Here is a 111793-nt window from a genome sequence, read left to right as displayed (position 1 = left end):
TCGCGGTTCGATATGTTCCAGGCGACCATGAACCAACTGAAGAACGATCCAGACTATGCACCGGGCCCAAATGTGATCTCGGGCTGGGACCATACTGGTGGGGGATGTTTGAACAACAATCCGACCCTGTCGACCAATACTATTCCAATGCCGCCGGATGATTGCTTTGACCCGGTGAGTGGTCTTTGCAATGGCAGCCGTTTTGGCGATGGCAACTGGACGTCAGGGCAAGCAGCTTACAACCTTATGAATTATGGCGTTGGACCGGACGGTACGCTGACACCGCATGCGCAGGGTGCACCGACAGGAAACACCCGGTATCAGGTATATCTGGACGAGGTCAGCCGGGCCGGGTCAGGCGATATCGTCACCGGACGGGACGAGACCGGCCGCGCCCAATGTTCAAGCCAGCCCAGCACCGACCCCGACCGCCGGACATTTATCGCCGCAGCGATTGACTGCACCGCGAACCCGGTTTCCGGGCGGGCCACCGATGTGCCGGTGAAGGAGTTCGTAAAAGTCTTTCTGTTTCAGCCGCTTGAAGAATCCACAGGCTCGGATTTCGACATCTTCGTCGAGGTGGTCAAACAGGTTGGCGGCGGAGTTGGCGGCAGTGCCGTTGATGGCATTTTCCGCGATGTTGTGAGGCTGTACCGATGAAGCCGCTGGGTCGCTTCCTCTCACGCTTTCGGCGCTGCGAGTCTGGCGCGCCGATGGTCGAGTTCGCCATGGTTCTGCCGGTTATCTTGCTGTTCTTTGTTGTGATCATCGAGGGCAGCCGGATCACCTGGATACATCAGGCGACATCTGCCGGCGTAAGGGATGCGTCGCGCATGATCGCTCGCATCGCACCGCTGGATCTATGCAGCGCGGGAGGCGTCGCAAGCTATGATGCAATGGCCACAGATATTGTCGCCAACCGACTGGGCGGTGGGGCGCATTTGCCGGTCGGAACAACGCTGGTGGATGTAACCCCGACCTGCATCTCGCGGTCTGGCAGCTATCGTATTGACCCGACCTCAGTGGTCGAAGTGACCGCGAAAATCCAGATTGATTTTATCCTGGGCAATGTTCTGGGCCTGTTCGGCGGGGCTGTTAGCACGCTTGACACGGTGATTTCGGATCAGAGCCGGGTGTTCGGCGTATGACCCGGGTGTCGCATATCCTGCGGACCTTCCGGCGTCAGGAGCGTGGCGCCGCCCTGGTCGAATTGGGGATGGTCATTCCACTGTTCCTGTTGCTGATGTTCGGCATTGTGGATTATGGCCGGTTGTTCTGGTCGACAACCATGGCGCAGAAGGCGATGCAAAAAGCATCCAGGCTGGCAACTCTTGGGCCTCCGCTTTGCGGTGCGTTGCCGACCGAGCACACGCTGGCAAGCGGCGCTCCTACAAGTACGAAATTTGGGGTGCTCTGCCGCAGTGGCAATGTCTGTGCCGTGCCTGCCCTGCCTGCGCCCTGCCCTTTGAATACCGCGACGGATTACGGCGCACGTGTCTGGAATGATATCCGCATGTTGCTGCCACCGGGAACGACTGCCGCCAACGTACAGATCGGATATTCGCATGACGCGCGCCTTGGATTTTTAGGGGGGCCATATACGCCGGTCGTTACCGCCGAACTTGTTAACGTAGACTTTAACTTCATGATGCCAATCGCCGGTCTGGCCGCTCTTGCGTCGAACGGCACAACACCTGCGTCAAATACCCCCAACAGTATTTCTCTTCCCGCGATGAGCACATCGGTTCCCGCCGAAGATCTGGCGGCCGGGGCGAGTGAGTAAGGAGAAACATAATGAGTGCCAAGCAGATTTCAGTATTGTTGATTTCACCGGACGAGCAGATTTACTCGGCCATAGAAGGCTCGTTACGGGGGCAGGCGAACTGCCGGTTCACCGGTCGTCAGGACACCGTTGCGGGGGTAAACGGCTCTGCGATCTCGCTGACTGCAGAGCATGATGTTGTTCTGTTCGATGTGGATGAGAATTCCGGGGACCTACTGCAAACCGCACGGAAAATCTGTGATGCCCGTATGCCAAATGCGATCATCATTGCGTTGGCCCACGAGGATCTGCCCTTGGAAAAGGCGCGCCAGTTGAAAAAGCTTGGTGTCGACGACGTTCTTCCGAGAAAGTGGATCGACGAGGAAATTGTGCCGCAGGTGGACGCAATCCGGGCCCGCCGTCAAGCGCAGTTGCCGGCCGTGTGGGGCGGTCAAGCAACCCTGGGCAAAGTGATCGCCGTGGCCAAATCCCGTGGTGGGGTTGGATCGTCTATCGTCGCTGCCAATCTGGCCAACGAGCTACAGGCCAAGGAAGGGTTCTTCAAGAAGAAAGCCGCCAACGAAGTCGCGGTTGTCGATTTGGATTTTCAGTTCGGATCTATTGCCGCCCTGATGGATGTTGAGGAAAGTGACGCCATGTGGCGGATGGCGATGGATGAGAGCATTCCCGATGGCGCCTTTCTGGAACAGGCCATGACCAAATCCCCCTGTGGGGTTGATGTTCTGGCTGCACCGTCGCGCTTTGGTCCTCTCAGTGCCATTAATGAAGAACAGATCTCGGCCATTTTGGACAGCCTTAAGCGCAGCCATGATTATGTGATTATTGATCTGCCGCGAGCTCTGGTCGAGTGGATCACGCCGGTTTTGTCGCAAGCCGACCGGCTGCTTTTGGTGACGGATGTCGCGGTGCCTTCGATCCGGTCAGCACGGAAATTGATGGATTTCTATCACGCCGAAAACCCGGCCTTGGAAATCCAGCTGGTTGCGAGCCTGGAAAAGAAACCCCTGATCCCGGCCGCGCACCACCGCGCAGCGGCAAAGCTGTTGGAACAGGATTTCGCCCACTGGATCCCCAAGGATGAGCGAACCGTTCGTGAATGCGTGGATCGGGGCGTACCTCTGCAAGAGGTCTCAAACCGGGCGCCTCTGACACGGGCCATCCGCCGCATCGCGCAGGAAACCACAGTTTCTCTGCCGCCACGCGTGGGCAAACAGTAAATCGAAGTCCGAAGATGTGAAGATCAGTTAAGTAAAAGGTAAAGCAGAATGTTTCGTGAATTTGACAGAACGGGTCGCACAACATCCCAATCCCCAAAAGTTGTGCCGTTGGACACGAAACAGCCGAACGGAAATGTTGCTGATATCGAGGTCAAGAACGCCGAACGCCGTGCCATGGAGCGCGAGCGCGAGATGGACCGTATCGACCTCAAGGCCCGGATGCACAACTCGTTGCTTGATAAGCTGAATCTGGCTGTGATCGACAAGGTCGAAGAAGACACATTGCGGGGCGAAATCGGCAAACACGCAACTGATCTGTTGCGGTCCGAGGGCCGGGCCATGCGGTCTGAGGAAATCAAGCTTTTGGTCGAAGAACTGATGCACGAGGTGCTTGGGCTTGGGCCACTGGAGCCTTTGCTGGCCGACCCTTCGATCAACGATATTCTGGTGAACGGTCACAAGCAGATTTTCGTCGAACGTTCAGGTATTCTGGAAAAAACCTCGGCGCGTTTTCGGGATGAACGTCATTTGCTTCGGATCATCGACAAGATTGTCAGTCGTGTCGGCCGTCGTATTGATGAACGCCAACCCTGGGTGGATGCGCGGCTTGAGGATGGCAGCCGTGTAAACGCGATCATTCGGCCCTGCGCGCTGGACGGGCCGGCCTTGTCGATCCGTAAATTCGCGCGCGTACCGCTGACGATGGAGCGGTTGGTTAAGAACGATGCATTGAATGACAGTGCCGCGGCGTTGTTGCGTGGTCTGGTCGAGGCAAAGATGAATGTCCTGATTTCTGGAGGAACCGGATCAGGTAAAACGACGATGCTGAATGCCTTGTCTTCCTATATCGGCGGCAACGAACGGGTCGTGACCATCGAAGACGCTGCTGAACTGCAACTGCAGCAGGAACATGTTCTCCGCATGGAGACCCGCCCAGCCGGTTTGGACGGGACCGGCGCTGTGGCCCAGCGTGATCTTGTCCGCAACGCGCTGCGGATGCGCCCTGACCGTATTGTGGTCGGCGAGGTGCGCGGATCAGAGGCCTTCGACATGCTGCAGGCGATGAATACCGGCCATGACGGTTCGATGACGACCGTTCATGCCAACAGTCCACGCGATGCGCTGTCTCGGGTCGAACAGATGGTACAGATGGGCGGGATGGAGCTGCCGCATTCGGCGATCCGGGCCACCATCGCTTCGGCCATCCACTTTGTGCTTCAGTTGAACCGACTGTCAGACGGGACGCGCCGGGTTACTTCGATCTCGGAAGTGACTGGAATGGAAGGCGACATCATCACCATGCAGGACATCTTTGTCTTCAAGCGCGAAGGCAAGGATGAAAACGGCAAGGTTCTGGGCCGGTTCATGCCCACGGGAATTCGACCAAAATCCAGTGATGCACTGGCGGCTGCCGGGGTCGACCTGTCCACCGTCAAGTTCAACTAAGGAGGTCCGGGATGTTCGAGAAAATCAGGTCATATCTGGCCAATTTGAACATCAACAACCTGATCGGCCCGGAAATGGAAGTTGCCGGGTTCGATGTCAGGTTTGTTCTTGCGCTTGCGGTTTTCCTGGGTGCGCTGATTGCTTTTGAAGGGCTGCGTCAGTTTATGCGGCGTGGCGAAAACCGCGAAGAGGCGATCAACCGCCGAATTCAGATGCTGTCCGAGGGGAAGTCGGGTGAGGATGTCCTCAGCCTGTTGAAACCGCAGGAAGCCAAGCCACTGTTGCGGAGTTTCCCGCTGGTGGGGGATTTGCCACTGGCGTTGAAGGTTTCAGGCCTGAACATGGTTCCCGAAATGTTTCTGGCCGGTTGTGGCGCAGCCTTTCTGATCTCGGCCATTGGTGGGTCTATGGTGGCTGATCCGTTGAAAGTGGTCCCCACCTGCGCCCTTGTTTTCCTGATTGCACCACTGGTTGCGTTGGGGGTTACGTTGCGCAAGCGCAAGGCGGCGTTGATCAAGCAGTTGCCCGATGCGCTGGACCTGATGTCCCGTGGATTGAAGGTGGGGCACCCACTGAACACAACCTTACAAAGTGTCGCCGAAGAAATGCCTGACCCGATTGGAACTGAGTTTGGGCTGGTCGTTGATCAGGTCTCTTATGGCGAAGAACTGACGACTGCGATCAAAAGCATGGCTGACCGCATCGATGAAGAAGATATCCAGTATCTAGCTGTTGCGCTGATGATGCAGCACGGCACAGGTGGTGACCTGGCCGGCATCTTGCGCACGCTGGCCCGCGTGATCCGAGCGCGCATGTCATTGCGTCGCAAGGTCAAGGCCATCTCGGCCGAAGGCCGCATGACGGCTTATATCCTGTCATCCATTCCCGTTGGCATTGCCGTGTTCATGACCATCATGACGCCGACATATTATGGCGATGTCGCGGACTCTCCGGCCTTTGTGCCAGTCATGAGCGTTATCGCCGTGACCATCGTCCTGAACGCGATTGTGATGTTCAAGCTTGTGAATTTCCGGATTTGAAGAGGCGTATTCGATGGAGTATTTGAGTTCGATTTTTGATAGCGAATTATCAACGCAGATCCTGGTTCTGGGTTGTGTGCTGATAGGTGCGGTCGTAGCGTTTCTTGGTATCTCGTCCTCGCTTAGCGAACGGTCCACAGCCGCAGAGCGCATGGTGTCAAGCCGACCACGTCAGGCTTTGTCACGGGCAGTTCCTGAAAAAGTCGAGGGCGAAGCGCCGACAGGTTTGAGTGCGGCCCTGATACCCAGCGATGCCAGTGTACGTTTCGAAGTTGGGCAGGTGTTGGCGCGTTCCGGATTTCGCAGCAAAAACGCAATCGTGAATTTCTATCTTATCCGTTTGGGGCTGGCGACGTTCCTGCCGCTGGCCTTCCTCTTCCTGATGTCCTGGCAACCGGCAAACAACTTGGGTGCGCGGATCGCGGAATATACGTCCAGCCTGAACGCGTTCGAGATTATCCGGAATGTCGGCGTATTGTGCGGGATCGGGTATCTCATACCGCAGTTATGGATGGGCGCCCGGATCAAAGAGCGCAAGCGTCTGATGGAAAATGCGTTTCCGAACATGCTGGATCTGCTCCAGATCGGTATCGAGGCTGGCCTCGGTTTTGATCAGGCCTTACTGAAAGTGGCGGTCGAAATGCAGCTTGTCGCGCCGGAAATGTCCGAAGAGATGCTGATTGCGCTTTCCGAGATTCAGGCAGGGCGTGACCGAGATACCGCGCTGATGCGTATGGCGCGTCGAACAGGTATCGAGGAAATGAGCTCATTCGTAAGCGTTGTGCTGCAATCGACCCGGTTTGGCGTTCCCCTGGCTGCGGCTTTGAACACTTATGCCGAAGAAATGCGTGAACTGCGCGAGGTGCGGGCACAGGAAAAGGCCAACAAGTTGCCTGTCCAAATGTCGGCGGTTATGGCCAGTTTTATGCTGCCTGCAATCGCTGGGCTGATCCTGGCCCCGATCGTGATCCGTTATATGGATGCGTTTGGCCCCTAAGACGCTGGCATGGTCAGAACCAAAGCGCAGTAGCCGACCAGATTGCTAGGATCACCCCGGATGATCCGATAGCGATTCCAAGAGGAAATTCGCGCGACTGGGCGGTTGACTTGATATGCGGGGAAGTTTGTCGGGCGAGACGCCGAAACAGCGACATTCCGATCAGCCCCGCTGCCATGCAGCCTGCCAGTATTAGCAGATAGGTCGATACGACCGGGACCGGAATTGCGGCAAATACGATTGGCAATATCTTGGCGTCGCCACCGCCCAGCCAACCCGCTGCAAACAGACCGAAACAAATCGCAAAACACGCTGCGGCCACAAGAAGGCGCAGCAGCAGTTGGTTCCAATCCGGAAACGGCGCGGTCATAAGCACGACTGCACCGCCCAGCAGGCAGTACAGGTTAGGGATGCGCATTTGGGTGAAATCCGTCCAGGCGATCATTACGAACAGCGGTGTGAATACCCACAATGTCAGCCAGGACTGCCAGTCCAGTTCAGGCATCAGGCACGTGCCTGGCTAGGTTTCCCATGAAGGGCCTCGCGCTCTTCTACCGATACCAAGCGCCGGGCCAGCATGTGGAAGGTGTCCAGCGCCGTTTTTGAATAGATATGCTTGAGATGCGTGCGAACTGTCGCTGGTCCGATCTCAAGTTCGGCACCAATGGACTGAGGCGACAACCCGCGTGAAACAAGAACGCAAACACGCCATTCGGCACGGGTCAGGCCCGTTGGGTTCTCGGTGCTGAGAATAGGTGCTTCACTGTATGATTTTCTGAGTGCGGTGACTGATTGCCGAGACAATGATTCAGTGATCAGTCCGGCTCGGCGGGCCTGATAGGTCTCGGATAGTTGCGGAGCCACCTGTTCAATAGCTTCGCGGTAACCGGGTTCGGAACTCTGCCCGAAATGAAGTTCCAGAAAGTCGATTTCGCCGCCGTTATGGTCCAGGCATATGAACAGAATGTCATCCAGCTTGCGGTGCGACATCCAATCTAACAAAACTGCGGAGATATCACTGGGGTCTGCCCCGTCATCTCGCAGACTAAACACCGAGGCGCGTTTTGGTTTGTTCCGAAACGGGCCGAGGGCGTCGTTGGCGAAAGAATGAAACAATGGTCTTTGGAATTTTGGATCCCGTGTGTCAGCCCGTGCGGCAACACGATGGGCCCCTTTGTTCAGCCACACACGGCTGATGACAGCACAATCGGCGCCAAATGCTTTGACGATACCTTCAAGCGCGGCATCAAGAACGACGCCTGCCTGGCTCCAATGAATGAAATTAATGATGGCTCTGGCATGAAGCGCGTTTGGTAACCACGCAGCGCTCTGAGCATTCCCCCGGACCATAGATAACAACCTGTACTCGAACAAACATAAACGCGCATTTGCAATATAAGAGTGCGCAACCTCCTACCGATTCTTTACATTCCTATAGTTCTATATAATCGTCTAAAACTCATCTAAAAAATCATTAACCTAATTATGTACGATCAATTCGTCGCGTTTCAGTAAACAAACTGCACAAAATCCGCGGACTATTTCTTTGACCTATTCGCGGAATACGGGACGAAGCGTAGTGGTTTATGCCTTTTTTGTAAGGTTATTGCGCTTGTTTGGTCGTCGGCTGGTCGGGCGGTTGCCTGTATTCACCGATGCAGCCGTGGAGGGATTAACCGTTTTTCAATTTGTCACAATTCTTGATTTGCACGACGCTTCGGGTTTGAGACCCAGGTTCAAACGGCTTGATTTGCAAGGGATGTCGGCTCGTCCCGGTGACCATTTGAGCTGTATCATACGGCCTGGGCTCTCCTTTAGATTTAGCAACGACTTCTTGCTTGCCGAGCAGAGCGGCACTGCCTGCATGGCGATCACCGGCATGTTTTCAAATAATACCTTTTAATTTCAATTATTAAGAAGCGGAATATGTTTGAAAATTTACAAGACTCCGTACCCAGGTGTTCATTTGTTTACATAACATAGCTGCTTTTTGAATAGGTTATTGAGAAATTTTCAGAACCCCCGCCATACTCGCGGTGCGTAAACCTGCGCAATCGTTTGCTGGAAGAGGAGCCAACAGACGTAAAACAGGGAACTGGGAGGAATGAATGACTAATAAATCTGTCACACGCCGCGGCGTGCTGAAGTCTGGTGCTGTTGCCGGTACCGGTCTGGCCCTACCTACGATTTTTACTGCATCGTCGGCTGCTGCATATACTAACGAACCTTCTGGGTCGTCTGTCACATTGGGTTTCAATGTTCCGCAGACCGGGCCTTATGCAGAAGAGGGTAATGATGAACTGCTGGCACAGCAGCTTGCAGTCGAGCATCTGAACGGTGAGGGAGATGGCGGTTGCCTGAACACCTTTACGTCCAAGGCCCTGAAAGGGAACGGGATTCTTGGTAAAAAGGTCGGGTTCGTAACCGGCGACACCCAGACCAAATCGGACGCCGCACGCGCATCGGCCAAGTCGATGATCGAAAAAGACGGTGCGATCATGATCAACGGCGGCTCGTCCTCGGGCGTGGCTGTCGCAGTTCAGGGTCTGTGTCAGGAAGCGGGCGTGATCTTCATGGCTGGCCTGACCCATGCCAACGACACGACCGGTAAGGACAAGAAGGCGAACGGTTTCCGCCATTTCTTCAATGCTTATATGTCGGGCGCTGCTCTGGCGCCGGTTCTTGCTGCCGAAATGGGCAGTGAACGCCGGGCCTATCATCTGACCGCTGACTACAACTGGGGCTGGACTCAGGAAGAGTCGATTGTGGCCTCGACCGAAGCCCTGGGATGGGAAACGGTCAACACGGTCAAAACACCGCTCGCGTCGACGGACTTCTCGTCCTATATCGCGCCGGTTCTGAACTCGGGCGCGGATGTGCTGGTTCTGAACCACTATGGCGGTAACATGGTGAACTCGCTGACTAATGCGATTCAGTTCGGCCTGCTCGACAAGGTGGCCAACGGCAAAGACTTTAAGATTGTCGTGCCGCTGTATTCCGAACTGATGGCTGCCGGTGCTGGCGAGAACATCAAGGGCGTGCTGGGTTCGATGAACTGGAACTGGCAGCTGCAAGACGAAGGCACCAAGGCCTTTGTGAAATCCTTTGGTGAGAAATACGGCAAGCCGCCGTCCAATTCGGCTCAGACCTGCTATGCACAGGTTCTGCTCTATGCAGATGCGTGCGAACGAGCGGGTACCTTCAACCCCTGTGGTGTCGCCGAAGCGCTGGAAGATTTCGAGTTCGACGGTCTGGGCAACGGGCCGACCTGGTATCGTGGTGCAGATCATCAGTGCTTTAAGGATGTGCTGGTGGTGCGGGGCAACGAGAACCCGACCAACGCCTATGACACGCTGGAGATCGTCGAGATCACCCCACGCGCGCAGGTCGAATACGATCCCGAGCACCCGATGTTTGCCGGTGGCGAACTGGGTAAATGCAATCCGGGCGCGTAACACAAGCGCGAGAATTTTCGACGAAAATTCTCTGACCTAGAAAACGGGCTCTCCCGCCTATGGGGGAGTCCACTGGACAGGCCAAAGGTGGGGACTATGGACGCCATTCTTCTGCAAATTCTGAACGGGTTGGACAAGGGGTCGGCTTATGCGCTGATCGCGCTTGGCCTGACGCTGATCTTCGGAACGCTTGGAGTTGTGAACTTTGCCCATGGGGCGCTGTTCATGATTGGTGCGTTCTGCGCCGTGTCTTTGCAAAAACTCTTTAACTTGAGCTACGTGACCCTTGATGAAAGTCAGAAAGATTTTCTGGGCAACCCGCTGAAGGTTGAAACCCCGTATATAGAGGCCTGGTTCGGCCCCGAGATTGGCGCGTCAATCATAGATTGGTCCGTTCCTCTGGCTGTCCTGTTCGCGATCCCGATCATGTTGTTTGTCGGCTACGTGATGGAGCGCGGGCTGATCAAACATTTTTACAAGCGCCCTCATGCGGATCAGATCCTTGTGACTTTTGGCCTGGCGATCGTGCTGCAGGAGATCATCAAATATTTCTTCGGTGCCAATCCGATCCAGACCCCGCCCCCCGATATGCTGAGTGGGTCTGTTGATCTTGGCATCATGGTTGGATTCGATCCCAACGCCATCATCTATCCGATCTGGCGGCTGGTCTATTTCGGGTTTGCCGTTGGCATTATCGGAGCGGTGTTCTCGTTCCTGCAATTCACAACCTTTGGCATGGTCGTGCGGGCTGGCATGGCAGATCGTGAAACGGTGGGCCTGCTGGGGATAAATATCGACAGGCGGTTTACCATCATGTTCGGGATTGCGGCCGCGGTCGCGGGTCTTGCCGGGGTGATGTACGGGCCGCTCAACCCCCCAAATTATCACATGGGCATGGACTTTCTGGTTCTCAGCTTTGTGGTTGTGGTTGTGGGGGGGATGGGCTCATTGCCGGGCGCGGTTCTGGCCGGGTTCCTGCTGGGCGTGCTCGAAAGCTTTGCGTCGACCACCTGGGCCACGACCACGATCCCTGGCATCAACCAGATCATCATCTACCTTGTCGCCATCATCGTGCTTTTGACCCGTCCACGCGGGTTGATGGGGCGCAAAGGCGTGATGGAGGAATAAGCCATGTTGGGACTGAACAAGAGAGATACCAGCCTGCTGATCATCGTCGCCATACTGACCCTGTTGGCGCCCTTTATCCTGAACCCGTTCCCCGAAGGCAGCGCCATGGCGCAGTTCAACGCGGGCTATCCCGATTTGATGCAGCGGTTCGTGATCTTTGGGATTTTTGCGATCGGCTTCAACATTCTGTTTGGATTGACCGGATACCTGTCCTTTGGCCATGCGGCCTTTCTTGGGGTGGGGTCGTATTCCGCAGTGTGGATGTTCAAACTGCTCAGCTATAACGTCGTTCCGGCCATCGCGCTCAGCGTTCTTGTCGCCGGGGTGTTTTCGCTGCTGATCGGATTTGTCAGCCTGCGTCGGTCGGGCATCTATTTCTCGATCCTGACGCTGGCTTTTGCACAGATGAGCTTTGCTCTGGCCTATTCGGTGCTTTCGAACCCAAAATTCAACCTGACAAATGGTGAGACCGGCTTGCAGGTCTATGCGGACGATCCGCAGATCCTGCAATCGGCCAGCGCGCCGAACCTACCGCATCTGTTCGGCATTCCCATGCGCGCGACCTATACGTTGGATGTGGGTGCCTGGAGCTTTGACTTTAACGCGGGCTATTACCTGTGTGCGGTGATCATGATGGCGGTGTTCTATCTCTCTATCCGCATATTCCGCTCGCCCTTTGGCATGATGCTGCGGGCGGTGAAATCCAACCAGCAGCGGATGAATTATACCGGTCTAAATTCGAAACCCTACACACTGGCAGCCTTTGTGATTTCGGGCATGTATGCCGGTCTGGCGGGGGGGCTGATGGCCGCCATGGACCCGCTGGCCGGGGCCGAACGGATGCAGTGGACTGCCTCGGGCGAGGTGGTGCTGATGACAATTCTGGGCGGTACAGGGACCCTGATCGGGCCGGTACTGGGAGCAGGCTTTATCAAGTATTTCGAAAACATCTTCTCGAAGATCAACGACAATGTTCTGCACAGCTGGTTCGCTTTCCTGCCCGATGGGCTTGAGGACGCGGTTGTGTTCCTGATCCATCCGTTCATCGGCAAGGGTTGGCATCTGACGCTGGGTATCCTGTTCATGCTGGTGGTGATCTATCTGCCGGGTGGGCTGGTTGAAGGTGGTCAGCGGCTGATGGGTTGGTTCAAGCGTAAGAAACCGGGCGCCGATGATGCCCCGAAGGGCAAAACCGAGCCAGCGGAATAAGGGGGCACCATGGCAATTCTACGAGTCAAAGACGTCAGCAAACGCTTCGGTGGCCTCAAGGCGCTGTCGGATGTGAACCTCAACGTCGAAGAAAACTCGGTCCACGCGATCATCGGCCCGAACGGTGCGGGCAAGTCAACCTTGCTGAACTGTTTGGTGGGAAAGCTGATGCCGGATACCGGTTCTGTTTTGTTCGACAACAATTCTGTTCTGGGGTTGGAACCCTATCAGATCAACCAGATGGGTATCAGCCGTGTGTTCCAGACGCCCGAGATTTTCGGCGATTTGACTGTGATGGAGAACATGTTGATCCCGATCTTTGCGATGCGGGACGGCGCTTTTCGGATGCACGCCTATGAAACCATCTCCAGTGAAAAGGCGATTGTCGAGCAGGCCGAGGCGATGCTGTTAGAGATGAACATGGCTGACAAACGCGAGATGCACGCGGCATCGCTGTCACGCGGGGACAAGCGACGGCTTGAGATCGGCATGTGCCTCAGCCAGAACCCGCGCCTGCTTTTGCTGGACGAACCCACCGCAGGGATGGCCCGGGCAGATACCAACAACACGATCGACCTGCTCAAACAGATCAAGGACGAGCGTGACATTACCATCGCCATCATTGAACATGACATGCATGTGGTGTTCAGCCTGGCCGAGCGCATCACCGTTCTGGCACAAGGAACACCTCTGGTCGAAGATACGCCAGAAAACATCCGCGGGCATCCCAAGGTTCGCGAAGCTTATCTGGGTGAGGCCGCGTAAGGAAAAGCAATGAACGAGAAACCTGACTTTTCGAAAAACGCCAATATGGCCAGCACCGCCCCTGCGTTTTTGTCCGTATGGGACATGCATTCATACTATGGCGAAAGCTATATCGTGCAGGGCGTCAGCTTTAACGTGCACGAAGGTGAAATTCTGGCCCTGCTGGGCCGGAATGGTGCTGGCAAGACCTCGACGCTCAGATCCATCGCGCGGGTCAGTGACCCCGAGGTGCGTCATGGTGAAATCTGGCTGGATCACAAGCCGCTGCACAAAATGACCAGCTATGAGGCCGCCGCCGCAGGCCTTGGCCTTGTGCCAGAGGATCGCCGTATCATCCCCGGTCTGACGGTCGAAGAGAACCTGCAACTCGCCCAGATCGCTCCACCTGTCGGCTGGTCGCTGGAACGGCTTTATGAGCTGTTCCCAAGGCTGGGTGAGCGCCGCAAGCAAGAAGGAATTACCCTGTCTGGCGGAGAGCAGCAGATGCTGTCGATTGCGCGGGCTTTGGCACGGGACATCAAGGTGTTGCTTCTGGATGAACCCTATGAGGGGCTTGCCCCGGTGATTGTGGATGAGATCGAAAAGACTCTGCTTCACGTCAAACAGCAGGGTATGACCACGATCATTGTCGAGCAGAACGCGGTGCGCGCCCTGGAATTGGCGGACCGTGCGATCATTCTGGATACGGGCAGCATCGTGTTTGATGGAGCCGCCAGCGAGGTGTTAGAGAATCCACAGCTGCGCGAGGAATATCTGGCAATCTGAACATGCGGATTCAGCAATTGTTCTGAACCGTCGGGCGGGGTGTTCATCCCCGCCCTTTTTCGTTGTTCAGCTTTCGATTGGCGGTGTCCTGGGGCCGGGTCACCAACGGAAAATGACAATATTCTACGAATTTCTAGAATTTACGGATAATTTATTATGTAATTTCAACACCCTATCTAGGGCTACGGGAAACCCCCTATATCTTTGATTGGAGCGACTCGTTAGCTTCAAATCATCCAAGGAGTTTCCAAGGACCTACCACTTTTCCCCCTTGAGGGGCTGGCTACTTACCCCCTCGGCCGGCCCCTCACTAGTTGGGGGACATCAGCCCAATTCCCCCAAAAGCTCACTTACAAGCGCAGGCACTTCGTGCCAGTCGGCGAAGTTACGGGTATGATACAGTTCAGAAACCGGGCTTTTCCGATAACCTTCCGTGAATAGCAAAAAGGGCACCTGGGCCCGTTCAGCGGTTTCTGCGTCGACCTCACTGTCACCCACGAACAGGCGCGGACCTATAGCGGCCACTGCGTTAAAACTTGCCTCAAGATGGGCTGGGTCTGGTTTGCGCGTGGCCAGGCTGTCACCACCCAGGGTGGCATCGAAATGATGGGTCAGGCCCATCGACTTCAGAACATGGTCAGCCGGTGCTTTGGGTTTGTTTGTACAAACACCCAGAACACATCCCATCTGGCGCAGCTGTTCAAGCGCTTCGGCCACGCCGGGGTAGACGACGGTTTTGTCGCTGGAGGCTGCGTTGTAGTGGGTCAGCGTCAGTTCCGATAGCTCGGCATGGCGATCCATAGGCAGGTCGCAATGAAACATCATGCGTTCTACCAATTTCGGGAGGCCATTGCCGACGAATTGTTTGATCGTGTCCTGGGGCAGGGGCGAGACACCAGTGTCCCGCAGCATTGCATTCGCAGCGGCGGTGATGTCCGGAAGGCTGTCGACCAGTGTTCCGTCCAAATCGAACATAATTGTAGCGCTCATTGAAATCCTTGCCTCTGAAGCTGCACCGCAAGTCCTAACTGGTGTGTTCAGGCAGTGCAATTCAACCCGGTTGCGAGAGTGGGATATTGAGGCTTGACATACCTGACTAAAATAATCAGATTATATTTCAAGCCGTCAGCAACCCCAGAATCGGGCCAGCCAGATACCTGAAAAGTAAACCGATAAGGCGCATTGCCCGAAACCTTCCGGAGTGATCCTGATGAATGTTCAGAACCCGAATCCCAGCCAGTCTTTTGCCGTATCAATGCTGCCTGCACATAAGGCTGAAGATCTGACCAAAGGGGGCAATCTGGCCCATATCGAGCTGGGCGATCAGCTGTACACCTTGCGCATCACGCGCGCGGGCAAACTGATCTTGACGAAATGAGCGCGCCTGCAGCCCGGGGTGGCGCGACCGTTGGCCGTCTGTCCGACCTAAGCCCTGTCGAGGCCGGTGCGGTCATGTATCTGCGCCTCTGGGGGGACGGAATGCAAACGCGTATGGATGCGGCGCAGGACTTTCAGATCGCCCTAGGTACGGATCAGGGCCGGGCAGCGATGTTGACGCTGGACCGGCTGTGCTCGCTTTGTGCCCATCACGGGCGGCGCCCGCTGATCCGGCATGGGTTGGGCTGTGTCTGCCTTGGCGCGGATGAAAACTGTTTCGCCCAGATGATTGCGGCGGCATCAGAAGGCGCGCGCGAAGACGCTATGATGATGGCGTCCCTGATCGTCCGTCCCGATTTTGCCCCCGCATTGGCCGCTTTGTCTGAGGAATTAGGGCTGGCTTTGCGACGCATGACGGTCTCGATCCCGATGCCAACCCCAAGACATCAGAACCCCACTGCCACGCTGCACTAAGCAGCAGGGCAGGTGCAGAACCCCGGCGAATGCGCGCCGGGGTTCCGTGCCCTCAGCAGCAGCCGCACCCTGCGTGGTGATGGTCATGATCGCATGAGGGTGGCGGGCTGTAATCACCAACTTCTGCCAGCACATCCCGTAATGCCCACAGGATCATGTCCACATCTTCCGCCTCGATCGTCAGCGGCGGGCGAATTTTCAGGATGCTGTCCTTTGGGCCTTCGCTGCCAATAAGAATCCGGTGGTCGCGCATCCGGTTTTTGACATATTGGCAGATCTCACGGCCTTCAGAGCCATCGGGGTTGATCAGTTCGACTCCAACGAACAGGCCCATGCCGCGCACATCACCGACAGATCCGAAATCGGTCTCGATCTGACGCAGGCCTGTCATCAACCTGTCGCCCATCAGGCGGGCATTGTCCTGCAAGCCTTCATCATCGACGATATCCAGAACTTCTTTGCCGATGCGGCAGGACAGGGTCGATCCGCCAAAGGTCGAAAAGAACTCGATCCCGTTATCAAAGCTGCGGGCGATCTCTTTGGTAGTAACCAGAACGCCCAATGGATGACCGTTGCCAATGGGTTTGCCCATGACCACGATATCCGGCAGCGCGCCTTGATGCTCAAAGCCGAAATAATATTCGCCCAGACGCCCCAGACCTGTCTGCACCTCGTCGGCGATGCAGACACCACCAGCGGCGCGGATTTTCTCATAAACCGCGGGCAGATAGCCTTTGGGTGGTATGATCTGCCCGCCAACTGAAGGGAAGGTCTCGGCAATGAAACCGGCAACGCCCTGACCTTTGTCCTGTAGGGCTGCAATCGCTGGGTCCACTAGATCTGCAAACTTCTGGGCGCGATCGGGGTCGTCGCGCCGGAAAGACCCTCGGTAGTCATCCGCGGCCTCAACCAGTTCCACCCAATCCGCCTGACCAACTCCGCCCGGTTTGTTGAACTTATAGGCCGAAATTGCCACGGCGGCGGTGGTATTGCCGTGATACCCGTGATCGGGCGTCACGATCCCTTTGGCGCCGGTATGGGCGCGGGCCAGCCGCAGGGCGAGCTCATTGGCTTCGGTGCCGGAATTCACAAAGAAGCAGACCTCGAGGTGATCGGGCAGCTTGGACAGAACCTTATCGGCAAAAGCCGTCTGGGCCGGATGCAGATACCGGGTGTTGGAATTCATCCGCTTGAGCTGATCTGCTGCGACAGCCTGAATGCGCGGGTGGGCGTGGCCCACATGGGGTACATTGTTATACGCATCCAGATAAGGGCGACCCCATTCGTCAAACAGGTGATGCTTCCAACCGCGTACCAGCATGACTGGATCGTCATAGGTCAGGGACAGGTTGCCTCCGAAGTGGTCCTGCCGTCCCTGCAGGATCGCCTGTTTATCGGTCGGCCGATAGAACACCTTGTCATCGGGAAGGTTCAGCAGAGCCGCCGGATTCGGGCAGACGGCGTGCCACAGTTCAAGCTCGTCAGGGTCGCCAACACCCGGCCAGTTGGCCCGCATCCCCTTCGTAGTCAGGGCCAGCTGGAAATGTACATGTGGGGCCCAGCCCCCGTTCTGTGTGACATCCCCAAGCCGTGCAAACGCCGCTCCCTGTGCGACTGGATCGCCCGGGTTCAGCCTGTCGCAGACCTCGGGGTCCAAATGTCCGTAGAGTGTATAGAACGGATCGCCTTGGGGTGTTTCGTGATGCAGGATCACCACCCCGCCATAGTCAAGGTGACTGTCGCGATTCTCGACCGCCTCGACCCGGCCACTGATCGGGGCATTCAGGACAGTGCCGGCAGGCGCGAACACATCCACCGCCAGATGCACGGTGCGTCGGTCCGAAGCTTTCCATGGCCCTTTGCGGAACCCCGGCTCTGCGTAAATCAGGCGGGGTTCATTGTAATACCCCAACCAGAAGTCTGTGCCATTTTCCTCGCCAACACGTGCCGCCTCGGCCAGGGGCATGTGGAATGGGTTTTGCGGCCACACAGAGTCTTCGACCGATAGCGAGCCCATGGGCACATCTTTTAGACCCTGTCCAAACATCTCGGCGAATTGACCGCGATGCGCGGACAGATAGGCATGGATGCGTTCGGCCCCATCGGTGACCGGCAGACTACAGGCGACGCGCAGGCGCGCTGGCATCAATCCGCCGTTGACGCTTTGGTCCTCAAGAAACCGCCAGGCCGGCGCCTGACTGATAGTGACATAAGGATCATCCGGGTTTTCAAGGGCCATCAGGGTCGAGTTCACAACCGACACAGCCAGTCGCATCCGCAAGAGAGGCCAGATCAGTTCGACTTCGTCCGCGCGCAGGGGGTTTGCCGCCTGATAGCCGCGCACCAGTGCCGCCAATGCGCGATCGGGTTGCGGATGATCCAATACGATATAGGCCCCGGCAATCGCCAGATCGCAAACGCGTGGCGCGGCACACATATCGCCAAGGTCAATCAAGCCCGACACCCCCGGGCGCTGGCCAGGCTCTGCTTCGACCAGAACGTTATAATCATTGGCGTCATTATGAATCGCCTGACTGGGCAAGCCTGCCAACTTGTCTGATATCGCATTGAATTCGGAACATATCTCGGCCAGCACTGCCTGCCGTGCGGGGCTACTAACGGTGTCCAGATGCTGTTCGATCCACCCTGCCTGCGTCAGATTCCATTTGAAATCGCCCCGGGCCAAACCCTCATGAGTGAACCGCTCTAATGCACGGTCTGTAGCACCCAGAACGCGACCCAGCTTTAGGATCAACTCTTCGGATTTGGGTGCCGATTTCGCATAGCATTGCCCAGGCAGGCATTCCAGCAACCAAACAAGGCGCGGTACCCCCTCGTGATCTTCGATCCGGGGCAGATAATCCCCCTGCAAATCGGGAAACACTGTAGGAAATGGCAGCCCCGGTGCTTCTGAGGCGATATGTTCCAAGGCTTTGACCTGGAGGTCCACAAGCTCTGCTTCGCATCCGGGGCGCATGACTTTCAGAACATAATCCTGTCCGTTGGTTGCCCGGACCAGAAAATTAAGATCGTATTCGCCGTCCAATCTGGTCAGCCGCGCGTCCAGCCCCCAGTCTTGCCGCAAAGCATTAGCCCAAAATGCGATGATGTCGTTCATTTGAAACCCTGTCCCAGTAAACCGGGGTCCTTTTCATCTGGCTAAAAATATCTTCGGGAGTGAATTGGCCCTGCGGGCCAAGAGGGGGCAGACAGCCCCCTTTTCCCGTTACCCCAATGCGCGCAACCGTTTAATAAGCGAGGAAGTATCCCAGCGATTCCCGCCCATTTTCTGCACATCCTTATAGAACTGATCAACCAAAGCCGTCACCGGCAGGGATGCCCCTGTTTCATCTGCGGTATCCAAGCAAATTCCCAGATCCTTGCGCATCCAGTCCACCGCGAAACCGTGCTCGAAATGATCGTCCAACATGGTTTCATAGCGGTTCGCCATCTGCCAACTGCCTGCGGCCCCCTGACTGATCACTTCCACAACCGCCCGGCCATCCAGCCCGGCTTTTTCGGCAAAATGCAGCGCCTCGCTGAGGCCCTGAACCAGTCCGGCAATGGCGATCTGGTTGCACATCTTGGTCATCTGACCGGCACCACTGTCCCCAATGCGGCGACAGATTTTGGAATAGACCTGCATAATGGGCTCGGCCGCGTCATAGGCAGCCTGATCCCCCCCGCACATGATCGACAGAACGCCGTTTTCAGCCCCGGCCTGACCGCCCGAAATCGGCGCGTCCACAAAGGCAATCCCTGCGGCTTTGCCCGCGCCATAAAGCTCTCGGGTTACCTTTGCCGAGACGGTCGTATGGTCGACGAAAACCGCGCCGCTTGACATTGCGCCGAAGGCACCATCGTCGCCGGTGCAGACCATGCGCAGATCATCGTCATTGCCCACACAAGCCATGACAAACTCGGCTCGCTCAGCCGCCTCGCGCGGGGTAGCGGCCATTGAGCCGCCATATTGGGCGACCCAAGCCTCGGCCTTAGCGGTTGTTCGGTTGAAAACCGTGACCTCATGACCTGCAGCCTGCAGGTGGCCGGCCATTGGATATCCCATGACACCCAAACCAAGGAACGCAACTTTTGCCATTTGGTGAACCTCTCTGCTGTCCGGGTCCGGTCAGACGCCGCAAGCCGGATTGTTTGGCAGAGACAAAGCAAAGCTGAAGACAAAGGGCAACCCCGTGTCAGGGTTGTCCGCCCAAATCCTTCAGGATCGGACAATCAGGCCTGTCGTCGCCGGCGCAGGCGTCAATTAAATGACCCAACGTATCGCGCATCGCATTAAGGTCGGCGATCTTCGCTTCGATCTGGACCATATGCGCGCGGGCAACCTTCTTCACATCTGCACTTGCGCGGGTTTCATCCTCATACAAGGCCATCAGGGTCCGGCAATCTTCGATCGTAAATCCCAATGCGCGGGCCCGGCCCAAAAAGTTCAGTTTGTGCACATCCTGACTGCGGAACCGGCGATAGCCATTATCATCGCGCAGCGGTTTGATCAGTCCGATATCTTCGTAATAGCGGATGGTCTTGGCCGGGAGACCGGTTTGGTTGGAAACGTCGCCGATATTCATGACGTCACCATTTGTGGAGCCGCCGTATGTGATCCCTCGGGCAGGCTGGCGCGAACCCTGCGAAGTCGCAACGCGTTGGTGACGACAAAGACGCTGGACAAAGCCATGGCTCCAGCCGCCAGAACCGGGGAAAGAAGCGGGCCGCCAAAAGGATACAGAATCCCGGCGGCGACAGGGATCAGCAAAACATTATATCCAAACGCCCAGCCCAGATTCTGTTGGATATTGCTCATGGTCCGGCGACTGATTTCGACTGCATTGGCAACCGCGCGCAGATCGCCCGACATCAGCACCACATCCGCCGTTTCAATCGCCACATCTGTACCCGTGCCGATAGCGATGCCGACATCCGCCGCAGCCAATGCCGGGGCGTCGTTAATCCCGTCACCGACAAAGGCCAGCTCTCCGAACTGGTCGCGCAGGGCGTTGATTGTAGCGAGCTTTCCGTCCGGCAGGACCTCGGCTGTGACATGATCGATGCCCAGCTTGTCTGCCAAAGCCTGCGCAGTCAGGGCGTTGTCCCCGGTGACCATCGCCAGCGTTAGCCCCATAGTGTGCAGCCGGTGCAAAGCTTCGATCGTGCCCGGTTTGACCGGATCCGAGACCGTAAGAAGTGCCGCAGCCTGACCGTTGATCGCGACGAATACGGGGGTTGCCCCTTCGGCGGCATGCTGGTCGGCCTGTTGGCTCAGCGCGGATAGATCAATGCCGTTCTGCGCCATTAATCTGGGTGAGCCGATCAGCAGATCGTGCCCATCGACAGACGCGCGGGCGCCCAGCCCAGTCAACGATTCAAAGCCGGCGATAGGGGGCAGGTCCGCCGGTCCGGCCCGCGTGATGGCCGTGGCAATCGGATGCTCGGATCGCGCCTCGACCGCAGCGGCCAGCCGTAAAACGGTATCGCGGTCAAACCCATTTATGGTCGTGACATTCGCCAGTTCAGGGCGCCCCAGTGTCAGAGTCCCGGTCTTGTCCAAAGCGATGATCTTGGCCTGTTGCAACTGCTGCAAAGCATCGCCTTTGCGGAACAGCACGCCCAGTTCAGCCGCGCGCCCCGTGCCCACCATGATCGACGTCGGAGTCGCCAGCCCCATGGCGCAGGGGCAGGCAATGATCAAAACCGAAACCCCTGCGACCAGCGCCATCGGCAAGGCAGGCGCAGGGCCAAAGATCAGCCAGATCGCAATGGTCAGTAGGGCAACGCCAATCACAACGGGAACAAACCACGCCGTGATCCGGTCGACTAGCCCCTGTATCGGCAACTTGGCACCCTGAGCTTGCTGAACCATCTGGATGACCTGCGCCAGCACCGTTTCGGACCCAACACGCGTGGCGCGCACGCGCAGCGCGCCCGTGCCGTTGACCGTGCCCCCTATCACCTGATCTTCGGCCGATTTCCCTATAGGAACGGGTTCGCCGGTAATCATGCTTTCATCCACGTATGAGGTGCCGTCCAACACCTGAGCATCGACTGGGACGCGCTCTCCGGGTCGGATCTGCAGCACATCGCCAACCAGTATTTCGGATATGGGTCGATCGACCGTGCCCCCGTCCTGTTCTAGCCGGGCTGTTTTCGGTTGAAGCCCGACCAGTTTGCGAATGGCGGCCCCGGTCCGGCCTTTTGCCCGCGCCTCCATCGCGCGACCCAGCAGGATAAGGACCACGATGACCGAGGCGGCCTCGTAATACACATTTGCACTGCCTTGTGGCAGAACCTGAGGCGCAAAGGTGGCCAGGACGGAATACAGATAGGCGGCACCGGTTCCCATCGCGACCAGCGCATTCATATCAGGTGTCCTGCGCAGCAAGGCCGGGATACCCTTGGCATAGAACACCCTTCCGGGGCCGATCAGCAGAACCGACGTCAGGACAAACTGGATGATATGGCTGGTCTGAATCCCGATTGTTGCCTGAACCCAGTGATGAAAGGCTGGGATCATGTGCCCGCCCATCTCGAGTATAAACACGGGCAAAGCCAGCGCCGCAGCGATCAGGGTGGTGCGGATCAGCGCAGAGGCTTCGCCCGGTTTCTCATCGTTGCTTTCGGCCATCCTGGAAGGGTGCGCCGGATAGCCCGCTTTAGTGCTTAGCTGCGCCAGCTTCACAGGATCAGTTGCCCCGTCGGCAAAACGAATGGTCGCGGTTTCAGTGGCCAGGTTGACCCGAGCACTTATGACGGCCGGATCTGCGCAGAGTGCTCGTTCAATCCTTGCGACGCAAGAAGCACAACTCACTCCGTCAATCTGCAGAACGGCTTCTGCCACAGACACCGGATAACCAGCTTTGTCCAGCGCGCCGGTCAGGTCGCTGATCGGCCCGTCATAAGTGACCTGTGCAGTCTCGGTTGGGAAGTTGACCGAAGCCTCGGTAACCCCGGGAACATTGCGCAACGCAGATTCCACGCGGCCTACGCAGGATGCGCAGCTCATTCCGGTGACCTTCAGTCTGATAGTATGTGAGTTGGCCAATCGACTCATCCTGTCCTGTTTCCAACCCTAGATGGGGGTTCCAGTCACAGGAAGGTCAAGGGCAGAGATCATGATTCAGGCACAATCTCTTGTTTCGAGGGCCGTACGGTTCTTAGTCTTGGGCCAGTTTTTCCAGCAGCAGCGAATTATAAAGCGCGGGCGGGGATGTCCGAACAGCTTCGGGAGATGCGAAAAACCCCAGCATAAGAAAGGCAATCGACAGAGCGAAACCAAACAGGACTATGAAGGCTCGGTGAAGCGTTAACGTTATCATGGTGTCAGTCCTTGAATCACAAGTTGGGGAATGCTTGGCACTGGGGCTTATTTCTTATTTTCCAGTTCCCGTTTCAGCCGGTCATTTTCCGCCTGAAGTTGGGCCAGCTGCTGGCCCAATTCGTTCAGGTGGGGGCGCAGCTCGGCCTCGGTAAATCGTGGGGTAATGTGACTTGGGCAATTCCAGTCCAGACCTTCGACCTTGATAATGACGGCGCGTTCGGCCGGGGTCTGGGTGCCTTCGGGGGAGAGGCTGGCAGCCGCCGCAGCGCCTTCGGCAATTTCGACACGCCCAAGTATTTTCAGGCGTCGCTGGTTGGCATAATCCATCAGGATCAGCGCAACCCGGTCATTGCCATCCAAATTCCCGCGCGAGATATACTGTTTGTTGCCCGAAAGATCAGCATACCCAATGGTCTGCGCATCAAGTACTCGTAAAAACCCCGCGGGTCCGCCACGATACTGCACATATGGCCAGCCGGTCTCGGACACGGTTGATTGGTAGAACCCGTCGCGGGCCTCGATGAACTCTTTTTCGGCGGCTCTGATTTCGTGACCCTGCACAGAGCCGCTTTCCAGGAATTTCGCATAGGTTTTTGCCGATCCCATCCTTTCTTGATGGGTGAGAACGGCAGGCGTGAAGGTTAGTTTGGAAAAAGCACGTGGCATAATAGGTCCTTTCTACAGGCCCAGATCAGACAGGCCGGGATGGTCGTCAGGGCGCGGACCAAGAGGCCAAAGGAAAACCCGATCCTGTTGCCTGATCGGAAGGTCGTTCAGCGAGGCATGACGTTTGGCCATCCGACCATCCCTATCGAATTCCCAGTTCTCGTTACCATATGAGCGGAACCACTGGCCGCTGTCGTTCCGCCATTCATAGGCATAGCGCACGGCAATACGGTTTTCCGAATAGGCCCAGAGTTCTTTGATCAGCCGGTACTCCTGCTCATTTCTCCACTTGCGGGTCAAAAGCGCGTGAATTTCAGCATAGCCCGCGACAAACTCGGCCCGATTCCGCCATTGGCTGTCCTCGGTATAGGCGGGCGTCACGATATCCGGATCGCGGCTGTTCCAAGCATTTTCAGCCATGCGGACCTTTTGTGTAGCGGTCTCAGCAGTGAATGGCGGCAGAGGGGGGCGGCTCATGTCATGATCCTTCAGGTCAGCGATGCAGCGAGCAGCGCAAGGGTCAACAGAATTGGGATGTACTGGCGGTTGAAGGGGCTGGTACGGCGTTTCATGACGGCTCCATGGTTAACTGATCGGTACATCATGTTGTTAAGGTGTACTGATCGGTACCTATTTGCAAGGGGCGCCTGTAAAATATCTAAAATTTTTCTCTATCCAGGTGGAAAATAAAGAGAATTTCCTGAACATTGGTGGCCCTTGCGGATTATGGAGGGTACAATTATGTACAGATCGGTACGTATAGGAGGCGAATCATGCGCCCAAACAAAAGGGATGAGCTGGTCCGCAAGGCCCTAAAGGTCTTTTATCGTGACGGTTTTCATGCGACCGGCATGGACAAGCTGGTGGCTGAGACGGGTGTGTCGAAGACTTCGATGTACAAACATTTCCGCACCAAGGAAGATCTGATACTGGCGGCTTTGCGCTTGCGGGACGAGAATTTCCGCAACTGGTTCATGCGTCGTGTCGAGGAATTGGCCGACACCCCTGCGGACCAGTTGATTTCAAGCTTTGATGCACTGGGCGAGTGGTTCGCCGAAGACGGGTTTCGCGGCTGCATGTTCATCAAGGCTGGCGCCGAGTTCCAGGAGAAAGAGCACCCGATCCACGTGCAGGCGGCGGAGCACAAGCGGTTGTTGTTGGAATATTTCACGGATCTGGCCCGCAAAGCCGGTGCCTTCGACCCTGAAAGCCTGGGATGTCAGATTCTTCTGCTGAAAGAAGGGGCAATCGTGACGGCGGTTCTGTTGAAAAGCTGTGATCCCGCGCAAGATGCCAAAGCTGCAGCGCGGGTCTTGCTGGAAAACGCGTTGGCCGCACCGATCCCGTGACCCGGCGAAATCTTCCAAAAGACGTTGCGTAGCGTTTCATCCAACGCATTGGATTACTTGGCGGTCCAAATTACGCTGGCAGCAAGTTGATCTTGGAGGATGCGCAATGTCTCTTATTACCCCTACATCCAGCTGGGTGTCAGAAGAGCACCAGATGTTTGCCGAAATGGCGGACCGTTTCATGCAGGACGAACTGGTGCCCAATATCGAGCGCTGGACCGAAAACGGGGTTGTTGATCGTGCGTTCTGGCGCAAGGCCGGTGACATGGGACTGATGGCTGGCGCGATCACCGAAGAACACGGCGGTGTCGGTGGTGGCATGGGATTTGATGCTCTGACCATGTACGCCCAGACCTCGCACGGAGATTCCGGTTGGGGCTATGCGATCCAGTCGATTGTCATCCACTATATCACCGCTTATGGCAGCGAAGATCAAAAATTGAAATGGCTGCCGAAACTCGCCTCGGGCGAGATGGTCGGCGCGCTGGCCATGACAGAGCCCGGAACCGGTTCGGATGTGCAGTCGATCCGCACAACTGCAGAAAAGAACGGTAACTCCTACTGTCTGAACGGATCCAAGATCTTTATCACCAATGGGCAATCTGCGGACTTGATCCTTGTGGCCGCAAAGACCGACAAGACCCAAGGGTCGAAAGGGGTATCGTTGGTCGCGGTCGAAACGCAGGGCGCAGATGGGTTCCGCAAGGGGCGGAACCTCAAGAAACTGGGCATGAAGTCCAATGACACGGCCGAGCTGTTCTTTGAGGACGTCAAGGTCCCGATGACAAACCTGATTGGTGCGGAAGAGGGGCAGGGTTTTTACCAGATGATGCGGCAACTTCCCTGGGAACGCCTGACGATTGCAATCGGTGCCCTGGGTGCGATTGATTTCGCGATTGCCGAAACAGTGAAATACACGCAGGAGCGCAAAGCCTTCGGTCAGCGCGTGATGGATTTCCAAAATACCCGCTTCAAGCTTGCCGAGTGTAAAACCAAGGCCGAAGTGCTGCGCAGTTTTGTCAACGACTGTATTGCTCGGCTTGAGGCTGGAACTTTGGATGCATCGACCGCGTCGATGGCCAAATACTGGGGGTCTGAGGTGCAGAATGAGATCATGCATGAATGTCTGCAGCTGTTTGGTGGCTATGGGTTCATGATGGAATATCCGATTGCTCGGCTTTATGCGGATGCGCGGGTTCAGATGATCTATGGCGGGACAAATGAGATCATGAAGGAACTCATCGCTCGGTCGTTGGACACGTAATCCTGTTTGGAACGCTCCCGCCCCGATCCCTGTCGCCCACAGGACGCAAGGTCGAAGGCCGCGCAGTTTTCTAGGGTGGTCGGAATGACTCGGTCACGAGATTTGGTCGACCTGGCCTTGCAGCCAAGAACAGAACGACTTCAGCGGCTCGGATGCCACCCGGGATTGCGGCCAGACCAGAAAGAAATCGCCCAGACTGACGCCCGGGCCTTTCCAGGCGGGAACGAGCCGCCCGGTTTTCAGGTCGTCTTCGACCAGATAGCTGGGCAGCAGCGCCACCCCAAGCCCATGAATTGTGGCTTGTCCCATGGTCGAGAATTGGTCGAACAACATGCCGCCAAGCCCGGATGCCACAAGCCCTTGTGCGGCAAACCATTGCTCCCAGGCATCAGGGCGCGTTTCCAGGTGCAGCAGCGGGGCATTCATTAGCCAGTCAATCTGTTCGGGTTTTTTTGGCAGAATTTCCGGAGCGCAAACCGGTACAACGTTTTCACGCATGATCGGCAGGTAGTTGACGCCGTGCCAATCTCGACGCCCGAAATGAATCGCGGCGTCGAAATGTTCCGTTTCGAAATCGAAGGGGCGAAGCCGGGTGTTCAGATTGACGGTCACCTCGGGATGTCGGCGAGCAAAGTCCTGAAGACGCGGCGCCAGCCAATGCATCCCAAACGCTGGCAGGATCGACAGGTTCAGCGATCCTCCGGTCGGATTGGCTCTGAGTTTTAGGGAGGCCTGCGCCAGTTGGTGCAAGCTTTTGCGCGCGACCTGAACGTATTCTTTTGCCGCCGGGGTAAGCTGCAGCCGCATCTGGGTTCGCTGGATCAGTTCGATGCCCAGCTGTTCCTCCATCGACTTGAGCTGTCGGCTGATGGCGCTTTGGGTCAGCGAAAGCTCTTCCGCTGCCGCCGAAGCACTGCCAAGGCGGTCAACGGCCTCGAGTGCCAGCAGAGAGGGGATAGACGGCAGAAAACGACGGGGGGCGATCATATGATAATTCCTCATACCTTTCGGATGGAATATCACTGGCTTTTAGGGCCCGCCAGCCCGATACCAAATGAATATTTTGGTCAAGAGAGACGTTGGCAGTGTCCAGGGATATCGCAGCAGATAGTTTTAGGCGTGCAGACAGGCTGCGCGGGATTGAGTTGTCAGAGATTGTTCAGATCTCTGAGCAGGCTGCGCGCCTTAAGGCGCAGGGTGTCGATGTGGTCGCGCTCAGTACTGGCGAACCTGATTTTCCGACCCCTGAACATGTGGTCGAAGCGGCCCATAAAGCGGCGCTGGCCGGGCAAACACGGTACCCGGCGACGGCAGGGGCGCCGGACCTTCGGACGGCTATCGCCGTCGGGGCCAGTGTCCAGCCGGAAAACGTGATCGTCTCGACCGGGGCCAAACAGGTATTGTCCGGGGCGCTGATGGCCACGCTCGATCCCGGGGATGAAGTTATTACCGCGGCGCCGTTCTGGACCAGCTATGCGGATATGGTCAGGCTGTCCGGCGGTATTCCGGTTGTCCTGGACTGTCCGGTTTCTCAGGGGTTCAAGCTGACCCCAGCACAGCTTGAGGCCGCAATTACGCCGCGCACTCGCTGGCTTTTGCTGAACACGCCCTCAAACCCGACCGGCGCGGTCTATACTGAATCGGAAATGCAGGCCCTGGGTCGTGTTTTGGACAGGCATCCCAATGTTTGGGTGATCTCGGATGAGATTTACCAACACCTGACCTATGTTCCCTTCACGCCATTTGTTCAGGCCATGCCGCATCTGGCGGATAGAGTGCTGACCGTAAATGGAGTTTCCAAGGCCTATTCGATGACCGGGTGGCGGATCGGTTGGGGAATCGGGCCATCACCCTTGATCAAGGCGATGACCGCTGTTCAGGGGCAGATTACATCAGGCGCATGTTCCATCGCGCAGGCGGCAGCATTGGCTGCGATTACCGGGCCGCAAACGCTTTTGGGCGAACGCCTGCAGGCGATGCGAGCACGCCGTGATCTTGTGGTTGCTAGGTTGAATGCCGCGGGTCTGGAGTGTGCCGTTCCGGATGGCGCGTTCTATGTCTTTCCCAAAACACCGGCTGAAATGCCGGTCGATCATGAATTCTGCCGGTATCTGCTGGACGAAGTCGGGGTGGCACTGGTGCCGGGGCGTGCCTTTGGTTTGCCGGGCCATCTGCGGCTTTCTTTTGCTTACGCCACCGAAAGCCTGCAAGAAGGGTTGCGGCGCATTTCTGTTGCGACCGCCAGATTGAAGTAGAGGGGCCGCCATGGATCGCGCTCAGATCGTTCATGAGAATTTCCTGACACGTGTGGCGCAGCACCACCTGCCTGACGGCGCCGCACCGCGACCGGGATTAAGCAACGCCGATGCGGTGTCGCTGTACCGGTCTCAGGTTCTCAGCCGGGCACTGGACCGTACCAGCCGCGCGATGCAGAAGGCGGGGCAGGGGTTCTATACCATCGGCTCGTCCGGGCATGAGGGCATGGCGGCTGTCGCCCATGCTCTGCGGCCCACGGACATCGCGTTTCTGCACTACCGGGATGCCGCCTTTCAGATCGCGCGATCCGAACAGGTGCCGGGTCAGCAAATCGCTTGGGATATGTTGCTGAGTTTCGCCTGCTCGAAAGAGGACCCGATCTCGGGTGGTCGGCACAAGGTACTGGGCTCGAAGGCACTGATGATCCCGCCGCAGACCTCGACCATCGCCAGCCATCTGCCGAAAGCTGTGGGTGCGGCCTATTCCCTGGGTGCAGCGCGGCGGCACCCGCCCGAACATCGCGAGCTGCCACAGGACGGGATCGCGATGTGTTCGTTCGGGGATGCGTCGGCCAATCATTCCACTGCGCAGGGGGCGATCAATACGGCGGGGTGGACCAGCGTACAGTCGACCCCTCTGCCGCTGTTGTTCGTCTGTGAGGATAACGGGATCGGTATTTCAGTCAGAACGCCAAAGGGATGGATTCAGGCGTCGATGGAGCACCGCCCGGGGATCAAGTATTTCCAGGCCAACGGTTTGGATATTTTCGAAACCTATGCGGTTGCGAAAGAGGCAGCGGAATACGTGCGCACTCGGCGCAAACCGGCTTTCCTGCATCTGAAAACCGTTCGGCTTTATGGCCATGCGGGCGCAGACGTCCCGACGACCTATATGGCGAAATCCGAGGTCGAAGCTGATGAGGCAAATGATCCGCTGCTGCATTCGGTGCGGCTGTTGGATCAGGCCGGGGTGCTATCGCCGGATCAGGCGCTGAAGATCTATCAAGACACTTGCGCCCGCACCGACAGGGTCGCGGCACAGGCTGTGACCCGCCCGCATCTGACTACCGCTTCCGAGGTCATGGCCAGCCTGATCCCGCCAAAGCGTGACTGCAAACCCACCAATGGTCCGGGGGCCGAGGCCCGTTCAGCCGCTTTTGGCGGCGACATGCGCGCGATGGACGATCCTCAGCCGATGAGTCGTCTGATCAACTGGGCACTGACCGATCTAATGCTGGAACACGCCGAGATCGTGTGCATGGGCGAAGATGTGGGACGCAAGGGTGGCGTCTATGGCGTGACCCAAAAGCTGCAACAGCGGTTCGGCCCGGATCGGGTGATCGACACGCTGTTGGACGAACAGTCCATCCTGGGGCTGGCCATCGGTATGGGGCATAACGGCTTTGTCCCGATCCCTGAAATTCAGTTTCTGGCCTATCTCCACAATGCCGAGGACCAGATCAGGGGCGAGGCCGCGACCTTGCCCTTTTTCTCGAACGGGCAATTTACCAATCCGATGGTCCTGCGGATCGCCGGGCTGGGATATCAGAAGGGTTTCGGGGGGCATTTCCATAACGATAACTCTCTGGCCGTTCTGCGCGATATTCCTGGTGTGATCATTGCCTGCCCCTCGACCGGTTCGGACGCGGTGCAGATGCTTCGAGAATGCGTAAGGCTGGCCCGCGAAGAGCAGCGCGTCGTGGTATTCTTGGAACCCATTGCGCTTTATCCGATGCGCGACCTCCATCAGGCACAAGATGCCGGATGGATGACGACCTATCCTTCGCCGGATCGCAGCATCCGCCTGGGCGAGGTCGGTGTACAGGGGGACGGCACCGATCTGGCGATTGTGACCTATGGCAATGGCCACTACCTGTCGCAGCAAGCCTTGCCCGAACTTGAGGCCGCAGGAATCCGAACCCGGATTATCGACATGCGATGGTTGGCTCCATTACCTGCAGAAGCGTTGCGCGAGGCCACCAAAACCTGTGCGCATATTCTGGTCGTTGACGAATGCCGTCGGACCGGAAGCCAGTCAGAAGCGCTGACAACTTTCTTCGTCGAAGAAAGCCCCGACACCCCAATCGCCCGTGTAGTGGCAGAAGACAGCTTTATCGCGACCGGGCCTGCATATGCTGCGCCATTGCCGTCAAAGGATAATATTGTCGCCGCCGCGATCAATCTGACTGGAAACCGCTCATGACCCGTACCGCCGTTGTGATCTGCCCGGGTCGGGGCACCTATAACAAGGCCGAGCTGGGTTATTTGCACCGTCATCACGCAAACCGAATGCAGATGATTGGCGGGTTTGACGCCATCCGCGCCAATGCGGGGCAAGCGGCAGTCACGGCGCTGGACGGTGCCGATCGGTTCACGGTCAGCGAGTATTCGCGCGGTGATGTGGCCTCACCTCTGATCTACGCGGCATCTCTGGCTGATGCTCAGGTGCTGGCCGATGACATTGAAGTGGTGGCTGTCACCGGCAACTCGATGGGCTGGTACATCGCCCTCGCCGTCGGAGGCGCGGTGTCGCCCGAGAATGGCTTTCGTGTGGTGAACACAATGGGGACGCTGATGCAAGACCACCTAATTGGTGGGCAGCTCGTATACCCGTTTTCAGACGATAGCTGGGTGGCTGATCCTCAGCGTAAGGCTGAATTGCTGGCGGATGTGGCGCAGATCAACGCGCAGGACGGTCAGGTGCTGGCATTGTCGATTGATTTGGGCGGAATGCTGGTTCTAGCGGGTAACGAAGAGGGCTTGCGCGCGTTCGAGGCATCGTGGCCGAGCGTGCAAGACAGGTTCCCCATGAGGTTGGCAAATCACGCCGCATTTCACACCCACCTCCAAGCTCCGGTGGCTGCGGAAGGGCGCACGCAACTTGGTGCGGAGCTGTTCAAACAACCTGACCGGCCTCTGATCGACGGGCGTGGCAAAATCTGGTGGCCGGGTGCGACGGACACGCACGCACTGTGGGATTACACCCTGGGACATCAGGTGACCGCGGCCTATGACTTCACCCGCGCAATCCAGACCGCCGCGCGCGAATTCGCGCCTGACCTGTTCATCGTGACAGGCCCCGGAGCGACTTTGGGCGGTGCCGTTGCGCAATCGCTGGTTCTGGCCGGGTGGCAGGGGATGTGCGATCGGGCAGCGTTTCAGTCGCAGCAAGAGGCGCGGCCTTTCCTGATCGCGATGGGGCGTGAGGATCAAAGGGCTCTTGCGACGACCTGATCCCGCGTCCTAATGGTTTTTGACACCGCAAGGAGCCCGCATTGAGCGACTACGATCAATCCCTTTGGCTACACACCTGCCGCGAGCATGTGGAGAGCGCCCCGCTGACCAGCGATTTGTCTGTGGACCTTGCGGTGATCGGCGGCGGTTATACTGGCTGTTCCGCGGCTTTGACGGCCGCACGGGCCGGAGCCTCGGTCTGTGTCTTGGAGGCACAGGAGATCGGGCATGGGGGATCCGGGCGCAATGTGGGGCTGGTCAATGCCGGACTCTGGGTGCGCCCTGCTGACATTTGCGCCCATCTGGGGGATGCGGACGGAACGCGTCTTATCGAAATCCTTGCGGCGGCCCCAAGTGAAGTATTCAGCGTGATCCAGACACATGGGATCGAGTGCGAGCCGATGCGCAAGGGCACGTTGCATTGTGCGCATTCTGGCTCTGGTCTTGCTGATTTGAAAATACGCCATGCACAGTTGCGTCAGGCAGGCGCTCCGGTCGAGTTGCTGTCGTCGGACAAGACGTACCAGCGCACGGGCAGCGCCACCTTTCGTGGAGCTCTGTTCGACCCGCGCGCCGGAACGATCCAGCCGATGGCATATGTGCGTGGTCTGGCCCGCGCGGCTGCCGCAATCGGGGCACGCGTTCACACGCACAGCCCAGTGATGACGATGCGCCATGTCGATGGCCAGTGGCTGTTGGAAACCCCGCAGGCCACGGTGCGCGCCAAATCAGTGATCCAGGCCACCAACGCGTATCATCGGAACCTGCCCGATACGGCACCGGCCTATGTTCCTGTCTCGTATTTTCAATTCACTACTGCGCCGTTGTCCGACAATCTGCGCGCGAGTATTCTTCCCGGAGCCGAAGGATGTTGGGATACCGGCCTGATCATGACCTCTTTCCGAATGGATCACGAAGGGCGCTTTATCCTCGGCGCAATGGGCAATCTAGAACATGCGGGCAGCGCCGCGCACACCGGATGGATCAAGCGCAAACTGTCAGAGCTTTATCCTCAGCTTGCGGATCAACCCTTGCAGCAGGGATGGCATGGCCGCATTGCGATGACCTCGGACCACATTCCCAAGATCACTCGGATCGGACCGGATGCGGTTTCGATCCATGGCTATTCAGGCCGGGGTATCGGGCCGGGCACGGTGTTTGGCCGTATGGCGGCTGAGAGCCTTTTGGCCGGGGATCCAGCGTTGCTGCCAGTTCCCGCTGTGGCGGAACATACTGAACGCTGGACCCGCCTGCGTCACGCCTACTTTGAAACCGGTGCTGCACTGACCCATTTGATCAAGGCGCGCTGATGTCAGCTGCTATGGCTTCGATCCTTCTGCGCAGCCAACGATGCGCCGGGTCATTGGCCGACCTTTGGTGCCAGACCATGTAAAGCGGAACCGGGGTGCATTCGAAGGGCAAATGCGCACAGTCCAACCCGGCCAGAGGACCTTGTCTCATCAAGGCGGTATCGGTCGAGATCAACGAGCTGCCCCGCACAAAGGCCGGTATCGCGTTGAAATGGGGCAGGGTAACAATCGGCGCTCTGATCTGGCTTTGATCAACACCCCGCATGACGGCACGGGCGTTGCGGCCATCGGAAAAGCGCACCTCGATATGCTCGCTCTCGCAGTAGGTCTGCCAACTGTTTGGCGGGGTGCAATGGCCGGCATCATAAAACATCATCAGCGGGCTTTCGAGCAGCCGTTTCTGGTAAATGTCCGGCCCATCCGGCGGCAGAGGGGTGACCATCAACTGACACCGGTCGCTGCGCAACAGGTCCGGATCGGGAACGCCCGATGGGATGAACTCCAACCGTAGCCGTGCACCCTCGGCGCGTGTGTCGCGCAACAGCCTTGGGAATATCACTTCGCGTGGCATGTCATTTGTGGCGATGCGAATGTCGATCTGTTCGGATAACGGGTCAAATGGGCGACCGTCGGTCAAGGCACGCATCCCGTCCAGCACCGTTTGAATAGGGTCCTTCAGGGACAAGGCACGTTCGGTCGGGGTCAGGCCCTGACCTGAACGTACAAACAACGGATCGCCCAGCACCTGCCGCAGTTTGGACAGCGTGTGGCTGATTGCCGATTGCGTGACCCCCAGCCGATCGGCTGCTTTCGAGACCGAGCTTTCCTCGAGTATTGTCAGAAAGACCCGCAGGACTTTGCCGTCCAAATCAGTGAAATCATTTTTATTCATATTATTTATGATTAAGTATGAATGGTATTGCTGTCTACCGGGCATTAAGAGTCAGACGGGCAAGGGGAGGCACGCTATGGGAATCCGTTTCTTTTCAGACCGGAACAGGCCAGTTCATATGGGCAGCTACCCGCTAGAGCGGTTGGCGCGGCAAGACGAAATGCCGGACTTGTCACAGGTGCCGCCTATGGGCGATCTTAGCTTTCGCCGACCCGATCAGCCCCACAGCATCGTCAATGCGATGGGTGAGTTTCAGGCGATGATGGATGCAATCCGCGACGGGTTGGTGAACCCGGCAATGGGCGATATCCTGTCAGATCCGAATGCGCGCGCCAACCATCTGAAAGCCTTTGGTTATTTCAACGATGCGTCGATGATCGGGTGCGGACCACTGCCGCCCGTAGCACTGTTATCCGCGCCACGCCGTAATCCCGATATCGACCGGCTGTCAGATGCCTTAAGAACTCGGCAGACCAAGACACTGGCCTCGGGTATTGACGTCATCATGGCGGATTTGAAAGACAGTATCGAGGCTGCACCCAAACCGATCGACAGCCACCGCCATGCAATCGTGTTCCTATATGAACACAACCGTGACCCGGACCCGTCCGAGCCCGGAGCCGATTGGATCGTGGATGCGCAGGATCATCGCGCTTGTTTGTTGGCAACCGAGAATGCGGTGGTGATTGCCAACTACATCCGATTGCTTGGCTTTGATGCACGGGCGCATACGGCGATGTCGTCGGATGTTGATCTGGGCAAACTGGCGGTCGCCGCGGGATTGGCCTCGGCCGAAGGTGGACAACTTGTTGCCCCGTGGCTTGGGACCCGGTTCGGGTTGGCCGTGGTAACGACCGAGCTGCAGATCACGCATGACAAGCCGCTGTGTCCGATGGCTCAACAACCGTGGTTTCGTACGCAAGGTCCGGCATGGTGGTTGGGGTCGGGTTTTGCCAAGAATGCGCTGAACCGCGACCCCTATGCTAAGCGCCGTTATGTGGATGGGGCGCATCCGTTCGAAAAGCTCAAGCGCGTCGAAACGCCGACCACCTACATTGATGAAGAAAACGTCGCCCGCGTCCCCAAACGGGCCGACATGTTTGCACGGGCGCAATTCGGCGACATGGGAAAACCCATGCAGGACGCGGCCAAGGGCGGGCATTACGTGCGCAAGGCGGCCCCCAGTTTCGCGCAGCGGCGCGCGCTGGGCGCCTTTGTTCTGCTGCAGGATGGGGACAGTGCCCAGACAGCGCCGCCGACAGATGCCGTCCGGAACGCCGCCAATATCAAAGCGGCGAGCTATTTCCTTGGTGCGGATGCGGTGGGCCTCAGCCGCTGCCCCGAATGGGCGTGGTATTCACATGATGCCGCCGGAGAAGAGATTACACCGCCACATGATCAAGCCATCAGCATGATCATCGACCAAGGTTATGAGACGATGGAGGGATCCAGCGGTGACGACTGGATTGCGGTCGCTCAATCCATGCGCGCCTATCTGCGGTTCTCGCTTTTGGGCGGGGTAATGGCACAGCAAATCCGCAACCTTGGGTATAAGGCCAAGGCTCATACGGTGATGGATGGTGAGGTGCTGCAACCTCCGCTGTTGCTGTTGTCGGGGCTGGGAGAGGTCAGCCGGATTGGCGAGGTCATCCTGAACCCCTATCTGGGCCCGCGTCTGAAATCCGGTGCGGTCACAACAGATATGCCTCTGGCTCATGACAAGCCGATAGATTTCGGACTGCAGAGTTTTTGTGAAAGCTGCAATAAATGCGCGCGAGAATGCCCCTCGGGGGCGATCACCGCCGGGCCAAAACTGATGTTCAACGGCTATGAAATCTGGAAGTCCGACAGCCAGAAATGCGCAACTTACCGTGTGACAACATCGGGTGGTGCGATGTGCGGGCGGTGCATGAAAACCTGCCCATGGAATCTGGAAGGCATCTTCAAGGAGCGTCCCTTCCGCTGGGCCGCGATGAACTTCCCCCAAGCCGCGCCAGCGCTGGCGAAACTGGACGATGCGGTGGGCAATGGTGGCTTGAACGACACCAAGAAATGGTGGTGGGATATCGAATTGCAGCCCGACGGCGCGTATCGCCCGACCCAGCATCCGCTGAACCGGCGCAACCTGCAGACGGACCTTGCCCTGAAATATGAGGATCAGACGCTGGCGGTCTATCCCGCCTATCTGGCCCCGCATCCCTGGCCCTATCCTTTTGCCATGGACCGCGAAGCCGGGATTGCAGCTTATGAAGCGATGGTCACGGCAGAGGAGTACAAGGCACGCAAGGCCGCCGGGGACATGTCTGTTGTTCACAACTATTCCATCGCAGGTGATGCCCCTGTCATGCGGGTCGAGCTGAGCATGGTCGACCGGATGACGGAAGATGTAACCAAGTACGAGTTCTCAACGCTGGATGGTGCGCCGCTGCCTCAGTGGACCGCAGGCGCCCATCTGGACGTGCTGGTCGCGCCAGAGTTCCTGCGGCAATATTCAATGTCCGGCGATCCAGCGAACCCAGTGACCTATCAGATCGGTGTCTTGCGCGAGGATGAGGGGCGGGGCGGCTCGGCCCTGTTGCATCGGATTTTTACCGAAGGGCGCAAGGTTTTCATCTCGAAACCGATCAACCATTTCGAACTGGATGAGACCGCCACCAGGACATTCCTGATGGGCGGCGGGATCGGTATCACGCCGATGATCGCTTTTGCCCACCGCCTGCACAGTCTGGGCAAACCCTTTGACCTGCATTACTCGGCCAGTACCCGCGCTGGGGCGGGGTATCTGGACGATCTGGCTGCAATGCCCTGGGCCGATCACGTGCACTATCATTTCTCGGACGAAGGTACGCGCGCTGATTTACAGTCAATCCTGTCGGGATATCAGGCAGGTTGGCACGTCTATACCTGCGGCCCAGATCGGTACATGGAAGGCGTGATACAGGCAGCTGAACGTCAGGGGTTCCCAGACGAGGCGCGGCATCTGGAGTATTTCTCGGTCCCCGAGCAGCCCGAATATGAGAACCATTCTTTCACGCTGAAACTGGCCAAATCGGGGCGAGAGCTGCAGGTTCCCGCCGACAAACACGCGGCGCAGGTGCTGAACGAAGCTGGAATTCAGGTCGATGTGAAATGTTCGGACGGAATTTGCGGCGTCTGTAAATGCGGTTTGATTTCGGGTGAAATCGAGCATAGGGATTTCGTGCTGTCGAACAAGCAGCGCGAAGGCGCAATCATCCTGTGCCAAAGCCGTGCTGCGGACCCGGACGGGGTGGTCGAGATCGACCTCTGATCCGAGGTCTGGAAACGTCATTTCGGGATCGAAAAATAGGTCGTTCTTGCCATGGACGCCAGTGTGTTGCTGCATTAACGTCCCTGCGAACCCCAGTGGATCCTGACCAACAGGCGCGAGGTAAAATCATGGATTATCACAGCCCTGCCAGCTTTGCCGAGGCGTCGGCTCTGGCAGAAAATGCAAAAGGCGTTACACGGTTTCTTGCCGGTGGCACCGATGTTTTGGTGCAGTTGCGCTCGGAATTGGTGACGCCTGATACATTGATAGACATCAAGAAAATCAATGGCGTAAGCGATATCACCCGCAATGCTGACGGCAGCTGGACGCTGGGCGTGGCGGCGACGGGTGCGGAAATGAGCGAACATCCCGGGTTGGGCCGCGATTGGCCCGGCGTGGTCGAAGCGATGGATTTGATCGGATCGACTCAGGTGCAGGGGCGGGCGACGCTGACTGGCAACCTGTGCAATGGCTCGCCTGCGGCGGATTCGGTGCCAGCCATGGTGGCAGCGGGCGTGACCGTGACAGTAACCGGACCAGGTGGCACCCGTGAGGTTGCCGTCGAAGATATTCCGACCGGCCCGGGCAGAACGTCTTTGGCCAAGGGTGAACTGATCTCGGCGGTCAATATTCCTGCACGCGGCGAAAACGGAGGTGATGCCTATCTGCGGTTCATCCCCAGGACCGAGATGGATATTGCGGTGGTTGGCGTAGGTGTGAATCTCCGTCTGGACGGGGATACCATCACCGAGGTCCGCGTGTCGCTGGGTGCTGTGGCTCCGACTGTTCTGCTTGTCGAAGACTGCGCCGAGGCGATCATGGGCAGCACCCTTGACGATGCTGCATTGGACGCGCTTGCCGCTGCCGCATCTACTGCCTGTAACCCGATCGACGACAAGCGCGGCACGATCGCATTCCGTACAGAAGTGGCCGGGGTTCTGGCCAAACGCGCCGCGAAAATCGCCTATGCCCGCGCCAAGGGAGAGCAAGCATGAGCAAGTTCCACGTATCCACCACCGTCAATGGTGACACGGTCGAATACCTATGTGACCCACGCGAGACCCTGCTGGACTGTCTGCGCGACAAGCTGAACCTGACCGGTGCGAAAGAAGGCTGCGGCACCGGCGATTGCGGTGCCTGCTCGGTAACTGTCGATGGCCGTTTGGTTTGTTCCTGCCTGATGCTTGGGATCGAAGCAGAGGGTAAACAGATCGAGACGGTCGAAGGTATTGCAGACGGGGACGTTCTGCATCCGCTGCAGAAGAAGATGATTGAATATGCTGCTCTTCAATGCGGTATCTGCACCCCCGGTATTCTGGTCGCGGCCAAATCGTTGCTGGAAAAGAACCCGAACCCGACCGAGGAAGAGACACGGTTTTGGTTGGCTGGTAATCTCTGCCGCTGCACTGGGTATGACAAGATCATTCGCGCCGTGATGGATACAGCGGCTGAACTGCGGGAGGCTTCGTAATGGCACTCGACGATCGCAAATCTGAATTCACTTTCGTTGGTACCCGACCGAACCGCCCTGACGGGCTGGACAAGGTCACGGGGCGCGCGAAATTTGGCGCTGACGCCACCGCGCCGGGCATGTTGCACGGGGCTATTCTGCGCTCACCCCATGCCCATGCGCGGATCGTAAAGATCGACACCTCCAAGGCCCAAGCGCATAAAGACGTCAAAGCCGTTGTGACCCGTGACGATTTCGCTGAGGTGCCGTTTAAGCCCGGTCTTGAAGGTGAGTTCTGGAACGTGCTGGAAAACGTTATGGCAGGCGAGAAGGCCCTGTATGACGGCCACGCGGTGGCAGCTATTGCGGCAACGTCGGCGCTGTCGGCGCGTGATGCACTCAAGCTGATTGAGGTCGAATATGAGGTGCTGCCCCATGTGACCGATGTCGACAAAGCGATGGCCCCGGACGCTCCGGTTATACGCGAGGGGGCGGCGGATTATTCCGTGCCCGAAGGGATGCACCCGAACGTCGTGCGCTATCACGAAAGCGGGCATGGCGATGTCGAGGTCGGTTTTGCCGAAGCGGATCTGGTTGTTGAAGACAGCTTTGTCACCGAGGCAACCCATCAGGGTTATATCGAACCTCATGCCTGTTTGGCGGCGCTGGGAAATGACGGCAAGGGTGAGCTGTGGTGCACCACCCAAGGTCACTGGATCGCGCAGAAAACCTGTGCGGCTTTGCTGGGGATCGAAACATCGCAACTGCGGGTGACGGCGTCCGAGATTGGCGGCGGCTTTGGTGGCAAGACAACCGTATTCATCGAGCCGGTCGCGCTGGCGCTGAGCCGCAAGGCCAACCGCCCGGTCAAGCTGGTGATGACCCGATCCGAGGTATTCCGGGCCACCGGTCCGACTGCCTCCGCGTCGATGGATATCAAGATCGGGATGAAGAAAGACGGCACGATCACCGCAGCGCAAGGCGTGTTCCGCCTGCAGGGTGGGGCCTTCCCCGGCGCGCCGGGTGATATGACGGCCATGTGTGCCTTTGCTCCTTATAACCTGACTAACGTCAAGCAGGTGGGCTATGATGTCATGGCCAACCGCCCGAAACAGGCCGCCTATCGCGCGCCCGGCGCGCCGATGGGGGCGTTTGCGGTTGAATCGGTGATTGACGAGCTGTGCAAGAAGCTGGGGCTGGACCCCGTGGATGTGCGCCTGAAAAACGCCGCCTACGAAGGTACCAAGGCCAGCTATGGCCCGCGCTACGAACGCATCGGTCTGGTCGAAACGCTTGAGGCCGCCAAGGCGCATCCGCACTATTCTGCGCCACTGAAACCAGGGCAGGGGCGTGGGATATCCTGTGGATTCTGGTTCAATCACGGGGGCGAGACATCCGTGTCGCTGGCCCTGTCCGAGGATGGTTCGGCCCAGCTGATGGTCGGCACGCCCGATATCGGCGGTTCGCGCGCGTCGATGGCTCTGATGGCAGCCGAGGTGTTGGGCATTCCCTACGAGAATATCCGCGTCACCATCGCGGACACGGCAACACTCGGCTATAACGACGTTTCGCACGGCTCGCGCGTGACTTATGCCTCAGGGCTGGCCACGATCAAGGCGGCCCGGCATGCGGTTGAAAAGCTGAGCGAACGCGCGGCGGCCAAGTGGGGCATCCCGGTGGATGCGGTGAAATGGGAAAACGGCTGCGCGGTGCCCTCGGGCCCCAATGCGGGCGATTTCGACCCGATGCCGCTGGCCGATATCACCGCTGATATGGGTGCGACCGGCGGTCCGATCTCGGGCCATTTCGAAGCAACCCCGGAAGGCGCAGGCGTGTCGTTTGGCACCCATATCGTCGATGCCGAGGTCGACCCGGAGACCGGCAAGACCAGCATCACCCGCTATACGGTCATTCAAGACGCCGGAAAGGCGATCCACCCGACCTATGTGGAAGGCCAGTATCAGGGTGGCGCGGCGCAGGGCATCGGTTGGGCGCTGAACGAGGAATATGTCTATGGCGAGGATGGTCGTCTGCAGAACTCGATCTTCCTCGATTATCGTATCCCGGTCGCCAGCGACTTGCCGATGATCGATACGGTGATCGTCGAAGTGCCCAATCCCGGCCACCCGTTTGGTGTGCGCGGCGTGGGCGAGACTGGCATCGTGCCACCGCTGGCAGCCATCGCCAACGCGGTTTCGAATGCAGCGGGTGTGCGGATGAAACAACTGCCAATGTCACCGCCACGCATTTTGGCGGCGCTCAAGGACAATGGTTGAGGTCCACCTGTGGTCCGGCCTCCGGTCTTTGACCGGGGGTCAACAGGTGGTCGAGGTTGAGGCCAAAACCACTGGCGAGCTGCTGCGGGAACTTGCGCGGGTTCATCCGCAGCTTCAGGCACCGATTGATGCCGGTGTATCTATCTCAATCAACGGGCGCGTGATCGCCAGCGGGCTGACCGAACCGATCCCCGAGGGCAGCGAAGTCTATCTGATGCAAAGGCTGCGCGGCGGTTAGCCTTGGGGAGACCAGGGTTCGCGCCCGACCATCCTGTCTGCTTCGGCGGTGATGTCGTTCATATGCGCCTCAAGGCTGAGGCGAAGGGCCTCGAGTTCTTCTTCACTGGCCTTGCGGGGAACGTTTTCGGTCCATTCCCGGCACAAAAAGACGCCCTGATTGCGCCAAGGGCGTGGCATCAGCAGGCGGTCCCAGGTTCCGGCCTCGCTGCCGTGGCGAGCGGAAAAGGTGATCCCGAAGACCCGCTTGCCCGAGGTGCGGGCCCAGACCAGAGGCACGGTCGACAGCACCCGTTCCGGGCCGCGCGGGCCGTCAGCAGCGATCCCGATGGAAATGCCGCGCTTGATCTTGCCGATCACTTCGCGTGACACCGCGATGTTGTTGGCGTTTTTGCTGGTCATGGCGATGGTGTCCATGCCGAACAGTTTCTGCACCCGACCAACCATGCTGCCAGCGCGTGCCGAGGATGTGATCGAGCAGATACGCCCCTTATCCAACGGAAAGAAATAGGGCGATTGTGCCAGTCGCTGATGCCAAAGGACAACGATGACCGGCTCGCCCTGATCGGCCAGTTGGTCCAGCTCTTCATAGCCGATGCGTTGCCATTGGGTGTTGCGGTTAACCATCCGAATATAGCTCGCGATGCGGCGGGCGGTCCAATTCAGGACGGCCTCGCTATCGGCGATTTTCTTGCGGATACTCACTAATGGTGACCCTCATATTGATCAAACCGTGTCTTATAGAACTCAACGCCATACGCAACTTGTTTGTCGTGCGCATAACTGAGGAGGAATCTGAAAAAGCCTCTTGAGTCCGCCGCGCGGCTGGCATATTTGAGGCGCACCTTAGGGGTATAGCTCAGTTGGTAGAGCGACGGTCTCCAAAACCGTAGGTCGCGGGTTCGAACCCTGCTGCCCCTGCCATTCTCTCCATTGCCAGAAGTTTGTGCCAGCTTGGGCGGAATGGGACACGCGTGACCCTTTGCGCAGCCTAGCTGTTACAACTTGGACCAGCAGAGCATTCGACCGATGCGATAAACCGCGTTCTGGTTGCTCAACAAATCACGGTCTAACCCAAAATCGGTGATATGCCACCGGCAAAAGCGGCCAAGATTGGGGCCGTCAGGGCGAAGCCGGCGCGGATGATGTCACCTGTGCCTTCTGTCAGCTTATGCGACGATCTCCAGTCATCAATGTCGAATGCCTGGTCTGTGCCGCCCTGATTTCGGGCAGCCAAAGCGAGGTTAGAAATTCTTCCGTCCAGAAGGACTGCCACGGGAAGAAAGTAGCTGAGCATTAGCAAGCAAAAATATGTGCCGGTGAACAAGGCCGATGCGTTGAGCAATGCGCTATAGGCGGCCCTTTCTGATTCAGCGATCATGGGCAAGGGCCAGTACATCCAGCTTGCGGCAAAGAACATGCCGAAGGTCAGCACCAGACTGGACAGGTAGAGTTGCTGCCGCATATTCCGCAGGTTTTGCGCCAGCTCAACTGCTGTTGCTTCGATGTCCTGAGATTCATGCCGTCCAAGACACAATATCATTCCGACAATCAGCGACCCGATCGCAAGGCCGGCCATTGCATTCACCAGGTCCAGAATACGGTTGAACAGTGAAAGAACAGGGGCTTGCCCGCATTTCCCAAACATCCAGCTATCTTCCGAACCGGAACATGCCGGTAAGGTGCCTTGCGACAATGCTGTTTCAAAAACGGCTTTGCCGATCTGGTGGTAAATCTGCGGGCTTTGGTCGGTCATATGCTTTTGAATGGTCGGCACGAGAGCCAGAAACACGATGGCGACTACAATCGCGATTGCCGCGATCCGGGTGTTTTTTTCGATCGGGCGTGACAGGGTCCGGAACAAGACTGCCACGGGCAACAAGGCCAGCGATAAAAAGAACCAGGACGCGGCAAGAAACCGAAACCGACCAACGGCTTCCTGCCAAGAGCTACCGCTCAACACAAAGTTCACTGGAACGTCCAGTTCATTGGCGATCATTTGGTTCTGGATCAGTTTATGGATTGCGAAAACACATACCGGCAGCAGGGCGATGGCAAAATAGCGCGGTTTTACTCGGCTTTTTGACACGTGATACCTTTCTTGCCCGGGCGTTGCACAGCACACAGTTTAGCACAAAACTCGTACATCGATGCCAGGAGTTTCAGGCGGGCTTTCTGATGGTGACATTCGAACGGCCGGTACGCTTGCCCATTTGCCCCAGCCAGACCGCCAGAAGTACGATACAGACACCGGTGATCTGCACAAAGGTCAGGTTTTGCCCAAGTATGACCCAACCAATCATTACGGCGGATAACGGGCTGAGAAAGCCAAGTGCCGAGACCGCAGAGGGTTCGATCCGGGCGAGGCCTCGGAACCACAGGATATAGGTCAGGGCAGCCCCGATGACGCTCAGATATCCAATTCCGAGAAGGCTGTTTGTTTCAAGCGCTGGTAAGGCGGGCTCAAATATCAGTGCAAGCGGCACCAGCAACAGCCCGCCGGCGGTTAGTTGCCAAGCGGTAAATGTCAGCAGCGGCACCGGCGGTTGCCATTTGCGCGTCAGGACAGTTCCTGCCCCCATCGAAAGGGCGCCACCCAGTCCAGCGATCAGGCCAACCGTATCAAGATTGATAGCTGTTCCGAGGACAAGGCACCCGACGCCGATCACCCCCAGCAGCGCTGCGCCGACCGATCTCAGCCCAACCGGGGTGTTCAGCAGAAATGCCGACAGGAAGACTACAATAAGAGGTTGTACCGCGCCGACAGTGGCTGCGACCCCACCGGGGAGCCTGTAAGCCGCGACGAAAAGCAGGGTCCAGAACACGGTGAAATTGAGCGCGCCTAGAATGAATATGCGGCCCCACCAATGACCCCTTGGAAGTTGACGGGACAAAACTAGCAGCAGCAGTCCGGCAGGCAGCGCACGCAGCGCGGCCATCGTGATCGGATATCCGACGGGCAAAAATTCGGTCGTAACATAATAGGTGCTACCCCAGATCAAAGGGGCAACAGCAGTTAGGGCGATGTCGGTTTGGTGTCTCATGGCGAATCCCTTTATCTTGACGTCAAGATATATTGCAAAATCTTGACGTCAAGATAAAGTTGGGCTAGCCAGAATTCATGGATCATGTGGAGCAAATTATCGCGCAGTGGAACAGTGCCCGGCCCGACCTGGATGTGGGGCCAATGGAAACCGTTGGTCGACTGACGCGGTTGGCGGTTCAGTTGCGAAGGGCGATGGAGCATACTTGGGCTCTTCATGACATGAACGCTGCCAGCTTTGATGTCCTTGCCACGTTGCGAAGGTCTGGCAAGCCAGAGGGTCTTTCACCTGGCGAGCTTTTGGAGCTTACAATGGTGACGTCCGGCACAATGACGAATCGCGTCGATCAACTGGTTAAGGCGGGGATGGTCGAAAGAGTGCAAAACCCTGAGGATGGCCGGGGCTTCCTGATCCGTCTTACCCAAAACGGATTCAAAGCGATTGAGGCCGCCGTTTCGGATCATGTAGAGACTCAGCAGCGCCTGGTTCAGGGTTTGTCCCTGCAACAGCGCGATCAACTCAATCACCTGCTCAGATCGTTGTCTGAAACGCTGGACTGATCCGGGCAGGTAAGCATTCTGGATCAGGGTGCCAATTCCGATGTGGCATAAGCCGTTTTAGTGCGCACGGCTCAAATTCTATAATTTTTGGGCTATGCGGTTTCCTCGGTCAGGGGATTGGCATATTGTCCAAACGAATTTCAGGTAGCCGGATGAGGATACATGTCGCGCTTCGATGGATATTTCCTGCGGCAACTGCTGATTCTGTTCGGCTTTTTCACTCTGATTCTGGTGGGGGTTTTCTGGATCACCCGCTCGGTCAGCCTGTTTGACCGTGTCATCAGCGGTGGTCAATCGGCCATGGTGTTTCTTGAATTTACCGCTCTTACTTTGCCGACGCTGATCCGTACGGTGATGCCCATGGCCGTGTTCGCAGCGGCCGTCTATGCCACCAACCGCCTGAGCCGTGAAAGCGAGCTAACGGTGATGCTGGCCACAGGCTCCAGCCCGTGGCGGCTGGCTCGCGCTGTGGTTCTGTTCGGTCTTGTTGCTGGTCTGATGATGGCCTCGATCAGTGTTTTCCTGCGCCCGGCCTCGGTCGATCTACTGGAAAAACGGCAGGCCGAAGTGGCGGGTGACGTCACAGCGCAGTTATTGAATGAAGGCGAATTCCTGCATCCTGCAAGTGACGTGACCGTCTATATTGGGGGAATTGATCTGGACGGGACTTTGCGCGAAGTTTTTGTTTCGGACCGGCGGGATAAAACCAGCCCGGTCAGCTATTCCAGCCAAACAGCTTATCTGGTCAATAACGGCTCGGGCATTCATCTGGTGATGGTTGACGGAGTTGCCCTGCGTCAGGACCGGCAGGGACGTACCCTGTCGTCTACACTGTTTCAGGACGCGTCCTATGACATCTCAGAATTGACGAGTACTGACAACGCGGCCGAGCGAAGCCTCGAGGCCATTCCCACCGCAGAGCTGTTGCGCGACCGGGCTGCGATTGCGGCAGCAGAAGGGTTCACTGAGGGCGCGTTGATCGACGAGCTGCATCAGCGATTTTCGTGGATCACCATTTGTATCGCGGTCGCGATGGCGGGCTATGCAACCCTTATGTTGGGCAGCTTTTCCAGATTTGGCCTGTGGCCACAGATTTTTGGAGCATTCATAATTCTGGTCCTTTTGGAAGGTATGCGCGGCTTTGTGTCCCCGTTGGTGATCGAAGACCCGAAATTGTGGCTATTGCTCTATTTGCCTGCTGTCATGGGCATATTGATCTCGTGCCTGTTTCTTTTGATTGCAGGTCGTCCGCTTCTGCGCGTGCGCGCAAGAAAACACTCGCGGGCATTGTCCCAAGCCTGAAGTTACGGCGCATTTCGGCGCAATGTTCTTCGGCCAAGCTAATTCGTTTTTTCGCTCAGGTTTTCTGCGTTAGGCTGCGGTTGGATGATCAGTCAAAAGGACCGGACCATGCTGGACAAAACCCACAAACCCACCTGGACCAGCTTTGAAGAGGCGACCAAGGCCGATTGGGACGCCGTTATGGAATACGAAGAGGCCTATAACGCCGCGTTGCCGGACAGGATACTGGATGCGATCCGTTCGCTGGACGAGGATTGGACGCCCTATCCCGTGAACCGCTATCAGCACAGCCTGCAGGCCGCGACGCGCGCCTATGAGGATGGGGCGGAAGAAGAGCTGGTCGTCGCAGCGCTGATCCACGACACCGGCGATATCCTGTCTCCCTATAACCATGGAGAGCTGTCAGCGGCGATGATGAAGCCCTATGTCAGCGAGAAAACCCATTGGATCCTCAAACATCACTGCGTGTTCCAGGGCTATTACTACAATCACCACCTGGGCGGAGACCGCAACGCCCGAGACAAGTACCGCGACAGTCCTTATTGGGAGGACTGCCGCTATTTCTGCCATGAATACGACCAAAAGGCGTTCGATCCGGATTACCCGACCAAACCGTTGGAGTTCTTCGAGCCGATGCTGCGCCGTGTCCTAAGCCGCGGCGAGGGGCATATGGAGTTGAACGAAACCGCCGAAGGTTAGCAGGCGGCCATCAGACGGTAAACGATCTGTGCGGCGGTAAAGTCCCAGGCGGCATTGCCGTCCGGGGCGAGTTCGACCACGTCGAACCCCACGCATTTGCGCCCCCGAAGGGCATGCTCGACCAGTTGTAGCGCCTGATAATAGCCCAAGCCGCCGGGCACGGGTGTTCCTGTGGCCGGCATTTGCGAAGGGTCCAGCCCGTCGACATCAAAGCTGACATAGACCAGTTCGGGGAAATCCTTGGGCAGATCGACCGCGTGGATGTTGCCGGTGACCAGCTCCTCGGCATCAATGTGGAACACGTTGTTCTTCACCCGGCTCTGCGCCTCTTCGGTCGAAAAGGCCCGGACGCCGAATTGGGCCAGTCGGACGCCTTCTTCGGCCAGTAGATGCATGACCGAGGCATGGCTGTGCTTTTCACCCTGATACGTGTCGCGCAGGTCCGCATGCGCATCAATCTGGACGATCCCGATCGGTTGGTTCAACGCGCGGGCCACACCCATCACGGCACCGTAGCTCAGCGAATGCTCACCGCCCAGAGTGACCGGCACTTTACCAGCGCGAATGGCGGCTTCGGTGCGCAGGGCAAGGCGTTCCATCACTGCAGGCATAGGGCCGTCACAGCTCAAAGGTTCCTCGGTGAAAATACCCGCTGTGCAGGGCTCGGCAAGGCCGGTGATGCGCTCCAGCTCGTTGCTGGCCTCTATGATCGCCGCCGGGCCACCGGCTGTACCCGAGCCGTAGGATACCGTGCGCTCCAGCGGTACTGGGATTACACGAAACCGGGCGTTTTCGGTCCGTTCCGATGTGGTCAGTTCACTGTCGAGGAAAACGCTCATGAGAGCCTCTCTTTAAAGTCGTCATAGCCGAATTGTTTGATAATTTTCAACGCGTCGGTTTCGCTGTTCCACAGGGCGATTGTGGGCAGGGGGACACCGTTGAAGGTGTTGGTCTTGACCATCGAATAATGCGCCTGATCTAGGAAGGCAAAGCGTTGGCCGATCTCAAGCGGTTTGTCCCACGTATAGTCGCCGATCACATCCCCCGCCAGACAGGACGGGCCGCCCAGACGGTAGGTATGCCCTGCCTCGGCCTCGTCCATCAGGGCAGGGCGATAGGGGGCTTCGATCACATCGGGCATGTGGCATGTGGCCGAGATGTCGGTGATCGCAAGGGCCATGCCATTGGTCGGCAGGTCGAGAATTTCGCCCACCAGAATGCCCGCATCCAGTGCCACAGCCTCGCCGGGTTCAAGATAGACGTCGACGTCATGGGTTTCGCGGATCGCCTTGATGAACGCGATCAACCCATCACGATCATAGTCGTCGCGGGTGATATGGTGGCCACCGCCGAAGTTCAGCCATTTGAGATGACCCAGGAACGGGGCGAGTTTTGGTGCAATGGCTTCCCATGTGCGCATCAAGGGCTCGAACCCTTGTTCGCAAAGTGTATGCATATGAAGGCCGTCCACACCAACCATGATTTCATGGCTTAGTTGGCTGACCGGTGTGCCCAGACGCGAACAGGGCGCGCAGGGGTCATATTTGGGTATCTCGCCTTCGGAATGTTCCGGATTGATGCGCAGGCCGACCTGTACTTTGGCTGCCTGTGCCTTGGCTAGGAACCGGTTCTTTTGCGCGGGCGAGTTGAAGATCACATGGTTGGACAGCGACAGGATTTCATCCATGTCAGCGTCTTTGTACCCGGCGCAGTAAGTGGCGACTTCGCCGCCATATTCTTCGCGGCCTAAACGCGCCTCATAGATACCGCTGGCGCAGGTACCGTCAAGATGTTGGCGGACCAGCGGAGCAAGCGAGAACATTGAGAACGCTTTGAGGGCACCGAGGACATGGGCGCCGGACCTGCTGCCGACGTCGGACAAGATCACCAGATTTTGCTCAACCGCCTTTTGGTCAACCACAAAGCAAGGCGTTGGCACGCGGTTTAGGTCGAAATTGCGGAAGGCACCGGCATCGCCTGCTTGGGTGGTCATCATGTCGGACATATCAGGCGTCTCCGAATTTGGAGAGGGCGGGGGGCGCTGCCCCCCCGGACCCCCCGAGGTATTTAGGGCCAGATGAAGCTTGGCGGATCAGAACTCGACCGGGCCATCCAGTTCGTGGACCTGCCATGGCAAGCCATGGGCGTTTAGCATGTCCATGAAATCATCCGGGTCGAGCTGTTCCATGTTCCACACACCTGGCTGCGTCCAGTTGCCTTTGAGCACCTGCGCGGCACCGATCATGGCGGGGACACCGGTGGTGTAGCTGACGGCCTGGCTGCCGACCTCGGCGTAGCATTCCTCGTGGTCACAGATGTTGTAGATGTAATATGTTTTCTCACCCGAACCATCCTTGGCCTGACCTGTAGCGATGTCGCCGATGCAGGCCTTGCCCTTGGTTTCCGCACCCAGATCGCCGGGATCAGGCAGCAGGGTTTTCAGGAACTGGATCGGGATGATTTCCTTGCCGTCATGCATTACCGGGTCGATGCGGGTCATGCCAACATTTTCCAGCACTTTGGCATGGGTGATATAGGCGTCGCCGAAGGTCATCCAGAAGCGGGCGCGCTCGATTTCGGGGAAGTGGGTGGAGAGGCTCTCCAGCTCCTCGTGATACATCAGGTACATGTTTTTGGGGCCGATGGCGGGAAAGTCGAACTCGACCTTATGGGTCATGGCGGGGGAGTGTTTCCATTCGCCAGCTTCCCAATGGCGCACTTCGGCCAACACTTCGCGCAGGTTGATCTCGGGGTTGAAGTTGGTGGCGAATTCCTGATCGTTGCTGCCACCATTGGCGTCCAGCACGTCGATCTGGCGGATCGTATCCAACTTGTGTTTCTTTAACCACGTCGCAAAGACAGACGTCACGCCCGGATCAAAGCCCGAACCGAGGATGGCGGTCAGTCCTGCCTGTTTGAACCGATCCTGATAGGCCCATTGCCAGTGATACTCGAACTTGGCTTCGTCCTCGGGCTCGTAATTCGCGGTGTCGATGTAGTGGATGCCCGCCTCAAGGCACGCGTCCATCAGCACGAGGTCCTGATAGGGCAGGGCCAGGTTCACGAGGACCTCGGCACCGGTGTCCTTGATCAGTTTGACCGTGTCCGCGACCTTATAAGCGTCCAGCTCCGCAGTAGCGATATCAACGCCCACACGCTCTTTCACGGCCTTGGCAATGGCGTCGCATTTCGACTTGGTGCGGCTGGCCAGCGTGATTTCAGTGAAGATGTCCGAATTCATCGCCATCTTGTGCACCGCAGCGTGAGAGACGCCGCCCGCGCCGACAACCAGCGTTTTGCCACTCAAAGTTCCCATGGGGTCATCTCCTCTCGGGGGTTATTCGTAATAGGTGTAGCCATTGATCGAGTCGCGATATGCGCTCATCAGGGTTTTGCGGTCTTTGGCCAGCAGAGTACCGGTCGAGATCGCCTCGTCCACCATTTTGCGGAAGGCGGCGACACAGTCGGCCGGATCAAACTCGACATAGGACAGGACCTGACCAATGGTGTCGCCCTCTTGCTCGTGCAGCAGATCGAAACCGCCATCGGAGCGCAGGTCGATGGTAACCACGTTGGTGTCGCCGAACAGGTTGTGCAGATCGCCTAGCGTTTCCTGATAAGCACCAACAAAGAAGACGCCCATGAAGTATTCGTCATTCTCGGGCAGGGAATGCACTGGCAGGCTGGGCGAGACACCGTCGGCCAGAATAAACCGGTCGATCTTGCCGTCGCTGTCGCAAGTGATATCGGACAGCACCGCGCGGCGGTCGGGCGTTTCGTTCAGACCCTGCAGCGGCACGATCGGGTGTAGCTGGTCAATGGCCCAGACGTCGGGCAGCGATTGGAACAGTGAGAAGTTGCAGTGATAGATATCAGCCACTTTTTCCAACTGTTCGTCGACATCCGTGTCGAGCTCATCACTGGCAGCCAACGCCTTGAGGCGGGCCATCAATGACAGATAAATGCGTTCGGCGCGCGCCATCTGGCGCAGGTCGATATATCCGCGGCGGAACAGGGCGCGCAGCTCGTTGCGATAAAAAGTGGCGTCGTTCCAGCATTCCTGAAGGCGGTCGCTGGAGAGGTATCCGTGCACGGCGGCAAGGTCCGAGACTAAGTGATGATCATCCGCCTCGACCTCAGGGCCGTCTGGCGCGTCATAAAGCGTGCTTTCCAGCACGTTGAACACCAGCATGGATGAGGTCGCAACGATAGCGCGCCCGCTTTCGGTGACCAATGTGGGGTGCTTGACCTCGGCTTCATCCATGGCATAGGCCACGGTTTCGACCACGTTGGCGCAGTATTCTTCTACCGTGTAGTTGATCGAGTTTTCGGCGGCTTTCTTTTCGCCCGTGTAATCTACGCCCATGCCGCCACCCAGGTCCAGATGGGTCAGCGGTACGCCTTCGCGGGTCAGTTCGGTATAGTATCGGCAGGCCTCACCCACGGCGCGGCGCACGTCATTGACGTCCTGCACCTGCGATCCAAGATGCGAGTGCTGCAGCTTCAGGCAGTGCAGCAATCCGGCGGCCTTCAGCTTGTCCACCGTGGCGACCAGTTGATCGGTGTTCATGCCAAAGGCGGAACGGTCGCCCGAGCTTTCTTCCCATTTTCCGCTGATCTGGTTGGTCAGTTTAACCCGTACGCCGATCAGCGGTTCGATGCCCAGTTGGTTATAGACTTCGATCACCGTGTCGGCCTCTTTCGGGCTTTCCAGCACGATCACTGTATTGAACCCGATTTTGCGGCTGAGGATGGCCAGCTGGATAAACTCGGCATCCTTGACGCCGTTGCAGACGATCAGCGCCTCATTGGCCAGACGATGGGCAAGCGCGACCACAAGTTCCGGTTTCGAGCCAGCCTCAAGGCCATAATTGTACTTCTTCCCAAACTCGACGATCCGGTCGACCACCTGAGCCTGTTGGTTGACCTTGATCGGAAAGACACCGCGATAGCTGCTTTTGTACCCAACCCGGGCAATCGCCTCTGCAAAGCTTTCGTTAATATGGACAATCTCGTGCTCCAGATAGGAGCTGACGCGCAGGATCATCGGAGCCTTGATGCCGCGATCGTCCAGATCACGCAGAATACCGGGCAGGCTGATAGCAGCAGTCTCTGGTGCAAGGGGATTGCGCAGACCGATTTCGCCGTCTTCCGTCACCTCGATGAGGTCTTTGCCCCATTTCTCAACCCCGTAGATGGAATGCGGTGCGTCGGGCGTCTGTTTCAATCAAGTCTGTCCTTAACCTAGGGTGCCTGCTTCGCGCCCGCCAATACGGCAGCAATTCGATTCGTCCAAGTGTAATCTATGTGACGGGTATTTCCGAATTTATACAGGCAGACCAACGGGAACCAGATGGTTATCCCACTGACAATCCGGTCGGGCGGAAATGCGGGCCTTGGCAGTAAGCGCTCCGACCAGCCCGGTGCCTGTGGTGAAGACAAAACCGGAAGGCCCGGCACCCAGGCCGCAGACATCCTCAAGCAGGGTCGTGTCGTTAAGTCGACCGGTCAAGCTGTCGAACCGGAGCAAATTGTTGCCGCGAGGGCAGGTGATGGCGATGGTTTTGCCGTCCCCGGCAAAAGCAATGCTGCCAGCGTAACCCTGCAAGGCACTTTGCACCGATTCCGGGGCTGCAAGCAGGCGCGGAGCCTCGCCTCTTTTGTGCAGTCCCAGCAAAGGCGGGTGGGTTAACCTGTTGCCCTGCCATTGCATTGCAAACCCAACCAGACCGTCGGATCGAACGGCAAGGTGCCGGATCGAATTTTTATGCAGTGTCCGGGGCAGCTCTATCTGTTCCAGGACCGAGCCTGACAGACTCAGATAACTTAGGCGCGGTTGCATGATGGGCAGATTCAGCTTGGTTCGGCCCATTTCAGGATGTGTTTCAATGCCGCCATTTGCGATGATCAGAGTTTCCCCATCCGGCATGATCCGCATATCATGCGGCCCGACCCCGCCCGAAGAAAACTCGCCCAACCGCGTGTAGTCCTCCGAGTCCCAGACGCCAATCACACCCTCACCGGCCTCATAGTCGTTCTCGGTGGTGAACAGATGGGTTCCATCTCGGGAAAACACGCCATGGCCATAGAAATGGCGGCCTTTGGGAGCATCCATCCGTGCGGTTTGGGTTCCGCTCTTGCAATCGATCACCACGCCAAAGGTGCCAGGGCGGCGAGCGAAAGCCACGGCTTGCGCGCGTGACGGATGCGCCGCAGCGGCATGGCCGCGCGCCGGCAGGGGGAGAGAGAATAAGATACCGCCTTCAGAACTCAGGCCCGCCAGCCGATAGGTGCCGTCCGGAAACAGCGCCGCCGCCAGGAAATCTGGCGCGCCGACAGTCGACCAACCTTGTGTTGGGGCAAGGCTAGCTGCAGCCAGGCCCGCAAGGAATTGACGGCGGCTTGTCATGGCTTAGTCCCCGTCCAGCGAATTGAATCCGGCACTGATACCCAAGGTCGGGCCCAGCTCGGTTGCTGCAATCGTGTGGATGTCGTTGATCATCTGCTGCAAGGCTTCGACCCGTATCCGACCCGAAGGTGTCGAGACACCGGCCAGTGTAGGGTCGTCTAACTCACGCGTGCGGATGATAGCCTTGTCGAACGCATTATCCAAATCAGCGGCAATCTGCGGATGATCTGCGGACAGCCCGGTGGCCAGATCGCGCAGCGTGATCAATGACAGTTCGACCTGGCGTAGTGACCGTTCAGACCTGCGCGCTTCGGCCCGATTGGGACGGGGGCGCTCTAGGGTGCCCATGGGGCGTCCAAGGCGTGTTTCGGCAGTGAATTCCAATCCGGTGATCAGAGCTTTGTAAAGTTCCTGCATGGCCTCATCAGCAGACCGGTAAGGACTGTCTCCGCCGGGCATGGTCAGGTTGGCAGAGAAAGGTTGCCAGTCGTGGTCCATCGCCTTCGCATTGCGGTTTATATCTGCAGCAATCGCCCGGATCAAAGCGCATCGATAGGCCCTGTCGCCCTGATCCGCGAGGGCTGGGTCGAATAGCATCAATTCAAGTGCAAGAAACCCGCGTCCCGCGATCGAAGCCTCGGCATAAGCCTCGGGGGTGTCAACCACCGCGTCTTGGGTGGCAATCAGGCCGGATAGGGTTTTGGGTGTAAACCCTTTTGTGTCTGGCCAGAATGCCATCGCAAATGCGCGGTCATCGACCTCGGAGGGGCCAAAGCGCAAGTGGCTTACCGTGACCCAGCGGTCGAATGCCAGGTGATAGGCTGCACGAAGGTTCGGTGAAGCGGCTGTGCAATCCGCCTGCGCTGCCGCATCCAGCGCAGCTGTTGCGTCAGATAGCTGTGCGTATCCGGGGAGAATGTGCCCTTCAACAACATCTGTCAGGATCTGGCTGGGATTTTGCGCCAAGGCTGACAGGGGCAGAATAAGGGCAATGGCCAGGCCGAGGGCACGCATCAGAGGCTCTCCAGAAAGCGGATCAAAGCGTCGCGGTCGGGTTTGGGCATCGAGACAACGGTGTCGCGCGCCGTCTGCGCCTCTCCGCCGTGCCACAGAACGGCCTCCAGCAGCGATTGCGCCCGCCCGTCATGCAGGAATTGGGTATGACCCGAGACCTGCTCGGTCAGGCCGACACCCCAAAGAGGTGGCGTGCGCCATTCCCGGCCTGTTGCCCGCGCTTCGGGGCGGTTGTCGGCCAGACCATCGCCCATGTCGTGCAACAGCAGATCGGTATAGGGCCAGATCAGCTGAAAACTGTGTTCGGGCCGGTCGTCCATCCGGTGGGTGACATAAGACGGCGTGTGGCACGAGGCACAGCCGGTATCAAAGAACACCTGCTTGCCGCGCAGGACCTGCGGGTCATCAATGTCGCGCCGCCCTGGGACGCCGAGATTGCGGCTGTAAAACGCCACAAGGTCCATGCCTTGCTGGTCAATCTCGAACACGCGGTCGTCGTTGTCGCCATGGGGAGCGGTGACGCAATCCGCCTGCAATTCGGTGCAATCGCCATGGGCTGTAGGGAAAAGCGGGCTCGAAATCCCGATATCCCCGGCAAAAGCCGCCGCTGATTGCTCCATGATCGTGGGCATCCCGGCCTTGTATCCGAACCGGCCCATCATCGGCGCGTCGTATTCGGCTGACCAAACGATGTTGGGACGGCCCGAGATGCCGTCGCCATCCGCGTCGTCCGGGTCGGCCTTTGCCAGCAGGTCCGCGACCGGAATCGCTTCAAGCAATCCCAGACCGATCATCTGTGGGGCCACGCGCGGGCTCAGCATCGCCTCGGGGTGCAGCGGGCCATATCCAAGATCCGCCGCGGTATAGGTCGGGCTGCGGAGAATGACCGTTTCGCCGTCTGATAGCGCGACAGGAAGGTTTTCATAGGTGATGTCCAGCCGGTACTCGGCGGGGTGGCCCGCGAGGGCCAGATCCTGCATCTGCCCGCCGTAATTGGGTTCGGGCTGAGTGGCGATGTAGTCCGCGATTTCATCGATTGCGCCGCCACCGGGGATTGAGACCCGAAGGAACATCGAAACAGCCCCGTCATCGGGCCCATTTGGTGTGTGGCCGCGCCCGTCCTTGATGTGACATCGTTGGCAAGAGCGCGCGTTGTACAATGGCCCCAAACCGTCCGAGGCCAGGGTCGAGGAAGGCGAAGACACCCAGATTTTCTTGAACAGCCCGTTGCCGACCTTGAAATCCAGTTCCTGTTCGAATTTCAGATTGCCCGAAGGTTGCGAAAATGCATCTGCGTCCTGACGTGCCCTTACGGTTGCGGCACCGGCGGGCAGGTCCTCGAACCGTTGCGCGGCGTCGAAATCCGTGGGCGCGGCGATCACATCCGCGATCCGGGCCTTTTCATCTTCGGTTCTGGGTTGGAAGTTGAGATGCAGATCCTGCAGTTCAGCGGACAGGATCGGGGTGGCTGCAATCGCAGCCACCGCCACAAGCGAGAGCTTACTCGCCTTCGTCCATTTTCGATGCGTTAAGTTGCGCATAATTGGCTTCGCCAATCCTTTCGTACAAATCAAGCTGTGTTTCGAGGAAGTCGATGTGGCCTTCTTCGTCACTGATCAGGTTCTCGAACAGAGACATAGTGACGTAGTCGCCCGCCTCTCGACAATATTCACGGGCCTCAACGTACAGGGCACGCGCATCATTCTCGGCAGCCAAATCACATTCCAGAGTTTCCTTCGGGGTCTGTCCAATCCGAAGCGGGTCCAGTTTCTGCAGGTTGGGGTGACCTTCCAGAAAGATTATGCGCTCGATCAGCTTGTCGGCATGACCCATCTCTTCGATGCTTTCCTCACGGCTTTTCTTTGCCATGTGGGTCAGGCCCCAATCCTCTTGCAGACGGTAATGCAGCCAATACTGGCTGACTGCCGTCAATTCATGCCGCAGAGATTTGTTGAGGTATTCTATGACTTTGGGATCGCCCTTCATCTACACTCTCCTGTGATGCCTTGGTGCGTAATGCACAAAGCTGCATGGGGACTTCCAGATTATCGCTGGCGCGCATGGTGTCTAGGAAAAGCGGCATGCATCCGCCACAATCCGCTGATTTTCCAAGGGCATGATAGATCTTACCAGGGGTTATGACTGCCCTAGGGTCGGAAACGCGCATCCAGTCGATGGCGGCATGAATCTCGGTGTCTGTGATCTTGGTGCAATGGCAGACGATCATGGAGGTGGCGCTCTGGATTGTATTCTGACTATATTAGTCAGTTATTAAGTGCGTGTCCTGCGGCATACTGTCAGTTAGCCGAAAATAAGTTGGGGGCGGGATAGTCCTCCGCCCCCGAACCGCTAGGTTTACTGGAAAACAGCCGTCGGGTTGTCCAGGCTTTCAGAACCTTCGAACTCAATCTGATCGACGTCCAGAATGGTGACGATCCGCTCGATTGTCTTGGTCTGGTCCACCAGCCCGTTCACACCGCCCATGATCAAAACTTCGCCACCTTCGTTGCCGCGTTCCAGCATCTGGTCATAGGCGAACCCGGCCTCGGCTGTGGATTTTATCCGACCCAGCGCCTGCATCGTGTTGGCCAGCTTCAGCTTCATCTCGGCGTCCAGCGATGGGTCGGAGGCAATCACCAAGTCCGAAAGCGATGCGCCGCTGACAGGAGTTCCGTCGATGCGGGTATAGCTGCCCAAATAGACGTTCTGAATGCCAAGACCATCATAGTAGTGGCTGTTATGTGTGTTGTCCGAGAAGCAGTCATGCTCTTCCTCGGGATCGTTCAACATCAAGCCAAGACGCATCCGCTCACCGGCCTGCTCACCATAGGACAGCGAGCCCATTCCGGTGAGGATTGCGCTTATTCCTGCGCTCTCATTTTCGGTCAGGGAGGTTCGGGCCGCGCCTCCGTCCTGCCACTGGGTCGCCATCCATTCCAAATCGGTGACCAGCAGTTCAGTCACGGCCTCAAGGTACTGGGCGCGACGGTCACAGTTGCCGCCGGTGCAGGCATCACCTTGGGCATAGTCCGTCCATGGACGGCTACCCGCGCCTTCACCGTGGCCGTTCAGGTCCTGGCCCCACAACAGGAACTCAATCGCGTGGTAACCAGTAGCGACGTTGGCCTCGATCCCGTCTGCCTCGTGCAAAGTGCCCGACAGCAGTTCCGGGGTGATGTCGTTGGCATCGATTGGTTCGCCTGAAAGTTCAAAGCTTGGGTTGGCGATGACGTTCAATGCGGCGAACTCATTCTCGTCGCTCGGGCTGCCGTAGGTTGTTTCTACATAGTCGATCAAGCCCTCATCCAGGGGCCATGCGTTCACTTTACCTTCCCAATCATCAACGATCGCATTTCCGAACCGATAAACCTCGGTCTGCTGATAAGGGACGCGGGCCGCAATCCAAGCGGAACGGGCGGCATTCAGTGTTGCGTCGTTTGGTTCGGAAATCAGCTCGGTCACGGCGCGCTGCAGCGATTTGGCTGCAATCAGGCTGTCATCGTACTTCGCCTCGGCGATATTGGCGTAGGTATTCAGAACATCTGCTTTCGAGGGGGTCTCGGTTGCAAAAGCAGATGTGGCGGTCATCAGAGCCACGGCGCTTGTCAGGATCAGGGGGGTATTCATTGGGGGGTAGTCTTTCTTGTCAGATAACAATGGGTTCGCGCGATGCGACGCTCGACCAAATAACTGATAGAAATAGTCAACTAAGTCAACCTGAGTTTTATAGTCAGGTAAATTGTGAGCGAAAATAGCTCATTCCTACCCAATTCTAGTGGGCTTTGGTGTATCGTGACGCGATTGCGCGAATGTTTTTTCAGTTTAGAGTCGCTTAGTTGATTCTTTTCAGATGGTTCCATGGTCATGAAGTTCTTAGTGTTTGTATTAACGCTTTTCCCGGTAAACGCGTTGCCTCAGTCCCAGGTTGCAAATCAGCACGAGCATGGGCAGGGACGATTGGCGGTTTCCTTTTCGGAAGCCGGGATTTCAATTTCCCTTGTGGTTCCTGGTCTTGACGTCCTGGGGTTCGAAGGCCCAGCGGAAACCGAAGGCGATCAGGCCTCGGTCGCCGGAGCCATTTCTGAATTGTCCAACCCCCTTGATCTGTTCAGTTTGTCTGAAGAGGCGGGGTGTTTCACTGTCTCGGCCAATGTCACCCTGTCTGGTGAAGGGTCGGGACCGGTCGTAGACAACGGATCAAATGTGCATACCGAATTCAGGGCAGACTATCAGATGCAGTGCCAGGACATGACGCATCTGGACCACGTCACCTTTCCCTATTTTGACCGCTTTCAACGTGCTGAATCTCTGATTGTTCAGATCGAAAAATCCGGGAAAGTTGATCGCCACACCGTGACGCGCGACGCGCCTGATTTAGACCTCAACACAGGCCTGTAATTCGGCAAAGAAAGCAATAGCTTTGCTGCCAGAATAGGTAGAGCTTTCCTGCGTTCTTCAGCACCAGTTCCCAGTGCAAAGGCCATCGCATGTCTGAAGCCACAGGACCCCGCATCCAACGTTAGTCTTCTTGCACCCACCGGCAAGACATTCCTGCATTGCCCCACAATCATTGTGCCACCACATACAGGATCTCGAAGACGAACATGTGCAGGTAGGCGGCGCGCCTTTGGCAATTTCGATAATCGGGCTTTCGCAAGCATTGTCGCCGAGTTGCTGCGTATATTTATGAAACACCGAGTGATCTGGAAAAACCTTCTCGATCACGGGCGACAACTCCTCAAGACGAGAAGTGGCCGTATGGTTCGCTTTGTCTTCGGAGTAGCAGTCAGGATTGAGTAAATCCTGTAGCTCGGAAAGTAACCGGCACTGAGACCTGTCAGACAGTGCCGCAATGCCTTCACTAAGCCGGTCTTGCCACACTGCCGCCTGAACAGTGGCGGGAAGGCAGTCAAAAATTGACTTCTGTTCGGCGATGTTCAAAGCCGACAAGCCGATCCGAAATTTTGAGATAGATGATACGGGATTGTACATAGTAGCCCCCTTTTCTAAGGGGCCATCATAACACATTTTTCGTTTGCGCGTTTGTCACGACCTTCTGAGGGCGCAGAGAACAGGCTGAAGCAAGGGCTCGATAAGCCTTGGTATGTCCTTAGAAGCGAGATCGAGGACAAAGTCGGAAAGAGAGCGTTTTTGGCTTGCTTTTGTGATGGCAGAGTCGCCAGCACCATCACAAATTAACCGGGTTTCTTTAGGTCTTGGTGCAGCGCATCAGCTGCACCGGTGCAAACCCGGATTCCCGCTGATTTGAACTGTGAACTCAACGCTCAGTTATGAAGGACAATCCAGACACGAGCTGTCTCAATCCAAGTGCTGCGCCTGCAAAGATTGCAGCGAATGTTACGGGCGCGCTGTAGGCCAGAAGTGAGAATGCAGATATGCCTTGACCGACGCTGCAACCAACCGCGATGATCGCACCTGGACCCATAATCGCAGCGCCCAGCATTTGTCGCTTGAGTTCACGTGGATCTTCGCATGCTTCCCATCGGAAATGGCCCTTAGACCACGACCCCAGAAACGCGCCAATGAGAACGCCGGAGACTGATCCGACCGCAAAGGACAAAGTGTTTCCGGACGCAGTCATAAGGTAGAATATTGTGTCACCCAGGGGTGCCGCGAAGGTATGGGTTTGCACCGGCTCACCATCGAAACCATGTGTTGCAACCCAATTCGTGCCAAGCCAGCCCGAAACGATTGCCAGTCCAACTACAGACCCCCAAAACACCTGTGCCGGAGTGCGGCGGAAGCGATGGCTTGCCAAAGCAAAAAACACCAAAGCCACACCGATAACAGAGCCAATGAGCCAAGCTGGAATAGAGGTCAACCGTTCGGCAAGAAAGCTAATGCTCTGGGGGCCATTGAGATCCATTTCCTCTGGAAATATCCATACCCGCAGATAGGCGAGGGGTCCGGACATTACGACATAAGCGGAAAGACCCATGATCAAAACAATAACGAATGATCGAAGGTCACCACCTCCCAGCCTTGCCAGCGCACCATAGCCGCAGTTACCGCAGATGGCCATTCCGTATCCGAACATGAGGCCCCCCACGATCGAACCGAGGGGGTTCCAGGTCTGCGCAAGATACCTTGTTCCGACAGGGTCAAGTCCCCCCAACGCCATAGCGGTGTGGCTGCCGACAATCGCAACACCGATTGCCATTGCCCACATGCGCAGCCGCCGGTCATCATCTGCGTAAAGGTAGTCTTCGATTGCACCCAACGTGCAAAAACGGCCGATGCGTGCGGCCAATCCCAATACGATGCCACCAATCAAACCGATCAGAGCAACGGTATTTGTGTCTCCCAATGTTTCGAGCATTGCCAGTCTCCTCCCAAAGCTGGCGGCTTTCTGACCGGCTTCTACTTCTCCCTGCAGAAAAGGTCGTAAACGACTTCCAGGATTTGGGTCGAACGATCATCAGCCAATCTGTAGTAGATCGTTTTCCCCTCGCGTCGTGTCTTCACCAAGCCCTCGAAGCGCAAGCGGGAGAGTTGTTGAGATACCGCGGCTTGACGCGCTGAGAGCATTTCCTCCATCTGCGTGACCGATTTTTCCCCTGACGACAGATAACATAAAATCATCAGGCGCCCCTCATGGCTGATGGCCTTGAGGAAATTTGACGCGGTCTGAGCATTCTCCATCATTCTGTCCATGTCTTCGGCGCACATGTCCTTGGAGAACACAGGCAGGTTCGAAGATTTGTCCAACAAGATCGCCTCGCTTTCATGGCTTCACGCATTCAAAACAGTTTATGTAATATACCGCAGTTTATCCAGAGGTCTCAATTAGTATCCCGGCGTCACGCAGTAAAACGCCCAACACACCCCAGAAAAAATCTTCACCGGGATAGCCTTCGATTCGTCCGACTTCTCGGCCATTGTCCAACAGAACAAAGGTTGGTGTGTAGTAGAGAGGCCGTTCCAATGTGATGTCGTCAGGCATGGCTGCGTGGATATCGACACGCCGAAGCGGTGCGGCATTTCCTTCAGGTGTCTTAGGGTAGATTTCTGAAATTTCGGAGTCCCAGCGAGCGCACCACATGCACCCATCTTCTTCTGCCATCAGAAGCGTCATTTCGGCCCGTAAAGCCACGGGAAAAACAAGCAACGTGATCGCAAGCAAACGTAGGATTAGGTGGCGCATCCAAAGCTCCGATTGACCGCAGTGACATATCTTTATAATTTTGAATGTGTGAATGATAGCGCGCCAGGACAGGTTTGACCATGCTCGACATTACATTTGCAGGAGCTTTGGTCGCCGGACTTTTGTCCTTTCTTTCGCCTTGCATCCTGCCAATTGTGCCGTTTTACCTCAGTTATCTGGCGGGGGTCGGGATGGAGCAGATTACAGCGACATCCGCCATTTCCAGCGAGGTTCGCCGCCGGGCAACGCTTGCTGCAATCGCATTTGCGGCTGGAATCATAACCATCTTTATGGCTCTCGGGGCCACGGCTTCGATATTTGGTCAGCTGGTACGAGAATACTTCGATATTCTGCGTTGGATTGCTGCAGTCATCATCATAGCGATGGGCCTGCATTTCCTGGGGTTAATTCGCATCGGGTTCCTGTATCGGCAGTTACGTGCAGATATTGGCGAGACATCAAACGTGAGCCTCACTGGGGCATATGTACTTGGATTGGCATTTGCTTTTGGCTGGACGCCCTGTGTTGGGCCGGTGCTCGCTGCAATCCTGTTTACAGCGGCCGGAACCGAAACGGCTTGGCGGGGCGCGGGGCTTCTGTTCGTTTACGGGGTTGGAATGACTGCACCGTTTGTTCTGGCGGCCTTTTTGGTTCGCCCCTTCATGCAATGGATGGTGCGGTTCAGGAAGCACTTGCCGCAGATCGAAATGGCAATGGGGGGGCTGTTGATCCTGTTCGGGGTCCTGATCGCAACCAACTCGATCAATCACATCGCACAATGGATGCTGGACTATATGCCCTGGCTTGCGGCCATTGGTTAATCCGGGAGGAAGACATGAAACGCACTTTGTCAGTTTTGATCGCATGCATGATAGGGGCTGCAGTCTCTGCTGCTGATCTGGGCGACGATGGATTGCATAAAACACCGTGGATGCGTGACACGTTCAAAGATCTTCGCGAGGATCTTGAAGAAGCGTCAGGTGAAGGTAAGCGGTTGGTTTTGTTCATTGAACAACGGGGCTGCATCTACTGTAAAAAGATGCACGAAGAGGTTTTCCCACAGCCCGACCTGGCGGCGTTTATCGAAGAGAACTTTTTTGTCGTCCAGCTGGATTTGCATGGAAGCACCACGGCCACTGATTTTGACGGAGAAGAGAATGAGCAGAGAGCGCTGATGCGCAAATGGGGGATTCTGTTTACCCCAACGCTTGTATTTCTGCCGGAAGAGGTGCCCGAGGCTGCCTCAGCCATCGATGCTGCCGTTGCTGTAATGCCGGGAGCATTCTCCAAGGGAACAACCTTAGACCTTTTCACCTGGGTCGATCAGAAGCGATATGAACTTGATAATGGCGAAGATTTCCAAAGGTATCACGCGCGGCGCATTCAGGAGCGAAACAATATTTCGCAGGAGTGAGATTGGGCGTTACAGATAAAAAAATTCATTATGATGAATTTGATGTTGCGATAAACCATGTTCGTCGACTACGGTGCACAAAGTCTTTGGGTCGCAAAGCGCCACAGGCGCGGTAGCAAATGGGAGGGATCATGAAGCTGAGACTCTTAACACTGGCATCCGCTATGATGGGCGTTGCCGCATTTGCCGAAGAGACAAGTCCGAAAGACGTACCCTATGACGACTATGGTGCAATCGAGGTCTCTCTGACCGATGTTAATGGGGACGCGGCAAATGGCGCACTCATCGTTGGCGACAAGTCCAAAGGTAATTGCGTGGCCTGCCACGCGGTCTCAGCTTTGGCGGACATTCCGTTCCATGGTGAGGTTGGCCCGATGCTGGATGGCGCCGGTGATCGTTGGACCGAAGCAGAGCTTCGCGGTTTAGTCGCAAACGCAAAAATGACGTTCGAAGGCACGGTAATGCCGGCGTTCTACAAGGATGACGGATATATCCGTCCAGGCGATGCCTATACGGGCAAAGCGCCAACGGCGCCTTTAACGACGATCCTGACTGCACAGGAAATCGAGGACGTGGTCGCGTTTCTAGCGACACTGAAAGAGGAATAATCTCGCCTTCTGGCGTGACTTTTCGAAGATTCAAAGGAGATTGAAAATGGAACTCTCTCGCCGCGAGACTCTGGCCCTTGGGCTGGGCGCCGCGTTCCTGACAATTATGCCGCTACGAGCGAATGCAGCTGCTGAAGATGCGATCTCCGCATTTTCAGGCGGGGCAGATGTGGCTGATGGCGGTGTTACACTGACGGCACCGGAAATCGCGGAAAACGGAAACACCGTACCAATCGAAGTCAGTGCTCCGGGCGCAGCTGCAATTCTGATCGTGGCCGCAGGCAACCCCGAACCGGGCGTGGCAACGTTCAATTTCGGCCCGCTGGCTGCTGAACAAGCCGCTTCAACCCGCATCCGTCTTGCCGGAACGCAGGATGTCATTGCCGTGGCGAAGATGGCAGATGGCAGTTTTGCCAAAGCGTCCGCGACCGTAAAAGTGACAATCGGAGGGTGCGGCGGTTAATCGCCACGCGCCCTGAAGAACAGGAGATTAACCAATGGCATCCGGTGTAAAGCCCCGCGTCAAGGTTCCAAAGACAGCCGCTGCTGGCGAAGCTGTTACGATCAAGACACTGATCAGCCACAAGATGGAAAGCGGCCAGCGCAAGGATAAAGAAGGCAACGTCATCCCGCGCTCGATCATCAACCGTTTCACCTGCGAGTTTAACGGTGAAATGGTGATTGATGTGACTATGGAGCCTGCGATTTCGACAAATCCGTACTTCCAGTTCGAAGCAACCGTGCCCGAGGCCGGTGAGTTTGTCTTCACCTGGTACGATGATGATGGCTCAGTTTACGACGAGAAGAAAACGATCGAGATCGCCTGACGGCTCGACCACTAAGGAAGGCTAGCGCTGGTTGTGATTTCTGGCGCTGGCCCACCAAGGGAGGAACGTAATGAATACCAAGGCACTTACGGCGATCGCGGCTGTTCTGGCTTTCCCAGTGGCAGCAATGGCTGGACCGGACGAAGATAATCTTGTGATCAATGACGAGCTGAATATGACCTCGGTCACCGAGGCCTCGGCGCATCTGGAGAATTTGGACACGGTCTATTCGGGTTGGCATTTCCGCACAGATGAAACTCAGGCACTGCAGATTGATGATTTTGACAATCCGGCAATGATCTTCGTCGATCAGGCAGCCGACCTCTATGAGGCAGTTGATGGTGCTGCAGGTGAAAGTTGTGCCTCGTGCCATGATGGAGTGGAAAGCTTCAAAGGATTGCAGGCGTCCATGCCCAAGGTCGATGCTGAAAGCGGCGAGCTGGTGGTTATGGAAGATCTGATCAACAAGTGCCGTACCGATCGCATGGAGGCCGATGCCTGGAAATGGTCTGGTGGTGACATGCAGGGTATGGTCGCATTGATCGGCCTGCAGTCACGCGGGATGCCCATGAACGTTGCTATTGATGGTGATGCCGCGCCATTCTGGGAACAGGGAAAGGAAATCTATTATACCCGCTACGGTCAGTTGGAACTGAGCTGTGCCAACTGTCATGAAGAAAACTGGGGCAATATGATCCGAGCGGATCACCTGAGCCAGGGTATGATAAATGGATTCCCTACCTATCGTTTGAAGCAGGCCAAACTGATCTCGCGCCACAATCGGTTCCGCGGTTGTATTCGCGATACACGTGCGGAAACCTTTGCCGAAGGGTCGGACGAGTTCCGGGCACTGGAGCTCTATGTCGCTTCGCGTGGCAACGGGCTTTCAGTCGAAACCCCAGCTGTACGTCAATAACGAATGACCCGCCTGGGCAATGCCCGGAGCGGGTTTTTCACTTATATAACATTCACACATATATATGTGTAAAAGGAAAGCTGATAGATGATTTCTCGACGTGACTTCTTGCAGGTTTCAATGGCGGCCTCGGCTCTGTTCGGAGCGTCCGGGTTTGGCAACTGGGCCAAGCTTGCTGCGCAGCAAAGTCTAACGCAGGATCAACTGCTAGAGTTCGAGACCTTTGGCAATATCAGCCTGATTCATGTCACCGACATTCACGCGCAACTCAAACCAATTTATTTCCGTGAACCCGAAGTCAATCTTGGTATTGGCGATGCAAGAGGACAGATGCCGCATGTTACTGGCGCCGCGTTCCGCAAGGCATACGGGATAGAAGATGGAAGCCCGTCGGCCTATGCGCTGACCTACACCGATTTTGAGTCACTGGCCAAGACCTACGGTCGGGTGGGTGGCTTGGATCGGGTCTCAACTGTCATCAACGCCATTCGAGCGGACCGTCCTGATGCGTTGCTTCTTGACGGGGGTGATACTTGGCACGGTTCTTACACCTGCTATCAGACGGCCGGTCAGGACATGGTCAACGTCATGAATGCGCTGAAACCCGATGCGATGACTTTCCATTGGGAGTTCACGTTGGGCAGTGATCGTGTCAATGAGATTGTCGAAGGTTTGCCTTTTGCCGCCTTGGGGCAGAACATTTTTGACGCGGAATGGGATGAGCCCGCAGAGATGTTCAAACCCTACAAGTTCTTTGATCGGGGCGGTTCCAAGATTGCGGTGATCGGACAGGCCTTCCCTTACATGCCGATTGCAAATCCGGGATGGATGTTCCCCGAATACTCGTTCGGGATACGGGATGAGAACATGCAGGAAATGGTGGACGAAGTTCGCGATGCCGGCGCCGATGTCGTTGTTGTCCTAAGCCATAACGGCTTTGATGTGGATAAGAAGATGGCGGGTCGTGTTCAGGGGATAGACGTTATCCTCAGTGGCCACACCCATGACGCGCTGCCCGAGCCGGTTCTGGTGGGTGAAACGCATATCATCGCCTCTGGATCGAACGGCAAATTCGTCAGCCGTGTAGATCTCGACGTGCGCGATGGGCAGATGATGGGGCTAAAGCACAAGCTTATCCCGATTTTCTCTGATGTTATTGCACCAGATCCTGCGATCACTGCTCTGATAAATGATCAGCGCGCGCCTTATGAGGCGGCGCTGAGTGAGGTGATCGGCAAAACGGACTCGTTGCTGTACCGCCGCGGCAACTTCAACGGCACTTGGGATGACCTGATCTGCGATGCTCTGATCAATGAGCGTGAGGCAGATATCGCAATGTCGCCCGGCGTCCGTTGGGGGCCGTCAATCCTGCCGGGGCAGGAAATAACGCGCGAGGATATTTGGAACGTCACCTCGATGTCCTATCCGAACGCCTATCGCACAGAAATGACCGGGGAGTTCATCCATGTCGTCCTGGAAGATGTCGGCGACAACCTGTTCAATCCCGACCCCTATTACCAGCAGGGTGGCGACATGGTCCGCGTTGGCGGGCTGGGTTATCGGATCGACGTAACCAAGCCGCAGGGGCAGAGGATCAGCGACATGACGCTGTTGAAAACCGGTGAGGCGATCGACCCGGCCAAGTCCTATGTCGTGGCCGGTTGGGCCAGCGTCAACGAAGGCACCGAGGGCCCGCCGATTTGGGATGTCGTCGAAAACCATGTTCGCAACCTTGGCACCGTAACGGTGCAAGAGAACACCAGTGTCGAAGTAATCGGCGCTTAAGAAACCGATGGAGACCTAAGAGATATGGATGACGCGTTCAAACCGTCCCGCCGGGCCTTCCTGAAAGGCAGTGCCGCGGTCGCCGCAGGATCCGTTGCAGGTGCGGCAGCGGCAGAAACACCCGACCCACTGATAACAGAGCTTCAGGATTGGGCATCTTATACGGGGGCAGGTGTTGATGAGACGCCTTATGGCATGCCGATCAGCTTTGAATCCCATGTCGTGCGCCGCAATGTGGAATGGTTGACCGCCTCTCCGATTTCGTCGATCAACTTCACGCCGATCCACGCGCTCGATGGTACGATCACTCCGCAGGGATGCGCCTTTGAGCGTCACCATTCAGGCGCGATCGAGCTGCGCAAGGAGGACTACCGCCTGATGATCAACGGGCTGGTTGATCGCCCGCTTGTCTTTACATACGAAGACATTGAGCGGTTCCCGCGCGAAAACCACGTGTATTTCTGCGAATGTGCGGCGAACACAGGTATGGAGTGGGCTGGTGCGCAACTCAACGGCGTCCAATTTACTCATGGCATGATTCACAACATGGAATACACCGGTGTTCCGCTGCGCGCGCTGTTGCAGGAAGCAGGTGCCGACATCTCACCTGACAAATGGGTCTATGTTGAGGGCGCAGATGCGTCGTCCAATGGCCGCTCTATCCCGATGGAAAAAGCGCTGGATGACGTGTTGGTTGCATTCAAGGCGAATGGTGAAGCGCTGCGCATGGAGCATGGGTACCCTGTGCGTCTCGTGGTGCCGGGTTGGGAAGGCAACATGTGGGTCAAGTGGCTGCGCCGGATCGAGGTTGTCGATATGGCGGTCGAAAGCCGCGAAGAAACATCAAAATACACCGATGTTTACGTCGATGGCACGGCCCAGAAATGGACTTGGGTGATGGATGCTAAGTCTGTCATCACCTCACCCAGCCCGCAAATGCCGATCAAACACGGACCGGGTCCGCTGGTCATTTCCGGGCTTGCCTGGTCAGGCCACGGACAAATTACACGGGTCGATGTGTCAAAGGACGGTGGGATCACATGGGAGACAGCGCGTCTTGGTAAGCAGGGCGACACCAAGGCTCTTACACGTTTCTATCTCGATACGAACTGGGACGGGGTGCCAATGCTCTTGCAGGCCCGGGCAATAGACGAGACCGGTTATGTTCAACCAACCAAAGACCAGTTGCGTGAAAAACGCGGAGAAAACTCGGTCTACCACAACAACTGTATCCAGACTTGGTACGTGAGCGCAGAAGGGATCGCCGAGAATGTTGAAGTCTCTTAGTCATGTTTTCCTGCCCGTATTTGGCGGTACGGCGTTGGTGCTTGCGGTAGCTGTGTCTTTCGCGAACCGAAACTACGGCCACTCGAAGATTGAGATATTGGAGACCCGGATAGGGCAGGTTGAGGCGCATGCAGCAGTTGCCCAGGAGAATGCGGAAGCAGAATCCAAACGAGCAGCCGAACTGGAGATCAAAGTCGAAGAAATCCGGGCAGCGGCGGCAGAACGGGTCGCCAATGGTGCGAACTTGACCGCATCCGCGCCCATCCGCGAGAGTAGCCTTGGGCTTGGGCGGTCGGCACTGAAGGAAGAGATCGCGGCCTGGGACGTTGACGTCTTGCCTGATGGGCGTGGCCTACCCGTAGGTTTAGGCGACGTCTGGACCGGAGAAGAGGTGTTTGTGGCCCGCTGTGCGTCGTGCCACGGTGAATTTGCCGAAGGTGCCGATAACTGGCCTGTTCTGGCCGGTGGGTTTGACACGCTTGCAGACGAAGATCCTGTAAAAACCGTTGGGTCATATTGGCCACATTTGTCGACTGCCTGGGATTACATTTCCCGCTCAATGCCCTTTGGTGAAGCGGGCACGCTGACAGCGGATGAGACCTACGCAATTGTCGCATACATCCTCTACTCCAATGATTTGGTGGATGACGATTTCGAGCTGAACAACGAAAACTTCGCCGAGTTCAAAATGTACAATATGGACGGTTTCGTAGTCGATGTACGACCCGAGACCGAATACACTGAATGGCGCAAAGAGCCTTGCATGGAGAACTGCAAGGCAGAGACCGCCGTCACGATGCGTTCTGTTTTTCTGGTTGAGACTCCCGCGGAGGGTGGTTCGAACTCGGTCATGAATAATGCCAGCCCGGATGAGTTGCCGACGTTTTCGGCAGAAGGCCCCTCGTTCATTCCAACTGCAGCGCCAAAGCCTGATGAAGAGGCCGCAGCCATACCGGCCGCTCAAGAAACCGAAGTGACAGACGAGGTTACAGAACTGGCTGCTGCCGGAGAGAAAGTCTTTAAGAAGTGTAAATCCTGCCATCAAATTGGTGAAGGTGCAAAGCACAGCACTGGGCCTGCTCTGAACGGGGTAATCGGAGCTAATGCTGGATCGGTCGAGGGCTTCAAATACTCCAAAGCGATGCAGGCGTCTGCGGAGGCAGGACTAGTCTGGACCGATGAAGAAATGGCTGCCTTTCTTGCGAAGCCCAAGGAATACATGAAAGGCACAAGGATGTCTTTTGCAGGTCTCAGAAAACAGGACGATATCGAAGCTTTGATCATCTATCTAAAGACGTTTGGAAGTTGACGATGCGTTGGTCGAACGCGCTTGTCTGTGCCGCGTTCTTTGGGGCTACTGCTTCATCGACATACGCTGCAGAAGACCTTGGCGATGCTGAGGCAGGGAAAGCCGTGTTTGCCAAATGCAAAGGCTGTCATCAGGTTGGAAAAGGGGCCGAAAACAAAATCGGTCCGCATCTGAATGGGATTTTTGGGCGCAGGGCAGCTGGTCTGGATGGCTTTAGCTATTCCAAAAGCCTTGCGCGCGCGGGTAGCTCGGGTCTGGAGTGGCACGCTGACACACTGTCTGCGTACATCGAAAACCCACGTGCATTCGCGTCAGGCACCAGGATGAGTTTTGGTGGCCTGAAAGACCCGGAAGACCGCGCCAACGTGATCGCCTATTTGCGGGATTTTTCCGACAATCCTCAGGACATCCCAGAAGCGGACCCGACGGCGAAGGGCACGGATCATTCTATCGACCCCGCGATCTTGGCGATTCAAGGAGATCCGGAGTACGGCGCATATCTCAGCAGCGAATGTACAACGTGCCATCAGATCGACGGAGGTGATGAGGGCATTCCCTCGATCGTGTACTGGCCTGACGAAGACTTCGTGGTCGCCATGCACGCATATAAAGACAAACAGCGGCCACACCCGGTCATGCGAATGATTGCCGGACGGCTGAGCAATGACGAGATCGCGGCATTGGCTGCCTACTTCAATAATCCATAGTGACTGTGTCCAAGAGGAGGAAACGCGATGACGCTAAATAGACGAGTATTTCTTGGAGCCGCCGGGGTGGTAGCAGCCGGGTTATCGGCACCGATGGTGTTGGCGCAAGGCAAACCACGCGTGGTAGTTGTCGGCGGCGGTGCGGGCGGTGCAACTGCTGCGCGCTACATCGCAAAAGACAGCAGGGGTGAGATCGACGTAACGTTGATCGAGCCGTCGCGGACCTATTACACCTGTTTCTTCTCAAACCTGTATCTGGGAGGGTTTCAGGAGCTTTCGGACATTGCCCACAGCTATGGCACGCTTGCCGCGAACTACGGCATCAACGTGGTGCATGATTGGGCCACAGGGGTGGATCGCGATGCCAAGACGGTGTCCTTGGCAGGTGGCGGATCCGTTCCATATGACAAGCTGATCCTGAGCCCGGGTATCGACTTTGTTGATGGTGCGGTCGAGGGCTGGGACGTCTCGGCGCAAAATAAAATGCCGCATGCCTACAAGGCTGGATCTCAGACCGAGCTTCTCAAGGCGCAGATCATGGCAATGCCCGAAGGCGGTACATTCGCAATGGTCGCGCCACCGAATCCGTACCGTTGCCCACCCGGACCGTATGAGCGGGTTTCAATGGTTGCGCATGTTCTGAAGGCGAACAACCCGACAGCAAAGATCATCGTTGCCGACCCGAAACCGAAGTTTTCCAAGATGTCATTGTTCCAAGAGGGTTGGGCCAACCACTACGAAGGAATGGTTGACTGGATTGGCGAAGATTTCGGCGGCGGCAATGTCGCCGTAAACCCGGATGCAATGACCGTTACTATCGACGGCGAAGAAACCAAGGTCGATGTCTGCAACGTGATCCCAGCGATGAAAGCCGGACGCATTGCGGAAATGGCAGGGGTGACCGATGGCAACTGGGCACCCGTGAACGCCGCGGATATGTCCTCCAAAGCCGACCTGGATATCTACGTTCTTGGTGACGCCAGCCAACAGGGTGACATGCCCAAATCCGGCTTCTCGGCCAACAGTCAGGCGAAAGTCTGTGCGAATGCCGTGCGAGGTGCGTTGACCGGGTCCAAAGTGTTTCCGGCCAAGTTCTCCAACACGTGCTGGTCGCTCATCGACACCGATGATGGCGTCAAGGTTGGCGCAACTTACGAAGCGACTCCCGAAAAGATTGCCAAAGTGGACGGCTTTATCAGCCAGACCGGCGAAGATGCGGACTTGAGAAAAGCAACTTATGAAGAGTCGCTGGGTTGGTACGCTGGTATCACTTCAGACATGTTCGGTTAAGGTATTCAGGGGTTTTGACTGGTGTCAAAGACCTTGATGAGCAATCTGAGAAGATGCGGTTCAAGAGGAGGATTAAAATCATGAAACACTTTATCGCTGTAGCCGCGTTTTCCAATGTTCTGGTGAGCCATGCGTTTGCGGAAGAGATCATCACCGCCCCATTTGACGGCAGTTTTGATGATGCAACCTTCGCCGTCGAGTCCGCGATTGTCGGACAGGGACTGGTCATCGACCATGTAAGCCACGTAGGCGACATGTTGAATCGCACGGGCGCTGATGTCGGCAGTGACAAGCAGATATTTGCGGCCGCAGACATCTTCATTTTCTGCTCGGCAAAAACCTCGCGCGAGGTGATGGAAGCCGACCCTATGAATATCGGATTCTGCCCCTACGGGATTTTTGTAGCCGAGGACGACAGTGGCGTGATGGTGGGATATCGAGGCTACCCTGACGGGCCAATGCAAAAGGTTCAGACTCTGTTATCCGAGATCGTCGAAGAGGCCGTAGGGAATTGAAATGAACTATCAGCAGTTTTTTCGTGATCAACTGGACCAGCTTCAAGATGAAGGGAACTATAGGGTCTTTGCGGATCTCGGAAGGCAATGCGGTGCATTCCCGACCGCGCGCAATTACGCAGAAGACGGTCCCGAAAAAGTCACTGTCTGGTGCTCAAATGATTATCTTGGCATGGGTCAACACCCCTGCATTCTTGCAGCAATGCACCAAGCGATTGATGAGTGTGGTGCCGGGGCGGGTGGTACGCGGAATATCTCTGGAACCACTCATGAGCACGTTTTGCTGGAACAGGAACTAGCCGACTTGCACTGCAAAGAGGCGGCATTGCTATTTACGTCCGGCTACGTTTCAAACTGGGCGGCTTTGGGAACTTTGGCCTCCCGCATTCCTGGTATCACCGTACTGTCAGACGAGTTGAACCATGCCTCGATGATTGAGGGAATTCGCCACAGCCGTTGTCAAAAACGGATCTGGAAGCACAATGATATTGCAGACCTTGAAAGGCAGCTTGCTGACATACCAGCCAACGCACCAAAGCTCATTGCGTTCGAAAGCGTCTATTCCATGGATGGTGATATCGCGCCAGTTGCCGAGATCTGTGATCTGGCGGATCGCTATGGCGCGATGACCTATTTGGATGAGGTTCACGCCGTAGGGCTTTATGGACCGCGCGGCGGTGGCATCGCCGAACGTGAAGGCCTGATGGATCGCCTAACCGTTATCGAGGGGACATTAGGCAAAGCCTTCGGTGTCGTCGGTGGATACATCGCGGCGTCGAAAGAGCTTGTGGACTTCGTCCGGTCCTTTGCCAGCGGGTTTATCTTTACCACTGCATTGCCTCCGGCCGTAGCCGCAGGTGCGGCAGCCTCGGTTCGGCACCTGAAGCAAAGCAATGCGGAACGATATCTGCACCAGCAGCGAGTGCGCGAAGTTCGAGACAGGCTGGACGAACTGAGTATTCCCCATACTCCGAACCCAAGTCACATCATTCCGGTCATGGTCGGCGATCCGGTTAAGTGTCGCTTCATCTCTGATGTACTGATGCGTGACTATGGAATTTACATCCAGCCGATCAACTATCCAACCGTTCCCAAGGGAACGGAGCGTCTACGGATTACACCGTCGCCGATGCATTCTACTGAAGACGTGGATCGACTGGTATCTGCATTGGGTGAGTTGTGGACGCAATGCCAGTTGGCGCGCAGGCCAATGGTCGCGCAATGACAACTTGACCGAAGACAAGGATGCACACGCTACGAAGTGAGAGTTTCTGTTGATGGAGAGACTCATCGATCTGTTGGGAGACTCTGGCGCCTTGGCATTTGCCGGAGTGCTCGTCGGTATCTTGTTTGGCGTGACGGCTCAGAAGTCTCACTTTTGTTTAAGAGCGTCGGCAGTCGAAGTCGCCGAAGGCGAGTTAGGTCCCCGCTTGGCCGTTTGGCTGATCGCCTTCACCACTGCGCTAGCCTTGGTGCAGGTGCTTATCGCGTTTGAGTGGCTAGACCTTTCCGAGACACGTGCAATCGCGTCGACAGGTAGCCTGAGCGGCGCGGTAATTGGTGGAGCGATGTTCGGCGCAGGCATGGTTCTGGCGCGTGGATGTGCATCTCGCCTTTTGGTATTAGCCTCCTGCGGTAATCTGCGCGCCCTGGTTACGGGGTTGGTTTTGACCTTAGTGGCTCAAGCCGCCTACACAGGTGTTCTTAGTCCCGCCCGCGAGTTGCTGTCTGGTATCTGGGCTGTCCCAGGAGGCGAGCCGCGTGATCTTTCAGAAATACTTGGGTTCTCGCCAACGGTTTATACAGCCGTTGCAGCGTTGGGATTGGTGTCGGCCATTGTCTTTGCGTCCCACCGGAAAGTCGCGCCTATAAGGATCATAGCGGCCGCAGGAGTTGGCCTGGCTGTGGCGCTCGGCTGGTTGATAACATTTGCCATCGCGCAAGCATCTTTTGAAGTCGTGCCTGTGTCTTCAGTCACGTTTACCGGACCGGCCACGGACACACTAATGGCGTTGGTTGCAAGTCGAAACGTTGTGTTGTCCTTCGGTATCGGCCTTGTCCCAGGCGTAGTAATCGGCGCGGCAGGCTCAGCCTTGACTGCAGGGGAGTGGAGGATCGAACGATTTGGCTCGGATACTCCGATGGAACGCTACCTCGTAGGGGCTGTTCTCATGGGGTTTGGGGCCATGCTGGCGGGAGGTTGCGCGGTGGGTGCCGGGCTTTCAGGAGGGTCCGCCCTGTCATTGACCGCATGGGTTGCCGTATTTTTCATGTGGGTTGGGGCGATCAGCACGCATAGACTATTGATGCTAATCCCTGTTTCGCAACATTCCTGAGCTACTCGAACTCCATCTGTTCGAAAACGCGCCCTGCATTTTTCGTGGCCAGTTCTTCAAACGTGTCCAGGTTGGCATAAGGTGACTGATCGACGTAGTAAGCCTCAGCCAGATCACCTCCTGCATCCATATGCTCTTGAATCTTGCCGCGCAGATATATCAGGTAGTCGCGTGTATAGCGGCGCACCTGATCCATGTTCGTAGGATGGCCGTGTCCCGGTATCACATAAGTGGCATCTAAAGCCTCGAATTCGGTGTCCCAAGTTTCAAGCCAATCCGCTGTATAGGTGTCTTGAAAGATTGGCAGCATGCGTTCGTGAAACGCCATGTCGCCCGCAATGACAAGGCCTTGGTTTGGCAACCAGATCGAGATATCGCCGGGACTATGGGCAGGGCCGAGGTACTTTGCCTCAATCCGGAATTCACCCATCTCAACCACGTACTCATCATCGAATGTCTCGGTTGGGCCAGCCAGGAATGTTCCGTCTGCCTTGTCCTGATTGTATCGCTGCATTCCCTGCAGAATTTGCGGGCCATATTCCTCGAATTCAGCCGCTGCTTCTGAATGTGCGATGATCGGAATGCCGAGTTCTGACCAGTAAGCGTTGCCGAGCATCGCGTGCCCCTGGCCATTCTCGTTGAAGACAAGTTTGACCGGCTGATCCGTGATGGCCTGAATTTCCTTGTGAAGCGCTTCGGCAAGGACATAGGCTGCACCGCCGTTTATGACGACTACACCTTCACCGGTTACAATGAAGCTGAGGTTGTTGTTGTGACCAGAGTTCTCGTAGGTCGGTGGGGCGGTTGCGCCAATGGCGGAATAGACGCCAGGGATATACTCGACCGGTTTGGAATACAGCACGCTTTGCGGATATTGGTCTGCAATTTCCTCGCTTGCCCAAGCTGGTGCGGCCAAGGCCAAGGAAATCGCAAGCGTTCGTATCATGTTGGTTCTCCAATGAACTTATACGCAGAGCCAGTTTTTTCGACCCGGCCGATTCCACCATTCGGCAGGTGGAAGCCAATTATCTTCATTTGCTCGCGAGAAATCTGATCTAGCAGCAAACTACGAGTTGCTGCAGCTGCCTGTGGATCCTGATCCGTGCCACTGTGCCAATCAGGCCGTTCAAAAGCCACGTGTGGATTTCCCAACGCGTCGCCGACAATCATCACGGATTCACTGCCGCTGCGGATTTCAAACGCCATGTGGCCGGGTGTGTGCCCAAAGCTTGCACGGGCGGCAATGCCTGGAAGGATCTCTTGTCCGTCGTCAAAGAACGCCACCTGATCCTCAATTTCTTCCATCCGGCGCTTCGCGCCTACAGCGAACGCAGCGCGATCTTCTCCTATTGAATCCACCGTTGAAGGGTTCCACCAATAATCCCACTCTTTACGGCCAAAGTGATGCGTCGCGTTGGGGAAAAGCAGGTCGTCGAAGTCATCCAAAATGCCCCAGATGTGATCCGGATGCGCATGGGTGAAAATCACGTGCGAAACGTCTTCGGGCGACAGGCCGATTGTTTCAACAGTTTCCATAAGTTTGCCAGACGTAGGCATGAAATCCGGCCCAGCTCCGACATCGAATAATACCGTGTTTTTACCATCACGATAGAGCGCCACGTTGCACTCTGGCTCGTACTTGGTCGCGTCCACTCGATTGCGATTCAGAAGCTGCTCGAGTTCTTCTTTCGGCATGTACCCAAAGACCATTTCCGGTGGCAATGACAGGTAGCCGTCTGATACGGTTGAAATCCGAGCTGAAGAGCCGAGTTGCAACTCGGCCCTCACGATCCTGGATTGAGTGCCAAGCATCCCAAGGCAAGCGGCGCTGTACAAGAAAGTGCGGCGAGAAAATGCATTTCCATCCATACACAATCAATAAAATGAATGTTATTATTTGTAAATGGAGAAAGAAAGGCTGTGTGTGCAAAGCTGCTTTCGTCTTGATCACTAAGAAGTCTACTCAACTTCTTCGGTACCGGCGGGTAAGTTAGCGATTACACCGGTGCCCCTGAGAGCCTGCATCTCAACTCTTGGAGCGAAATGGGACTGGTTGCGGCGTGTGGCGTTTCCCGCTTTTTCGTGACGATTCCCAGTTCTTTTTGAACACAAAATTCGTCTGCTGTTACCCAAAATGCCACCCAAACCATGTTTGCGGTACGTGAGAGCAACGCTGAGTTCACGTTTCTAACTGATATGTTATGGGAATTTGGTAGCGGAGGAGGGACTTGAACCCCCGACACGCGGATTATGATTCCGCTGCTCTAACCAACTGAGCTACTCCGCCATGAGTGAATGGCGATTTAAGGGAGGGGTTGGGGAGGGTCAAGAGGGAAATGGCGCCTTTGTTGGGAATATTTTAGCTGGGACTAATCCGAATTCGGCACAACCGTCGCCCTGGGTTCTGTATTTTGTACCACGCCGCGAATGAAGTTGTTGCAGATGTCCGGGACTGTCAGGGGGATCATATGGCCCAGCCCTTCGATCTGTTCAAAACTCAGACCAAACGCCTGCATTGATTCACCGTGTTGCGTGGCTGACAAGAGCGCATCCTGTGCTCCAAACAATATGGAGCCAGGCACTTTCAGGTCGCCATAACGGGCGACCTGCGCCGGCATGCTCTGTTCAATCCCGATCACATCCTGTGAGGCGCTGATAAACGCGGATGGACGCATCCCCAAAGCGCCGCCGGCGCGGTCCAGAAAGTCTTGGGGCGCGGGTTCTGGCGCAAAAGCCGCGCTAAGGGTGTGCGGTGCGGTTTTTGCGGCCAGCGGGACGGCAATCGTGTTGCCGATCAGACTGCGCAGCCATTCTGTCCGGATTTCAAGCGGTTTGAACACGGCGGGCGGCCCGGGCATCGCCTGAGTAAGCGGAGCTAGCAGGGCCAGCGCTTTGATCTTGTCCGGGTAATCCAGCGCCATCGCCAGAGAAACCGCGCCACCCAGCGAATGGCCGACCAGAATTGGGTTGCTGACCCCCTTTGCCTCTAGAAATTCATGTATCATGCGGCCCTGTTCGGGCAACCGCCCAAGCTCTGCCGTCTCACGAGTTGAGTATCCGCAACCGGGGCGATCCACGGCAATGACGTGAAAATCCTCGGCCAGTTTATCCATCAAGGCGTAGGTGAAATGTTGCAACTGCCCGGCCAGCCCATGAATGAGCACAACCGTCTGATTGGAAGGGTCGCCCTTTTCCACATAGTGGATATTGCCGCCGCGCACGGGAATGATAACCCCCGGTTGTGGGACACGCATCCGGCCGTCACGGGTCAGCTTGCGTGTCCAAAGATTCATCGCAACAAGAAACAGCGCAATGAACAGCGCAATAGTCAGGAAGATTGTCATCAGCCTATCCTCTGGATGGAGCAGATCAGATTACTGACCGGATAGCGCCACAACCCGAAGGCAATGTCCACAGCTCGCTTAAAGGATCTAATGCGGACTGGGTTAGCCGCGCAAGATCGTCCCAGTTGGATCAAAGGGCGGTTCTTTCAGGATCGTTGCCCTATGCGGGCGCCCTAATACCATGACCTCGACCCTATCGCCGGCCTCGGCACCCGAAACATAGCCCAAGGCCAGCGACATACCCACGGAATAGCCATAAGCGCCCGATGTCACCCGACCGATTCCGCGCCCGTCCATGAAAATGGGTTCGCCTCCGGTCGCGTCAGCGTTCGAAGCTGCGGTGTCGGCTTCGTCCAGATGCAGCAGGACAAGCTGCTCTCTGGCCGGAGAGGTCATGGCAGAATTGGCGGCATCTTTGTTTAGGAACGATTTGTCGAATTTGCACAACCGGTCCAAACCGACCTCGTGTGGCCAGTATTCGGGGCTGTATTCGCGCCCCCAAGACCCATAGCCCTTTTCGATCCTCAGCGACATCAGTGCGCGGCTGCCAACTGGGCCTGCGCCGAACTCTTTTCCGGTCTCGATCAGCGCCTCATACAGGCGGAGCTGATCTTTCGCGGCGCAATGCACCTCCCAGCCCAGATCGCCGGTGAAGGAGACACGCAGCGCCAGGACCGCAATTCCGGCGATTTCGATCTGTTGCGAGCGCATGAAGGGGAAATCCTCGGGGCTGAGCGAGGTATTCGTAAGCCGTTGCAGGATTTCCCGCGATTTCGGGCCAGCCACGTTAAAGCCGCAAGTCTCTTCGGTGCGGCTTTCGAAACGGGTGCCATCGGGCAGAGGAACCTGTTTGAAGAACCGTTTGTGATAGCGCTCGGCCATGCCCGAGCCGATGATCCAGAATTCGTCGTCGGCCACGCGGGTCACGGTGAAATCGCCGGCAATACCTCCCCGTTTTGAGATCAGCGGGGTCAGGCAGGATCGACCAACCGATCTCGGCATGGAATTTGCGAATACGGCATTAAGCCAACCCTCGGCTCCCGGACCTTTGCAAACATATTTGGCAAAGTTTGAGATGTCGATGATCCCGGCCCGATCGCGCAGCATCCGGCATTCCGCGCCCACCGGTTCCCACCAGTTCTGGCGTATGAATCCGTTGGTGTCCGTGGCGCCGGGCGCCTCTGCGAACCACAGCGGGTGTTCCCATCCGACATTCAGGCCAAAGACGGCACCCATGTCCTTTTGCCTGTCATAAATCGGGCGGGTCCGGGCAGGGCGTCCTGCGCTGCGTTCTTCATTTGGGAAGTGGATGGCAAAGCGGTGTGAGTACTGATCCTGCACGCGGGCCTTGGTGAAATCTTTCGTAGCCCATGTGTCGAACCGCGCCACGTCCCAGGCGAACATGTCGTATTGGGTTTCGCCTTCGATGATCCACTGCGCCGCCATCAGGCCCATGCCACCCGATTGCGAGAATCCCGGGATGATGCCGTTGCAGCAGAAATAGCCGTCGACCTCGGGCACTGGTCCCATCAGAACGTTGGCATCCGGTGACCAGATCATCGGTCCGTTGATGACCCGTTTGATCCCGGCGTCGCCCACGGCAGGTACGCGTTCGATGGCGTTCATCATATTCTCTTCGATCCGCTCCAGATCGTCGGGAAACAGATCATGGGCAAAATCCAGGGGTGTGCCGTCTTCGGCCCAGAATTTCATATCCTTTTCATAAGCCCCCACCAAAAGGCCCTGACCTTCCTGCCGCAAATAGTACTCTCCATCGCGGTCACTGACCGAGGGCAGGCGGGTATCATGCGCCGCGACGTCAGCCATGGTTTCGGTGACGAAATACTGATGCTCGGTCGGTTGCAGGGGTAGCTCGATCCCGGCCAACATGGCAACTTCGCGGCCCCAAAGACCGGCGGCATTCACAACCCACGGCGTTTGGATGTCCCCCTTAGGGGTGCGTACGATCCAGGTGCCGTCTTCTTGCTGATCTGTCGCAGTGACCGGCGTAAAGCGGTGGATTTCGGCCCCACGCTGGCGCGCGCCGACAGCGTAGGCGTTGGTGACCCCCGAGGGATCAACATTACCGCCATCAGGTTCGTACATGACACATCGGATGCCATCGTAATTGACCAGCGGGTTCAGACGCTGCGCCTCTTCGATGCTGATCTCATAGAAATTCATCCCGTACAGCTTGGCCTTGGCGGCCTGCAGCCTCAGCTGGTGCTCGCGCTCTTCGGTTTGGGCCAGATATAACGAGCCGGGCTGGAACACGCCGCAGCTTTGGCCGGTTTCAGCCTCAAGCTCTTTGTACAGCGTCATCGTATAGTGTTGGATGCGGCTGATATTGGTGCTGTCATGCAGTCCGTGGACGTTCGCCGCCGCGTGCCAGGTCGAGCCGGATGTCAGTTCATCCCGTTCCAACAGCACCACGTCTGACCACCCCGATTTGGTCAGGTGATACAGGATCGAGCACCCAATCACACCACCGCCGATTACCACTGCCTGTGCATTTGTCTTCATGAGTCTGTCATCCAAAATTTTGGTCTTGTCGTCATGTGTTACCAGTACTGAACCCAAGACAACGGGTTTAAATTTCACGTGGGATTGAACAGATATAAACCAAGGTTAGTCTCCGATGCCCACCACTATGCACGTCCATACTCGACCAGTCTGTGGTTCAATTCATCTGTTTCAGAGGCCCCGGCTTCCAGGGCGAATATAAAGGCGTGGGTCAGGTAAAAACAGGCCGCGTCGATATCTTGCACCGCTTCGCATTCATCTGCTGCAATAGTGTAATAGCGGACCAACGCGGCAGGATCATCATGATCATGCGCCTCAAGTAGCAAGCGATCCAGTTCTGTTCTGTCCATCGGGTCTCCGTCGCGTCTGGCCAGTCGTGCGTGGCCAGACAGCTGGTTCAGTCGGCGCGACCGCTTTCAATCTGTGTCGCAACCCAGTGATGGAAATTATGGGTCGGACCATCCATCACCGGAGAGAACCGACCGCCGTCGAACAACATTCCGTGCCGACCCTTTTGCATCCCTTCAACAACGAACACATCCTCTTCAAACACAGTTTTCCATTGCTGGGCGTTTGCCGCCCTCAGGCCATCATGTTCAGGTGTGTCTTCGATGCTTTTGGCATAATAAAGCTCGATATGCTCAACGGTATTTTCGTGATCAACCGGTTCCAGGACAATGGCAAAGGCATGGTCACGCTGCACACCCAAAAGAACATTCGGATACACGGCCACATACTCTGCACCCTCATTCCATCGATCGCTGAGCCCGTCGAAATCGGCGAATGTGGTGCCGTCATGGTCAGTGAGTTGTCGATAGACAAGCGTGCCTTGACCGGAATAGTGCCCGCGCACTTCGATGTTATAGTGATCCTCAAGTCGCGAATAGCTGTTCAGGCCGGGATGCACCCAGGGCAGGTGATAGCTTTCGCAATAGTTCTCAACCGCCAGCTTCCAGTTGGTCTTGACCTCCAACTTGAACGAAGAGGCCTCACCGCCGTGATGTACTGGTTGATCAAACTCTTTCCAGCGTTCCAATAGGGCGGCGTGCGCCTCTTCGAATTCGGGTGCATTGCCGTCCACATTCACAAAGACCACGTCCCGCCAGACATAAGAGCGAATACGGATCAGGCCCAGAGATTTGCGATCCACGTCCTCATGTGTGTTGTGACCGGCGCCGCCAACATGTGGCGTCGCACGCAGCTCTCCCTTCAGGCTGTAGCACCAGCTGTGATAGGGGCAACGGATCGCGCCACTTATCTTGCGAGGGGTATCGACAAGGATCATCCCGCGGTGACGGCAGGTATTTTGAAATACGCCAACCTCACCATCCCGATCCCGCACGATTAGTAAAGGCATGCCTAGGAAATCGACCGGTATGGCATCGCCTTCCTCGGGCACGTCTTTGCCAAAACCGATCCCGGACCAGTTGGCGTACAAAACCGATCTACGCTCTTCGGCGAAAAGTGCCGGGTCGATATAGTGTTCGTTTGGCAGGCCGTTTGCGACATTCACATCGACCAGAACGGAAGACAGCGCAGTATGCTTGTTCATCGGGCTCTCCTGCAGGTGTTGTTTGGTCTCTATTGGCGGATACGCTGGCATCCACTCAATATCAGAAAACCTCATCACAGGGTGATTTCACCTAAACCGAACCGTCCTGAACCTCTTGAATGATCCAATCTTTCAGCGCCCGGGCACTTTCGGACAAGTCTTCATCCGAGCGGCCAACCAGATAAAACTGGTTTGGAGCGATCTGGAGGTGGGGCCCGATTGCCACCAGCTTTCCCGATTGCAGCATGGGTTGGATCAAGCGTTGCCATCCAAGAACCAGCCCGGCCCCCTTACGCGCCCGTTGGAGGGCTACTGAATAGCTGTTCACACGAGAATCAATCGGAATGGTTCCCGTGTACCCGAGTTGTTGAAACCATTCGGGCCAAGTGGTCCAGCTGCGGTCTTCAGAGTCCAGATGTATCAGTCGTTCAGCTGCGAGATCTTCAAGGCTTGCACCGGCCAACCGATCCGCCACCTCTGGGCAGGCGACAGGGACCAGACAATCCCGAAACAGAGGGGTGTGCGACAGGTCACCGTTGCCGTCCCGGCCGTAGCGAATAAAGAAATCGATATCCGGCCGATCCCGAAATGGTCGATCCTGTGAAAGCTGGTCAACATTTACTTCAGGCATTTCGCGCCAGAACCGGATTACCGATGGCGACAACCAAAGAGCAGCAACTGCAGTGGTTGATCCTACGGTTACCTTTTCGACGGTGGCACGGTCGCGGATTGTTGCCAGTGTTTTTGAGATGCGGGTAAACGAAGAAGCCAGCGCGTCATACAGCGCTTTGCCGTCTTCCGTCAGTTCGACCCCCCGGTGTTTGCGCTGGAACAAGGCGGTGCCAAGATCACCTTCCAACGCTTTGATCTGATGACTGACCGCGCCCGGCGTCACTGACAGTTCTTCAGCCGCATTCTTGAAGCTTAGATGGCGCGCAGCGGCTTCGAAGACCGACAGCGTGGTGAGTGGCGGCAGATTATAGTGACGTCTGGACATGACAGGTGTAGCCGTTGGCGGTCTTCAGGTTAATTATTCTCACTCAAATATTGGACTTTTTAAGATTGTGCGCCAGAAGAAATTTTCAAAAACGATGATGTCGAGTGCCGTGTTTCCGATGCGTGCCGTCAAAATCAGGTAATGTTTCTGTGACGACCGGGTTTGGTGTCAGCCAGTTCATTGACGGTTCTTATGCCATCACGGACATGGAGTGGATCATGGATATGGGCGGAGATGATCCCGAGCCAAGCATGGTAGAACTGATAGCAGGTCTGGTCGTCATCATGGGTCTGTAGATCATTTCGGCGGTTTCGGGTGCGGGTCGCTTCCTGCAAACATGTATCGCAATTAGTGAGGCTTGCTTTGACCAAATACCGCAGTCTTTTGGGGAGGATTGGAGGATCGCCCTGTGAATATGCGTACCATGACCCGAACCGGTGGCCGTGCGGCCCGGCGCGCGCTGCGCTCTGCTCCGAATTTCGAGATGTTGCCCGGCCTGACCCGAGGCATCCCCCTATGCGAGGTGATGGATGGCAGCCAGATCGACAGGATCGACAGCGCCTCAATGGATATTCTCGAGAATGTCGGTGTTCAGTTTCGCGATGCAATCGCACTGGAGGATTGGAAAAAAGCTGGCGCAAAGGTCGAGGGCGAACTGGTCTATCTGGACCGGGGCCTGGTCCGAGAGCTGATCGCCACCATTCCCAGCACCTTCACTTATCATGCTCGCGATCCGAACAAGAACGTGCGACTGGGCGGACGGCACTCGATCTTTGTGCCGATGACCGGCGCGCCCTTTCTGCGCGATCTCGATGACGTGAGGCGCAATCCGACGCTCGATGATCTAGCAATGTTCCACAAACTAAGCCACATGCTGCCGGCGATGCATTCCTCGGCGCATCACATTGTCGAACCTTACGACCACCCGATCAGTCAGCGACATCTGCGGATTACCTATTCGTCGATGAAACATTCGGACAAGACGTTCATGGGTATGACCACCTCGCCCAGAAACGCCGAAGACGTCATTGAGATGTGTGCGATCCTGTTCGGGGAAGATTTCATTGAAGATCACCCGGTCACCACGGGCAACTGCAACGGAAACTCTCCGCTGGTCTGGGACGAAACGATGCTGGGCGCGATGCGGGCCTTTTCTCGCCGCAATCAGCCTGTGTTGTGCTCGCCCTTTGTTTTGGGCGGGGCCAATACGCCCGCATCGGTTCCCGCCACCGTGGCGCAATTGAACGCCGAAGCACTGAGCGCGCTGGCCTATACCCAAGTCATTCGCAAAGGTGCTCCGGCGATTTACGGGCACTACCTGTCGACGGTGTCGATGAAATCAGGTGCCCCGATGGCCGGCACGCCCGAGATCAGCCTGATGAACTTTATGATCGGGCAGATGGCCCGGTTCTACGACGTTCCATGGCGCACCTCGAACACGCTGGGTGGGGCCAAGACATTTGATGCGCAGGCCGGGTACGAATCCGCCACGACGCTGCAGGCGGTTCTTCATTCCGGTGCGAACTATATTTGGCATTCGGCTGGCTGGAATGAGGCTGGGATGCATTGTTCCACCGCCAAGTTCATTGTCGATGCTGAACAATGTGCGATGGCTTATCGCATGGCAGAAGGCCCGCAATGGGATGATTTTGACCAAGCTCTTGCCGCCATTCCAGAGGTCGGTCCAGGCGGGCACTATCTGGGTCATCCGCACACGCAGGACAATTTTCAAACGGCGTTTTTCATGCCCGAGATGTTCGACAATAACTCGATTGAGCAATGGGTGGCAGAAGGCGGGGTTGAGATCACTGAGCGCGCGTTGAAGCACGCGCGCAAGCTGCTGGCCGAATACCAGGAACCGACACTGGACGTGGCCAAAAACGAGGCCCTGCTGGACTATATTGCCCGGCGAGAACGGGAAATTCCCGCCGCTGACGAGCTGAACCAAACCTATTAAAGATTTCGCCTTGGACCTATCCCGACTGCATTGTCGGGTGGGTTTCCATTTAGCACTCGGAGGGAAAATGGAGCTGACGGGCAAAACAGCGCTCATCACAGGGGCTGCGGGCGGCATCGGATCTGCTATTGCACAGCGGATGCGGCAGGCAGGAGCACGAGTTGCGGTTGCGGACGTTTCGGTTGAGGGTATCGAGGCCGACGCCCATTTGCCCGGCGATTTGCGCGAGAGTGCTTATGCAGATGCATTGCCGCAACATGCGGCGGATGCGCTGGGCGGGCTGGATATAGTTGTTAACAATGCGGGGGTCATCACCCGCGGAGCGGTGACCGAGACTTCGGATACCGACTGGGCATTGTCGCTGGGCGTGAATGTCGAGGCGCCCTTTCGCATCTGTCGCGCCGCAATCCCGATCATGGCGGCGCGTGGTGGTGGCGCCATCGTGAACACCGCGTCATGCTGGGGCCTGCGCCCTGGGCCGAACCACGCGGTCTATTGCATGACCAAGGCAGCCATTGCGTCGTTGACACAATGCATGGGTATGGACCACGCGCATCAGGGCATCCGCATTAACGCCGTATGCCCGAATGAAGTAAACACGCCGATGCTGCGGTCGGGGTTTGAAAAACGCGGCTTTGATCCGGATACTGCCGTGGCCGAGCTGGGCCGGACGGTGCCCTTGGGGCGTATCGCCGAGCCCGAGGATATTGCTGATGTGGTGATGTTTCTTGCCTCGGACGCCGCGCGCTATGTGTGCGGGGCATTGCTGGAAGTGAACGGAGGAAAACCGGTTTCATGACGCGATTTACCGGCAAAACCGCGCTGGTCACGGGCGGGCGCAGCGGTATCGGACGCGCCATCGCGGAACGTTTGCAACACGAAGGTGCACGGGTCTTTACCGCGCAACGTGGGAGCGATCCGGAATTCGAAGGGTTCGAGGCCGATTTCAGAGATCCCCTCAGCCCGCAAACGGTGGTCAATCAGGTCGTTGATCAGGCCGGGCGATTGGACATTCTGGTCAATAATGCAGGCATGATGCAGGAAGCCGGCGTCGAGCAGATGAGCCTTGCGGACTGGCAGCGCACGTTGACAGTCAACCTCACGGCCCCGTTCCTGCTGATCAAGGCGGCGCTGCCCCATTTACGACGGGCCGGCGGGGCGATTGTCAATATCGGCTCGATTGAGGGGCTGGGCAGCAATCCCGGCCATGCCGCCTATTGCGCATCCAAAGCCGGGTTGCATGGTCTGACACGAGCGGTGGCCGTGGATCATGGGGCAGAGGGCATTCGTTGCAACGCCGTGGCCCCTGGCTGGATCGACACCGAGTTGAACGTGGATTTCATCGCCTCAATGCCGGACCCGGAGACATTTCACGAGGATATCAAGCGCATACACCCCGTTGCCCGAACCGGAAGCCCACAAGAGGTTGCGGCGCTCGTCGCCTTCCTGGCGTCGGGTGATGCCAGCTTTATCACCGGGCAGGTCTACACAGTAGACGGAGGCCGCATGGCCAAGCTGAGCCTGCCCTGATCACTCGTCCCGCGCGCGCCATTCTTTCCAGCGCAGCACCGCATTGGCACCGATCTCGCGGAATGGCTTTGGGGGTAGGCGTTTGGGTTGACCCTGGGCGTCGAAATACCGGGTGATATTCGAGCTGTGGCCGCAGGCGCGTTCTGCCGCCGCGATACCGGTCAGGGTGCCGCGCGCCGTGCCCAGCCCGTTCTGGACACAGCCAGAAAATACGCCCTGTTCGACCTCTCGTGCGACGGCGACGCCGTTCAGGCTGAGGCAGAGATGACCGGCCCAGCGATATTGCATGTCCAGCCCGGCCAACTGCGGAAATCGCTGGTCGAATTTGCGCTGCATCACCCGCGAGGCGCGCGCCAGATCACCAGCAGTCGAGGTCATGCCCGGGCGCAAGGCCGCGCAGGTACGAGTTATGATCCGATTGCCGCCCTGTGCCGTATCAATGCGCCGCATCGTTGTACCCAACGGATCAGATGGTGTGACACTCCAGCGGGGTTGCCCCCCCAGCCGCGACAGTACTTCGGCGTCCAGCTCCGGGGTCATTGCCGCAAACAGGAACAGCTGCATCAGGCGGTCACGCTCGATCCCAAAGCTTTCCAGATGCCCGTTCACCGTGAGGATGACTATACCAGTGCTGACGGTACCGCGCGCGGTTTTTACCAGCCACGCACCGCCTTGCTTCTCAAACCCGGTCACGCCAGAGCTCTCGTACAATGCAATGCCATCCTTGATCAGTCCCGCAGCCAGACCACGAATATAGCCTGCTGGTTGCAACATAACCGTGCCGGGCGTGTATAGCCCCGACCGATAGTGGCGCGACCCTGTCAGGGCGTGCATCTGCTGTTGGTCGAGCATTTCACTGGTCTCACCCAAAGTGCTGAGATGATGCGCATAGCTGATATTATGTGCATGTCCCGCCGCGCTCACCGCTCCGTTAACCTTGCCAGCCGGATCAAAGAAATTCGGGTCGATCTGATATTGCTCGACCGCCGATCGGGCAAAATCAATTGCAAGTCGGTTTAGTGTGATCATGGTGCGATCATCCCCCGGCCCGGAATAATTGTCCGAGGCCAGGTCATGTGGCAGATCGATCATAAAACCCGTATTGCGCCCAGCAGCCCCTTCGGCCACGCGGCCAGCCTCAAGCACGATGATCTTTGCGTCGCTTTGCAGCTGCCTCAAACGCTGTGCCGCTGACAGGCCTGCGAAACCGGCACCAACAATCACGACATCCGCCGTCAGATCACCATCCAGTTCTTGGGCTGGGGGTGGATCGCCTAATATGACGCTCCAGGCCGCAGGTCCGCGATGGACTGGCAGGGTTCGGGCGGCATAGCTGCTCAATCCACGGCCTCATCCGCATCGTCGGACAGGTCGACCCAGATGGTTTTTAGCTGGGTATACTGGTCATGCGCATGGATCGAGTTGTCGCGCCCACCAAAGCCAGACTGTTTATAACCGCCAAAGGGCGTGGTGATATCGCCCTCTCCAAAACTGTTTACAGTCACCGTTCCCGCCCGGATCATCCGCGCCCCGCGAATGGCGCGTTTCGCATTGGCTGTGAAGATCGACGCACACAAACCATACTCGGTATCGTTGGCGATCTTGATGGCCTCATCAAAGCTGGAAACCGTGATCACCGAAAGAATGGGACCAAAGATCTCGTCACGTGCCAGGATGGCGTCATTGCCAGGGAGTTCGACTACGGTGGCCTCGACAAAGCCATTGTCCGCTTTGCCTCCGATCACTACGTTTTCGGCCTGATCCAGATATCCGCAGACCTTATCGAAATGAGCTTCGCTGACCATTGCGCCCAATCGTGTTTCCGGGTTCAGAGGCTCGCCGATATTCCATTGCTTTACATGATGGGCGATGCGGTCGAGCAACTCGGCCTTTATGTCCTTGTGGACAATCAGGCGGGACGTGGCCGAGCAGTTCTCACCCATATTCCAGAACGCACCGTTGACGATATGTGCTGCCACGCGGTCCAGATTTTCTGCATCTTCCATCACAATGGCCGGATTCTTGCCGCCCATTTCAAGCACCACCTCTTTGGCGTTGCTTTCCGCCGAATAGCTCAGGAACCGTTTGCCAGTCACGGTTGAGCCGGTGAAGGACACCATATCTATATCCATGTGCCGTCCAATAGGTTCGCCCACCTCGGCACCTGCGCCGGGGACGATGTTCAGGACGCCGCGTGGCAGACCGGCCTCCATCGCCAGTTCGGCCAGCCGCAATGCCGTCAGTGAAGTTTCCTCGGCCGGTTTCACCACCACCGAGCAGCCCGCAGCCAGAGCGGGCCCGATTTTCCATGCCAGCATCAGCAATGGGAAATTCCAGGGCAGGACTAACCCGACAACGCCAATCGGCTCGCGCACGACCAAAGCGATGTGGTCGTCACTGGCGGGCGAGACCTGATCATAGATCTTGTCGATCGCCTCAGCGTGCCATTTCAGGCAATGAATGGTCTCGGGCAGGTCGACGGTCTCGCAGTCAAAGATGGTCTTGCCACTGTCGATACTTTCCATCACCGCCAGTTCACGTGCATTGCGTGTGATCAGTTTGGTCAACCGGATCAGCACATTTTTGCGCTCGGATGGGTGCAGCCTCGACCAGCGGCCATCTTCGAACGCTTCGCGCGCCTTCTCGACGGCAAAATCCACGTCCGCTACACCACAGGCGGCAATGTTGGCCAATTTCTTGTTGGTCGCCGGGTTAACCGTTGTGAAGGACTGCCCTGAAATCGCCGGGCGGTACGCGCCATCAATAAAGGCGCCGGTTGGCAAGGTCAGACCCGCGGCGATGGAGTCGTATTCGTCCTGCGTCAGCAATGTCATACCTTACCCCTCTGCCATGATGTCAGCGATTTTCTGTTTCAGCACGCGCGTCACTTGCTCTAGCGCGCGTTTGTCATCTTTGTTCAAAGATTTCAGCGGCGGTCGAACGGTGCCCGCGTCAATCCCATTCATTGTGACACCATGCTTGATGGTCTGGATGAATTTTCCACCCTGTTCCAATACCCGCATCAAGGGCATCAGCGCCGACATGATCCGGCGGCCCTTGGCATAATCGCCCTCGATTACACAGGCCTGGTATAGCGCCACATGCTCGGCAGGCAGAAAGTTCGAGCCGCCACAGACCCAGAACGGCGCGCCCCAGGCAAAGAATTCCAGCGCCTGATCGTCCATACCGCATCCCAGTTGGATATGCGGATAGTCCCGCGCCAGAAGATGCACCCGGTTGATATCGCCCGAGCTTTCCTTGATGCCGCAGAAATTCCTGCTGCGTCCGACGCGGTCCAGGAATTCTTCGCCCATCATCGTGCCTGTGCGGTGAGGATAATTGTACAGCATTACCGGCAGGTCGGCGGCCTTGTCGATGGCCAGCGCATTCAGCGCATTTTCGCGGTCGGTGGGCACCGAATAGGGCGGGCTGGCCAACAGGATCGCATCTGCCCCGATTTCCTTTGCACCCGACGCCAGCGCAACCGAGTCCGACGTCAACATCGCGCCCGTGCCAACAACCAGAGGCAAACGGCCTTTCAGACGCACATGGGTGAACCGCGCCAATTCCAGCCGTTCCTCCACGGTCTGCGCATAATTCTCACCGGTCGACCCGCCCGAGATCAGACCATGCACGCCATTCTTGATCAGAAGCTCGATCACCTGCGCCAGCGCGTCCCAGTTGACGCTGTCATCGGCCTGATAGGGCGTGACCACCGGGGTATAGACCCCCTCAAATCGGAAAATTGGATTCATTCCGTCCTCATGCAGGTTTCGAAAGCGGTGGGAGGCCCATTGGGACATCCAGCGCATCGGGCATCACGAACAGTTCGATCTGATCGCGTGACAGGTTCCAGTGATCTTCGGCCAGCTGCGCAGCAGCCGTTTCATCGCGTGTCTCTATGGCGTCGATGATGGCGTCGTGTTGCTGGCTTGCCTCGGACAGGTTTTCGACCATCCTGCCTGACTGTGGCCGGTAGAAGGTCATGCCGATACGGGCATGGTCAATCAGCAAACGGTTGAAAGAGGGCAATAGATAGACATTGCCCGACATTTCGCCGGTCACTTCGTGAAAGCGGTTATTGGCCAGGGCGCGCTCTTCGGCTGCCCCATCCCGCAGCGCGGCCTTGAATGCCTGCTGTGCGGTTTTCAGGGCTTCAATCTGCACAGGCTTTGCATTCGCCGCTGCCAGTCGCAGGATTGCACCATAGATCATCGGAGCGGCCAGAAAGAAATCGCGCAAGGTGGTATACGACATTTCGGACACGCGCGCGCTGCGGTTTGTTCGCAGGTCCAGATATCCTTCTCCGGCGAGTTGTCGGAACACTTCGCGTAAAGGCGTTCTCGACAGGCCAAACGCATCGGACAGATGCACCTCGTCCAGATCGGTGCCAGGTTGCAGGCGCAAAGTCAGGATCGAGACCTTCAAGTGCTCGGCCAGCTGCGTTTTGCGGGTTTTTGCGACGTCCTTCATCCGGATCCTCCAGCCCAGTCAGCAAGAATCGATTGGGTTCGATTGCCTCCTTTTTGTATCCGAATAAAATACATATTGTATACATAGAAATTTCGTGCAGCATAATCCAACGACAAAGACTCAGCCAATCCGGCCGAACAAAGTGGAAAACCCTATGACTCAGATGCGGCACATCACCATTGTTCTGATCGAGGAGTTCTCGCATCTCGCCTTTTCCTGTGCCGTCGAACCACTGCGGATCGCCAATCTGGTCAGTGAGAAAACGCTATATGATTGGACGCTGATATCGGAGGACGCAGATCGTGCAGTGTGTTCCAATAAGGTGGTGACACTTGTGCATGGCGGGTTGGGCGATATTCCAAAGACTGATCAGCTGTTTGTCTTGTCGGGCATCCACATGCGCAACCATGTCTCACGTGACCTTCTGGCGACGTTGCGACGCGAACGTGCGCGGGGCACGCCGATCGGGGCATTGTGTTCTGGTGCTTGGCTTCTAGCAGAGGCCGGATTTCTGGATGGCTCTCAGGCTGCGATCCACTGGGAATATCACGATGCGTTTATGGAAGCGTTCCCAGAGGTGAACCTTGTGCGCAGTGTCTTCGTGGCAGACGCGAAACACATCACGGCATCGGGTGGGACGGCAACTGCCGATCTTATGCTGCATCTGATCGGACGCGACCACGGCGAGGAGCTGGCGATCGCGGTTGCAGACCAGATGGTGTATAATGCTGCCCGCAACGCAACGGCCAAACAAAGGGTATCATTGCAATCGCGCAACGGGATGCGTAACGCACATCTGGCTCGGGCTATCCATACCATGCGCGAATGCCTTGAAGCACCGGTTTCTCCGTCAAAGATCGCGGATGATCTTGGCATATCCACGCGCCAGTTAGAGCGGTTATTTGGTAAGTATCTCAACACTTCGCCCAAAAAATACTTTATGGAATTGCGCCTGGAACGCGCGCAAAAGCTTTTGCTTCAGACCGAAGCATCTGTCACCGAGGTCGCGTTGGCTTGTGGCTTTGAAAATCCCGGCCATTTCTCGCGGGTTTATCGATCCAGTTTTGGTGTCACACCGCATTCGCAAAAAAGCAAAATCGACTGACGGAAGGCGGCGGGGGGAGCTGCTCTGCCCTAGGGCGAGCCCGGCCCGGCAGGCGCTCACCCCCTAGTCCCGCTTGTACCCCCTCGTTAAATTCAAACTCGTAAACTGATCAGCAGGATTGACTGTTTGTATTTGGTAAAAAGGGCACAAATTCTGCAAGATCGTGTCAGATGTAAGGGGGTTTAGGGCGATATAAAGGCCCAGATTTCAGCAAAAAATGCGGCCCAAATCCCACACAATTAATAACTCAATTAGCCAAGTTTGTCCTTGAGTTTGCGTTACATATGAAAAATGGCTTTTAAGTTTAGCCAAAATACCGGGTATACTTACAAACTATGGCAGAGATTCACATCGGGATGCATTTTCGAACCCCCATGTTCCCTTCAGCAACCAAAGCCGGAGGCCATGCATGAATTTCGAAACTTACCAGCCGGTCGTGACACCTGTCCCGCCAGTCATACCCGTAGACGTGCGCGAGGATCAGATTATTCAGGCCTCACAGGCGGCCAGTGCAGCATTTGAAAAGATCTCCGCCACGGCATTATTTGAGGTGGATACAGTCACTGATACTCAGAAGCGCATACTTGCGATCTTTCGCTGGTATTTTCTGGCGGCCTTTTGCACGCGCATGTTGTCTGGGGCAACGCATCGGCTGGATCATTTGACGATGCAAGTTGGCATGGATGTATACAGTGCGGTTGGTATGATTTTGTCCCGCGATGAGATCGAGTATTCGAGAAACCTGGTTGAAAAAATGCCGGATTCTGCGGCTGATGCACGGATGAAGGCGATCGGCGCGCGGGGTCACAAGGCAGGTTGGATCGCGGCCAATCAACATAAACAGGGCAGAGGCATGCCCTCAGAGATCAAAGTCGCTCTGTCAGGTGCTTTGGCGGCTGTGGATCGTTTGAATTGAACAGCGGTCCCAATTTGACATGAATTTACAAGTGTAGGTGGATTTGCTTCGCAGCAGGCAGGCGCGCGCCTTTCGTTGAAGCTCAGGTCGAAGGGGGAAATGCTGCCCATTCACAGTAGGGGATTGAAAACCGTACCAAATCACTACATTCACCCCTGATAGATCCAACAGGTTAATGCTACATGCCCCTTTCAAGAAGATTGCTAGCCTATGGCTCGGTTCCCGTGGTTGCGATTGTATGCTTTGCCGTTTGGTATACCAGTATCGGTTCCAAACCAGGTCCTGAGTTTGTCCGGCTGGATGGTGGAGAATTCCTGATGGGTTCGCAAAACTTTCAAGCGGAAGAGACTCCGGTCCATCCAGTGAATGTCGGGTCCTTTGACATTACGCGGACAGAAATTACCAACGACCAATTTGCGAAATTTGTCGAAGAAACCGGGTATCAGACAACGGCAGAGCGTGGCTTGTCGGCGGAGGATTTCCCGGGTCTGCCTGCAGATTTGCTTGAGCCTGGATCGATGGTCTTCGCCCAGCCTAAGGAAGCGGTGTCGCTGAATAATCCCAACGCATGGTGGCGCTATGTCAAAGGTGCAAGCTGGCAACACCCGGCAGGACCGGGCAGTTCGATTGCGGAACTGGGCGACCATCCGGTGGTGCATGTGTCACCCGAGGATGCCGCAGAATTTGCAGAGTGGATCGGAGGTCGTCTGCCGACCGAGGCCGAATGGGAATTTGCAGCTCGCGGCGGGATCGAAGGCGCCGACTACACCTGGGGTGACAGCTATGATCCCAGCAATGGGTGGAAGGCAAACACCTGGCAAGGACAGTTCCCAAGCGAAAACCTGGCTGACGATGGCCATGTCGGAACCGCACCCGTAGCTTCATATGTGGCCAATGGCTACGGCCTGTATGACATGGCTGGCAATGTCTGGGAGCACGTGGCCGACTGGTGGGTGCCGGGGCACATTCCTGGCGACCAAATTGATCCTACCGGCCCGGAAAAGGCTTTTGCCGCCCAGTTCGGTAGCGCATCGATGGGTGCAATGCGGTTGGTCAAAGGGGGCTCATGGCTTTGCGCGCCGAATTTCTGTCTGCGTTACCGACCTGCAGCGCGGCAGCCGGTTGAGATGTCGTTGGGCAGCAATCATGTCGGATTTCGCGTTGTCCGCGATGTAGACTAACCGCCGGGTATTCCGGTCATGCGGCGGGCTTATTCCGCCCCGTACCGGTGGCACAATCGATTCCAGAACATATCAAGCGCGGCAAATTTGACGCCCTTGCGACGGGCAGCGCATATGTTCCAGGTCAGAGGTTGCGTGGTTCGTATCTCTTTCAACATCCCCAATTTCAGGTGCTGATCAAAATCTTCCTTCATTCCTCCGGCAATCAGGTCTGCTCTGCAGGCCATATCGGTCACTAAAGAGAAATCGTCACTTTCGACCTGGGGCAATCGGTCAACAATATGCCAGGCTTTCTCGTCATTCCCCAGAGTGGCGGCAATAGCAGAGCGCCAGTGGCGATGCATATGCGCGGTTATAAACGGATGCCGAAACACCTCCGCGATTGAGACCGGAGTAGCCTGATGAATGGGATGGTCGGGGCGAGCGCAGAAGAAAACGGGTTCCTTTCGAACGACCTGAATGTCCAGATCGCTTAGGTTGGGCGTGTGCGTAAGATCGCAAACCGCCACGTCCAGACGCCCTATCCGCAATGCTTCGAGGGGTTCCATGGTGGCCCGCACATCAACGCGGACACGAAGATCTGGCCAGTTATCAAGCAGCTCTGCCAGAAGCGGCGTGATGATCGTCCGGGTCGTCAGGGGTCCGCAGCCGATATTCAGCACCTCCGGGCCGACCGAACGCAACCGTTTGACTCCTGCTTCAAACTGGCTGGTCGCATTGTGCAGCGCGTCCAGAAGTTGCAGAAAGCGTTTCCCCGCCGGTCTGATGGTTGCGCCGCGGCCTGTCCGTTCAAATAGCGCCTGACCGGCATAAGTTTCTGCCTGGCCGATATAGCGTGAGAAACTTGCAGGAGAGGTTCCGATTGCATCCGCTGCCACGCGAAAGTTGCCGTGTCTGGCCAATGAGCGCACCGCATCTATGGCTTTGGAATCAATCATTTGCACCCTCGTTCCAATATTCAGAACGCTCATACCAATTGATGGAATGGTCGTCTCTTTCTGTAGTCGGAATTGTCGTTTCCTGCGACATTATAGTCGACCGTGGCACGACGCCCCGGACTTCCCACATAACGGAGGATTCAATGGTTCCTTTAAGGAATATATTAGCTGTGCTTGGCGCTTCGGCGTTATCAACGACTGCAGCACTTGCCGATTCTGAGGATACACGCCCAAACGTTCTTATTCTAATCGCAGATGACATGGGGTTTTCCGATGTTGGCGCATTTGGCAGTGAAATCGAAACGCCCTCGATCGACCAACTGGCAGATGACGGTATGCTGTTCACCAATTTCCACGTCGGAGCGTCTTGCTCGCCCACTCGGACTATGCTGATCAGCGGTGTCGACAACCATCTCGCAGGCCTCGGCAATATGTTAGAGATTCAGGCCGATAACCAATTCGGCAAGCCTGGCTATGAAGGTCATTTGAACGACAAAGTTGTTGCGTTGCCGCGTCTGTTGCGCGACGCAGGATACCACACCTATATGACCGGCAAATGGCACCTAGGTCATGAGCCTGGCACGATCGCTTATGACCGCGGATTTGAGAAATCCTTTATGCTGGGCGAAAGCGGTGCGGATAACTGGGTCGAGCAGCCGTATGCCCCGTTCTATACGCGGGTGCACTATTACGAGGACGACAAGCTTGTCAGCCTGCCAACGGACGACTACTTCTCATCCGATTTTTATACCCAAACGATGATCGATTACATCGACAGCAACCTGGATGACGGTAAACCATTTTTGGCCTGGGTCGGGTATCAGGCCGTCCATTACCCTCATCAGGCGCCAAAAGAATTCATCGACAAATATGACGGCGTTTATGACGAAGGGTTCGAGGCCCTGCGGGTTTCGCGTCTGGAAAAGCAGAAGGAACTTGGGCTGATCTCTCCGGATGTGGAATTGGACCCGGAGTTTGCGAAAACCTCTTATGAACCGTGGCAGATGCCGGATTGGGAAAAGCTTAACGACGAAGAAAAAGCATTCAACGCGCGACGGATGCAGACCTATGCCGGAATGCTGGACAATATGGATGTCAATATCGGCAGGATCCTGAGCTATCTGGATGAAAAAGGTATTGCGGACAACACCATCGTCATTTTCCTTGCGGATAACGGCCCGGATCCGAACCAGTTGCCGCTGTCTGAAGCCTATCGTGATTGGTACAAAGCCCATTACGACAAGGTCTATATCGAGGATTTTGACGGCGATTATTCGGATATGGGGCAGCAGGGTGTCTATGCTGATTACGGCCCTGGCTGGGCGGCAGCCGCAGCGGTTCCGGGCAGCTACTTTAAGACATTCTCGACCGAGGGTGGTTTGCGTGTCCCTTTGATCGTGAAATTCCCGGGTGTTGTCGAGCCCGGATCGCAAGTCGATAAATTTGCCTTTGTTCGCGATATCGTTCCAACACTTCTTGACGTTGCCGGCGTAGACGTTCCCGGACCGGTCTATGACGGTCGCGAAATTTATACGCCAGACGGTATCAGTATGATGCCGGTCCTGAAGGGTGAGACGGAAACCGTGCGCGACGATAACAACCCGGTCGGATATGAGCTTGCAGGGTCCTCGGCAGTATTTCAGGGAAAATATAAACTGATGCAGAATCTGGCCCCTAAAGGCACAGGCGAATGGGAGCTGTTTGATATCGAAGCTGATCCGTCGGAATTACACAATCTGGCGGACCAGATGCCCGAGCGTGTCGCAGCGATGCGGGCCTATTTTGAGGACTATGCAAAAAGGGTAAATCTTGTGCCTGTTCCCGAAGGCTATAACCCCCTGGAGCAGACGGTCGTCAACGCCAAGCGCAGTGGCGCGCATTAACTGAAATGTCATCGCGCCGTTTCGGGAAGGAAGCGGCGCGATGCGTATACTTGAAAAAGGCACAGTGCTGGTTGGTCCGCCGATAGATATGTGGCGCTACTGCGGGTGCAGCCACTGTTTGCCGCAAGCACACGCCCATGGAACAGGCCGGTGCATTGTTGGGAGGAGATGCGGGTTATTGCCCTGTGATTTCCGTGCAAGTTCCTTTGCCCCAACCGGTTCTACTACCAGAGGCAGAGAAATCGAACGTGCCTTTCTGGGGGTGGACGTTATAACTCAGCGTGTGATCCTCGCCGATATACAGGTAGGTCAAGGTATCGAGCCCCGGGAAAACATCGACCTCTTTGTCGATGTCACCGATCTTGATACGACCTTTATTTTGATCTTCATATTTGATCAGTTTCGCAGCCATTTCGGGATGCTGTTCGTCTGGCGACTGACATTCAAACACCCGCTCTTCTGCAAGCGCCGTGAAGGGCATAGATATAAGAAGAATGGCCAACTTTTTCATTTGATCTCACCTAGAGCAGATTCGTTTCGAACGCCGCAGCTAGGTGTGATTTCTGTCATAAATTTGCTGAAATTCTGGCCAGACTGTGCCTTGGGCACAACCAAAGAAAATATAGGTGTTGGACCGTCTGCAAAATCAAGATTCTAGCGTCTCGGCAAGAAGCCTGTGGCAAAGATCGCATCCCAGAACAGAATGCAGGTCGGCTCAACTGAGCATTGCATTCACTACCAATCAAATCTCTCATAAGTATCTGTTTCAATACAAGTAATATTTGCATCTCCGAAGGTTGAGATCGGCTCGTCCAGAACATCCACCTCTGGGGCATTGTCGGTCGAATGGATAGCATCCCAAGGCAGAGTACTCGTGTACAGCGCTTCGCAAGCCAGTTCTTCGTCCAAAGAATTCCCTGCGCTGACAGGGTCGTCACCGACGGTCAGGGCAAATGGGTTTTCCGAAGTGATGAGAGTGCCGGCGCTGTCTATGTCTGACACAACGATCTGACCATGAATTACGCCCTCGAAACCTACTGGCGGGGAAAGCTCCAGGTGGTTCAGGTTACAACCCGACAAATCCACCGGATCACCATTGGTGATCACCGAATGCTCACCACTGATTATCAGGGTATTTGCCGGTAACCCCTCCAGTGTAACACTCGCCTGATCAGACGCATGCGACACCTGGATGCCAACTTGGATCGCGTCGTCCTTGGGAACCGACAAACCGGGATCGGCCTGCATCACCTCACGGCCATCGGTATCCGGACCGTCCCATTCCAGCTTCAGCCCCGCATGGCCGTGGTTCTCGACATATCGGACTTCGATGCCATAAGTCCCAGGCTCAAGGTTGACCTCTTCTGAATACGTGCGAAACCCATGTGGCTTATCTCCTGTGTTGGAGACATCATCTCCGTTTAAGTGCAGCGGAGGCGCAGCGGACACAGTTTCATGCGCAGCACAGCAAAAGGTGCTAGCCGCGTAAGACCTTGATACATTGTAGGGAAAGAATGGTGGGTGATGAGAGACTCGAACTCCCGACATCTTCGGTGTAAACGAAGCGCTCTACCAACTGAGCTAATCACCCGTGAGGCTGCATTTAGCCAAGCCGGCGCGCGGGCGCAAGAGGGTCTGGCACAATTTCTTTCACTGAATTTAGACAAGGCGGGCATCTGGGGTGATATCACCGCCAACCAGGCTCTGATTTATCAGACTTTCTGAGGGATCACGAAATCTGAACCGGTCGTTTCGGACCAGGCACCTCCAAAATATCTTGGGTGTTGTAGCGGCTATGAATTGCCCGTTTCAAAGGTTCTTATTCACGATGCGTCCTATCGATGCTTGCACGCCCCCCGCCGCCTCAGATATCCCCTGATGGAACCTTAACCTACGAGACGGGAACAATATGACCCTGTCATCCGCAAGCCGTTTTCTGGCTGCTGCTATTGTTTTGGGTAGTTTGATATCGACTCCGCTGCGTGCAGAGGCCGACGATGTTTTAGTTTTTGCTGCTGCCAGTCTGAAAAATGCTCTGGATTCACTTGTACCGGGTTTTGAACGGCAAAGCGGTCAGGAGGTTGTCATATCGTATGCGGCGTCTTCTATACTGGCACGTCAAATTCAACAGGGCGCCCCGGCGGATGTGTATATTTCAGCCAACAGTGACTGGATGGACGTCCTTCATGAGAATGGGCTGATTGATGCTGGATCGCGGGTTAACCTTTTGGGAAATGGGCTTGTCCTGATCGGTGGGCCGACGGCCGTTGAAATTGAGGGGTTTTCCCCGCAGACGGACATCTCAGCCGCTTTGTCAGGTGGGCATCTTGCGATGGCCCTGGTCGATGCCGTGCCTGCAGGAATTTACGGCAAAGCGGCGCTGCAAAACCTAGGTCTTTGGGATAGTGTTCAGCAGCAGGTGGCGCAGACCGACAATGTACGCGCGGCTCTGGCATTGGTTGCCGCGGGGGCTGCCCCCTTGGGTGTTGTCTACCGATCGGATGCCCAGGCCGAGGATCGGGTGCGGGTTGTGGCCTCTTTCCCTGCAAATCTTCACCCGGAAATTGTCTACCCGGCCGCTGTAACAACGCAAGCCTCAGCCGAGGCATATGCATTCCTAAGCTACCTACAGACCGACGCAGCGATGGCAGTCTTTGCAGAGCAGGGATTTGCCCTGCCGGGCGACTAGCCGATGGGTTGGCTGGGACCGGAAGAACTTGAGGCGCTGAAATTGTCGCTGCGTGTCTCTTTCTGGGCAACGCTGGTTACTTTGCCCTTTGGTGTATTCGTTGCCTATGCACTGGCGCGCTGGCGCTTTCCCGGGCGACAAGTGTTGAATGGGTTGGTGCATTTGCCATTGATCCTGCCGCCCGTTGTTACGGGATATCTGCTGCTATTGACCTTTGGTATTCAGGGCCCGATTGGTGGACCTCTGGCGGGGCTTGGAATTGTCTTTGCGTTTCGCTGGACCGGCGCGGCGCTGGCCGCTGGGATCATGGCGTTTCCGCTGATGGTCCGTGCTATTCGCCTTTCGATCGAAGCCGTCGACCCTAAGCTCGAACAGGCCGGAGCCACGCTGGGTGCCTCGCGTCTTTGGGTTTTTGTCACCGTAACTTTGCCGATGATTCTGCCGGGGGTAATCGCCGGGACCATCCTTGCCTTTGCAAAAGCCATGGGTGAGTTCGGCGCGACGATCACCTTTGTTTCGAACATACCTGGACAGACACAGACGTTGCCATCGGCCGTTTATGCGTTTCTGCAGGTTCCGGGTGGTGAGGCGGCGGCGATGCGGCTAGTGGTGATATCGGTCATCATCGCGATGGGGGCGCTGCTGTTGTCAGAGTTTGTCGGTCGTCGCGCCGCGGCAAGAGTGTCGGGGACATGAGCCTTTCCGTCAATCTGCAACATGATCTGCCAGGTATTCAGTTGGATGCCAAATTTGATGCGCCTGCCGGGGTGACGGTTCTGTATGGAAGGTCCGGCGCCGGTAAGACGACAATCGTTAACGCTGTTGCGGGATTGCTGGAGCCCAAAGCTGGTCGCGTATCCGTGGACGGGTGGACGTTGTTCGATACGGAAAAGCGCCTTTGGCTGCCTCCGCATAAACGCCGCTTGGGGTATATTTTTCAGGAAGGACGGCTGTTCCCGCATCTGACAGTGCGCCAGAACCTGTCCTATGGACGCTGGTTTGCGCCCAAAAGCGTGCCGCGCGAAGACCTCGATAAGGTAATTGAGATGTTGGGGATCGGGCATCTTCTGGACCGTCGTCCACTGAGCTTGTCAGGTGGCGAGAAGCAGCGTGTTGCCATAGGCCGCGCCTTATTGGCCAGCCCGCGTCTGATCCTCGCGGATGAGCCTCTGGCCGCATTGGATGATGCACGGAAGGCCGAGATACTGCCCTATTTCGAACGGCTTCGGGATGAGATTTCGGTGCCGATCCTTTATGTGACCCACTCGGCAGCCGAAGTTGCGCGGCTGGCAACTTCTGTCGTAGCCCTGCAGGACGGTAAGGTGGTTCGGCAAGGCCCGGCTTCCGAAGTGATGGCTGATCCTTCTGTGGCCCCGCTCGGTGTCAGAGCCGTTGGTGCGGTGCTTCAGGTGCAGGTATCAGCTCACCATGCAGATGGGTTGACCGAGTTGGCAGCCGAAGAGGCGCGCCTATTTCTGCCGCGTATTCCCCATAGGGTCGGTGAAAGCCTGCGTATTCGCATCCCCGCACAAGAGGTGATCCTTGCCAGTAAGCGGCCCGAGGGCCTGTCAGCGCTGAATGTACTGGAGGGCAGGGTTGATACGATCCGAGCCGGGGAAGGCCCCGGTGCGATCGTCTCTGTCATTACACCTGCAGGGACTATTCTGGCTCGGATCACCCGACGTTCGGTTGAAGCCCTTGGGCTTGCTGCGGGTAAACCTTGCTTTGCGGTGATAAAAACCGTGGCGCTTGCGCCGCAGGATGTCGGTGGGCGGCTGCACTTTGAGAATTGAAACTGCGCTTTACGGAAAGAGTATCTGTTCTATGATTTCCCAAGGAAATCTTTTTTGCCCGGGGTCAAGCATCATGAAATACTTAATATCAACATGTGCTCTAACGCTGATGATGGTGCCTGCCATGGCCCAGGCTGTTGGGTTCGGGGTCGGTATAAACCCCGCATTCCGAACGACAGTGACACCACGTGACAATGGCGTTTACGAGGTCGCAACCAGCGGCAGCTCTGCGCCTGTGGCCTACTGGTGCGGGATCGGGGATTTTGCGATACGCACGCTTAGAACCAAATCGAACCAGCGTATTTACATAACCCGTGCCTATGACAAACAGACACGGACGGTGCAATTCTCGCTGACTGCGCCCGAAGGGGTTGATACGACGCCGGGCTATTCGGTTACTGTCAAACGCGTTGGCGAGAACATGTCAGCGGCATCGGCGCAGCGCTATTGCTCTGACAATTTCATGGATTTCGGGTTCTGAAACCCCGGAAGTAGAAAGCACCGCAGAGGCAGGTCAGGCGTTAGACCCATTTGGCCAAGGGCGGCAGGCTCATAAGCACTGCGTCCGGGTCGTGCCCGGTCTCTAGCCCGAATTTGGTTCCGCGGTCATAGACAAGGTTGTATTCGGCATAGAGCCCGCGATGAATCAGTTGGGTATCCTTATCGGCGGCGTCAAAGCTCTGTTGCCTGCGCTTTTCAACCAAAGGCAGAAAGGCTGGCAAGAAGGCCCGCCCGATATCCTGTGTCAGGGCAAAGTCCGATGACCAGTCTCCGGTGCAATAGTCATCCAGAAAGATACCGCCGACACCGCGGGCGCGCTTGCGGTGCGGGATAAAGAAATACTCGTCGGCCCACTCTTTCAAACGCGGATAGTGGCCCGGTCCGTGGGGATCCAGATGGGCCTTCTGGGTTGCGTGGAAATGGGCAGTGTCTTCGTCATATTCGATACAGGGGTTCAGGTCTGATCCGCCGCCGAACCACCAGGCGTGAGGTGTCCAGAACATGCGCGTATTCATGTGAACAGCGGGAGCGTGCGGGTTCTGCATATGGGCAACCAGGCTGATACCCGAGGCCCAGAACCGCGGGTCCTCGGTCATTCCGGGAATGCCTTTTCGGGCAGCCATTGCCTGTTGCGCCCGTTCCCCGAGCTGGCCGAATACTGTCGAGACATTGACGCCGACTTTCTCGAACACGCGGCCGCCGCGCATCACGGACATCAAACCGCCACCGGCGTCCGCCCCGTCATCCGAATGCCGTTTGGTCTCTTTGACTTCGAAGCGACCGGGTTGAGCATCGGAAAAAGGTCCGGTGTCGTGGGAATCCTCAAGCTGCTCAAAAGCGTTTACGATTTCATTGCGCAAGTCACGAAACCAGGCTGCGGCGGTGGCTTTTTCAGTATCGAACATCTGTTTAATGGGCCGGGGCTGCGACGGGGTCCAGCAAAGTGCGTCCACCGTCAATGGTTAGGATTTGTCCAGTGATGAAACCTGCGGCGTCCGAGGCAAGGTACTGTGCGGTTTCGGCCAGTTCGTTTGGCGCGGCAATCCGGGAAAGGGGTGTGTGCTTTTCGATATCATCCCGAAATGTGCGATTTTCCTTGAGCGTGGATTGCAGCGAAGCGCTCATCACCGATCCCAGCGCGATCGAGTTCACGCGGATGCGGTTTGGGGCAAGGGCAACGGCCAGGGATCGGGTCAACTGATCAAGCGCTGCTGTAGACACCGAATAGGCCATCAGATCGGGATGGGTGCGACGGGCAGCAATCGAAGATAAATTGATGATGGATCCCGCAGGGTTTTCGTTTTCATCATCACCGGATTGCTTGATCATCCGTTTGGCAACAAGTTGGCTCAGTCGCAAGGCAGGCATCAGGTTCTGGTTCAACAAGGTGCGGACCGAGTCGTCTTCCATATCCAATGGATCAGACGGAATTACCTGGCGCGAGCCATTTATCAGGATGTCGACCTGTTCGAAAGCGTCAATCGTGGCCGAAAGCAGGTTCGCAATCGTCAGCTTTTCACGCAGATCCCCGGCGAAGAAACGGATGTTGCTGTCATCTGCCTGCTCGCCCAGTTCATTGGCCAGTCGTTTTTCATCCATGTCGGCGAACATGACATTGGCCCCGGCATCCGCGAAGTGACGTCCGATGGCCAATCCGACACCATTTGCACCACCTGTGACGATCGCGGTCTTGCCGGCTATGGAAAAGGACATGCGTGTTCTCCTGATGTGCGGTGCAGGTTAGCGGGTATCACCGCCGAGGGCGAGAGGCGTGGAAGACTTTGAAACGATTGTCCCCGGTCACTTCCTTCACCTGCGCGAAGGCCTCGTTCAGCGTAATTTCATAGGGTAGGTGTCGATTGGCGACCATCCAAAGGGAACCGCCCCGTGTCAGACTGCGCGCAGCAGATTTGATGAATCCCTGACCCAACGTGGGATCAGCACTGCGCGATGTGTGAAACGGCGGGTTCATAATGACCGTATCCAGCGGCTCAGGCGCGCGCCAGGTGACCGCGTCGGCCCAGTGGAACTGTGCACGGTCGTCTTTTACATTTGCACGAGCACATTGCAGGGCGATGTGATCGGCCTCGACCAGATGCAATTCCTGCAGCCCCTTTGCACCCATTAGCCCTGTGGATAGGTATCCCCAGCCAGCCCCCAGATCGGCGACCCGACCGCCCAGTTTTTCAGGCAGGGCGGCAAGCAGCATTACTGAGGCCGGGTCGACCCCGTCTGCAGAAAATACTCCGGGCGCTGTCTGAAATCCGTCGGCGGATTGGGTGGCGGGTGCGGCCCAGTCCTCGAACGCGTTTACGTCGGACTGGAACCAAAAGATCTTGCCATGTGCTTTTGCGATGGGCCCCTGCACGGTTACGCGTTTGCGAATATCCTTCAACAGGCTGTCGACGCCATTTGTCTTGGCGCCATCAATCACAACCAACCCGTCCGCGCGCTGGCAGGCCTGATGCACAAGGCTGCGGGCCAAGGCCTTGGCGCGGGGCAGGAACACGATTGCATCCTGGCACGGGTCATCAGCCTCGGGCGTGGCCGTGAACCCATGGTCTGCAAAATGGTCGTGAAACGGCTTGAAGGGCTGAACCACTTGCGTCTCTGAGGCCAGCCCAGAGAGGTCTTCCTCGGGCGTTGGCCCAATCACGGACAGGGGTTGCGCGATTTCAAGGCCGCTTTGCAAGGCAAGGTCTAGGCGAGGGGACATTGGCAATTCCGAAAAGAGGTCAGGCGTCGCCTTACTCTTCGCGTTCCATAGTGCACTGCAGGGGGTGTTGATGGCGGCGAGCAAAATCCATGACTTGCCCGACCTTGGTTTCGGCAATCTCATGACTGAAGACACCAACAACGGCGACGCCCTTCTTGTGGACGGTTAGCATGATCTCGAACGCCTCTGCGTGGGTCATGCCGAAAAAACGTTCCAATACGTGAACGACAAACTCCATCGGGGTGTAGTCGTCATTCAAAAGCAGCACTTTGTACAGCGGCGGGCGTTTGGTCTTGGGGCGCGTCTGTACCAGGATCGACGAATCTGCATCGTCGTCCGGTTTGTCAGACATCATCCATTGGTTCTCAAACATTAGGCGCAAACGTCCGATTCAGGCTTCGGTTTATCTGTGCGCTTATATAACGTCCAATGCGTCAGATAAAAGAGCCAGCAGGACGTTATCCAAATGGGCGAAAAACTAACCACAATCGGGTTCGATGCCGATGACACGCTGTGGCACAACGAACGGTTCTTTCAGCTGACGCAGGCACATTTTGTCGACCTGCTATCAGATCATGCCGAATCGGATCACCTGAAGGACCGATTGCTGGCTGCCGAAAAACGCAATATCCGGCATTATGGGTATGGAATCAAAGGCTTCACCCTCTCCATGATCGAAACGGCGATCGAAGTGACCGAAGACCGTGTTCCTGCAGGGGTCATTCGCCAACTGATCGAAGCGGGGCAAGAGATGTTGGCCCATCCGATCGAGCTGTTGCCCTATGCCCGGCAGGCCATCGAAAGCGCTGCCGACACCCACCGCGTAATTCTTATCACCAAGGGCGATCTGATAGACCAGGAACGCAAACTTGCGCAGTCCGGTTTGGGCGATCTGTTCGACGGGGTCGAGATCGTGTCTGAAAAGACCCCGGAAATCTATCGCCAAATCTTCGCGCAGCATGGCGAGGGGCCCGCTGCGGCTATGATGGTCGGAAATTCGATGCGGTCCGATGTGGTTGCTCCGATTCAGGCCGGATGCTGGGGCGTATACGTGCCGCATGGGCTGGTCTGGGAGATCGAGCAGGCCGACGTGCCGGCCGACAGTTCCAGATACCACGAATTGCCCGATCTTGGTGGATTGACGGCGCTTGTTCGCTCTTTGAGTTGATGTTGCCATTTGGTCGCAGTTTCCGAAAATAGGGGCCGGCCGACGACACAGTCTTGACGAAATGGCAGGTTTAGCGGTGCGCCGCCGTTTGCACCGCCACATCTAGTGGGTCTTTGACATACGCTGAAAGCGCTAAAGTTATGAGCTTTCGGTTTCTTTCGCGGGGGTGCTGTGCTACGCTGATGGGTAATAAAATAAATAGTAGCTGACCGGGAAAACCCGGCGGCCTGAGGTAGACAGAGGCAAAAATCGTGCAGGTACGGCGGACAGTTCCGGCCCCTATGGGCGTATTCCTTGCAGCATTCCTGTTGTTGTTTTCCTTCGCTCCGGTGCAGGGCATTGCTGCCCCATATGCGGCGATGGTGATCGACGCGCGAACGGGCGAAGTGCTGCATTCCCGAAACGCCGATACACGCCTCCATCCGGCCTCGTTAACCAAAATGATGACACTGTACATCGCATTTGAAGCGGTTCGGAACGGCGAAATCACTCTCGATACGCAGGTGACCATCACCAAAAAGGCTTCCTCTGAACCGCCTTCAAAGCTGGGTTTACGTTCGGGGCAGAAAATTGCTTTCCGCTATTTGATCCGTGCGGCGGCGGTGAAGTCGGCCAATGACGCTGCCACTGCCATTGGTGTCGCCCTCAGCGGGTCCGAGGCTGCCTTTGCGCGCCGCATGACACGTACCGCCAAGGCGATGGGAATGAGCCGTACAACCTTTAAGAACGCACATGGTCTGACCGAGGCCGGACATCTGTCGACCGCACGGGACATGACCACGCTGGGACGGCATCTGCTGTATGATTACCCGCAATATTACAACCTGTTTTCGCGCCAATCCACGAATGCGGGGATCAAAACCGTTCCCAATACGAACCGTCGCCTGCTAGCGGCCTATCGCGGTGCGGATGGGATCAAGACGGGCTATACCCGTGCAGCTGGGTTCAATCTGGTTGCCTCGGCCAAGCGCAAGGACGAACGGATCATCGCGACTGTCTTTGGTGGCAAATCCGGCGCATCGCGCAATGCCAAAGTAGCCGAGCTGTTGGACATGGGTTTCCGCCGCGCCCCGTCGCGCGCGCCGATCCGCAAACCAGCCCGGCCGGCCTATGCCGGTAATGCAGGTTTGAATGCGAAAGTCGCCAGCGTAAGCGGCGCGCCCACAAGAAGCCTGCGACCGGTTCTTCGACCCCAGCGGGGGAGTACCGTTCTAGTGGCGAACAATGTCGCCGCAACCGCAGCCAAGAACGACGCGCGGATTCAGGACGGTATCGCCGCAGCCATCGCCTCGGCCGGTGTAGAGACGCCGACCGAAGGAACGACGCGCCCGACGGTCCGCACGGATGATCTGGTGCTGGCCTCGGCAGAACAGCCCGAGCCAGAGCAGGAAATCGTCACACGCTTGTCGACCTCTGGCGGTCATTTGTGGGGCGTGAATGTGGGGCGCTATACGACCCGGTACGAGGCTGAAAAGGTTCTACTGAAAACGGCCCTGTCGGAAATGACTACATTGGAAGGCACGCTGCGCAAGGTCAATCAAAACTCACGCGGGTTCGACGCGACGTTCCAGGGCATGACCCGAGAGCAAGCCGATCTGGCCTGCCGCAGACTTCAGGCCCGCAATGTCACCTGTTTCATGATCGGGCCGTCATAAGACCCGACATATACTCTCCTGGATGGGTCTGGCCACGGAATTCCGTGGCCCTTTTTTTCTGAGCGAGCGTGCCGTAGTAGGTGGCAGGGGTCAGGTCAGTCGAATACGTGGCCGTGCTGATATTGCTCATCCTGACCGGCGGCCGCAGTCAGGGCCGCGACGTTATCTTTGGTAAAGAACCCATCATACTTATGACAGCGCTCTATATACTCGGTGATCAGCAGAGTGTTCTTCGAATGTTTTGAGAAAATCTGCTTGAGGTTCGGATCGTCTTTGCACTCTCCAACCACATGGGCCAGGAATGGCACCCCCTGGTCTTTCAGAGTGTTCACAACGAAATCCACATTCTTTTCGCCCGCACCGTGATCGCCGTCCAGAATCTCGATCGCCATGTGATGCAGCCGACGTCCGAAATTGCGGACGAATTCCTCGGTTGGCATGGGCCGTTTGGCAAAAGAGTTTACAAACGAAGGCGTATTATTGGCTGTAAATACCTTAGCCGGGGATTTCTTGTCATCATCCACACCGGCATTGCGGTTCACATTGGTCGACGAATTCATGTCGAAAATGTTGTACGCCCCCCAGAAATAGTAGGGCACCATCGTCAGAAATTCGAGGATCGCATCCTCGCGCTCACCAGCCAGAACGCGTGTCGCCAGATGGTCGATGCCCAACATCAGTGAAGAGATATTGCTATCGGCACCAAAGGCAGCAGCCTCATCCAGTCGCGCTTGTTCTGCGCTGCTGAGCAATACCCTGTCGCCCAGACCCAAACTGTCGGTATCGTTGAAATCCAGCGTTGAATAACCGACCCGGTTGCAGGTGAAATCAGAAGGGGTGGTGAACCGAAGGCCCTTTAGCGTGTAAAACGGGTTCTCGGTGTCGCCGGAATATTCGAACCGGATATTCTGATCCTCCAGCGTTTTGGTCAGCGTGTTCAGGTCAGTGGCGCCAAACACTTCGCCAACATAGCGCGTTTGCGGCGTGTTTCGTGCCAACGGGTACATGCGGTTGATGCGCGGGATGAAGTCTTCGAATGTCGGGCTAAGCGGAGCCATCACGATGAGCGCCGGGTAGTCCAGGTGTGAATGCAGGACCGAGTATTTATGCGTCCGTCCAAGATAGCTGGCCGTGTGACGGTATGGCGACATCACATATAGCTCGACCAGAGTGTCGAAAAGAACGTCAGTTTCGACCTGAAGCACGACAGCGCGCATGGGCCCAACCTGCTGGGCGACACCAGATCTGGCACGGCGTTCGTAAATTTTTGGCAAATACTCGTTGAAGAAGTCCGTATTCTTCTTGTCGCCGCGTGGTTCGTAAGACGCTAAATCAAAAGACATAAAGTTACTCCTTGCCCAGACTAGGCAAACCAGGTGCGGTTCGTTGCCGGGATTGTGGTATTCAGAACATATGCTTGCTGACATGCTAGGGAGGGAATTCAGCCTCGGCAACAGTCTGAGTACGGGCGGACGCATTGCACCCGCGGGATTACCGCAGGAACTTTGTCACTTCGACCCCGCCCGCGATCAGGTTTTCGCGGACCGAATGCGCAATCTGAACGGCGGTTGGTCCATCCCCGTGCAGGCAGATCGTGTCGATCGCGGTTTCAAGCCTTTTGCCGGTTTCGGTAATGATGGCCCCTTCGCGGACCATTTCCAGAATTCGAGGCCCTGCAATTTCGGGGTCGTGGATGACGGCTCCGGGCAAGCTTCGGTCGACCAGAGTGCCATCGTCGTTATAGGCGCGGTCGGCAAAGATTTCGCCGACCCACTTGCAGCCCAATTCCCGAACGGCTTCTTCCTGCTTGGTGACGGCCAGCACCATGATGATGATATCTGGGTTCACGTCCAGCGCGCCCTGATAACAGGCCCGCGCCATGTCGATATCGACCGAACACATGTTGGACAATGCACCGTGCAGCTTCAGATGCCGGACCTGCGTTCCAACGGCGTTTGCCATACCGATCGCCGATCCCAACTGATACCGAACAAGATTTCGCAGGCTATCGTGGGGTATTTTCATATTGCGGCGGCCAAATCCCTGTAGGTCAGGAAAGCCGGGATGCGCGCCAATGCCGACACCGTTTTCCGCAGCCAGGGTCATCGTTTGCGCCATGACGTCCGGATCGCCCGCGTGAACGCCACAGGCAATGTTGGCCGAAGTGATAATCCGCAACAGGCTTTTGTCATCGCCCATGCTCCAGGGGCCAAAGCTTTCCCCCATATCGGCATTAAGATCTACGCTGGGCATCGGCAAACTCCTTAGTCTGTGGCAGAGATCATTCCGCTGACCAGTTGATAAGATAGCAGGTCAGCAATGTCATGAGGATCACGGATCAGCGGTTCGACCTTGGATGGCAAGTTGGCCAGTTCTTTTTGAAAAGCCGCCTGCAGGGAAATGGCCTCGTCCATTTCGACCAGCCTGAACTGAAGCTGTACGCCCGCCGGGGTTTGCGCAGCCCGCGGCAGGTCACAGGGAAGGACGGTCGCAATTCTGGGATACCCGCCGGTTGTCTGACACTCGGGCAGCAGAATAAAGGGATTGCCAGTGCCGGTCATCTGAATGTCGCCGGGGGCGATGACCTCGGACAATATGTTCAGCTGCCCCTTTGCGGCGAAACCCTCTCCGTCGCCTTCCAGCTGCATTCCCATGCGATTTGCGCGGGACCCGCGAGTGAATGTCGTGCGCAAAAAGCGGTCCAGCGTTTGCCGGTCGAACAGTTCGGTCTGAAAACTGGCCACAACCCGCAGCGAACCGCCCGAGAACCGATCTTCAGCGCGCAACTTCTGTCCTGCCTGCTGTGACGCTGCCCCGGCGGATAAGCTGTCTCCGGCCTGTAGGGCGCGCCCGATTTTGGCAGTAAGGTGAGTTGAGCGGGATCCCAGAAACTCCTGCACCTCAATACCGCCGCCCAGGTGCAAATATCCATAGGTTCCCCGTGTGGCGGCCCCGACTATCACCCGCTGTCCGGTCTCAAGGCGGTAAGAGGCATTCCACGAAATGGCAGCGCCATCAATACTGGCCTGCATCGGTGCGCCCGTCAGTGCAATCTGTATGGGATGAGTGGCCTCAAACTCACCGCCCATTCCGGCCATTTCAAGCGCGGCAAGTTTAGGACTTTGCCTCAACAATGCGGCGCCTTCGTGCAGGGCCAGTAAATCTGCTGCGCCAGATCGGGAAAGCCCTTGATCCAGATATCCGTGGCGGCCTTGGTCCTGTATTGTACAAGCAGGCCCTATGCGCAGGACAGACAGGCTCAAACCGCGATCTCCTGACAGGTCGCGCCGCCTGATCCATCAACGTCATTGGCGCGTATCGCCTCTAATTCCTCACGCGTGACTGACACGAACTGCATTTCGTCGCCGGGTTTCAGGGCAAAGCTGTTCTGTGCTTCAGGACGAAAACAGCGAAAAGCGGTTTGGCCAATATGTCGCCACCCGGTTGGTGTGGGTCCCGAGAAAAGGACAAATTGCGAAATCGCCAATACCAAAGCGCCCTCGGGCACCATCGGGGTCAACTTCTTGAGGCGCGGTATGTTGAACTCAGGGCCGAGCGGGCCAAGATATGGCTGACCGGGAGCAAATCCGATCGTCAGGACGCGGACGGTTGTGGCGCTCAATCGATGAACGGCTTCATCGGGGGACAGCCTGGCCGCAGCCGCAGCCTCATCTAATTGAGGGGCAAGCGCGCCGCCATAAACCGTGGGGACACGCCATAACCTGCGCCCCTGGGGGAGGGGCGCTTTGTACCAATCCTGCCGCCGCAACAGCTGCTCGACCCGGTCGCGAAGGTTTGCGTGGGCAAACTGGGATGGTTCAAATCGGATATAAGTCGACGCCAGCGTCGCAGAGGTTTCAATGACACCTTCCCACCGTTCAGAATCCACCGCAGCTCGAAACGCCAATGCTGCCCGGTTCGATGGCTCGGCCATGGTTTCGGCGAAAGAGACCAGCAGGCCGTCAAAGCCGACGGTGCATATGCGTGGGAAGATGGCGGCGTGTGTTCGTGTCATCTCGCTGCGTGCCAGTATGTAACTAGTCAGGTGACCTGAACGCAATCCAGAGCGTTTCGCAAGAGAGGGTGCAAAGTATTTGCCGGTGCATCCCCGTTTCAGACCGCGTGCAGGCAAATTCCGACTCGGTGCGGGTGTGTTTCATACCGGGCGACTCATACGAGTCTTGTAGTAGACGTGGGGAGCTCAACAATATGTTGATATCGGGCATAGCTCGTACGGAAAGCAGTGTGGATACCTTAGGCGTGATAATGGGCTTTCCTGGGTGCATCGGTCGAATTTGTCACCTTAATTATCTGAATTTATTGAGTAAAATAAGAAAGTGCAAAAAAGTTTCTCAGGGCGTGATTTTCTGCTTGCGGTGTATGTTTGTAATGCTTAGAACCCCCTTCACCGGCGCTGCTGAGGCGCTTGTGACACACTGGAGAGACGGTGGGACGGGTTGGAGAGACGGCCGGACGC

Annotated in this window: 109 protein-coding genes and 3 tRNA genes (1 of these 112 cut by a window edge); 59 read left to right on the top strand and 53 right to left on the bottom strand. The window is 56.7% G+C overall.

Annotated features, from left to right (window positions below; translation table 11 throughout):
- The 7 genes in view from AC2FH2_RS05370 to AC2FH2_RS05340 are tightly spaced (at most 48 nt apart) and all read left to right on the top strand, a layout consistent with a single transcriptional unit that may run on beyond the window.
- Positions 1-660, top strand: partial view of a pilus assembly protein TadG-related protein gene (locus tag AC2FH2_RS05370; protein WP_142635733.1) — the final stretch only. It extends 825 nt beyond the left edge of the window; the window shows 660 of its 1485 coding nt (coding positions 826-1485); its start codon lies off the left edge, out of view; its stop codon occupies positions 658-660.
- A complete protein-coding gene (locus AC2FH2_RS05365; RefSeq protein ID WP_142635735.1) occupies positions 657-1148 on the top strand; it encodes a TadE/TadG family type IV pilus assembly protein in 492 nt (163 codons plus the stop codon). Before AC2FH2_RS05370 ends, AC2FH2_RS05365 begins: the two co-directional genes overlap by 4 nt.
- Entirely contained in the window at positions 1145-1783 is a 639-nt protein-coding gene (locus AC2FH2_RS05360) for a TadE/TadG family type IV pilus assembly protein (protein WP_496693637.1), read from the top strand. The genes AC2FH2_RS05365 and AC2FH2_RS05360 overlap by 4 nt, the downstream gene beginning before the upstream one ends.
- A gap of 11 nt (positions 1784-1794) precedes the next feature.
- Positions 1795-3000, top strand: a complete 1206-nt coding sequence (locus AC2FH2_RS05355) for a CpaE/TadZ family protein (protein WP_142635739.1) — start codon at positions 1795-1797, stop codon at positions 2998-3000.
- Positions 3001-3048: 48 nt separating this feature from the next.
- Complete coding sequence (locus tag AC2FH2_RS05350; RefSeq protein WP_496691717.1) at positions 3049-4446, top strand: TadA family conjugal transfer-associated ATPase; 1398 nt, start codon at positions 3049-3051, stop codon at positions 4444-4446.
- Positions 4447-4457: 11 nt separating this feature from the next.
- A complete protein-coding gene (locus AC2FH2_RS05345) occupies positions 4458-5486 on the top strand; it encodes a type II secretion system F family protein (RefSeq protein WP_142635743.1) in 1029 nt (342 codons plus the stop codon).
- Positions 5487-5499: 13 nt separating this feature from the next.
- Positions 5500-6483, top strand: coding sequence for a type II secretion system F family protein (locus AC2FH2_RS05340; RefSeq protein WP_142635745.1), 984 nt, complete (start codon positions 5500-5502; stop codon positions 6481-6483).
- A gap of 13 nt (positions 6484-6496) precedes the next feature.
- Here AC2FH2_RS05340 and AC2FH2_RS05335 read toward each other — a convergent pair whose 3' ends face one another.
- Both AC2FH2_RS05335 and AC2FH2_RS05330 read right to left on the bottom strand, forming a co-directional pair.
- The gene (locus AC2FH2_RS05335) at positions 6497-6988 is read right to left on the bottom strand and encodes an A24 family peptidase (RefSeq protein WP_496688841.1); all 492 of its coding nucleotides are present in this window, start codon (positions 6986-6988) and stop codon (positions 6497-6499) included.
- Positions 6988-7833 carry a helix-turn-helix transcriptional regulator gene (locus AC2FH2_RS05330; RefSeq protein ID WP_496689153.1) on the bottom strand — a complete coding sequence of 282 codons (846 nt, stop codon included), beginning with the start codon at positions 7831-7833 and terminating at the stop codon, positions 6988-6990. The genes AC2FH2_RS05335 and AC2FH2_RS05330 overlap by 1 nt, the downstream gene beginning before the upstream one ends.
- 229 nt (positions 7834-8062) lie before the next feature.
- Between AC2FH2_RS05330 and AC2FH2_RS05325 the strand changes: the two genes are divergently transcribed.
- The 6 genes from AC2FH2_RS05325 to AC2FH2_RS05300 all read left to right on the top strand — a co-directional run bounded on the left by AC2FH2_RS05325 (position 8063) and on the right by AC2FH2_RS05300 (position 13805).
- Positions 8063-8386, top strand: a complete 324-nt coding sequence (locus tag AC2FH2_RS05325; RefSeq protein WP_271948242.1) for a hypothetical protein — start codon at positions 8063-8065, stop codon at positions 8384-8386.
- A 205-nt stretch (positions 8387-8591) separates the two neighbouring features.
- Positions 8592-9938 (top strand): substrate-binding protein, encoded by a 1347-nt coding sequence (locus tag AC2FH2_RS05320; protein ID WP_142635750.1) that lies wholly within the window; start codon positions 8592-8594, stop codon positions 9936-9938.
- 96 nt (positions 9939-10034) lie between these two features.
- Positions 10035-11066 carry a branched-chain amino acid ABC transporter permease gene (locus AC2FH2_RS05315; protein ID WP_142635752.1) on the top strand — a complete coding sequence of 344 codons (1032 nt, stop codon included), beginning with the start codon at positions 10035-10037 and terminating at the stop codon, positions 11064-11066.
- A gap of 3 nt (positions 11067-11069) precedes the next feature.
- Entirely contained in the window at positions 11070-12275 is a 1206-nt protein-coding gene (locus AC2FH2_RS05310; protein ID WP_142635754.1) for a branched-chain amino acid ABC transporter permease, read from the top strand.
- A gap of 9 nt (positions 12276-12284) precedes the next feature.
- Positions 12285-13040: an ABC transporter ATP-binding protein gene (locus AC2FH2_RS05305; protein WP_142635756.1), complete on the top strand. Its 756-nt coding sequence runs from the start codon at positions 12285-12287 to the stop codon at positions 13038-13040.
- Positions 13041-13049: 9 nt separating this feature from the next.
- On the top strand, positions 13050-13805 hold the full coding sequence (locus tag AC2FH2_RS05300; RefSeq protein ID WP_142635758.1) for an ABC transporter ATP-binding protein: 756 nt from the start codon (positions 13050-13052) through the stop codon (positions 13803-13805).
- Between the two features lie 324 nt (positions 13806-14129).
- Here AC2FH2_RS05300 and gph read toward each other — a convergent pair whose 3' ends face one another.
- The gene (gene gph, locus AC2FH2_RS05295) at positions 14130-14795 is read right to left on the bottom strand and encodes a phosphoglycolate phosphatase (RefSeq protein ID WP_281972468.1); all 666 of its coding nucleotides are present in this window, start codon (positions 14793-14795) and stop codon (positions 14130-14132) included.
- A 220-nt stretch (positions 14796-15015) separates the two neighbouring features.
- Between gph and hemP the strand changes: the two genes are divergently transcribed.
- Positions 15016-15183, top strand: a complete 168-nt coding sequence (gene hemP / locus AC2FH2_RS05290; protein ID WP_142635762.1) for a hemin uptake protein HemP — start codon at positions 15016-15018, stop codon at positions 15181-15183.
- Positions 15180-15656 carry a hypothetical protein gene (locus AC2FH2_RS05285; protein ID WP_142635764.1) on the top strand — a complete coding sequence of 159 codons (477 nt, stop codon included), beginning with the start codon at positions 15180-15182 and terminating at the stop codon, positions 15654-15656. The genes hemP and AC2FH2_RS05285 overlap by 4 nt, the downstream gene beginning before the upstream one ends.
- A 52-nt stretch (positions 15657-15708) precedes the next feature.
- Here AC2FH2_RS05285 and AC2FH2_RS05280 read toward each other — a convergent pair whose 3' ends face one another.
- From AC2FH2_RS05280 to AC2FH2_RS05250, 7 genes are all read right to left on the bottom strand, one after another.
- The gene (locus AC2FH2_RS05280; RefSeq protein WP_496823101.1) at positions 15709-18774 is read right to left on the bottom strand and encodes an aminotransferase class III-fold pyridoxal phosphate-dependent enzyme; all 3066 of its coding nucleotides are present in this window, start codon (positions 18772-18774) and stop codon (positions 15709-15711) included.
- 108 nt (positions 18775-18882) lie between these two features.
- Positions 18883-19755 (bottom strand): NAD(P)-dependent oxidoreductase, encoded by an 873-nt coding sequence (locus AC2FH2_RS05275; protein ID WP_281972465.1) that lies wholly within the window; start codon positions 19753-19755, stop codon positions 18883-18885.
- A gap of 97 nt (positions 19756-19852) precedes the next feature.
- Complete coding sequence (gene cueR, locus AC2FH2_RS05270) at positions 19853-20242, bottom strand: Cu(I)-responsive transcriptional regulator (RefSeq protein WP_142635768.1); 390 nt, start codon at positions 20240-20242, stop codon at positions 19853-19855.
- On the bottom strand, positions 20239-22719 hold the full coding sequence (locus tag AC2FH2_RS05265) for a heavy metal translocating P-type ATPase (RefSeq protein WP_496823100.1): 2481 nt from the start codon (positions 22717-22719) through the stop codon (positions 20239-20241). The genes cueR and AC2FH2_RS05265 overlap by 4 nt, the downstream gene beginning before the upstream one ends.
- A 103-nt stretch (positions 22720-22822) precedes the next feature.
- The gene (locus tag AC2FH2_RS05260; RefSeq protein ID WP_185956647.1) at positions 22823-22984 is read right to left on the bottom strand and encodes a hypothetical protein; all 162 of its coding nucleotides are present in this window, start codon (positions 22982-22984) and stop codon (positions 22823-22825) included.
- A gap of 47 nt (positions 22985-23031) precedes the next feature.
- On the bottom strand, positions 23032-23592 hold the full coding sequence (locus AC2FH2_RS05255; protein ID WP_496712049.1) for a pyridoxamine 5'-phosphate oxidase family protein: 561 nt from the start codon (positions 23590-23592) through the stop codon (positions 23032-23034).
- 72 nt (positions 23593-23664) lie between these two features.
- Positions 23665-24129, bottom strand: a complete 465-nt coding sequence (locus tag AC2FH2_RS05250) for a nuclear transport factor 2 family protein (RefSeq protein ID WP_496813532.1) — start codon at positions 24127-24129, stop codon at positions 23665-23667.
- A gap of 296 nt (positions 24130-24425) precedes the next feature.
- Here AC2FH2_RS05250 and AC2FH2_RS05245 point away from each other — a divergent pair, with 296 nt between their 5' ends.
- Positions 24426-25001 (top strand): TetR/AcrR family transcriptional regulator, encoded by a 576-nt coding sequence (locus AC2FH2_RS05245; RefSeq protein WP_496712046.1) that lies wholly within the window; start codon positions 24426-24428, stop codon positions 24999-25001.
- Between the two features lie 106 nt (positions 25002-25107).
- A complete protein-coding gene (locus AC2FH2_RS05240) occupies positions 25108-26265 on the top strand; it encodes an acyl-CoA dehydrogenase family protein (RefSeq protein WP_496712043.1) in 1158 nt (385 codons plus the stop codon).
- A gap of 93 nt (positions 26266-26358) precedes the next feature.
- On the opposite strand, the gene AC2FH2_RS05235 is transcribed toward AC2FH2_RS05240, so the two are convergent.
- A complete protein-coding gene (locus AC2FH2_RS05235; RefSeq protein WP_496712041.1) occupies positions 26359-27252 on the bottom strand; it encodes a LysR substrate-binding domain-containing protein in 894 nt (297 codons plus the stop codon).
- Between the two features lie 98 nt (positions 27253-27350).
- Between AC2FH2_RS05235 and AC2FH2_RS05230 the strand changes: the two genes are divergently transcribed.
- The 4 genes from AC2FH2_RS05230 to AC2FH2_RS05215 are packed head-to-tail and all read left to right on the top strand — an operon-like array spanning position 27351 to position 33064.
- The gene (locus AC2FH2_RS05230) at positions 27351-28520 is read left to right on the top strand and encodes a pyridoxal phosphate-dependent aminotransferase (protein ID WP_496823195.1); all 1170 of its coding nucleotides are present in this window, start codon (positions 27351-27353) and stop codon (positions 28518-28520) included.
- Between the two features lie 10 nt (positions 28521-28530).
- Positions 28531-30723, top strand: a complete 2193-nt coding sequence (locus AC2FH2_RS05225; RefSeq protein WP_496823099.1) for a dehydrogenase E1 component subunit alpha/beta — start codon at positions 28531-28533, stop codon at positions 30721-30723.
- Complete coding sequence (locus tag AC2FH2_RS05220) at positions 30720-31754, top strand: ACP S-malonyltransferase (RefSeq protein WP_496823098.1); 1035 nt, start codon at positions 30720-30722, stop codon at positions 31752-31754. The genes AC2FH2_RS05225 and AC2FH2_RS05220 overlap by 4 nt, the downstream gene beginning before the upstream one ends.
- 41 nt (positions 31755-31795) lie before the next feature.
- Positions 31796-33064 (top strand): NAD(P)/FAD-dependent oxidoreductase, encoded by a 1269-nt coding sequence (locus AC2FH2_RS05215; protein WP_496823097.1) that lies wholly within the window; start codon positions 31796-31798, stop codon positions 33062-33064.
- Here AC2FH2_RS05215 and AC2FH2_RS05210 read toward each other — a convergent pair.
- Positions 33051-33956 carry a LysR family transcriptional regulator gene (locus AC2FH2_RS05210; RefSeq protein WP_271948216.1) on the bottom strand — a complete coding sequence of 302 codons (906 nt, stop codon included), beginning with the start codon at positions 33954-33956 and terminating at the stop codon, positions 33051-33053. The genes AC2FH2_RS05215 and AC2FH2_RS05210 overlap by 14 nt on opposite strands.
- A gap of 76 nt (positions 33957-34032) precedes the next feature.
- Between AC2FH2_RS05210 and AC2FH2_RS05205 the strand changes: the two genes are divergently transcribed.
- The 5 genes from AC2FH2_RS05205 (at position 34033) to AC2FH2_RS05185 (ending at position 41209) form a co-directional block, all read left to right on the top strand.
- On the top strand, positions 34033-37245 hold the full coding sequence (locus AC2FH2_RS05205) for a reductive dehalogenase (protein WP_496823096.1): 3213 nt from the start codon (positions 34033-34035) through the stop codon (positions 37243-37245).
- A gap of 128 nt (positions 37246-37373) precedes the next feature.
- Positions 37374-38240 carry an FAD binding domain-containing protein gene (locus tag AC2FH2_RS05200; protein ID WP_496823095.1) on the top strand — a complete coding sequence of 289 codons (867 nt, stop codon included), beginning with the start codon at positions 37374-37376 and terminating at the stop codon, positions 38238-38240.
- Complete coding sequence (locus AC2FH2_RS05195; RefSeq protein ID WP_496823094.1) at positions 38237-38716, top strand: (2Fe-2S)-binding protein; 480 nt, start codon at positions 38237-38239, stop codon at positions 38714-38716. Before AC2FH2_RS05200 ends, AC2FH2_RS05195 begins: the two co-directional genes overlap by 4 nt.
- A complete protein-coding gene (locus tag AC2FH2_RS05190) occupies positions 38716-40971 on the top strand; it encodes a xanthine dehydrogenase family protein molybdopterin-binding subunit (protein WP_496823093.1) in 2256 nt (751 codons plus the stop codon). The genes AC2FH2_RS05195 and AC2FH2_RS05190 overlap by 1 nt, the downstream gene beginning before the upstream one ends.
- Positions 40964-41209, top strand: coding sequence for a MoaD/ThiS family protein (locus AC2FH2_RS05185; protein ID WP_142635798.1), 246 nt, complete (start codon positions 40964-40966; stop codon positions 41207-41209). The genes AC2FH2_RS05190 and AC2FH2_RS05185 overlap by 8 nt, the downstream gene beginning before the upstream one ends.
- On the opposite strand, the gene AC2FH2_RS05180 is transcribed toward AC2FH2_RS05185, so the two are convergent.
- A complete protein-coding gene (locus AC2FH2_RS05180; RefSeq protein ID WP_496688816.1) occupies positions 41206-41913 on the bottom strand; it encodes a lysophospholipid acyltransferase family protein in 708 nt (235 codons plus the stop codon). The two genes, AC2FH2_RS05185 and AC2FH2_RS05180, sit on opposite strands and share 4 nt — an antisense overlap.
- Before the next feature lie 143 nt (positions 41914-42056).
- Between AC2FH2_RS05180 and AC2FH2_RS05175 the strand changes: the two genes are divergently transcribed.
- Positions 42057-42132, top strand: a tRNA-Trp gene (locus AC2FH2_RS05175).
- A gap of 145 nt (positions 42133-42277) precedes the next feature.
- On the opposite strand, the gene AC2FH2_RS05170 is transcribed toward AC2FH2_RS05175, so the two are convergent.
- Positions 42278-43207 (bottom strand): hypothetical protein, encoded by a 930-nt coding sequence (locus AC2FH2_RS05170; RefSeq protein WP_496823092.1) that lies wholly within the window; start codon positions 43205-43207, stop codon positions 42278-42280.
- A gap of 163 nt (positions 43208-43370) precedes the next feature.
- Positions 43371-44252 (bottom strand): EamA family transporter, encoded by an 882-nt coding sequence (locus AC2FH2_RS05165; RefSeq protein WP_496823091.1) that lies wholly within the window; start codon positions 44250-44252, stop codon positions 43371-43373.
- 77 nt (positions 44253-44329) lie between these two features.
- On the opposite strand from AC2FH2_RS05165, the gene AC2FH2_RS05160 reads away from it, so the two are divergent.
- The 3 genes from AC2FH2_RS05160 to AC2FH2_RS05150 all read left to right on the top strand — a co-directional run bounded on the left by AC2FH2_RS05160 (position 44330) and on the right by AC2FH2_RS05150 (position 46813).
- A complete protein-coding gene (locus tag AC2FH2_RS05160; protein WP_281995324.1) occupies positions 44330-44812 on the top strand; it encodes a MarR family winged helix-turn-helix transcriptional regulator in 483 nt (160 codons plus the stop codon).
- Positions 44813-44974: 162 nt separating this feature from the next.
- Positions 44975-46114 carry an LPS export ABC transporter permease LptF gene (lptF, locus tag AC2FH2_RS05155; RefSeq protein ID WP_142635808.1) on the top strand — a complete coding sequence of 380 codons (1140 nt, stop codon included), beginning with the start codon at positions 44975-44977 and terminating at the stop codon, positions 46112-46114.
- A gap of 108 nt (positions 46115-46222) precedes the next feature.
- The gene (locus AC2FH2_RS05150; protein WP_496693681.1) at positions 46223-46813 is read left to right on the top strand and encodes an HD domain-containing protein; all 591 of its coding nucleotides are present in this window, start codon (positions 46223-46225) and stop codon (positions 46811-46813) included.
- Here the strand turns inward: AC2FH2_RS05150 and speB are convergent.
- The 10 genes from speB to AC2FH2_RS05100 all read right to left on the bottom strand — a co-directional run bounded on the left by speB (position 46810) and on the right by AC2FH2_RS05100 (position 57863).
- Complete coding sequence (speB, locus tag AC2FH2_RS05145; protein WP_496823090.1) at positions 46810-47652, bottom strand: agmatinase; 843 nt, start codon at positions 47650-47652, stop codon at positions 46810-46812. The two genes, AC2FH2_RS05150 and speB, sit on opposite strands and share 4 nt — an antisense overlap.
- Positions 47649-48818, bottom strand: a complete 1170-nt coding sequence (gene nspC / locus AC2FH2_RS05140) for a carboxynorspermidine decarboxylase (RefSeq protein ID WP_496823089.1) — start codon at positions 48816-48818, stop codon at positions 47649-47651. The genes speB and nspC overlap by 4 nt, the downstream gene beginning before the upstream one ends.
- 87 nt (positions 48819-48905) lie before the next feature.
- Positions 48906-50129 (bottom strand): saccharopine dehydrogenase family protein, encoded by a 1224-nt coding sequence (locus AC2FH2_RS05135; RefSeq protein WP_496707962.1) that lies wholly within the window; start codon positions 50127-50129, stop codon positions 48906-48908.
- A 21-nt stretch (positions 50130-50150) separates the two neighbouring features.
- The gene (gene speA, locus AC2FH2_RS05130) at positions 50151-52040 is read right to left on the bottom strand and encodes a biosynthetic arginine decarboxylase (protein ID WP_281972444.1); all 1890 of its coding nucleotides are present in this window, start codon (positions 52038-52040) and stop codon (positions 50151-50153) included.
- Between the two features lie 99 nt (positions 52041-52139).
- Complete coding sequence (locus AC2FH2_RS05125; RefSeq protein ID WP_496823088.1) at positions 52140-53222, bottom strand: DUF1513 domain-containing protein; 1083 nt, start codon at positions 53220-53222, stop codon at positions 52140-52142.
- Between the two features lie 3 nt (positions 53223-53225).
- Positions 53226-54236, bottom strand: coding sequence for an imelysin family protein (locus tag AC2FH2_RS05120; protein ID WP_271948190.1), 1011 nt, complete (start codon positions 54234-54236; stop codon positions 53226-53228).
- Positions 54236-55777 carry a di-heme oxidoreductase family protein gene (locus tag AC2FH2_RS05115; protein WP_496701608.1) on the bottom strand — a complete coding sequence of 514 codons (1542 nt, stop codon included), beginning with the start codon at positions 55775-55777 and terminating at the stop codon, positions 54236-54238. Before AC2FH2_RS05115 ends, AC2FH2_RS05120 begins: the two co-directional genes overlap by 1 nt.
- A complete protein-coding gene (gene bfr / locus AC2FH2_RS05110; RefSeq protein ID WP_142635826.1) occupies positions 55737-56222 on the bottom strand; it encodes a bacterioferritin in 486 nt (161 codons plus the stop codon). Before bfr ends, AC2FH2_RS05115 begins: the two co-directional genes overlap by 41 nt.
- Complete coding sequence (locus tag AC2FH2_RS05105) at positions 56170-56463, bottom strand: (2Fe-2S)-binding protein (RefSeq protein ID WP_142635828.1); 294 nt, start codon at positions 56461-56463, stop codon at positions 56170-56172. Before AC2FH2_RS05105 ends, bfr begins: the two co-directional genes overlap by 53 nt.
- A gap of 128 nt (positions 56464-56591) precedes the next feature.
- A complete protein-coding gene (locus tag AC2FH2_RS05100; RefSeq protein ID WP_496823087.1) occupies positions 56592-57863 on the bottom strand; it encodes an imelysin family protein in 1272 nt (423 codons plus the stop codon).
- Positions 57864-58112: 249 nt separating this feature from the next.
- On the opposite strand from AC2FH2_RS05100, the gene AC2FH2_RS05095 reads away from it, so the two are divergent.
- Positions 58113-58634, top strand: a complete 522-nt coding sequence (locus AC2FH2_RS05095) for a ZrgA family zinc uptake protein (protein WP_496823086.1) — start codon at positions 58113-58115, stop codon at positions 58632-58634.
- A gap of 57 nt (positions 58635-58691) precedes the next feature.
- Here AC2FH2_RS05095 and AC2FH2_RS05090 read toward each other — a convergent pair whose 3' ends face one another.
- The 4 genes from AC2FH2_RS05090 to AC2FH2_RS05075 all read right to left on the bottom strand — a co-directional run bounded on the left by AC2FH2_RS05090 (position 58692) and on the right by AC2FH2_RS05075 (position 61401).
- On the bottom strand, positions 58692-59228 hold the full coding sequence (locus AC2FH2_RS05090) for a bacteriocin fulvocin C-related protein (protein WP_416383912.1): 537 nt from the start codon (positions 59226-59228) through the stop codon (positions 58692-58694).
- Between the two features lie 286 nt (positions 59229-59514).
- Positions 59515-60576 carry a YeeE/YedE family protein gene (locus AC2FH2_RS05085; protein ID WP_496823085.1) on the bottom strand — a complete coding sequence of 354 codons (1062 nt, stop codon included), beginning with the start codon at positions 60574-60576 and terminating at the stop codon, positions 59515-59517.
- 41 nt (positions 60577-60617) lie between these two features.
- Complete coding sequence (locus tag AC2FH2_RS05080; protein ID WP_142635976.1) at positions 60618-60926, bottom strand: ArsR/SmtB family transcription factor; 309 nt, start codon at positions 60924-60926, stop codon at positions 60618-60620.
- A 100-nt stretch (positions 60927-61026) separates the two neighbouring features.
- On the bottom strand, positions 61027-61401 hold the full coding sequence (locus AC2FH2_RS05075) for a hypothetical protein (RefSeq protein WP_271948177.1): 375 nt from the start codon (positions 61399-61401) through the stop codon (positions 61027-61029).
- Positions 61402-61481: 80 nt separating this feature from the next.
- Between AC2FH2_RS05075 and AC2FH2_RS05070 the strand changes: the two genes are divergently transcribed.
- The 14 genes from AC2FH2_RS05070 (at position 61482) to AC2FH2_RS05005 (ending at position 74395) form a co-directional block, all read left to right on the top strand.
- The gene (locus AC2FH2_RS05070) at positions 61482-62222 is read left to right on the top strand and encodes a cytochrome c biogenesis CcdA family protein (RefSeq protein ID WP_496823084.1); all 741 of its coding nucleotides are present in this window, start codon (positions 61482-61484) and stop codon (positions 62220-62222) included.
- A gap of 14 nt (positions 62223-62236) precedes the next feature.
- Positions 62237-62815, top strand: coding sequence for a thioredoxin family protein (locus AC2FH2_RS05065; protein ID WP_496823083.1), 579 nt, complete (start codon positions 62237-62239; stop codon positions 62813-62815).
- 131 nt (positions 62816-62946) lie between these two features.
- Positions 62947-63423: a sulfur oxidation c-type cytochrome SoxX gene (soxX, locus tag AC2FH2_RS05060; RefSeq protein WP_142635844.1), complete on the top strand. Its 477-nt coding sequence runs from the start codon at positions 62947-62949 to the stop codon at positions 63421-63423.
- A gap of 46 nt (positions 63424-63469) precedes the next feature.
- Complete coding sequence (gene soxY, locus AC2FH2_RS05055; protein ID WP_142635846.1) at positions 63470-63886, top strand: thiosulfate oxidation carrier protein SoxY; 417 nt, start codon at positions 63470-63472, stop codon at positions 63884-63886.
- A gap of 34 nt (positions 63887-63920) precedes the next feature.
- Positions 63921-64250 (top strand): thiosulfate oxidation carrier complex protein SoxZ, encoded by a 330-nt coding sequence (soxZ, locus tag AC2FH2_RS05050; RefSeq protein ID WP_142635848.1) that lies wholly within the window; start codon positions 63921-63923, stop codon positions 64248-64250.
- Between the two features lie 70 nt (positions 64251-64320).
- Complete coding sequence (gene soxA, locus AC2FH2_RS05045) at positions 64321-65166, top strand: sulfur oxidation c-type cytochrome SoxA (RefSeq protein ID WP_496823082.1); 846 nt, start codon at positions 64321-64323, stop codon at positions 65164-65166.
- 87 nt (positions 65167-65253) lie between these two features.
- Positions 65254-66951 (top strand): thiosulfohydrolase SoxB, encoded by a 1698-nt coding sequence (gene soxB, locus AC2FH2_RS05040; protein WP_496823081.1) that lies wholly within the window; start codon positions 65254-65256, stop codon positions 66949-66951.
- A 24-nt stretch (positions 66952-66975) separates the two neighbouring features.
- Positions 66976-68238 carry a sulfite dehydrogenase gene (soxC, locus tag AC2FH2_RS05035; RefSeq protein WP_142635854.1) on the top strand — a complete coding sequence of 421 codons (1263 nt, stop codon included), beginning with the start codon at positions 66976-66978 and terminating at the stop codon, positions 68236-68238.
- Positions 68222-69547, top strand: a complete 1326-nt coding sequence (locus tag AC2FH2_RS05030) for a c-type cytochrome (RefSeq protein WP_496823080.1) — start codon at positions 68222-68224, stop codon at positions 69545-69547. The genes soxC and AC2FH2_RS05030 overlap by 17 nt, the downstream gene beginning before the upstream one ends.
- A gap of 2 nt (positions 69548-69549) precedes the next feature.
- Entirely contained in the window at positions 69550-70254 is a 705-nt protein-coding gene (locus AC2FH2_RS05025) for a c-type cytochrome (RefSeq protein WP_142635858.1), read from the top strand.
- Between the two features lie 27 nt (positions 70255-70281).
- Positions 70282-71544, top strand: a complete 1263-nt coding sequence (locus AC2FH2_RS05020; protein WP_271948165.1) for an NAD(P)/FAD-dependent oxidoreductase — start codon at positions 70282-70284, stop codon at positions 71542-71544.
- A gap of 80 nt (positions 71545-71624) precedes the next feature.
- Entirely contained in the window at positions 71625-72059 is a 435-nt protein-coding gene (locus tag AC2FH2_RS05015) for a DUF302 domain-containing protein (protein ID WP_496823079.1), read from the top strand.
- A gap of 1 nt (position 72060) precedes the next feature.
- Complete coding sequence (hemA, locus tag AC2FH2_RS05010; RefSeq protein ID WP_496688781.1) at positions 72061-73284, top strand: 5-aminolevulinate synthase; 1224 nt, start codon at positions 72061-72063, stop codon at positions 73282-73284.
- Between the two features lie 52 nt (positions 73285-73336).
- Positions 73337-74395: a YeeE/YedE family protein gene (locus AC2FH2_RS05005; protein ID WP_496823078.1), complete on the top strand. Its 1059-nt coding sequence runs from the start codon at positions 73337-73339 to the stop codon at positions 74393-74395.
- 1 nt (position 74396) lies between these two features.
- Here the strand turns inward: AC2FH2_RS05005 and AC2FH2_RS05000 are convergent, their stop codons facing one another.
- The 8 genes from AC2FH2_RS05000 to AC2FH2_RS04965 form a co-directional block, all read right to left on the bottom strand.
- Entirely contained in the window at positions 74397-75341 is a 945-nt protein-coding gene (locus AC2FH2_RS05000) for an MBL fold metallo-hydrolase (protein WP_496823077.1), read from the bottom strand.
- Positions 75338-76264: an MBL fold metallo-hydrolase gene (locus tag AC2FH2_RS04995; RefSeq protein ID WP_496823076.1), complete on the bottom strand. Its 927-nt coding sequence runs from the start codon at positions 76262-76264 to the stop codon at positions 75338-75340. The genes AC2FH2_RS05000 and AC2FH2_RS04995 overlap by 4 nt, the downstream gene beginning before the upstream one ends.
- Positions 76265-76605: 341 nt before the next feature.
- Positions 76606-76682 (bottom strand) — tRNA-Met (locus AC2FH2_RS04990).
- 82 nt (positions 76683-76764) lie between these two features.
- Positions 76765-77739: an alpha/beta fold hydrolase gene (locus AC2FH2_RS04985; RefSeq protein ID WP_142635870.1), complete on the bottom strand. Its 975-nt coding sequence runs from the start codon at positions 77737-77739 to the stop codon at positions 76765-76767.
- A gap of 102 nt (positions 77740-77841) precedes the next feature.
- Positions 77842-80262 carry a GcvT family protein gene (locus AC2FH2_RS04980; protein WP_496823075.1) on the bottom strand — a complete coding sequence of 807 codons (2421 nt, stop codon included), beginning with the start codon at positions 80260-80262 and terminating at the stop codon, positions 77842-77844.
- Positions 80263-80387: 125 nt separating this feature from the next.
- Complete coding sequence (locus AC2FH2_RS04975) at positions 80388-80612, bottom strand: hypothetical protein (RefSeq protein ID WP_142635874.1); 225 nt, start codon at positions 80610-80612, stop codon at positions 80388-80390.
- Positions 80613-80659: 47 nt separating this feature from the next.
- Complete coding sequence (locus AC2FH2_RS04970; RefSeq protein ID WP_496823074.1) at positions 80660-81814, bottom strand: aromatic ring-hydroxylating oxygenase subunit alpha; 1155 nt, start codon at positions 81812-81814, stop codon at positions 80660-80662.
- Between the two features lie 91 nt (positions 81815-81905).
- Positions 81906-82811 (bottom strand): LysR substrate-binding domain-containing protein, encoded by a 906-nt coding sequence (locus AC2FH2_RS04965; protein ID WP_496823073.1) that lies wholly within the window; start codon positions 82809-82811, stop codon positions 81906-81908.
- A 149-nt stretch (positions 82812-82960) separates the two neighbouring features.
- Between AC2FH2_RS04965 and AC2FH2_RS04960 the strand changes: the two genes are divergently transcribed.
- The 4 genes from AC2FH2_RS04960 (at position 82961) to AC2FH2_RS04945 (ending at position 86298) form a co-directional block, all read left to right on the top strand.
- Positions 82961-83107: a hypothetical protein gene (locus AC2FH2_RS04960; protein ID WP_496823072.1), complete on the top strand. Its 147-nt coding sequence runs from the start codon at positions 82961-82963 to the stop codon at positions 83105-83107.
- 119 nt (positions 83108-83226) lie between these two features.
- Entirely contained in the window at positions 83227-84768 is a 1542-nt protein-coding gene (locus AC2FH2_RS04955; protein ID WP_142635980.1) for a trimethylamine methyltransferase family protein, read from the top strand.
- A gap of 67 nt (positions 84769-84835) precedes the next feature.
- A complete protein-coding gene (locus AC2FH2_RS04950; protein ID WP_271948145.1) occupies positions 84836-85567 on the top strand; it encodes an SDR family NAD(P)-dependent oxidoreductase in 732 nt (243 codons plus the stop codon).
- Positions 85564-86298: an SDR family NAD(P)-dependent oxidoreductase gene (locus AC2FH2_RS04945; protein WP_281972425.1), complete on the top strand. Its 735-nt coding sequence runs from the start codon at positions 85564-85566 to the stop codon at positions 86296-86298. The genes AC2FH2_RS04950 and AC2FH2_RS04945 overlap by 4 nt, the downstream gene beginning before the upstream one ends.
- Here AC2FH2_RS04945 and AC2FH2_RS04940 read toward each other — a convergent pair whose 3' ends face one another.
- The 4 genes from AC2FH2_RS04940 to AC2FH2_RS04925 are packed head-to-tail and all read right to left on the bottom strand — an operon-like array spanning position 86299 to position 90771.
- A complete protein-coding gene (locus tag AC2FH2_RS04940) occupies positions 86299-87639 on the bottom strand; it encodes an NAD(P)/FAD-dependent oxidoreductase (protein ID WP_496823071.1) in 1341 nt (446 codons plus the stop codon).
- Positions 87636-89132, bottom strand: coding sequence for an aldehyde dehydrogenase (locus AC2FH2_RS04935; RefSeq protein ID WP_282021559.1), 1497 nt, complete (start codon positions 89130-89132; stop codon positions 87636-87638). Before AC2FH2_RS04935 ends, AC2FH2_RS04940 begins: the two co-directional genes overlap by 4 nt.
- Before the next feature lie 3 nt (positions 89133-89135).
- Complete coding sequence (locus AC2FH2_RS04930; protein ID WP_281972422.1) at positions 89136-90053, bottom strand: dihydrodipicolinate synthase family protein; 918 nt, start codon at positions 90051-90053, stop codon at positions 89136-89138.
- 7 nt (positions 90054-90060) lie between these two features.
- Positions 90061-90771 (bottom strand): GntR family transcriptional regulator, encoded by a 711-nt coding sequence (locus AC2FH2_RS04925; RefSeq protein WP_142635889.1) that lies wholly within the window; start codon positions 90769-90771, stop codon positions 90061-90063.
- 154 nt (positions 90772-90925) lie between these two features.
- Here AC2FH2_RS04925 and AC2FH2_RS04920 point away from each other — a divergent pair, with 154 nt between their 5' ends.
- The 3 genes from AC2FH2_RS04920 to AC2FH2_RS04910 all read left to right on the top strand — a co-directional run bounded on the left by AC2FH2_RS04920 (position 90926) and on the right by AC2FH2_RS04910 (position 93973).
- A complete protein-coding gene (locus AC2FH2_RS04920) occupies positions 90926-91876 on the top strand; it encodes a GlxA family transcriptional regulator (RefSeq protein ID WP_496688702.1) in 951 nt (316 codons plus the stop codon).
- Positions 91877-92285: 409 nt separating this feature from the next.
- Positions 92286-92792, top strand: coding sequence for a hypothetical protein (locus tag AC2FH2_RS04915; RefSeq protein ID WP_496823070.1), 507 nt, complete (start codon positions 92286-92288; stop codon positions 92790-92792).
- Positions 92793-92974: 182 nt separating this feature from the next.
- The gene (locus AC2FH2_RS04910) at positions 92975-93973 is read left to right on the top strand and encodes a formylglycine-generating enzyme family protein (RefSeq protein WP_496786117.1); all 999 of its coding nucleotides are present in this window, start codon (positions 92975-92977) and stop codon (positions 93971-93973) included.
- Between the two features lie 29 nt (positions 93974-94002).
- Here the strand turns inward: AC2FH2_RS04910 and AC2FH2_RS04905 are convergent, their stop codons facing one another.
- Complete coding sequence (locus AC2FH2_RS04905) at positions 94003-94911, bottom strand: LysR family transcriptional regulator (RefSeq protein WP_281972419.1); 909 nt, start codon at positions 94909-94911, stop codon at positions 94003-94005.
- Between the two features lie 143 nt (positions 94912-95054).
- Here AC2FH2_RS04905 and AC2FH2_RS04900 point away from each other — a divergent pair, with 143 nt between their 5' ends.
- Positions 95055-96794 carry an arylsulfatase gene (locus AC2FH2_RS04900; RefSeq protein WP_496823069.1) on the top strand — a complete coding sequence of 580 codons (1740 nt, stop codon included), beginning with the start codon at positions 95055-95057 and terminating at the stop codon, positions 96792-96794.
- A gap of 175 nt (positions 96795-96969) precedes the next feature.
- Here the strand turns inward: AC2FH2_RS04900 and AC2FH2_RS04895 are convergent, their stop codons facing one another.
- The 3 genes from AC2FH2_RS04895 to AC2FH2_RS04885 all read right to left on the bottom strand — a co-directional run bounded on the left by AC2FH2_RS04895 (position 96970) and on the right by AC2FH2_RS04885 (position 98385).
- The gene (locus AC2FH2_RS04895; RefSeq protein WP_281995305.1) at positions 96970-97305 is read right to left on the bottom strand and encodes a hypothetical protein; all 336 of its coding nucleotides are present in this window, start codon (positions 97303-97305) and stop codon (positions 96970-96972) included.
- Positions 97306-97529: 224 nt separating this feature from the next.
- Positions 97530-98243, bottom strand: coding sequence for a hypothetical protein (locus tag AC2FH2_RS04890; RefSeq protein WP_496823068.1), 714 nt, complete (start codon positions 98241-98243; stop codon positions 97530-97532).
- Between the two features lie 66 nt (positions 98244-98309).
- Positions 98310-98385 (bottom strand) — tRNA-Val (locus AC2FH2_RS04885).
- A gap of 318 nt (positions 98386-98703) precedes the next feature.
- Here AC2FH2_RS04885 and modA point away from each other — a divergent pair.
- From modA to AC2FH2_RS04865, 4 genes are all read left to right on the top strand, one after another.
- Positions 98704-99483 carry a molybdate ABC transporter substrate-binding protein gene (modA, locus tag AC2FH2_RS04880; RefSeq protein ID WP_496823067.1) on the top strand — a complete coding sequence of 260 codons (780 nt, stop codon included), beginning with the start codon at positions 98704-98706 and terminating at the stop codon, positions 99481-99483.
- Positions 99484-99486: 3 nt separating this feature from the next.
- The gene (modB, locus tag AC2FH2_RS04875) at positions 99487-100179 is read left to right on the top strand and encodes a molybdate ABC transporter permease subunit (RefSeq protein ID WP_142635905.1); all 693 of its coding nucleotides are present in this window, start codon (positions 99487-99489) and stop codon (positions 100177-100179) included.
- Entirely contained in the window at positions 100176-101276 is a 1101-nt protein-coding gene (gene modC / locus AC2FH2_RS04870; protein WP_281995302.1) for a molybdenum ABC transporter ATP-binding protein, read from the top strand. The genes modB and modC overlap by 4 nt, the downstream gene beginning before the upstream one ends.
- 73 nt (positions 101277-101349) lie before the next feature.
- On the top strand, positions 101350-101757 hold the full coding sequence (locus AC2FH2_RS04865; protein WP_142635909.1) for a hypothetical protein: 408 nt from the start codon (positions 101350-101352) through the stop codon (positions 101755-101757).
- A gap of 40 nt (positions 101758-101797) precedes the next feature.
- Here the strand turns inward: AC2FH2_RS04865 and hemF are convergent, their stop codons facing one another.
- From hemF to clpS, 4 genes are read right to left on the bottom strand one after another with little or no spacing between them, the layout of a single operon-like run.
- Positions 101798-102682 carry an oxygen-dependent coproporphyrinogen oxidase gene (hemF, locus tag AC2FH2_RS04860; protein ID WP_281995301.1) on the bottom strand — a complete coding sequence of 295 codons (885 nt, stop codon included), beginning with the start codon at positions 102680-102682 and terminating at the stop codon, positions 101798-101800.
- Between the two features lie 4 nt (positions 102683-102686).
- Complete coding sequence (locus AC2FH2_RS04855; protein WP_142635913.1) at positions 102687-103490, bottom strand: SDR family NAD(P)-dependent oxidoreductase; 804 nt, start codon at positions 103488-103490, stop codon at positions 102687-102689.
- Positions 103491-103527: 37 nt separating this feature from the next.
- Positions 103528-104493, bottom strand: coding sequence for a class I SAM-dependent methyltransferase (locus AC2FH2_RS04850; protein WP_142635915.1), 966 nt, complete (start codon positions 104491-104493; stop codon positions 103528-103530).
- 31 nt (positions 104494-104524) lie between these two features.
- On the bottom strand, positions 104525-104866 hold the full coding sequence (clpS, locus tag AC2FH2_RS04845; protein WP_142635917.1) for an ATP-dependent Clp protease adapter ClpS: 342 nt from the start codon (positions 104864-104866) through the stop codon (positions 104525-104527).
- Positions 104867-104959: 93 nt separating this feature from the next.
- Between clpS and AC2FH2_RS04840 the strand changes: the two genes are divergently transcribed.
- The gene (locus AC2FH2_RS04840; RefSeq protein WP_281995298.1) at positions 104960-105661 is read left to right on the top strand and encodes an HAD family hydrolase; all 702 of its coding nucleotides are present in this window, start codon (positions 104960-104962) and stop codon (positions 105659-105661) included.
- A gap of 281 nt (positions 105662-105942) precedes the next feature.
- Positions 105943-107316 (top strand): D-alanyl-D-alanine carboxypeptidase family protein, encoded by a 1374-nt coding sequence (locus tag AC2FH2_RS04835; RefSeq protein WP_496823065.1) that lies wholly within the window; start codon positions 105943-105945, stop codon positions 107314-107316.
- 95 nt (positions 107317-107411) lie between these two features.
- On the opposite strand, the gene AC2FH2_RS04830 is transcribed toward AC2FH2_RS04835, so the two are convergent.
- The 4 genes from AC2FH2_RS04830 to AC2FH2_RS04815 all read right to left on the bottom strand — a co-directional run bounded on the left by AC2FH2_RS04830 (position 107412) and on the right by AC2FH2_RS04815 (position 111331).
- Entirely contained in the window at positions 107412-108659 is a 1248-nt protein-coding gene (locus AC2FH2_RS04830; protein WP_496823063.1) for a hypothetical protein, read from the bottom strand.
- Between the two features lie 148 nt (positions 108660-108807).
- Positions 108808-109569: a LamB/YcsF family protein gene (locus AC2FH2_RS04825; RefSeq protein ID WP_496823061.1), complete on the bottom strand. Its 762-nt coding sequence runs from the start codon at positions 109567-109569 to the stop codon at positions 108808-108810.
- An 11-nt stretch (positions 109570-109580) separates the two neighbouring features.
- The gene (locus AC2FH2_RS04820) at positions 109581-110579 is read right to left on the bottom strand and encodes a 5-oxoprolinase subunit C family protein (protein WP_496688677.1); all 999 of its coding nucleotides are present in this window, start codon (positions 110577-110579) and stop codon (positions 109581-109583) included.
- Positions 110576-111331, bottom strand: a complete 756-nt coding sequence (locus AC2FH2_RS04815) for a 5-oxoprolinase subunit B family protein (RefSeq protein WP_496823059.1) — start codon at positions 111329-111331, stop codon at positions 110576-110578. Before AC2FH2_RS04815 ends, AC2FH2_RS04820 begins: the two co-directional genes overlap by 4 nt.
- Positions 111332-111793: the final 462 nt, after the last annotated feature.

The sequence above is a fragment of the Ruegeria sp. YTSA105 genome (assembly GCF_059610225.1).
Note: the sequence above shows the minus strand (reverse complement) of the source record. Positions and strands in the feature narration are given on the sequence as shown.

What these genes read in the sequence shown, in the direction of transcription:
- AC2FH2_RS05365 (WP_142635735.1), top strand. Translation starts at nt 657, where the DNA reads ATGAAGCCGCTGGGTCGCTTCCTCTCACGCTTTCGGCGCTGCGAGTCT.
- AC2FH2_RS05360 (WP_496693637.1), top strand. Translation starts at nt 1,145, where the DNA reads ATGACCCGGGTGTCGCATATCCTGCGGACCTTCCGGCGTCAGGAGCGT.
- AC2FH2_RS05355 (WP_142635739.1), top strand. Translation starts at nt 1,795, where the DNA reads ATGAGTGCCAAGCAGATTTCAGTATTGTTGATTTCACCGGACGAGCAG.
- AC2FH2_RS05350 (WP_496691717.1), top strand. Translation starts at nt 3,049, where the DNA reads ATGTTTCGTGAATTTGACAGAACGGGTCGCACAACATCCCAATCCCCA.
- AC2FH2_RS05345 (WP_142635743.1), top strand. Translation starts at nt 4,458, where the DNA reads ATGTTCGAGAAAATCAGGTCATATCTGGCCAATTTGAACATCAACAAC.
- AC2FH2_RS05340 (WP_142635745.1), top strand. Translation starts at nt 5,500, where the DNA reads ATGGAGTATTTGAGTTCGATTTTTGATAGCGAATTATCAACGCAGATC.
- AC2FH2_RS05335 (WP_496688841.1), bottom strand. Translation starts at nt 6,988, where the DNA reads ATGCCTGAACTGGACTGGCAGTCCTGGCTGACATTGTGGGTATTCACA.
- AC2FH2_RS05330 (WP_496689153.1), bottom strand. Translation starts at nt 7,833, where the DNA reads ATGGTCCGGGGGAATGCTCAGAGCGCTGCGTGGTTACCAAACGCGCTT.
- AC2FH2_RS05320 (WP_142635750.1), top strand. Translation starts at nt 8,592, where the DNA reads ATGACTAATAAATCTGTCACACGCCGCGGCGTGCTGAAGTCTGGTGCT.
- AC2FH2_RS05315 (WP_142635752.1), top strand. Translation starts at nt 10,035, where the DNA reads ATGGACGCCATTCTTCTGCAAATTCTGAACGGGTTGGACAAGGGGTCG.
- AC2FH2_RS05310 (WP_142635754.1), top strand. Translation starts at nt 11,070, where the DNA reads ATGTTGGGACTGAACAAGAGAGATACCAGCCTGCTGATCATCGTCGCC.
- AC2FH2_RS05305 (WP_142635756.1), top strand. Translation starts at nt 12,285, where the DNA reads ATGGCAATTCTACGAGTCAAAGACGTCAGCAAACGCTTCGGTGGCCTC.
- AC2FH2_RS05300 (WP_142635758.1), top strand. Translation starts at nt 13,050, where the DNA reads ATGAACGAGAAACCTGACTTTTCGAAAAACGCCAATATGGCCAGCACC.
- gph (WP_281972468.1), bottom strand. Translation starts at nt 14,795, where the DNA reads ATGAGCGCTACAATTATGTTCGATTTGGACGGAACACTGGTCGACAGC.
- hemP (WP_142635762.1), top strand. Translation starts at nt 15,016, where the DNA reads ATGAATGTTCAGAACCCGAATCCCAGCCAGTCTTTTGCCGTATCAATG.
- AC2FH2_RS05285 (WP_142635764.1), top strand. Translation starts at nt 15,180, where the DNA reads ATGAGCGCGCCTGCAGCCCGGGGTGGCGCGACCGTTGGCCGTCTGTCC.
- AC2FH2_RS05280 (WP_496823101.1), bottom strand. Translation starts at nt 18,774, where the DNA reads ATGAACGACATCATCGCATTTTGGGCTAATGCTTTGCGGCAAGACTGG.
- AC2FH2_RS05275 (WP_281972465.1), bottom strand. Translation starts at nt 19,755, where the DNA reads ATGGCAAAAGTTGCGTTCCTTGGTTTGGGTGTCATGGGATATCCAATG.
- cueR (WP_142635768.1), bottom strand. Translation starts at nt 20,242, where the DNA reads ATGAATATCGGCGACGTTTCCAACCAAACCGGTCTCCCGGCCAAGACC.
- AC2FH2_RS05265 (WP_496823100.1), bottom strand. Translation starts at nt 22,719, where the DNA reads ATGAGTCGATTGGCCAACTCACATACTATCAGACTGAAGGTCACCGGA.
- AC2FH2_RS05260 (WP_185956647.1), bottom strand. Translation starts at nt 22,984, where the DNA reads ATGATAACGTTAACGCTTCACCGAGCCTTCATAGTCCTGTTTGGTTTC.
- AC2FH2_RS05255 (WP_496712049.1), bottom strand. Translation starts at nt 23,592, where the DNA reads ATGGGATCGGCAAAAACCTATGCGAAATTCCTGGAAAGCGGCTCTGTG.
- AC2FH2_RS05250 (WP_496813532.1), bottom strand. Translation starts at nt 24,129, where the DNA reads ATGAGCCGCCCCCCTCTGCCGCCATTCACTGCTGAGACCGCTACACAA.
- AC2FH2_RS05245 (WP_496712046.1), top strand. Translation starts at nt 24,426, where the DNA reads ATGCGCCCAAACAAAAGGGATGAGCTGGTCCGCAAGGCCCTAAAGGTC.
- AC2FH2_RS05240 (WP_496712043.1), top strand. Translation starts at nt 25,108, where the DNA reads ATGTCTCTTATTACCCCTACATCCAGCTGGGTGTCAGAAGAGCACCAG.
- AC2FH2_RS05235 (WP_496712041.1), bottom strand. Translation starts at nt 27,252, where the DNA reads ATGATCGCCCCCCGTCGTTTTCTGCCGTCTATCCCCTCTCTGCTGGCA.
- AC2FH2_RS05225 (WP_496823099.1), top strand. Translation starts at nt 28,531, where the DNA reads ATGGATCGCGCTCAGATCGTTCATGAGAATTTCCTGACACGTGTGGCG.
- AC2FH2_RS05220 (WP_496823098.1), top strand. Translation starts at nt 30,720, where the DNA reads ATGACCCGTACCGCCGTTGTGATCTGCCCGGGTCGGGGCACCTATAAC.
- AC2FH2_RS05210 (WP_271948216.1), bottom strand. Translation starts at nt 33,956, where the DNA reads ATGAATAAAAATGATTTCACTGATTTGGACGGCAAAGTCCTGCGGGTC.
- AC2FH2_RS05205 (WP_496823096.1), top strand. Translation starts at nt 34,033, where the DNA reads ATGGGAATCCGTTTCTTTTCAGACCGGAACAGGCCAGTTCATATGGGC.
- AC2FH2_RS05200 (WP_496823095.1), top strand. Translation starts at nt 37,374, where the DNA reads ATGGATTATCACAGCCCTGCCAGCTTTGCCGAGGCGTCGGCTCTGGCA.
- AC2FH2_RS05195 (WP_496823094.1), top strand. Translation starts at nt 38,237, where the DNA reads ATGAGCAAGTTCCACGTATCCACCACCGTCAATGGTGACACGGTCGAA.
- AC2FH2_RS05190 (WP_496823093.1), top strand. Translation starts at nt 38,716, where the DNA reads ATGGCACTCGACGATCGCAAATCTGAATTCACTTTCGTTGGTACCCGA.
- AC2FH2_RS05185 (WP_142635798.1), top strand. Translation starts at nt 40,964, where the DNA reads ATGGTTGAGGTCCACCTGTGGTCCGGCCTCCGGTCTTTGACCGGGGGT.
- AC2FH2_RS05170 (WP_496823092.1), bottom strand. Translation starts at nt 43,207, where the DNA reads ATGATCGCCAATGAACTGGACGTTCCAGTGAACTTTGTGTTGAGCGGT.
- AC2FH2_RS05165 (WP_496823091.1), bottom strand. Translation starts at nt 44,252, where the DNA reads ATGAGACACCAAACCGACATCGCCCTAACTGCTGTTGCCCCTTTGATC.
- AC2FH2_RS05160 (WP_281995324.1), top strand. Translation starts at nt 44,330, where the DNA reads ATGGATCATGTGGAGCAAATTATCGCGCAGTGGAACAGTGCCCGGCCC.
- lptF (WP_142635808.1), top strand. Translation starts at nt 44,975, where the DNA reads ATGTCGCGCTTCGATGGATATTTCCTGCGGCAACTGCTGATTCTGTTC.
- AC2FH2_RS05150 (WP_496693681.1), top strand. Translation starts at nt 46,223, where the DNA reads ATGCTGGACAAAACCCACAAACCCACCTGGACCAGCTTTGAAGAGGCG.
- speB (WP_496823090.1), bottom strand. Translation starts at nt 47,652, where the DNA reads ATGAGCGTTTTCCTCGACAGTGAACTGACCACATCGGAACGGACCGAA.
- nspC (WP_496823089.1), bottom strand. Translation starts at nt 48,818, where the DNA reads ATGTCCGACATGATGACCACCCAAGCAGGCGATGCCGGTGCCTTCCGC.
- AC2FH2_RS05135 (WP_496707962.1), bottom strand. Translation starts at nt 50,129, where the DNA reads ATGGGAACTTTGAGTGGCAAAACGCTGGTTGTCGGCGCGGGCGGCGTC.
- AC2FH2_RS05125 (WP_496823088.1), bottom strand. Translation starts at nt 53,222, where the DNA reads ATGACAAGCCGCCGTCAATTCCTTGCGGGCCTGGCTGCAGCTAGCCTT.
- AC2FH2_RS05120 (WP_271948190.1), bottom strand. Translation starts at nt 54,236, where the DNA reads ATGCGTGCCCTCGGCCTGGCCATTGCCCTTATTCTGCCCCTGTCAGCC.
- AC2FH2_RS05115 (WP_496701608.1), bottom strand. Translation starts at nt 55,777, where the DNA reads ATGCGCAACTTAACGCATCGAAAATGGACGAAGGCGAGTAAGCTCTCG.
- bfr (WP_142635826.1), bottom strand. Translation starts at nt 56,222, where the DNA reads ATGAAGGGCGATCCCAAAGTCATAGAATACCTCAACAAATCTCTGCGG.
- AC2FH2_RS05105 (WP_142635828.1), bottom strand. Translation starts at nt 56,463, where the DNA reads ATGATCGTCTGCCATTGCACCAAGATCACAGACACCGAGATTCATGCC.
- AC2FH2_RS05100 (WP_496823087.1), bottom strand. Translation starts at nt 57,863, where the DNA reads ATGAATACCCCCCTGATCCTGACAAGCGCCGTGGCTCTGATGACCGCC.
- AC2FH2_RS05090 (WP_416383912.1), bottom strand. Translation starts at nt 59,228, where the DNA reads ATGTACAATCCCGTATCATCTATCTCAAAATTTCGGATCGGCTTGTCG.
- AC2FH2_RS05085 (WP_496823085.1), bottom strand. Translation starts at nt 60,576, where the DNA reads ATGCTCGAAACATTGGGAGACACAAATACCGTTGCTCTGATCGGTTTG.
- AC2FH2_RS05080 (WP_142635976.1), bottom strand. Translation starts at nt 60,926, where the DNA reads ATGTGCGCCGAAGACATGGACAGAATGATGGAGAATGCTCAGACCGCG.
- AC2FH2_RS05075 (WP_271948177.1), bottom strand. Translation starts at nt 61,401, where the DNA reads ATGCGCCACCTAATCCTACGTTTGCTTGCGATCACGTTGCTTGTTTTT.
- AC2FH2_RS05070 (WP_496823084.1), top strand. Translation starts at nt 61,482, where the DNA reads ATGCTCGACATTACATTTGCAGGAGCTTTGGTCGCCGGACTTTTGTCC.
- AC2FH2_RS05065 (WP_496823083.1), top strand. Translation starts at nt 62,237, where the DNA reads ATGAAACGCACTTTGTCAGTTTTGATCGCATGCATGATAGGGGCTGCA.
- soxX (WP_142635844.1), top strand. Translation starts at nt 62,947, where the DNA reads ATGAAGCTGAGACTCTTAACACTGGCATCCGCTATGATGGGCGTTGCC.
- soxY (WP_142635846.1), top strand. Translation starts at nt 63,470, where the DNA reads ATGGAACTCTCTCGCCGCGAGACTCTGGCCCTTGGGCTGGGCGCCGCG.
- soxZ (WP_142635848.1), top strand. Translation starts at nt 63,921, where the DNA reads ATGGCATCCGGTGTAAAGCCCCGCGTCAAGGTTCCAAAGACAGCCGCT.
- soxA (WP_496823082.1), top strand. Translation starts at nt 64,321, where the DNA reads ATGAATACCAAGGCACTTACGGCGATCGCGGCTGTTCTGGCTTTCCCA.
- soxB (WP_496823081.1), top strand. Translation starts at nt 65,254, where the DNA reads ATGATTTCTCGACGTGACTTCTTGCAGGTTTCAATGGCGGCCTCGGCT.
- soxC (WP_142635854.1), top strand. Translation starts at nt 66,976, where the DNA reads ATGGATGACGCGTTCAAACCGTCCCGCCGGGCCTTCCTGAAAGGCAGT.
- AC2FH2_RS05030 (WP_496823080.1), top strand. Translation starts at nt 68,222, where the DNA reads ATGTTGAAGTCTCTTAGTCATGTTTTCCTGCCCGTATTTGGCGGTACG.
- AC2FH2_RS05025 (WP_142635858.1), top strand. Translation starts at nt 69,550, where the DNA reads ATGCGTTGGTCGAACGCGCTTGTCTGTGCCGCGTTCTTTGGGGCTACT.
- AC2FH2_RS05020 (WP_271948165.1), top strand. Translation starts at nt 70,282, where the DNA reads ATGACGCTAAATAGACGAGTATTTCTTGGAGCCGCCGGGGTGGTAGCA.
- AC2FH2_RS05015 (WP_496823079.1), top strand. Translation starts at nt 71,625, where the DNA reads ATGAAACACTTTATCGCTGTAGCCGCGTTTTCCAATGTTCTGGTGAGC.
- hemA (WP_496688781.1), top strand. Translation starts at nt 72,061, where the DNA reads ATGAACTATCAGCAGTTTTTTCGTGATCAACTGGACCAGCTTCAAGAT.
- AC2FH2_RS05005 (WP_496823078.1), top strand. Translation starts at nt 73,337, where the DNA reads ATGGAGAGACTCATCGATCTGTTGGGAGACTCTGGCGCCTTGGCATTT.
- AC2FH2_RS05000 (WP_496823077.1), bottom strand. Translation starts at nt 75,341, where the DNA reads ATGATACGAACGCTTGCGATTTCCTTGGCCTTGGCCGCACCAGCTTGG.
- AC2FH2_RS04995 (WP_496823076.1), bottom strand. Translation starts at nt 76,264, where the DNA reads ATGGATGGAAATGCATTTTCTCGCCGCACTTTCTTGTACAGCGCCGCT.
- AC2FH2_RS04985 (WP_142635870.1), bottom strand. Translation starts at nt 77,739, where the DNA reads ATGACAATCTTCCTGACTATTGCGCTGTTCATTGCGCTGTTTCTTGTT.
- AC2FH2_RS04980 (WP_496823075.1), bottom strand. Translation starts at nt 80,262, where the DNA reads ATGAAGACAAATGCACAGGCAGTGGTAATCGGCGGTGGTGTGATTGGG.
- AC2FH2_RS04975 (WP_142635874.1), bottom strand. Translation starts at nt 80,612, where the DNA reads ATGGACAGAACAGAACTGGATCGCTTGCTACTTGAGGCGCATGATCAT.
- AC2FH2_RS04970 (WP_496823074.1), bottom strand. Translation starts at nt 81,814, where the DNA reads ATGAACAAGCATACTGCGCTGTCTTCCGTTCTGGTCGATGTGAATGTC.
- AC2FH2_RS04965 (WP_496823073.1), bottom strand. Translation starts at nt 82,811, where the DNA reads ATGTCCAGACGTCACTATAATCTGCCGCCACTCACCACGCTGTCGGTC.
- AC2FH2_RS04955 (WP_142635980.1), top strand. Translation starts at nt 83,227, where the DNA reads ATGCGTACCATGACCCGAACCGGTGGCCGTGCGGCCCGGCGCGCGCTG.
- AC2FH2_RS04950 (WP_271948145.1), top strand. Translation starts at nt 84,836, where the DNA reads ATGGAGCTGACGGGCAAAACAGCGCTCATCACAGGGGCTGCGGGCGGC.
- AC2FH2_RS04945 (WP_281972425.1), top strand. Translation starts at nt 85,564, where the DNA reads ATGACGCGATTTACCGGCAAAACCGCGCTGGTCACGGGCGGGCGCAGC.
- AC2FH2_RS04935 (WP_282021559.1), bottom strand. Translation starts at nt 89,132, where the DNA reads ATGACATTGCTGACGCAGGACGAATACGACTCCATCGCCGCGGGTCTG.
- AC2FH2_RS04930 (WP_281972422.1), bottom strand. Translation starts at nt 90,053, where the DNA reads ATGAATCCAATTTTCCGATTTGAGGGGGTCTATACCCCGGTGGTCACG.
- AC2FH2_RS04925 (WP_142635889.1), bottom strand. Translation starts at nt 90,771, where the DNA reads ATGAAGGACGTCGCAAAAACCCGCAAAACGCAGCTGGCCGAGCACTTG.
- AC2FH2_RS04920 (WP_496688702.1), top strand. Translation starts at nt 90,926, where the DNA reads ATGACTCAGATGCGGCACATCACCATTGTTCTGATCGAGGAGTTCTCG.
- AC2FH2_RS04915 (WP_496823070.1), top strand. Translation starts at nt 92,286, where the DNA reads ATGAATTTCGAAACTTACCAGCCGGTCGTGACACCTGTCCCGCCAGTC.
- AC2FH2_RS04910 (WP_496786117.1), top strand. Translation starts at nt 92,975, where the DNA reads ATGCCCCTTTCAAGAAGATTGCTAGCCTATGGCTCGGTTCCCGTGGTT.
- AC2FH2_RS04905 (WP_281972419.1), bottom strand. Translation starts at nt 94,911, where the DNA reads ATGATTGATTCCAAAGCCATAGATGCGGTGCGCTCATTGGCCAGACAC.
- AC2FH2_RS04900 (WP_496823069.1), top strand. Translation starts at nt 95,055, where the DNA reads ATGGTTCCTTTAAGGAATATATTAGCTGTGCTTGGCGCTTCGGCGTTA.
- AC2FH2_RS04895 (WP_281995305.1), bottom strand. Translation starts at nt 97,305, where the DNA reads ATGAAAAAGTTGGCCATTCTTCTTATATCTATGCCCTTCACGGCGCTT.
- modA (WP_496823067.1), top strand. Translation starts at nt 98,704, where the DNA reads ATGACCCTGTCATCCGCAAGCCGTTTTCTGGCTGCTGCTATTGTTTTG.
- modB (WP_142635905.1), top strand. Translation starts at nt 99,487, where the DNA reads ATGGGTTGGCTGGGACCGGAAGAACTTGAGGCGCTGAAATTGTCGCTG.
- modC (WP_281995302.1), top strand. Translation starts at nt 100,176, where the DNA reads ATGAGCCTTTCCGTCAATCTGCAACATGATCTGCCAGGTATTCAGTTG.
- AC2FH2_RS04865 (WP_142635909.1), top strand. Translation starts at nt 101,350, where the DNA reads ATGAAATACTTAATATCAACATGTGCTCTAACGCTGATGATGGTGCCT.
- hemF (WP_281995301.1), bottom strand. Translation starts at nt 102,682, where the DNA reads ATGTTCGATACTGAAAAAGCCACCGCCGCAGCCTGGTTTCGTGACTTG.
- AC2FH2_RS04855 (WP_142635913.1), bottom strand. Translation starts at nt 103,490, where the DNA reads ATGTCCTTTTCCATAGCCGGCAAGACCGCGATCGTCACAGGTGGTGCA.
- AC2FH2_RS04850 (WP_142635915.1), bottom strand. Translation starts at nt 104,493, where the DNA reads ATGTCCCCTCGCCTAGACCTTGCCTTGCAAAGCGGCCTTGAAATCGCG.
- clpS (WP_142635917.1), bottom strand. Translation starts at nt 104,866, where the DNA reads ATGTTTGAGAACCAATGGATGATGTCTGACAAACCGGACGACGATGCA.
- AC2FH2_RS04840 (WP_281995298.1), top strand. Translation starts at nt 104,960, where the DNA reads ATGGGCGAAAAACTAACCACAATCGGGTTCGATGCCGATGACACGCTG.
- AC2FH2_RS04835 (WP_496823065.1), top strand. Translation starts at nt 105,943, where the DNA reads ATGGGCGTATTCCTTGCAGCATTCCTGTTGTTGTTTTCCTTCGCTCCG.
- AC2FH2_RS04830 (WP_496823063.1), bottom strand. Translation starts at nt 108,659, where the DNA reads ATGTCTTTTGATTTAGCGTCTTACGAACCACGCGGCGACAAGAAGAAT.
- AC2FH2_RS04825 (WP_496823061.1), bottom strand. Translation starts at nt 109,569, where the DNA reads ATGCCCAGCGTAGATCTTAATGCCGATATGGGGGAAAGCTTTGGCCCC.
- AC2FH2_RS04815 (WP_496823059.1), bottom strand. Translation starts at nt 111,331, where the DNA reads ATGACACGAACACACGCCGCCATCTTCCCACGCATATGCACCGTCGGC.